The sequence below is a fragment of the Gordonia sp. CPCC 205515 genome, from assembly GCF_048537925.1.
Taxonomy (GTDB): domain Bacteria; phylum Actinomycetota; class Actinomycetes; order Mycobacteriales; family Mycobacteriaceae; genus Gordonia.
Genome location: NZ_JBCLVJ010000010.1, coordinates 114094 through 229436, shown reverse-complemented (window position 1 = coordinate 229436; position 115343 = coordinate 114094). Strand labels below are relative to the sequence as shown.

Annotated in this window: 107 protein-coding genes (2 of these 107 only partly in view); 52 read left to right on the top strand and 55 right to left on the bottom strand. The window is 64.9% G+C overall.

Going from position 1 to position 115343, the window contains the following annotated elements:
• Positions 1-501, top strand: partial view of a lipopolysaccharide biosynthesis protein gene (locus tag AAFP30_RS16065; protein WP_419230957.1) — the final stretch only. 825 nt of this gene lie to the left of the window's left edge; the window shows 501 of its 1326 coding nt (coding positions 826-1326); its start codon lies beyond the left edge, outside the window; it ends in the stop codon at positions 499-501.
• Here the strand turns inward: AAFP30_RS16065 and AAFP30_RS16060 are convergent.
• The 3 genes from AAFP30_RS16060 to AAFP30_RS16050 all read right to left on the bottom strand — a co-directional run bounded on the left by AAFP30_RS16060 (position 440) and on the right by AAFP30_RS16050 (position 2782).
• On the bottom strand, positions 440-790 hold the full coding sequence (locus tag AAFP30_RS16060) for a serine O-acetyltransferase (RefSeq protein WP_419230956.1): 351 nt from the start codon (positions 788-790) through the stop codon (positions 440-442). The genes AAFP30_RS16065 and AAFP30_RS16060 overlap by 62 nt on opposite strands.
• A gap of 328 nt (positions 791-1118) precedes the next feature.
• Entirely contained in the window at positions 1119-1685 is a 567-nt protein-coding gene (locus tag AAFP30_RS16055) for a YdcF family protein (RefSeq protein ID WP_419230955.1), read from the bottom strand.
• A gap of 41 nt (positions 1686-1726) precedes the next feature.
• The gene (locus AAFP30_RS16050) at positions 1727-2782 is read right to left on the bottom strand and encodes an LLM class F420-dependent oxidoreductase (protein ID WP_419231249.1); all 1056 of its coding nucleotides are present in this window, start codon (positions 2780-2782) and stop codon (positions 1727-1729) included.
• A 213-nt stretch (positions 2783-2995) separates the two neighbouring features.
• Between AAFP30_RS16050 and AAFP30_RS16045 the strand changes: the two genes are divergently transcribed.
• From AAFP30_RS16045 to menE, 5 genes are all read left to right on the top strand, one after another.
• The gene (locus AAFP30_RS16045) at positions 2996-4219 is read left to right on the top strand and encodes an anion permease (protein ID WP_419230954.1); all 1224 of its coding nucleotides are present in this window, start codon (positions 2996-2998) and stop codon (positions 4217-4219) included.
• 26 nt (positions 4220-4245) lie between these two features.
• On the top strand, positions 4246-4530 hold the full coding sequence (locus AAFP30_RS16040; RefSeq protein ID WP_419230953.1) for a hypothetical protein: 285 nt from the start codon (positions 4246-4248) through the stop codon (positions 4528-4530).
• 9 nt (positions 4531-4539) lie between these two features.
• On the top strand, positions 4540-4845 hold the full coding sequence (locus AAFP30_RS16035; RefSeq protein ID WP_419230952.1) for a DUF3349 domain-containing protein: 306 nt from the start codon (positions 4540-4542) through the stop codon (positions 4843-4845).
• A gap of 148 nt (positions 4846-4993) precedes the next feature.
• On the top strand, positions 4994-5341 hold the full coding sequence (locus AAFP30_RS16030) for a DUF3349 domain-containing protein (RefSeq protein ID WP_419230951.1): 348 nt from the start codon (positions 4994-4996) through the stop codon (positions 5339-5341).
• A 38-nt stretch (positions 5342-5379) separates the two neighbouring features.
• Positions 5380-6495: an o-succinylbenzoate--CoA ligase gene (gene menE / locus AAFP30_RS16025; RefSeq protein WP_419230950.1), complete on the top strand. Its 1116-nt coding sequence runs from the start codon at positions 5380-5382 to the stop codon at positions 6493-6495.
• A 3-nt stretch (positions 6496-6498) separates the two neighbouring features.
• On the opposite strand, the gene AAFP30_RS16020 is transcribed toward menE, so the two are convergent.
• On the bottom strand, positions 6499-7956 hold the full coding sequence (locus tag AAFP30_RS16020) for a sugar transferase (RefSeq protein ID WP_419231248.1): 1458 nt from the start codon (positions 7954-7956) through the stop codon (positions 6499-6501).
• Between the two features lie 809 nt (positions 7957-8765).
• Between AAFP30_RS16020 and AAFP30_RS16015 the strand changes: the two genes are divergently transcribed.
• Both AAFP30_RS16015 and AAFP30_RS16010 read left to right on the top strand, forming a co-directional pair.
• Entirely contained in the window at positions 8766-9179 is a 414-nt protein-coding gene (locus tag AAFP30_RS16015) for a VOC family protein (protein ID WP_419230949.1), read from the top strand.
• Positions 9180-9511: 332 nt separating this feature from the next.
• The gene (locus tag AAFP30_RS16010) at positions 9512-10636 is read left to right on the top strand and encodes a DUF2235 domain-containing protein (RefSeq protein ID WP_419230948.1); all 1125 of its coding nucleotides are present in this window, start codon (positions 9512-9514) and stop codon (positions 10634-10636) included.
• A 148-nt stretch (positions 10637-10784) separates the two neighbouring features.
• Here the strand turns inward: AAFP30_RS16010 and AAFP30_RS16005 are convergent, their stop codons facing one another.
• Positions 10785-10949, bottom strand: a complete 165-nt coding sequence (locus tag AAFP30_RS16005; protein WP_419230947.1) for an integrase core domain-containing protein — start codon at positions 10947-10949, stop codon at positions 10785-10787.
• 178 nt (positions 10950-11127) lie between these two features.
• Between AAFP30_RS16005 and istA the strand changes: the two genes are divergently transcribed.
• Positions 11128-12738, top strand: a complete 1611-nt coding sequence (gene istA / locus AAFP30_RS16000; RefSeq protein WP_419230946.1) for an IS21 family transposase — start codon at positions 11128-11130, stop codon at positions 12736-12738.
• A gap of 4 nt (positions 12739-12742) precedes the next feature.
• Complete coding sequence (istB, locus tag AAFP30_RS15995) at positions 12743-13543, top strand: IS21-like element helper ATPase IstB (RefSeq protein ID WP_419230945.1); 801 nt, start codon at positions 12743-12745, stop codon at positions 13541-13543.
• On the opposite strand, the gene AAFP30_RS15990 is transcribed toward istB, so the two are convergent.
• From AAFP30_RS15990 to AAFP30_RS15965, 6 genes are all read right to left on the bottom strand, one after another.
• Positions 13448-13708, bottom strand: a complete 261-nt coding sequence (locus AAFP30_RS15990) for an integrase core domain-containing protein (protein ID WP_419230944.1) — start codon at positions 13706-13708, stop codon at positions 13448-13450. The genes istB and AAFP30_RS15990 overlap by 96 nt on opposite strands.
• A 28-nt stretch (positions 13709-13736) precedes the next feature.
• On the bottom strand, positions 13737-13871 hold the full coding sequence (locus tag AAFP30_RS15985; protein ID WP_419230943.1) for a hypothetical protein: 135 nt from the start codon (positions 13869-13871) through the stop codon (positions 13737-13739).
• Positions 13859-14287, bottom strand: a complete 429-nt coding sequence (locus AAFP30_RS15980) for an IS3 family transposase (RefSeq protein ID WP_419230942.1) — start codon at positions 14285-14287, stop codon at positions 13859-13861. The genes AAFP30_RS15985 and AAFP30_RS15980 overlap by 13 nt, the downstream gene beginning before the upstream one ends.
• Before the next feature lie 162 nt (positions 14288-14449).
• Positions 14450-14650, bottom strand: coding sequence for a transposase (locus AAFP30_RS15975; RefSeq protein ID WP_419230941.1), 201 nt, complete (start codon positions 14648-14650; stop codon positions 14450-14452).
• A gap of 251 nt (positions 14651-14901) precedes the next feature.
• Positions 14902-15093, bottom strand: coding sequence for a hypothetical protein (locus AAFP30_RS15970; protein WP_419230940.1), 192 nt, complete (start codon positions 15091-15093; stop codon positions 14902-14904).
• Between the two features lie 235 nt (positions 15094-15328).
• Complete coding sequence (locus AAFP30_RS15965; RefSeq protein ID WP_419230939.1) at positions 15329-20620, bottom strand: hypothetical protein; 5292 nt, start codon at positions 20618-20620, stop codon at positions 15329-15331.
• A 612-nt stretch (positions 20621-21232) separates the two neighbouring features.
• Here AAFP30_RS15965 and AAFP30_RS15960 point away from each other — a divergent pair.
• The 4 genes from AAFP30_RS15960 to AAFP30_RS15945 all read left to right on the top strand — a co-directional run bounded on the left by AAFP30_RS15960 (position 21233) and on the right by AAFP30_RS15945 (position 27096).
• Positions 21233-22102, top strand: coding sequence for a 1,4-dihydroxy-2-naphthoate polyprenyltransferase (locus tag AAFP30_RS15960; protein ID WP_419230938.1), 870 nt, complete (start codon positions 21233-21235; stop codon positions 22100-22102).
• Positions 22103-22470: 368 nt separating this feature from the next.
• Entirely contained in the window at positions 22471-23784 is a 1314-nt protein-coding gene (locus AAFP30_RS15955) for a nucleotide sugar dehydrogenase (RefSeq protein ID WP_419230937.1), read from the top strand.
• A complete protein-coding gene (locus AAFP30_RS15950; RefSeq protein ID WP_419230936.1) occupies positions 23781-25313 on the top strand; it encodes a glycosyltransferase family 2 protein in 1533 nt (510 codons plus the stop codon). The genes AAFP30_RS15955 and AAFP30_RS15950 overlap by 4 nt, the downstream gene beginning before the upstream one ends.
• Positions 25314-25470: 157 nt before the next feature.
• A complete protein-coding gene (locus AAFP30_RS15945) occupies positions 25471-27096 on the top strand; it encodes a polysaccharide deacetylase family protein (protein WP_419230935.1) in 1626 nt (541 codons plus the stop codon).
• Positions 27097-27102: 6 nt separating this feature from the next.
• Here the strand turns inward: AAFP30_RS15945 and AAFP30_RS15940 are convergent, their stop codons facing one another.
• From AAFP30_RS15940 to AAFP30_RS15930, 3 genes are all read right to left on the bottom strand, one after another.
• Positions 27103-27579, bottom strand: a complete 477-nt coding sequence (locus AAFP30_RS15940) for a hypothetical protein (protein ID WP_419230934.1) — start codon at positions 27577-27579, stop codon at positions 27103-27105.
• Between the two features lie 331 nt (positions 27580-27910).
• Entirely contained in the window at positions 27911-29353 is a 1443-nt protein-coding gene (locus AAFP30_RS15935) for a glycosyltransferase family 39 protein (protein WP_419230933.1), read from the bottom strand.
• A gap of 320 nt (positions 29354-29673) precedes the next feature.
• Positions 29674-31638 carry a flavin-containing monooxygenase gene (locus AAFP30_RS15930; protein WP_419230932.1) on the bottom strand — a complete coding sequence of 655 codons (1965 nt, stop codon included), beginning with the start codon at positions 31636-31638 and terminating at the stop codon, positions 29674-29676.
• Between the two features lie 142 nt (positions 31639-31780).
• Between AAFP30_RS15930 and AAFP30_RS15925 the strand changes: the two genes are divergently transcribed.
• The 3 genes from AAFP30_RS15925 to AAFP30_RS15915 are packed head-to-tail and all read left to right on the top strand — an operon-like array spanning position 31781 to position 34661.
• Entirely contained in the window at positions 31781-32419 is a 639-nt protein-coding gene (locus tag AAFP30_RS15925) for a nitroreductase family protein (RefSeq protein WP_419231247.1), read from the top strand.
• A complete protein-coding gene (locus tag AAFP30_RS15920) occupies positions 32416-34020 on the top strand; it encodes a class I adenylate-forming enzyme family protein (protein WP_419230931.1) in 1605 nt (534 codons plus the stop codon). Before AAFP30_RS15925 ends, AAFP30_RS15920 begins: the two co-directional genes overlap by 4 nt.
• Positions 34020-34661 (top strand): TetR/AcrR family transcriptional regulator, encoded by a 642-nt coding sequence (locus tag AAFP30_RS15915; RefSeq protein WP_419230930.1) that lies wholly within the window; start codon positions 34020-34022, stop codon positions 34659-34661. The genes AAFP30_RS15920 and AAFP30_RS15915 overlap by 1 nt, the downstream gene beginning before the upstream one ends.
• 73 nt (positions 34662-34734) lie before the next feature.
• Here AAFP30_RS15915 and AAFP30_RS15910 read toward each other — a convergent pair whose 3' ends face one another.
• Together AAFP30_RS15910 and AAFP30_RS15905 are read right to left on the bottom strand one after the other, a co-directional pair.
• Entirely contained in the window at positions 34735-35175 is a 441-nt protein-coding gene (locus AAFP30_RS15910) for an Imm63 family immunity protein (protein WP_419230929.1), read from the bottom strand.
• Positions 35176-35889 (bottom strand): TNT domain-containing protein, encoded by a 714-nt coding sequence (locus AAFP30_RS15905; protein ID WP_419230928.1) that lies wholly within the window; start codon positions 35887-35889, stop codon positions 35176-35178.
• A gap of 579 nt (positions 35890-36468) precedes the next feature.
• On the opposite strand from AAFP30_RS15905, the gene AAFP30_RS15900 reads away from it, so the two are divergent.
• Entirely contained in the window at positions 36469-37008 is a 540-nt protein-coding gene (locus AAFP30_RS15900) for a hypothetical protein (protein WP_419230927.1), read from the top strand.
• 504 nt (positions 37009-37512) lie between these two features.
• Here AAFP30_RS15900 and AAFP30_RS15895 read toward each other — a convergent pair.
• Positions 37513-38109: a LuxR C-terminal-related transcriptional regulator gene (locus AAFP30_RS15895; protein WP_419230926.1), complete on the bottom strand. Its 597-nt coding sequence runs from the start codon at positions 38107-38109 to the stop codon at positions 37513-37515.
• A gap of 183 nt (positions 38110-38292) precedes the next feature.
• Here AAFP30_RS15895 and AAFP30_RS15890 point away from each other — a divergent pair, with 183 nt between their 5' ends.
• A complete protein-coding gene (locus AAFP30_RS15890; protein ID WP_419230925.1) occupies positions 38293-39018 on the top strand; it encodes a response regulator in 726 nt (241 codons plus the stop codon).
• A gap of 262 nt (positions 39019-39280) precedes the next feature.
• Here AAFP30_RS15890 and AAFP30_RS15885 read toward each other — a convergent pair whose 3' ends face one another.
• Complete coding sequence (locus tag AAFP30_RS15885) at positions 39281-39541, bottom strand: hypothetical protein (RefSeq protein ID WP_419230924.1); 261 nt, start codon at positions 39539-39541, stop codon at positions 39281-39283.
• A gap of 483 nt (positions 39542-40024) precedes the next feature.
• Between AAFP30_RS15885 and AAFP30_RS15880 the strand changes: the two genes are divergently transcribed.
• Positions 40025-40762, top strand: coding sequence for a hypothetical protein (locus tag AAFP30_RS15880; protein ID WP_419230923.1), 738 nt, complete (start codon positions 40025-40027; stop codon positions 40760-40762).
• Between the two features lie 51 nt (positions 40763-40813).
• On the opposite strand, the gene AAFP30_RS15875 is transcribed toward AAFP30_RS15880, so the two are convergent.
• The 3 genes from AAFP30_RS15875 to AAFP30_RS15865 form a co-directional block, all read right to left on the bottom strand.
• Positions 40814-41926, bottom strand: a complete 1113-nt coding sequence (locus AAFP30_RS15875; protein ID WP_419230922.1) for a ThiF family adenylyltransferase — start codon at positions 41924-41926, stop codon at positions 40814-40816.
• Positions 41923-42993 (bottom strand): diguanylate cyclase domain-containing protein, encoded by a 1071-nt coding sequence (locus tag AAFP30_RS15870; RefSeq protein WP_419230921.1) that lies wholly within the window; start codon positions 42991-42993, stop codon positions 41923-41925. Before AAFP30_RS15870 ends, AAFP30_RS15875 begins: the two co-directional genes overlap by 4 nt.
• Before the next feature lie 166 nt (positions 42994-43159).
• Positions 43160-43654 carry a sugar transferase gene (locus AAFP30_RS15865; protein ID WP_419231246.1) on the bottom strand — a complete coding sequence of 165 codons (495 nt, stop codon included), beginning with the start codon at positions 43652-43654 and terminating at the stop codon, positions 43160-43162.
• Positions 43655-43921: 267 nt separating this feature from the next.
• Here AAFP30_RS15865 and AAFP30_RS15860 point away from each other — a divergent pair, with 267 nt between their 5' ends.
• From AAFP30_RS15860 to AAFP30_RS15850, 3 genes are all read left to right on the top strand, one after another.
• A complete protein-coding gene (locus AAFP30_RS15860; protein ID WP_419230920.1) occupies positions 43922-44824 on the top strand; it encodes a LysR family transcriptional regulator in 903 nt (300 codons plus the stop codon).
• 123 nt (positions 44825-44947) lie between these two features.
• Positions 44948-46807 (top strand): hypothetical protein, encoded by a 1860-nt coding sequence (locus AAFP30_RS15855; protein ID WP_419230919.1) that lies wholly within the window; start codon positions 44948-44950, stop codon positions 46805-46807.
• On the top strand, positions 46804-48141 hold the full coding sequence (locus AAFP30_RS15850) for a hypothetical protein (RefSeq protein WP_419230918.1): 1338 nt from the start codon (positions 46804-46806) through the stop codon (positions 48139-48141). The genes AAFP30_RS15855 and AAFP30_RS15850 overlap by 4 nt, the downstream gene beginning before the upstream one ends.
• A 10-nt stretch (positions 48142-48151) precedes the next feature.
• On the opposite strand, the gene AAFP30_RS15845 is transcribed toward AAFP30_RS15850, so the two are convergent.
• The 4 genes from AAFP30_RS15845 to AAFP30_RS15830 form a co-directional block, all read right to left on the bottom strand.
• Positions 48152-48997: a DUF2182 domain-containing protein gene (locus tag AAFP30_RS15845; protein WP_419230917.1), complete on the bottom strand. Its 846-nt coding sequence runs from the start codon at positions 48995-48997 to the stop codon at positions 48152-48154.
• Positions 48994-50595, bottom strand: coding sequence for a tyrosinase family protein (locus tag AAFP30_RS15840; protein WP_419230916.1), 1602 nt, complete (start codon positions 50593-50595; stop codon positions 48994-48996). Before AAFP30_RS15840 ends, AAFP30_RS15845 begins: the two co-directional genes overlap by 4 nt.
• Positions 50596-50757: 162 nt before the next feature.
• The gene (locus AAFP30_RS15835; RefSeq protein WP_419230915.1) at positions 50758-51717 is read right to left on the bottom strand and encodes a Clp protease N-terminal domain-containing protein; all 960 of its coding nucleotides are present in this window, start codon (positions 51715-51717) and stop codon (positions 50758-50760) included.
• A gap of 24 nt (positions 51718-51741) precedes the next feature.
• Complete coding sequence (locus AAFP30_RS15830; RefSeq protein ID WP_419230914.1) at positions 51742-51987, bottom strand: helix-turn-helix domain-containing protein; 246 nt, start codon at positions 51985-51987, stop codon at positions 51742-51744.
• A gap of 244 nt (positions 51988-52231) precedes the next feature.
• Between AAFP30_RS15830 and AAFP30_RS15825 the strand changes: the two genes are divergently transcribed.
• Positions 52232-53104, top strand: coding sequence for an endonuclease domain-containing protein (locus AAFP30_RS15825; RefSeq protein WP_419230913.1), 873 nt, complete (start codon positions 52232-52234; stop codon positions 53102-53104).
• Between the two features lie 21 nt (positions 53105-53125).
• On the opposite strand, the gene AAFP30_RS15820 is transcribed toward AAFP30_RS15825, so the two are convergent.
• Complete coding sequence (locus AAFP30_RS15820) at positions 53126-55648, bottom strand: FtsX-like permease family protein (RefSeq protein WP_419231245.1); 2523 nt, start codon at positions 55646-55648, stop codon at positions 53126-53128.
• Positions 55649-55665: 17 nt separating this feature from the next.
• Positions 55666-56355 carry an ABC transporter ATP-binding protein gene (locus AAFP30_RS15815; RefSeq protein ID WP_419230912.1) on the bottom strand — a complete coding sequence of 230 codons (690 nt, stop codon included), beginning with the start codon at positions 56353-56355 and terminating at the stop codon, positions 55666-55668.
• Positions 56356-56445: 90 nt separating this feature from the next.
• On the opposite strand from AAFP30_RS15815, the gene AAFP30_RS15810 reads away from it, so the two are divergent.
• Together AAFP30_RS15810 and AAFP30_RS15805 are read left to right on the top strand one after the other, a co-directional pair.
• Positions 56446-56715 carry a hypothetical protein gene (locus AAFP30_RS15810; protein WP_419230911.1) on the top strand — a complete coding sequence of 90 codons (270 nt, stop codon included), beginning with the start codon at positions 56446-56448 and terminating at the stop codon, positions 56713-56715.
• Positions 56716-57009: 294 nt separating this feature from the next.
• Entirely contained in the window at positions 57010-57300 is a 291-nt protein-coding gene (locus AAFP30_RS15805; RefSeq protein ID WP_419230910.1) for a GIY-YIG nuclease family protein, read from the top strand.
• 127 nt (positions 57301-57427) lie between these two features.
• On the opposite strand, the gene AAFP30_RS15800 is transcribed toward AAFP30_RS15805, so the two are convergent.
• The gene (locus AAFP30_RS15800) at positions 57428-58480 is read right to left on the bottom strand and encodes a glycosyltransferase family 2 protein (protein ID WP_419230909.1); all 1053 of its coding nucleotides are present in this window, start codon (positions 58478-58480) and stop codon (positions 57428-57430) included.
• Positions 58481-58773: 293 nt separating this feature from the next.
• On the opposite strand from AAFP30_RS15800, the gene AAFP30_RS15795 reads away from it, so the two are divergent.
• From AAFP30_RS15795 to AAFP30_RS15755, 9 genes are all read left to right on the top strand, one after another.
• Positions 58774-59565: a glycosyltransferase family 2 protein gene (locus AAFP30_RS15795; protein WP_419230908.1), complete on the top strand. Its 792-nt coding sequence runs from the start codon at positions 58774-58776 to the stop codon at positions 59563-59565.
• A 25-nt stretch (positions 59566-59590) separates the two neighbouring features.
• Positions 59591-60817, top strand: coding sequence for a glycosyltransferase family 4 protein (locus AAFP30_RS15790; protein ID WP_419230907.1), 1227 nt, complete (start codon positions 59591-59593; stop codon positions 60815-60817).
• Positions 60818-60909: 92 nt separating this feature from the next.
• Positions 60910-62151 carry a lipopolysaccharide biosynthesis protein gene (locus tag AAFP30_RS15785; protein WP_419230906.1) on the top strand — a complete coding sequence of 414 codons (1242 nt, stop codon included), beginning with the start codon at positions 60910-60912 and terminating at the stop codon, positions 62149-62151.
• On the top strand, positions 62148-63497 hold the full coding sequence (locus AAFP30_RS15780) for a polysaccharide pyruvyl transferase family protein (RefSeq protein ID WP_419230905.1): 1350 nt from the start codon (positions 62148-62150) through the stop codon (positions 63495-63497). The genes AAFP30_RS15785 and AAFP30_RS15780 overlap by 4 nt, the downstream gene beginning before the upstream one ends.
• A 31-nt stretch (positions 63498-63528) precedes the next feature.
• A complete protein-coding gene (locus AAFP30_RS15775) occupies positions 63529-64848 on the top strand; it encodes a glycosyltransferase family 2 protein (RefSeq protein ID WP_419230904.1) in 1320 nt (439 codons plus the stop codon).
• A 68-nt stretch (positions 64849-64916) separates the two neighbouring features.
• On the top strand, positions 64917-66986 hold the full coding sequence (locus AAFP30_RS15770) for a hypothetical protein (RefSeq protein WP_419230903.1): 2070 nt from the start codon (positions 64917-64919) through the stop codon (positions 66984-66986).
• Entirely contained in the window at positions 66980-68275 is a 1296-nt protein-coding gene (locus AAFP30_RS15765) for a DNA-binding protein (protein ID WP_419230902.1), read from the top strand. The genes AAFP30_RS15770 and AAFP30_RS15765 overlap by 7 nt, the downstream gene beginning before the upstream one ends.
• Entirely contained in the window at positions 68272-69183 is a 912-nt protein-coding gene (locus AAFP30_RS15760) for a glycoside hydrolase family 16 protein (protein WP_419230901.1), read from the top strand. Before AAFP30_RS15765 ends, AAFP30_RS15760 begins: the two co-directional genes overlap by 4 nt.
• Complete coding sequence (locus AAFP30_RS15755; RefSeq protein ID WP_419230900.1) at positions 69180-69959, top strand: hypothetical protein; 780 nt, start codon at positions 69180-69182, stop codon at positions 69957-69959. Before AAFP30_RS15760 ends, AAFP30_RS15755 begins: the two co-directional genes overlap by 4 nt.
• A gap of 297 nt (positions 69960-70256) precedes the next feature.
• On the opposite strand, the gene AAFP30_RS15750 is transcribed toward AAFP30_RS15755, so the two are convergent.
• Positions 70257-71384, bottom strand: coding sequence for a PLP-dependent cysteine synthase family protein (locus tag AAFP30_RS15750; RefSeq protein ID WP_419230899.1), 1128 nt, complete (start codon positions 71382-71384; stop codon positions 70257-70259).
• Between the two features lie 5 nt (positions 71385-71389).
• The gene (locus tag AAFP30_RS15745) at positions 71390-71692 is read right to left on the bottom strand and encodes a DUF4229 domain-containing protein (RefSeq protein WP_419230898.1); all 303 of its coding nucleotides are present in this window, start codon (positions 71690-71692) and stop codon (positions 71390-71392) included.
• 176 nt (positions 71693-71868) lie between these two features.
• Between AAFP30_RS15745 and AAFP30_RS15740 the strand changes: the two genes are divergently transcribed.
• From AAFP30_RS15740 to AAFP30_RS15730, 3 genes are all read left to right on the top strand, one after another.
• Positions 71869-72090, top strand: a complete 222-nt coding sequence (locus tag AAFP30_RS15740) for a BldC family transcriptional regulator (RefSeq protein WP_419230897.1) — start codon at positions 71869-71871, stop codon at positions 72088-72090.
• A gap of 120 nt (positions 72091-72210) precedes the next feature.
• Positions 72211-72417 carry a hypothetical protein gene (locus AAFP30_RS15735; protein WP_419230896.1) on the top strand — a complete coding sequence of 69 codons (207 nt, stop codon included), beginning with the start codon at positions 72211-72213 and terminating at the stop codon, positions 72415-72417.
• A gap of 203 nt (positions 72418-72620) precedes the next feature.
• Positions 72621-73103, top strand: a complete 483-nt coding sequence (locus tag AAFP30_RS15730) for a helix-turn-helix domain-containing protein (RefSeq protein ID WP_419230895.1) — start codon at positions 72621-72623, stop codon at positions 73101-73103.
• A gap of 60 nt (positions 73104-73163) precedes the next feature.
• Here AAFP30_RS15730 and ccsB read toward each other — a convergent pair whose 3' ends face one another.
• From ccsB to AAFP30_RS15685, 9 genes are all read right to left on the bottom strand, one after another.
• A complete protein-coding gene (ccsB, locus tag AAFP30_RS15725) occupies positions 73164-74171 on the bottom strand; it encodes a c-type cytochrome biogenesis protein CcsB (protein WP_419230894.1) in 1008 nt (335 codons plus the stop codon).
• A gap of 37 nt (positions 74172-74208) precedes the next feature.
• The gene (gene resB / locus AAFP30_RS15720) at positions 74209-75885 is read right to left on the bottom strand and encodes a cytochrome c biogenesis protein ResB (RefSeq protein WP_419230893.1); all 1677 of its coding nucleotides are present in this window, start codon (positions 75883-75885) and stop codon (positions 74209-74211) included.
• Positions 75882-76688: a cytochrome c biogenesis CcdA family protein gene (locus AAFP30_RS15715; protein ID WP_419230892.1), complete on the bottom strand. Its 807-nt coding sequence runs from the start codon at positions 76686-76688 to the stop codon at positions 75882-75884. The genes resB and AAFP30_RS15715 overlap by 4 nt, the downstream gene beginning before the upstream one ends.
• Positions 76689-76698: 10 nt before the next feature.
• Complete coding sequence (locus AAFP30_RS15710) at positions 76699-77298, bottom strand: TlpA disulfide reductase family protein (RefSeq protein ID WP_419231244.1); 600 nt, start codon at positions 77296-77298, stop codon at positions 76699-76701.
• Between the two features lie 67 nt (positions 77299-77365).
• Positions 77366-77995 (bottom strand): histidine phosphatase family protein, encoded by a 630-nt coding sequence (locus tag AAFP30_RS15705; RefSeq protein ID WP_419230891.1) that lies wholly within the window; start codon positions 77993-77995, stop codon positions 77366-77368.
• Positions 77996-78038: 43 nt separating this feature from the next.
• Entirely contained in the window at positions 78039-79367 is a 1329-nt protein-coding gene (gene hemL, locus AAFP30_RS15700; protein WP_419230890.1) for a glutamate-1-semialdehyde 2,1-aminomutase, read from the bottom strand.
• A 279-nt stretch (positions 79368-79646) separates the two neighbouring features.
• Positions 79647-79928 (bottom strand): hypothetical protein, encoded by a 282-nt coding sequence (locus tag AAFP30_RS15695; RefSeq protein ID WP_419230889.1) that lies wholly within the window; start codon positions 79926-79928, stop codon positions 79647-79649.
• Between the two features lie 97 nt (positions 79929-80025).
• Complete coding sequence (locus tag AAFP30_RS15690; protein WP_419230888.1) at positions 80026-80853, bottom strand: SGNH/GDSL hydrolase family protein; 828 nt, start codon at positions 80851-80853, stop codon at positions 80026-80028.
• Positions 80850-82355, bottom strand: a complete 1506-nt coding sequence (locus tag AAFP30_RS15685) for a PucR family transcriptional regulator (protein ID WP_419230887.1) — start codon at positions 82353-82355, stop codon at positions 80850-80852. Before AAFP30_RS15685 ends, AAFP30_RS15690 begins: the two co-directional genes overlap by 4 nt.
• A 127-nt stretch (positions 82356-82482) precedes the next feature.
• Here AAFP30_RS15685 and gabT point away from each other — a divergent pair, with 127 nt between their 5' ends.
• The 5 genes from gabT (at position 82483) to AAFP30_RS15660 (ending at position 88860) form a co-directional block, all read left to right on the top strand.
• On the top strand, positions 82483-83832 hold the full coding sequence (gene gabT / locus AAFP30_RS15680; RefSeq protein ID WP_419230886.1) for a 4-aminobutyrate--2-oxoglutarate transaminase: 1350 nt from the start codon (positions 82483-82485) through the stop codon (positions 83830-83832).
• Positions 83833-83855: 23 nt separating this feature from the next.
• Positions 83856-85787 (top strand): primary-amine oxidase, encoded by a 1932-nt coding sequence (locus AAFP30_RS15675; protein WP_419230885.1) that lies wholly within the window; start codon positions 83856-83858, stop codon positions 85785-85787.
• A 29-nt stretch (positions 85788-85816) separates the two neighbouring features.
• On the top strand, positions 85817-87292 hold the full coding sequence (locus AAFP30_RS15670; RefSeq protein ID WP_419230884.1) for an NAD-dependent succinate-semialdehyde dehydrogenase: 1476 nt from the start codon (positions 85817-85819) through the stop codon (positions 87290-87292).
• 81 nt (positions 87293-87373) lie between these two features.
• Entirely contained in the window at positions 87374-87937 is a 564-nt protein-coding gene (locus tag AAFP30_RS15665) for a YdcF family protein (protein ID WP_419230883.1), read from the top strand.
• A 113-nt stretch (positions 87938-88050) separates the two neighbouring features.
• On the top strand, positions 88051-88860 hold the full coding sequence (locus AAFP30_RS15660) for a hypothetical protein (RefSeq protein ID WP_419230882.1): 810 nt from the start codon (positions 88051-88053) through the stop codon (positions 88858-88860).
• Between the two features lie 51 nt (positions 88861-88911).
• Here AAFP30_RS15660 and AAFP30_RS15655 read toward each other — a convergent pair whose 3' ends face one another.
• Together AAFP30_RS15655 and AAFP30_RS15650 are read right to left on the bottom strand one after the other, a co-directional pair.
• Positions 88912-90075: an acyl-CoA dehydrogenase gene (locus AAFP30_RS15655; protein WP_419230881.1), complete on the bottom strand. Its 1164-nt coding sequence runs from the start codon at positions 90073-90075 to the stop codon at positions 88912-88914.
• A gap of 99 nt (positions 90076-90174) precedes the next feature.
• Positions 90175-90867, bottom strand: coding sequence for a TetR family transcriptional regulator (locus tag AAFP30_RS15650; RefSeq protein ID WP_419230880.1), 693 nt, complete (start codon positions 90865-90867; stop codon positions 90175-90177).
• A 112-nt stretch (positions 90868-90979) separates the two neighbouring features.
• On the opposite strand from AAFP30_RS15650, the gene AAFP30_RS15645 reads away from it, so the two are divergent.
• A complete protein-coding gene (locus AAFP30_RS15645) occupies positions 90980-92026 on the top strand; it encodes a hypothetical protein (protein ID WP_419230879.1) in 1047 nt (348 codons plus the stop codon).
• Positions 92023-93078, top strand: a complete 1056-nt coding sequence (locus AAFP30_RS15640) for a hypothetical protein (protein WP_419230878.1) — start codon at positions 92023-92025, stop codon at positions 93076-93078. Before AAFP30_RS15645 ends, AAFP30_RS15640 begins: the two co-directional genes overlap by 4 nt.
• A gap of 3 nt (positions 93079-93081) precedes the next feature.
• On the opposite strand, the gene AAFP30_RS15635 is transcribed toward AAFP30_RS15640, so the two are convergent.
• Positions 93082-94761, bottom strand: coding sequence for an AMP-binding protein (locus AAFP30_RS15635; RefSeq protein WP_419230877.1), 1680 nt, complete (start codon positions 94759-94761; stop codon positions 93082-93084).
• Between the two features lie 133 nt (positions 94762-94894).
• On the opposite strand from AAFP30_RS15635, the gene AAFP30_RS15630 reads away from it, so the two are divergent.
• Positions 94895-95740, top strand: a complete 846-nt coding sequence (locus tag AAFP30_RS15630; protein WP_419230876.1) for a LuxR C-terminal-related transcriptional regulator — start codon at positions 94895-94897, stop codon at positions 95738-95740.
• A gap of 53 nt (positions 95741-95793) precedes the next feature.
• Entirely contained in the window at positions 95794-97818 is a 2025-nt protein-coding gene (locus tag AAFP30_RS15625) for an acyl-CoA dehydrogenase (protein ID WP_419230875.1), read from the top strand.
• Here AAFP30_RS15625 and AAFP30_RS15620 read toward each other — a convergent pair.
• The 10 genes from AAFP30_RS15620 to AAFP30_RS15575 all read right to left on the bottom strand — a co-directional run bounded on the left by AAFP30_RS15620 (position 97815) and on the right by AAFP30_RS15575 (position 107118).
• Positions 97815-98390, bottom strand: a complete 576-nt coding sequence (locus AAFP30_RS15620; RefSeq protein WP_419230874.1) for a DUF3093 domain-containing protein — start codon at positions 98388-98390, stop codon at positions 97815-97817. The genes AAFP30_RS15625 and AAFP30_RS15620 overlap by 4 nt on opposite strands.
• Complete coding sequence (locus AAFP30_RS15615) at positions 98387-98791, bottom strand: hypothetical protein (RefSeq protein WP_419230873.1); 405 nt, start codon at positions 98789-98791, stop codon at positions 98387-98389. Before AAFP30_RS15615 ends, AAFP30_RS15620 begins: the two co-directional genes overlap by 4 nt.
• The gene (locus AAFP30_RS15610) at positions 98778-99485 is read right to left on the bottom strand and encodes a hypothetical protein (protein WP_419230871.1); all 708 of its coding nucleotides are present in this window, start codon (positions 99483-99485) and stop codon (positions 98778-98780) included. The genes AAFP30_RS15615 and AAFP30_RS15610 overlap by 14 nt, the downstream gene beginning before the upstream one ends.
• 52 nt (positions 99486-99537) lie before the next feature.
• Positions 99538-100362, bottom strand: coding sequence for a nitrilase-related carbon-nitrogen hydrolase (locus AAFP30_RS15605; RefSeq protein WP_419230870.1), 825 nt, complete (start codon positions 100360-100362; stop codon positions 99538-99540).
• Positions 100359-101474 (bottom strand): ester cyclase, encoded by a 1116-nt coding sequence (locus AAFP30_RS15600; RefSeq protein WP_419230869.1) that lies wholly within the window; start codon positions 101472-101474, stop codon positions 100359-100361. Before AAFP30_RS15600 ends, AAFP30_RS15605 begins: the two co-directional genes overlap by 4 nt.
• 118 nt (positions 101475-101592) lie before the next feature.
• Positions 101593-102924 (bottom strand): histidinol dehydrogenase, encoded by a 1332-nt coding sequence (gene hisD, locus AAFP30_RS15595; protein WP_419230868.1) that lies wholly within the window; start codon positions 102922-102924, stop codon positions 101593-101595.
• Between the two features lie 49 nt (positions 102925-102973).
• The gene (locus AAFP30_RS15590; RefSeq protein WP_419230867.1) at positions 102974-103975 is read right to left on the bottom strand and encodes an ABC transporter substrate-binding protein; all 1002 of its coding nucleotides are present in this window, start codon (positions 103973-103975) and stop codon (positions 102974-102976) included.
• A gap of 7 nt (positions 103976-103982) precedes the next feature.
• Positions 103983-105008: an ABC transporter permease gene (locus AAFP30_RS15585; RefSeq protein ID WP_419230866.1), complete on the bottom strand. Its 1026-nt coding sequence runs from the start codon at positions 105006-105008 to the stop codon at positions 103983-103985.
• Between the two features lie 59 nt (positions 105009-105067).
• Positions 105068-105832 (bottom strand): ATP-binding cassette domain-containing protein, encoded by a 765-nt coding sequence (locus tag AAFP30_RS15580; RefSeq protein ID WP_419230865.1) that lies wholly within the window; start codon positions 105830-105832, stop codon positions 105068-105070.
• Positions 105833-106116: 284 nt separating this feature from the next.
• Entirely contained in the window at positions 106117-107118 is a 1002-nt protein-coding gene (locus AAFP30_RS15575; protein WP_419230864.1) for a LacI family DNA-binding transcriptional regulator, read from the bottom strand.
• A 299-nt stretch (positions 107119-107417) separates the two neighbouring features.
• Between AAFP30_RS15575 and AAFP30_RS15570 the strand changes: the two genes are divergently transcribed.
• The 5 genes from AAFP30_RS15570 to AAFP30_RS15550 are packed head-to-tail and all read left to right on the top strand — an operon-like array spanning position 107418 to position 112132.
• On the top strand, positions 107418-108554 hold the full coding sequence (locus tag AAFP30_RS15570; RefSeq protein WP_419230863.1) for a cupin domain-containing protein: 1137 nt from the start codon (positions 107418-107420) through the stop codon (positions 108552-108554).
• Positions 108551-109291: an alpha/beta fold hydrolase gene (locus tag AAFP30_RS15565; protein ID WP_419230862.1), complete on the top strand. Its 741-nt coding sequence runs from the start codon at positions 108551-108553 to the stop codon at positions 109289-109291. Before AAFP30_RS15570 ends, AAFP30_RS15565 begins: the two co-directional genes overlap by 4 nt.
• Complete coding sequence (gene hisD / locus AAFP30_RS15560; protein ID WP_419230861.1) at positions 109276-110598, top strand: histidinol dehydrogenase; 1323 nt, start codon at positions 109276-109278, stop codon at positions 110596-110598. Before AAFP30_RS15565 ends, hisD (AAFP30_RS15560) begins: the two co-directional genes overlap by 16 nt.
• Positions 110595-111356 carry an SDR family NAD(P)-dependent oxidoreductase gene (locus tag AAFP30_RS15555; RefSeq protein ID WP_419230860.1) on the top strand — a complete coding sequence of 254 codons (762 nt, stop codon included), beginning with the start codon at positions 110595-110597 and terminating at the stop codon, positions 111354-111356. Before hisD (AAFP30_RS15560) ends, AAFP30_RS15555 begins: the two co-directional genes overlap by 4 nt.
• Positions 111353-112132, top strand: coding sequence for an HpcH/HpaI aldolase family protein (locus AAFP30_RS15550; protein WP_419230859.1), 780 nt, complete (start codon positions 111353-111355; stop codon positions 112130-112132). The genes AAFP30_RS15555 and AAFP30_RS15550 overlap by 4 nt, the downstream gene beginning before the upstream one ends.
• Before the next feature lie 64 nt (positions 112133-112196).
• Here AAFP30_RS15550 and hemB read toward each other — a convergent pair whose 3' ends face one another.
• The 3 genes from hemB to hemC form a co-directional block, all read right to left on the bottom strand.
• Positions 112197-113174, bottom strand: a complete 978-nt coding sequence (gene hemB / locus AAFP30_RS15545; protein WP_419230858.1) for a porphobilinogen synthase — start codon at positions 113172-113174, stop codon at positions 112197-112199.
• Positions 113175-113371: 197 nt separating this feature from the next.
• Entirely contained in the window at positions 113372-115030 is a 1659-nt protein-coding gene (locus AAFP30_RS15540) for a uroporphyrinogen-III synthase (protein ID WP_419230857.1), read from the bottom strand.
• Positions 115031-115141: 111 nt separating this feature from the next.
• Positions 115142-115343: the end of a hydroxymethylbilane synthase gene (gene hemC, locus AAFP30_RS15535; protein ID WP_419230856.1), read on the bottom strand. Its footprint extends 752 nt past the window's final position; the window shows 202 of its 954 coding nt (coding positions 753-954); the start codon falls outside the window, past its right edge; its stop codon occupies positions 115142-115144.

Below are 115343 nucleotides of genomic sequence, written 5' to 3'. Positions count from 1 at the left end.
ATGGCACAGATCTACGGGATCGGCTGGTCGGTGATATCCACAGCGGGACTTGCGTATTGGCCGGTCTTCGTCAAGCGCCGCGCGGCTCGCGACGAGACCGTCCGCATGTGGTGGAGGATCACCGCGGTCTTCGCTGGAATCGCGGTGTTGGCCGCGGTGGGAATGTGGGCGCTGGGACCGTGGGCCGCGCGAATCCTATCCGGCGGGACCATCACGGTTTCGGCGTGGCTGGCGCTCGGGTTTGGTCTCTTGCTGGTGTGTCAGGCAGTACATCTACCCGCGTCGGTGCTGCTGACGCTGCCGACCGAAGCCCGGTGGCTGGCTTCCTGGACACTGCTGATGGCAGTGGTGAGTATCGGGCTGGGATGTTGGTGGGCGCCGATGTGGGGCGCGACGGGAGTCGTCACCGCCGCCGCGCTGGCGATTCTCTGCGCCCAGATCATCCCCGATCTGAGCTGGACCCCGCGACTGGTTCGCCGTCGGCCATCGGCGAACGCCTGAGCAGGGTCGCCTCCGGCGCCACCACCGTCTCGCCCGGCCCTACGTCGTGCAGCACCGTCGCATTCGCGCCGACGGTGGACCCGTCGTGCAGCGTTATCGGTCCGAGCACGACGGCCCCGGCACCGACGCGGACATGGTCGCCAAGAGTGGGTCGGCCGACAGCGTTGTGGCCAATCGTCACCTGCTGGTTGATCCAACAGTGATGTCCGATGGACTCCGCGGTGACGATTGTGCCGAGTCCGTGCTGGATGAACAGGGCGGGACCGATGTCGTCGGCATCGAGGACCAACGTCGAACTGGGACTATAAAGGGCTCGCAGCGGGAGCCGAAAAGGCATTGGGAGACAACGCAACCGGAGATGAAGAAGGGATCGGAACTCACTCAGCGCTCCCACGAGAAACGCGAATTGACGATAGCGGCTCAGTCGACGTAGGTCGTCAGACCCGATGCACTCCATCCACCAGTCGACATCCGCGACGACGACGTCACGGGCCGCCGAACGCGACGCAGCGACCCACAGTGGAAACACTCCGACACACGCCAGACCCATCTTGAACCCGCTCCGACGACGCGTCATGAGGCTGATGTTACGCAGCCATCGGGGCTGTCGCGGCCAGTCAACATCCGGGGCTGAGCGCGGCGCGAAGATATCCAGCGGCCTGATATGCGTATTGTTCGATCCATTCCCAGACGCTTATCCGGGTCCGACTCGGAACCATGATCAGTTCGCCGTCGTAGCACTTCTGCAGGATGTAGCGGGCGCGCGAGACATGCGGGCGGTAGGTCACGACGATGACGGCCTGCCAGTCGAACTGCTCGGCGAGTCGCTGCAACTCCTCGGCTTCGCCGCGGGTGGCCGCCGGGTCCGGAACGAAACACCGCAGGTCGAGGTCGGCGTGCGGCTCATGGCAGTAGGACCACAGCCACGGATCACGAGGCCCGTTGGGATTCGACACCACCAGGGTGGGCGCCCAGCCTTGCTCCTCGAGTTCGAATCCGACCTTGTATCGGTCGTAACCGCTACCACCCAGCACGAAAATCGCGTCCGCCGGACGCAACTCGTCGGTTTGTGGATGCACGACGACGGGCATCCCCGCCGCTGCGATCAGGATGAGGACCAACGCGATGAGAAGGCCACCTCGTGCCGCCATGCGACCGCGGGCCCGGCCAGTCCTTCGCCCCATCCTATAACCGTAGGGTCCGCAGCGGCGATGCGTCGGGTTGCTTACCCCCCGAACACACCCCGCAGTTCCTCCATGTCGGCAACCCGCTCCTTGTGCGTCTCCGCCACCGGCGCAGCCAGGATGCACGTGACGCCGGCTTCCTGGAACGCCGCGGCCCGCTCGGCCACTTCCGAGCGCGACCCGATCAACGACATCGACCGCACCAGATCCTCCGGCACCGCCTCGGCTGCTTCTTGCTTCTTGCCGTCGAGATAGAGGTCCTGAATCAGCTTGGCCTCTTCGACATAACCGTAACGCTGCGCGAGGGTGTTGTAGAAGTTCTTGCCGCGAGCCCCCATACCGCCGATATAGAGGGCGGCGTGATGACGCACGAGGGTCAGCGCCTTCTCGACCTCCTCCTTGTCGTCGGAGATCCGCGCGGTCGCCTGCACGACAATCTTCAGCTCCCCCAGCGACGGATCGCGCTTGGCCTTACCGGCGGCGAGCGCTTCACCGAACGCGGACTGGATCTGCTCGGGGTTGAACAGGATCGGCTGGAACTCCTCGAACAGCTCGGCGGCGAGCTCGGTGTTCTTCGGGCCGATCGCGGCCAGCAGCATCGGGATGCGGTCGCGGACGGGGTGGTTGATGATCTTGAGCGGCTTGCCCAGCCCGCTGCCGCCGTCGTCCTTGGTCAGCGGGAGGGTGTAGTACTTGCCGCGGTACTCGACCTTGTCGCGGCGCCACACCATGCGGCAGATCTCGGCATGCTCGCGGGCGCGGCCGACCGGGAAGTCGTACTTGACGCCGTGGAAGCCCTCGATCACCTGCGGGCCCGACGCACCGATACCCAGCACCGCGCGGCCGCCACTGATGTAGTCGAGGCCTGCGGCAGTCATCGCCAAGTTGGTGGGGGTGCGGGAGAACATCGGCAGGATGGCCGTCTGCAGTTCCATCTTCTCGGTCTTGGCGGCGATGTAGCCGAGTTGGCTGACCGCGTCGAAGCTGTAGGCCTCCGGGACCGCGATCCGACCGACGCCGGCCTTCTCGAAGTCCGACAGATTATTGATCGTTTCGCGGAAGTCGCCCGCGTAGTTGATGGGCATTCCCAGCGTCATCGCAGCAGTCATGATCGGATTCTTCCACAGCCGTTCACCCCCGATTTCGCAACCCGAATCCCCGCGTACCCTCGGTTCGATGGACGGTTGGAATCGACTTGATGAACAACGGATGAACACCTGGCGCAAACAGGGAAACACGCAGGTCAAGTAGGGACTTTCGGCAGACCGAAAATTACACGAAAACCCGCCCCGCGCCGCATGATTACTCCCATGAGCGCAGAGATGCTGATCCTGGTGCTGTTGGTGGTCACAGCACTGGGATTCGACTTCACCAACGGCTTCCACGACACCGGAAATGCCATGGCCACTTCCATCGCCACCAAGGCCCTCAAGCCGAAGACGGCGGTCACCCTCGCAGCCATCCTGAACCTCGTCGGCGCGTTCCTCTCGGTGGAGGTCGCAGCGACCATCACCAAGGACATCCTCAAGGTTCAGACCAGCTCCGGTGAGCTGATTCCGAGCATCACCCCGACGACCGGGTTGGTCATCATCTTCGCCGGCCTCGTCGGCGGCATCCTGTGGAACCTGCTGACGTGGCTGTTCGGCCTGCCGTCGAGCTCCTCGCACGCGCTGTTCGGTGGCCTGATCGGCTCGGGCATCGCTGCACTGGGCGCCTCCGGCGTCAACTGGAGCGGCATCCTCAACAAGATCGTCATCCCAGGCCTGCTGGCCCCGGTGATCGCCTGCCTGGTCGCCACCTGCGGCACCTTCCTGATCTACGCGATCACCAAGGGCATCATGGAAGCCCGCAAGGAGCAGGGCTTCCGGTACGGGCAGATCGCGTCCGCCTCCCTGGTCGCCCTCGCCCACGGCACCGGCGACGCCCAGAAGACGATGGGTGTCATCGCGCTGGCCATGATCACCACCGGCCACCTGTCGGCCTCCTCGGTCTCCGAAGGTCTGCCGCTGTGGATCGTGTTCAGCTGCGCCATCGCCATCGCGCTGGGTACCTACGTCGGCGGCTGGCGCGTCATCCGCACCCTCGGCAAGGGCCTGGTCGAGATCCAGTCGCCGCAGGGCATGGCCGCCGAGGCATCGTCGGCCGCGATCATCCTCACCTCGAGCGCCGCCGGTATGGCTCTCTCGACCACCCAGGTCGCCACCGGTTCGATCCTCGGTTCGGGCCTGGGCAAGAAGGGCGCCAAGGTGCGCTGGTCGGTGGCCGGACGCATGGCCGTCGCCTGGGTCATCACCCTGCCGTCGGCCGGTGTGGTGGGCGCGGTCAGCTTCTGGATCGCCAACGGCATCGGCGGTGCCGCCGGCGCCATCGTGATCTTCGCGATCCTCGTTGCTCTGTCCTTCGCCATGTACTGGAAGGCGCAGCAGCAGAAGGTCGATTCGCACAACGTCAACGCCGAATGGGACGAGGCCACCAACAGCGTGGTGCCTGCCAACGTGCGTGACGACGCCCCCGCCCCGACGCAGAGCGTCTGACCTTCCAAGACAAAGGAATCACCCTCATGAGTGAATTCGAGGCCATCGCCAAGGTCCTGGTCATCGGCTTGATCTTCGGGGCCGGTCTGCCCGCGCTGTTCGCCGTCGGGATGCGCGCCTACGCCGCCGGCGAAGGCGGCACCGACGCCAACGGCGCTGTGCACGCACCGAATCCGGCCCTGAAGTACGTCGGCTGGTTCTTGTTCATCCTCATCTCGGCCATCATCGTGATCGCCGTGCTGTGGATCGCCCGCAACAGCATCAACTACCACCTGGGAATCAACCTGTTCCCGTGGGCACCGAAGAAGTAGGGGGACCGTGTGACCGAGGCCAATAAGTTCGACGCTGTCCTCACCTGGCTGCGCGCCGGGTACCCCGAGGGTGTCCCGCCCAAGGACTACTTCCCGCTGCTGGCACTGCTCGCCCGCACGCTGGACGACGACCAGATCACCAAGGCCATCTTGACCCTGGTCGCCGAACATGGGCACGAGCCGGTCACGGAGGACCGCATCCAGGACGCGATCGCCCAGGTCACCAACGAGGCACCGAACTCCGAGGAGATCAACCAGGTCGCGAGCCGACTGGCCGCGGTCGGCTGGCCGCTGGACTCGACGGTCAGCGTCTGATCTGACCATCCCGAAGTTCCTCAACTGTGGCGCCGGCAACGGCGCCACAGTCGTGTGCACCACTAGACTGACGAACGCGCACGCGTTTGTCCGTTCGCATCGATCTGCGGGGAGGTCGATCGCCTGAACGAGAGGGAGGGAATCGTCCATGGATCGTCTGCAGTTCCTGCAACGTATCGTCGACTGGCTGCGTGCGGGCTACCCCGACGGGGTGCCCCAGGCCGATTACATTCCCCTCGTCGCCATCCTCCGTCGTCAGCTCTCCGACGACGAGGTCGAAAAAGTCTCGGCCCACCTCATCGCGGCCTCCCCTCCCCCACCCGAGCCGATCTCCAAGATCGACGCCGGGGTGCTGATCTCCAAGGTCACCCACGAGATGCCACACGACGACGACATCGACCGCGTCCGACGTCATCTCGAGGCGGCCGGCTGGCCGTTCGACGACGCGCCCCTCGGTGAACCGACCCAACCGGATGATCCCGAGGATCTGTCCTGAGAACCCTTGACGCCCTGATCCTTCCGGCCCATCCCGGGGTGCTCGAGAGAATCGACGTACTACAGGCCGCACTCGCGGGCGAGGTGGCGTTCCTGCCCGTTCCCGACGAGTCCACGGAGGCCGCGCGGCTGAGCGAAGCTCTCGCAGTCGGCGCACCGATCGGCGACGACATCTCGCTCGTCGTATCCACCTCAGGCACCACCGGAACCCCGAAAGGTGCTCAGCACACCCCGAATTCGCTGGCGGCATCCGCCCAAGCCACCCACTCATATCTCGGCGGCGACGGCATCTGGTTGCTCGCGCTCCCGCCGCATCACATCGCCGGACTGCAGGTGTTGTTGCGTTCCCTGCGAGCCGGTTTCACGCCGTCGGTCCTCGACCTGCGTGATGGTTTCGACCCGTCGGTGTTTGCCCGAGCCGTCCATGACCTTGACGGGCCACACCGGTATTCGTCGCTGGTGCCGGGGCAACTCCTGAAGGCGCTCGACGCCCCGGATGCCGTGCGCGCGCTACGCGAACTCGACGGACTGCTGATTGGCGGCGCCGCCACTCCCCTCCCCCTGCAACGCCGGGCCGCCGACGAAGGCGTACCCATCGTCCGGACCTACGGCATGAGCGAGACCGCCGGCGGCTGCGTCTACGACGGAGTACCGCTCGACGGGGTCACCATCCGGATCGACGACCCCAACCCCGACGGCGTGGGTCGCGTGGTCCTGGGCGGTTCGGTGGTGGCGCACGGCTACCGGAACCAGCCGCAGCATCCCGCCTTTGCCGAACCGGGCTGGTTCCGCACCGACGATCTCGGTCGGGTCGACGAGCACGGTGTGCTGTCGATCGTGGGCCGCGCCGACGAGGCGATCTCCAGCGGCGGGCTGACGATCGTGCCGCAGGTGGTGGAGGCGGTGATCGTCGAGGACCCGGCAGTCGCCGAGTGCGCCGTCGTGGGCATGCCGGATGAGCGGCTTGGTGAGCGAGTGGTCGCGTTCGTGGTGGCCGCGGACGGGCAGCACGTGAACGCGGACCGGATCCGCGGTGCGGTCGCCGAACGGCTCGAGAAGTATGCCGCGCCGCGGGAGGTCGTGGTTATCGACTCGCTCCCGCTGCGCGGCCCGGGGAAAGTAGATCGTCGGGCGTTGCGCGAACAACGCGCTTGATGGTCAGTAAGCGCCGTCTTTGCCGACCACCGCGCGGAACGTACGCCACATGATGACGAGGTCCTGCATGATCGACCAGTTCTCCACGTAGGAAAGATCAAGGCGCACGGCCTCTTCCCATGGCAGATCCGAGCGGCCGGACACCTGCCACAGTCCGGTCATGCCCGGCTTGACCAACATGCGGCGGGCGACGCGGCCGTCGTACTTCTCGACCTCTTCCGGTAGCGGCGGACGTGGGCCGACCAGACTCATGCTGCCGTTGATGACATTGAACAGCTGGGGCAGTTCGTCGAGGCTGTAGCGGCGGATGACCGTTCCCACTCGGGTGACCCGCGGATCATCGCGCATCTTGAAGAGGAGGCCTGCGCCTTCGTTGGAGGCGGCGAGGTCTGCCTTGCGTTTGTCGGCGTCGACCACCATCGAGCGGAATTTCCACATCTTGAAGTGCTGGTTGTTGACGCCAACGCGCGTCGCCCGGTAGAAGACCGGTCCGCGCGAATCGATCTTGATGGCGACGGCCACCCCGAGAAGCACCGGCGCAAGCAGCATGAGAACAAACGTCGAACCGACGCGGTCGACGAAAGCCTTCCGGAATCGGTTGGCTCCCTCGTAGCGCGGACGATCGATGTGGAGCAGTGGCAACCCCGCAACCGGTCGGACCATCATGCGGGGGCCTGCGACGTCGGTAACTCCCGGCGACACCATCATGTCGACGTCCATACCCTGCAGATCCCAGGACAGTTCCTGCATCGCCTCGTGTCCCAGTGCATCTGCCGATGTCACCGCAACTGTGGTCGCGCCCGAAGCGGACACCGCCACCATCACGTCGTCGAAGTCGCCATACACCGGAATCGAGTCACCCGACTTGGCGTGAACTGATGCCGATCCGATCGGAAGGCACGCTCCGATGACTCGGTATCCCAGCGACGGTGTTTGCTGTAACCGATCGACGAGGTGGTTGACGGATTTCGATTCGCCCACCACCAGCACTCTTTCGAGATACTTGCCGCGGGCACGTTGAGCCGTCAGCCTCTTGCGCCAAGCCCACCGCGAAGCCAGCAAGGCGAGGGTGCCCAAGGGCAAGGCAAGAGCAAAGTATCCGCGTGAAACGTCGATTCGGAACGCCAGCACGATGATCGCCATAAGACCGAAGATCGAGAAGCAAGCGGTAGCGACTCGGCTGTACTCCTGCGTACCGGAACCGATGATGCGGCGATCGAGAGTCTGATAGATACGCAAAGCCGCCAACCATCCGATGATCAGCAGGATCGATACGTACGTCACTGGCAAGCCTGCGCCGAAGCGCTTATCAGCAGGGTCGGCGCCGAAGCGGATCCACTGGGCAAGGAAGACCGCAGCCGTCACCACTACCGCATCGGTCCACGCAACCGTCGTCAAATAGCGTTGTATCCACGGGTGCGCGATGTACTGCGCTGCCACACGAAGGGAGCGGCGCCGGATACTACCCCCGACACCAACCGGTTGAGCCGTCGCATCCTGCTCGGACGAACCCTGTACCACCACGGGCGTACTCCCCAAGTGTCGAGATTGAACAAAGGAATCGCTGATCGGAACTCCTACGTCAGCCAATCAGCGGGCCAGCTGACGCGGGCACGTCGATCAACTATCGCAAGACTGGAATTTACTTCATCGTAGCGGCAGCGGCAACCGAAATCGCCGCCGCTGATCATCTATGTGAATGGGGGCTAGTTCTGTAGCGCATGGTGGTGATGGTGCCATAACGGGATGTCGGATTCCGCGAATTAGATGTTACTAATCTGTTCAAATGCCTCCTCAGCCGACACTGGGAGCAATCTGCAGCGGTTTGCTAGGGAAGCGAATTAATGTTGCCCGCGCCTTGGTCATTCACCCATCCGACGACCGTCCCGACCTGTGGCGCGATCTCCCGATACACACGCTCGAAATCGCCCTCGGCCGCCCCATCGGATCGGCGATGTCGAGCCGACCGGCGTTGGTGTCGATGCGCCCGCGCGCTCCCATGATCTCCGCCAGCGATCCTATCGTCGTCAACTCGTGAACTCGATCAAGGTGAATGCCCGCTTCCATCGCGCCGGCAGCGCTTGTTGGACCGCGGCGCGGTGCTCGCGCGTCAGGCAGAGGACGACATCACTGTCGGAGATCATCGGCGGCCGGAGATAGCGGGACTCGAAGCCGTGCGGATCAAGCCGGCGACGAGAGGTTGCATGCCGTGCCTGCAACGCCCCGAAGCCACTAGACGCCCTCCCGCCGAGCATGATTGAGTCGCCACTATGGTGATCGATCACATTTGTTTCGCTGTTCCCGATATTCAGGCCGCGATCACGTACTGGAACGACGTCTTCGGCTATCGTCAGTCCACCGGAATCGTTACCAACACCCTACAGGGGGTGCGTGTCTCCTTCCTCGTCAAGGAGGAGAGCCTACCGATCAAACTCATTGAGCCAGTGCCCGATAACGCCGCCCTTCAGAAGGCGGTCAGTCGCGGTGGCGGATTCCACCACATCTGCTTCAAATGCGACGACGTCGAAATCGAAATCGACAACCTGAGCGCCAAAGGACTTCGCACGCTGGTGCAACCCCAGCCCGGGGAAGCGTTCAACAACCACGCCATCGCCTTCATGCGCGCCCGCTACGGGCTCAACTTCGAGCTGATCGACACCGATGAGCGAGCTGGTTTGCTCTGACTCGAACGCAGCACAGTCTCGTCGAACACTTCACGCCGTTCTCGTCCAACTCCGCTGTCCAGTCCCAAGGCTCCTTTCCGGGTCACCGCGCTCTAGAGCGTGAAGCCCAGTCCGCCACTACCCGCACCTGCGGTTCGATCTCTCCGTAGACCCGCTAGAAGTCCTCCCGAGGCTGACCCATCGGGTCGGCGATGTCCAGCCATGAGGCGGGCCGGGTTTTCGATCTGGAGTCGTGAAGGCCACTCTCGAATCGCTCCGCAGCAGTACCGAAGACCGTTGGACACGCTACGTTTTCTGGTCAGTGAACCAACGAAGTCAAGGAGACTGCAGGGATGGCCGCGACACCGACCAGTTCGACAGACAACGGACGCAACATCATCATCTGCCTCGACGGCACTAAGAACGAGCCCGAGCAAGGCAGCACCAATGTCGCACGCCTCTTCGACATCTGCGTCAAAAACGACGGGCAGTTGGCCTACTATGACCCGGGCGTGGGGACGATGGGTGCGCGCGGCGCGGTCACCCGGCTGGGGAAGTCGGTGACGCGCGGGTGGGGCCTCGTCGCGGGGTACGGCGTGAAAGAGAACCTCGAAGAAGCGTATACGTATCTCGCGAACAACTACCGAAAGAATGATCGAGTCTTCGTGTTCGGATTCTCCCGCGGGGCCTACACCGCGCGAGCGTTGACCGGGATGCTGTCGACAATCGGATTACTGCGACCGGGTGCAGAGAATCTCACGCCGTATGCAGTCAAGCTGTATGCGCAGAACAGCGGGAAGGCCGGTACCCGAGAATACTTCGAACCACGCGATAAGTTCCGAAACAGATTTGGCAACCCGGACTTTCCGCGTACATTCAACACGTCAACCAAGCAGGTGCATTTTCTCGGTGTCTGGGACACCGTCAAGTCTGTCGGTGCCCTCAACTGGCGGGCGGGGTTCGAAGAGTCGCGCTGGCCGTACACAGCGAAGATCACGAATATCAACATTGCCCGCCACGCGATGGCCCTCGACGAACGCCGACGACCGTACCCGTGTTACCGGTTCGACTCCTCGACCGTGCAGCAATTCGAGGGCAGGCACCGTGAAGTCTGGTTCCCAGGTGTACACAGTGACGTGGGAGGTCAGTTTAGTGATGACCATCGTGCTTCTGACGTCGCGTTCGACTGGATGCTACGCGAAGCACACGACGCCGGACTGAAGGTCAGCCCGCAGAAGTACTCGTCACTGATGTCCACTCCGTTCTCCACCGGACTGGCCGCCGGTCACGCCATCGATGGCTGTCTGCATCGCAACGGGCTTGCGTGGATCTTGGCCGGCGGTTGGAAATCTCGTCGGCCCTTGGCGGGCGACCTTGTTCACCCCACCGTTCGGACGTGGATGGAGAACGGCAACGCCGGCACGTCGTACACGCCGAACCTCGGACCCGAGCCCAGATGGCTTGACGTCAGCGAATAAGCTCCTGCCCATCGCCGTCGGCTGACGCGACTCGCTTTGTCTGTCCGCCGAACAGGTTGGTTATCCGAGTTGCTCAGAGCATGGCAGTGGTGGCAGGACCCCGATAGTCGGTCCGGTCTGTTCTAGAGCCAGTCCTTCTTGTGGTTGATCAGTCGATCTCGCAGCCCACGGGATGGTGCCTGTGGGTGCATCCGGCAGCGTACTCGGCAGGCGTCTTGTAGCCCAGCGCTGAGTGCCGGTGTCGATGGTTGTGGTCGTCTTTGAAGTCGCCGATGACCACCCGGGCCTCGAGCAGCGTGGCCCAGTGTGTCATTTGCCACCGTGAAGGGACCACCCTGGGCTGATTGTTTGCCATGAGGATGGGACCACCTGGATTGCCAGTTATGGGACCACCGGCGCGTCGCGTCGGTGGTTCTTCATTTTGTCCGTTGACTCGGTCGTGACTGTCTGTCACGGAAGGGGTCGACGGCGTGGGCTACCGGGAGGTTGCAGTGGAAGAGATCAGGGAAGTGTTGCGGTTGTGGCTGGGGCTGGCGGTGGGGTTGCCGGCGCCGGGACTGCGCACGATCGCCGCGCATGCCGGGGTGGACAGGAAAACGGTGAGGCGATACGTCGAGGCGGCGCAGGCGGCGGGGTTGACTCGTGATGCCGGGGCGGCGGCGATCACCGAGGAGTTGATCGGTGCGGTCGTGGCCGGGGTGCGTCCAGTGCGGCCGAATGGTCATGGTCAGGCGTGGGAAGCGTTGGTGCCGTTCACCGATCAGATCACGGCATGGGTGAAAGGTGGCACTAAGGATCAGCCAGAACCGTTGACAGTGACCAAGATTCAGATCTTGCTGACTCGTCGGGGGTGTGTGGTGCCGTATCGCACACTGGTGCGGTTCGCCACCGAATGCTGCGGGTATCGGCGCACCACGACCACCGTGCGGATCGTCGACGGGGATCCCGGGATGGAATGCCAGATCGATTTCGGCTACCTCGGAATGCTCGACGATGAGGCAACAGGGAAGCGCCGCAAAGTATTTGCCCTGGTGTTTACCGCGGTGTACTCGCGGCACACCTACGTGTGGCTCTCGCACACCCAAACCCTGTCGGCGATCCTGGACGGCTGTGCGGCGGCGTGGGAGTTCTTCGGCGGCGTGTTCACCGTGCTGATCCCTGACAACATGAAACCCATTGTCACCCAGCCCGATAAAGTCAACCCAGTCCTGACCCGCGGCTGGCTGGACTACACCGCGCACGCCGGGTTCGTCACCGACACCGCCAGAGTTCGTGCACCACAAGACAAACCGAGGGTAGAACGCACAATTCACTACGTGCAGAACAACTTCTGGGCCGGCGAGAACTTCCCCGATCTCGAGACCGCACAGAGTGCCGCGGTGCGGTGGTGTGAGCAGACCGCCGGTCTGCGGATGCACGGCACCACCGCCGCCGCGCCGGCGGTGGTGTTCGCCTCCGACGAACGCCCACAGTTGTTACCGATACCAGCCGCCTACGATGTGCCGGTCTTCAAACAGGTGAAGGTACACAGAGACTTTCACGCCTCAGTCGGCCGAGCACTGTATTCGTTACCCGAGACGTGGATCGGGTCGACCCTCGATGTGCGCCTCGACAGTCAGACGGTCAAGTTCTATCACCGCGGCAGCTTGGTCAAACAACATCCCCGCCAGCCCGCCGGTGGGCAGAGCACCGATCCCCATGATTATCCCGCCGACAAAGCCGCCTACGCACTGCGCAACATCAGCAAGCTGGTGGCCACCTGCGAGCACTACGGGCTCCATATCGGCATCTACGCGGCCCGTATCGTCGATAATCCACGCCCCTGGACCCGAGTACGCGCGGTGTATGTGTTGATCGGCCTGGTGGGCACCTACGGGCCCGGACCGGTCGACGCTGCCTGTGCCACCGCCCTGGACTTCGACGTGATCGCGGTGCCCAAGATCTCCTCGATGCTCCAACAGGCCATGGAGAAGACCACCCCGATCATGCCGTCGACCGCCGGCTCAGGACCGTCGCGCTTTGCCCGCGATCCTGCCGAATACGCCACCACCACAACACCGTTGGCACTTGTTCCCCACCGCGACACCACCATTCAGGAGTGAATCCATGACCCGCACGCACACCACCAATCTGCCCGAACCCGTCGGCGCCGACATGATCGGACTGCTCAAAGCCCTCAAACTCGGCGCCTTGGCCGACACCCTGCCCCAACGCGCGGCCCTGGCGCGCCAACACAAGACCTCACACCTGACGTTCCTGCAACAGTTGCTCGCCGATGAGGTCTCGCGCCGTGAGTCGAGTTCGGCGGCGCGGCGCTCGGCCAAAGCCGGTCTCGACCCCGTCATGCGGATCGATACCTGGTGCGCGGCAGACGATTTACGCTATGACCGCACCCTGCTCGAAGACCTCACCACCCTGCGGTTCATCGACGCCGGCCACTCCGCCATCCTGCTCGGGCCGGTCGGAGTCGGCAAAACTCATCTAGCAAATGCGTTGGGCCACATGGCCATCGGCCGCCGCAAAACGGTGCTGTTCGCCCGGGCGGACAAACTGTTCCACCGCCTCAAAGCTGCCCGCCTCGACAACAGCGTCGACGCCGAACTGCGCCGGATCACCGCCGTGGATGTCCTCGTCGTCGACGACTTCGCGCTCCGGCCGCTCGACGCGACCGAAACCAACGACTTCTACGAACTCGTCGTCGAACGCCACCAGGCCAAGACCACAATCATCACGTCCAACCGGGAACCCGCTGAATGGCTCACCATGACCGCCGACGCCCTGCTCGCCCAATCAGCCATCGACCGCCTCACCTCACGCGCCCACACCCTGGTCATCAAAGGCCCGTCCTACCGCCAACGACACCGCCCCGGACTTGACCTGCCAGACCCGGCAGAGCATCCTCAATAACGCGCCAAGGTGGTCCCATGCTCGTGGCAATCCAGGTGGTCCCATAGCGGTGGCAAATGACACCCAGTGGTTGCGGTTAAGACACTCGTCGCGCATCCGGTTGTTGAACGACTCGATGAAGCCGTTGTTCCACGGCGTGCCGGGCGGAATGTAGGAGATCCCCACCGACCCTGCGCAATAGCTCGTCAGCGCCTCAGAAATGAACTGGAGGCCCGTTATCCATGCGCAGCACCAGCGGCGGGCCACCCCAGATCGCGAAGACCTTCTCCAACTCCTCGATCAACCGCTGCGCGGTGATCGACCGATCGACGATGTTCAGCAACGACATGCGGGTGTGTTCATCGACCATGGACGCGATCTTGACTGCTTCCCGTCTGTGGTGGAGTCGAACTGAAAGTCCAATGTCCACACCACTTTTGGGGCATCAGCATCGATGATTGGCACCGACGACTGGCCCGCCCGTTTGCGGCGGGGAGCGCGGCGGACCTGCAATCCTTCCTCCTTCCACAGCCGGTGGATCTTCTTCTTGTTGATCTGCGCGCCCTCGTCGAACCGCAGCCATGCCCACGCCCGCCGGAACCCGTGACGAGGATTCTTGCGGGCGTAAGTGCGTAACTGTTCACGAAGTCCTGAGTCCGGGTCGGTGGGTGTCTGCGCCTGCGGCAGGCGTCGGTAGGTGGAGCGGGAAAGCCCAACAGCCTTGCACGCCAACCGTTCTGACATCCCCATGGTGGTCTTGAGCATGTCGATGGCGGCGCGTTTGGCGGTCGGGCTCAGAATTTTCCCTTCGCCACCTCCCGCAAAGCGTCTTTCTCCAACTCCGCCTCGGCGAGCAGCCGCTTGAGCCGGCTGTTCTGCTCGCGTAGTTCCTTCAGTGGAAATGGCACGACCAGGAACGGTTGAACGTCAACGGTTCCGGCATCTCGCTTCCTTGGCGGCATCGGCGTCCATGCCGCCGTACTGGCGGCGCCAGTTGTAGAGGGTCGCCGCCGACACCTCGAGTTCGCCGGCGATCTGTTCGCCGGTCCTGCCCTCCGCAGCCAACTCATCCGCGCGCCGCAGCTTGCGCACGATGTCCTCGGCCGAGTGACGCTTACGTCCTGCCATGTTCCTCATCGTCCCTTCTCCGCCCTCACCAGGGCAATCAGGACTCCAAAACAAGCCGGACCGATCTACGGGGGACACGCCAAACCCCCGCGTCGTCAAACGCAAGTACGTGAAATGGCACGTCAAACGTGCCCACCACGCCTACTGGCCGCAACCAACACAGGCACCGATCTACACATCCGCACCCCTTAACTGAACGGTATTGAGGCTAGCCAAGCACCAATACCGAACTCGCGCGCTCGGTCTTGGAGTCACCGACGCAAGTGCGCGGCTGCGCGTCCCGGCAACGGTTCGTCAAGCAAGGATTCGAGATCGTGCCGATGGTCGGCAAAGGCGGTTTGCGCAATTGCGCTGACGACCAACTGGATGGTGACGTCGGGGAGACCGGGCAGCGCGTGCACAAGATCTCGAATCTGCGCCGGGTTGGCTTGTGCGACAAGCATGTCGATTGCACGTCGATTGCACGCTGTCCGTTGGCTAACTATAAGATTCGCTGATCGGACTCGTTGGGAGACCCCGTCCTGCTGGCCGCAGGTTCAGAGTCTGGCCGCAGTTCCCGACCCCAAAGCCGAAAATCGGAAGTGCGGCCCGAATATTGGGGCGCCCGGCACTCGACGAGGATGCACGTGGATGCGGCGGGTCGGATGGGGGCGGGCGAGCGGCGTAGGTCACGTATTCCTATCCGAGCAACTTGATGCTCGTCGGCTGCAGAAACGCCGCAGGATGTGCGGCAATGAGAGTCGATAAGCGGCGGCCATGATTCATGATCAGCCCAGGCAATCCCATCTCGACTGCTTCGGTCCACAGCGCAGCCGAATCGGGCTCGGCGCCCTCGTCAAGGGCAGCGAGTTGCGAACTCGCCGGTGTTCGCTCGCTGACGGCACCGGCTTTCTCTGATTCAGCTGCCAGTCGGATCGAACGCGAGATACCCGTGAGCACGTCAAGTTCCTCGGCGTCGATCAGGTCAGTCAGGTGGGCTCGAACGAGGCCGGCTCCAAAGAACGATTCAAAGGCCGCCAAGACCGCCAGTCCCTCGGTAGAGCGGTGGCCCCCGGATTGCTCGACGAGACCATCAAGGTTTTCAGCGCCGAAACGTTTGCACGTTTCCACAAGCAGTCGGATGTCATCCACCGAAGGTGATGCAAGTTCTTCGGACTCCGACCCAGGGACGGTCGGGATACCCCCCGTGAGATCCGTTCTTCGCTTGATTATCCCGATATGGTCCAGAGCTGCAGCGCGGACCATGCCACACGCGAGTTCCAGGTACAGCTGTTGTTGGCTGCGCTCAAGATCTTCGACTGTCCGCCTCACCTCTGCAGCGGCCGCACGATCGGCCATGACGTCGACTAGATCCTGAATAGTCTTCGAGGGCACGAGATTATCTGGGCGGTGGAGTCTCCTGTCGACCAACCAAGCTGGAATGCGTTGATAGTCAATGATCACAAGAAACTCGAACACTTCGTCGGTGAGGCGCGACTCGTGGGCGATGCTCCTAATATCGTCGAGGCTCGCCATCATCAACGCCTCAGACGCGCGGGGATTCGATGTCGCAGAAGCGATTCCCTGCGCGAATAGTCGGTCAACAGGGGTGCCAATACTTGACGCTTCGACGAGGACATCGACGGCCTCGGCATAACTCGCCCCGATCTCGCTGGCGCACGGCATAAGTGCCATCAAGAGTCGACTCGCCGACCGCAGGTCGCGATCGGGTGAGCAGCATGAGCGAATAAGGGAGACAAGCCGATCCGACACGGGTGCGGTCACCGAAGACTTCGCAAGGGCTTCCACAACAACCGCCGCCACGCTCGGCTTGTCGACAGTTGCCAACTCGTCAATCAATGCGATGGCGGTGTCCGGAGAAAGCTCCTCCGCGAGCCGAAGTGCCAGTTGACGAATACTGCGGGGCAATTCGGAGAGATTATTGGACGCTTCGAGTGTGTAGTCGGCGTGAACGCCCAACGGGTCCATGACTGCGGCCTGAACGGCGGTCAACCGCTCGATGAAGTCGTTGCCAGTGTCGTTGTCCAGCAGCCGGAGACAGTCGGCAGCGTCTTCCTCATCCATCTCATCGTCGATGGTGGCCACTCGCCATGCCGACAGCAAGAACTTCGCGGCGGACGAGACGGAATGGCTTGCGCGGACAAAGGCGTCGTAGCCCCTCGAGGCGCCACCGGTGGAGCCCATCAGGGCCAACAGGTCGATCTCCTGACTGCCCAAGCCGGCGGCGGTCAACTCGACCATGGCACGCAACTGATCCTTGCCAGTTGCCCCGGCGAGGGGGACGCATGCGGTCCGTCGACTGACTGGCGCAGGGTACCGCGCCGCCTCCACGATGAGCCGGTTGAGAACGAACTCCGGATCCGGCAACCACGGTAGTAGATACAGGCTGTTCGTTGACGTGCGGAGCACGTAATCGACAGCGAACGGATCACCGACCTCGATTTCGTCGAGATCCTCGAGTTCCTTCACCGCCACCCATGTCGCCAGCTCAGGATCTAACGCACCAAGCAGCCGCCCGGTCGGACGCACGCGTCCCAGCGGATCCTCCAACCGGTCGTTTATCCTCCTCAATCGCCAGTACTGTGCGCCGTCCAACGGCGAGGGTCCGCGATCGCGATAGTCCTCCAGGTCGCCGAACTCGCGATCGAGGAAGTTCTCGATGCGGTGAATCAGGACATCCAGCTGCCCTGGGATAGGAATCTGCGGCACCTCCTGCACGCCGTCTTGTTCGCGGTCCAACCAGTAATAGAAGTCCGGTTCGGGAGAAGCCTCCAAGATTCTGCCCGAGAAGACCTCTCCAAGCGCAGCCTCAAATGAAGCGATCGTAGACTCATCGTGTCTGGCCCATCTGGCGGCGCGGACTTGATCGAGTATCGCTCGGGCGGTGGACTTTTCGCGTGCTCGCTCCGCAAGCTCACCTGCAGACCATGCGAGGTAGGACAGCTGGACGTCGTACTCGTCGCCGTCGACAAGCTGACCGAATGCCTCTCGGCACCACTCGGCGCTGGATACATGAAAAGGCAATTGACACAGAAGATTTAGTGCCGCTGACTCGTAAACTTCGGATGGCAGTAGGCGCAACAGCGGGAGGAGCTTGTGGAGTCCCGAGAAGTCAGAGGTCCAATTGAGGAGGGTCCAGTCGTTGGTCGCGTGAGCGATGAGCCCCGCAGCACCTTCCACCGAGAGCGCACCCTGCGCCACTCCGCGGTTCACCGTGGCAAACAACTGCGCTTGACACTCGTCGGATCCATAAGCCAGCACGAGACCGAGGAAATCGCGGCCACTGTCGAGAGAATCATCCTCGACCAATCTGTCGACCTCCGCCACTGCGGCCAGCCGACCGTCCGGGGTGTCGGGGTTGGAAAACAGGTGCAGCGCACGCGCATGGGCTCCGCGAGTCACTTCGGCAAGTACACTCAGGGTATGTCGCTGGACAAGCCCATGCCGCAATGCCGGTGCCAGTAGGAAGATCGACGATCCTTGAGCGATGTCATGGATGGCCGCCCGGATGCGCAGCAGCCGAACGCGATTGAACGACAATGCACCGGGGGCTACCGCTGGTTCAGCGCTCCAGATTCGTTCCAGATCCTGCACGTAGCTGTTGCCACTGTCGATCATTGCGTGCGCGGCCGGCCAGGATGGAGCATCGGCGAGCACGACGTCTGTCGCGGTGTCCAGCGCGCCGGCCGCGAGATAGTGTGCGACGGTGTGGCGTAAGCCATACCCTCTCCACTGCTGATCGTCCGTCATTTCGGCGACTGCCGCCGTACGGCCGCGGTCGGCAAGCGCCATGTGTACCTGGCGGATCTGGTCCCCAAAGCCTTGATGAAAGGGCCGACCCCCAGTGGTACGCAGGATCTCGCGGTGAATGAGCGCCAACCACACTACTTTTCCGTTGAGTACCTGAAAATGTCGCGCCCACTCGACGCGGACGAGATCGTCCACAGCGCCAACAGGCACAGCAGAGACCTCGGACACCATTGCCGGGCTCAAGGGTTCAAGCGCACCCACAAGCACCGTGAGCACGGGCAGAGCGGTCTGAACCCAGTACTGTGGCCCAACATTTGTGCGCCACGTGTTCCACCACGCCGTGAAGTAGGGAGGAAGGGCGGTCGGGAGACTCCCGATGGAATCCGGCGCGAGGTCACTTTCCGAAAGATCATCCAGCAGGAGTTTGGTGTGGAGCCAGTTGCCGTCCGTAACCTTCAAGAGCGCGGTACAGACCTGGTCGACGTCGACCTCGACAGCGAAAAAGCCGCCGACGCGGATACGTTGACGACAGTAGTCGGCGATGTCTGCTTGCAGCGACGGCCGGTCGAGGATGTTCACGGTTCGCACCGTGTTGGGGTCGAAATGGACGGCATGATCGGAATGGATCGACGACAACACTATCGTGAGTCCGGGCGGCAACTCTCGAGGGAGTGACAGCGGTCCTTGCCCTGCACCCCCCTCAGCCGCGCCGTCGATGTCGTCGACCACGAACACGATCTGATCGTCTGGCGGCGCCGCGCCTGCCAGTGCACTCAGCAAGGCGGGGATGGCGATGCCCACGGGCCCTTCTCGTACGCCCACGGGGACGTCCCGCCATCCGCCGCGGGTGGCCAGCTGAGCCAACAGGAAGTCCCGGAATTCGTGGGCGGTCGGCGTAATGCGGCAGAAGAATATCGGCCAGTTCTTGCGCATCGACAGTTCACACAGGAACGCCGACTTTCCGGCCGCCGCGGCTCCGTGCACGACGAGGTAGCTTCCGTCGCGTGGAGACTCGGCCTCCACCCACGCGTCAAGAGTGGTGAACGTTTCGTCGCATCCGACGAATAGGTCCGCGCACAGACGTTCGCGGACCTCATGTGCCAGAGGAGGCAGGTAGGGCATGAGTCGGTCGAAACGTGTCGGCGACGATTCCTGTGCCTCTTCGAGATAGTCGACGAAGGTCCGGAGTGGTAGGGCACGGGCCACCGGCTCGATATCGCGACACGCTTTGGAGATGTCTGCGGCGAGGTCATCGTCGGTGTCGCTTGGCAGATGGAATTGGTGACGCAGTTTCTCGAGCACCCAGCCGTCGATCTGGTGCGCAGGATCGAACCCCGCGTGTGCTACTTCTTCAGCGACCGCGGCGATGCGATGCCCGAGGGACCCCATTGTCGCCAGTTCGTCGAGCGGCGAACCGAGACGTAGGGCGACAAGCGCCCCGGCAAGCGAATGCGTAGATACCTGTGGGCGACCGGGAGCCGGAGTCACCGCCTCAAGGTCACGACGTAGAGAGGCAGCGGTATACGAAGAGGTCGCGCGCGGGCCTGCGGCCTTGCCACGGTCGACCAGGTTGATCAGTGCCGACGCGATATCAATCCCCTCGATTGCGGGGGCTTGCTGTTGGATCCAATCGTTGAGCCGGTCGCCGGTTGGCAGAGGTTCGACGTCGATCGTGCCGAGGAAGGCGCGCAGTTCCTCCGCACCTTCCTCGAGGCCAAGCCGACGTCCGATCTCCATGGTGGCGTGTTCGGTAGCAACGGAAGCGTTGGATGAGAGCATCTCCGCTACGGATCTCGACCGTCGGGCGTTGTCGATGACGTCGGTCAGTTCCGGCGCCGGCGCCGGCGTGGCCAGCCGAAGTGTGGTGTGGTCTCGGAGGTCGGGCGGCAGCATCGCGCGTTGGCGCCAGAAGTGAGTGATAACACCTTCGCGGAAGAGACCATCGATGGTCCAGCGGGCGCCGGGTGCGGATGCCTTCACCTCGACGAGCACCAGATCGCCATTGCCGTACCGCAATACGACGTCATTGACGAGCAGGTCGACCGGCTCAGCCGACCCAACTCGATCGAGCGCCTTGCGTTCCCAGGACACCTCGACGAGCTGGGCTACCCCATCCGCCACCTGCAGCAGTTGCGCGAGGTGTAAAGCGATGTATTGGCTTTGGAGGAAGTATCCGGCTCCGCCGGCGAGCCCACCTGCGCGTCCACGCGGATGTGTCATAGGCGCGGAGGCCTCGACTCGCGGACGGACCACGTAGATCGCAAGTCGAGTTCGCGCGGGGTCACGTTGCTCATCTCTGGATCATTGCGGATTGGGGCACTATTTTCAGCGCTAACCGGGCAATGGTCGCCTGTGCTGGCAACGCCGAAAACGGCTCCCTATGACAGCGATGAACGTGGCGCTCGTGCGCGGCCATCGCGTGTCCCATCCCGAACAGAGTGACCGTAGCTGAGTCGCATCGACAAGCACGCCGCTCGCACCAACCGAATCCCTCGACGCCGAGGGGAATACGCCGCAGCAGGTCAAGTTCGGCGACGACGCCGCCGATCCATACGGCCATACTGACCCTCCGCGCATGGCGAGCGCAACACTAAAAGATTTCCAACTGCTTGCCGTGTGACCGCGCGAGGCGGAAGAGCAGCGACAATTGGAGATTTGTGCAAGAAAGCGCTCAGAATTGTTCGAAATCGCGCGTTCCGCTGTGCCGTCGCAACCAGATCCGGAATAGCGAGTCGGATGTTCGGAGTATGTGGCGCGACACGGTGGCAAAGTCCGCCCCAGCGGAGAAGCGTCGCCGGATGCAGGAGTGGCTCCCCATGAAAAGATCAGCATGTGGCTACCCCCAAGGAGTGGATCGAAGGCGGACGTCCCCGCACCCTGCCCAACGCGATCGCGCCGGTCGTCGCCGGCACCGGCGCTGCTTTACGGCTGGGATCGATCGAGTGGTGGAAGTTCGTCCTCGCGCTCGTCGTCGCGCTGGCGCTGATCATCGGCGTCAACTACGCCAACGACTACTCCGACGGCATCCGCGGCACCGATGACGACCGCGTCGGGCCGATGCGGCTCGTCGGCTCCGGCGCAGCGTCGCCGTCCGCGGTCAAACAGGCCGCGTTCATCTGTTTCGGGATCGCCGCGGTGTGCGGGCTGGTTCTCGCGCTTACCACCGCATGGTGGCTGATTCTCGTGGGCGCAGTTTGCATCGCTGGGGCGTGGTTCTACACCGGCGGCTCCCGGCCCTACGGCTATGCCGGGCTCGGCGAGATCGCAGTCTTCACGTTCTTCGGGTTGGTGGCCGTACTCGGTACCGAATTCGTTCTCGCTGACCGGGTTGACTGGGTCGGGCTCGGCGCGGCCGTGGCCGTCGGATCGATCTCCACCGCAGTACTGGTGGTCAACAATCTCCGCGACATCCCCAGCGACACCGAATCCGGCAAGATCACCCTCGCGGTTCGGCTCGGCGACAAACGAACCCGACTCCTCTTCGGCGCCCTGCTATGCGTACCGCTCGCCGTCAGCATCCTGCTGGGCGTGTTCGCCACGCCCTGGGCGCTAGTTGGTCTGATCGCCGCTCCCCTCGTCTTCGTGGCGTACCGGCCGGTGCGGGCGGGTGCGGTCGGTCCGCAGCTGGTCCCGTCATTGGGCGCGACGGGGCAGGCCATGTTGGCGTGGGCAGCGTTGACAGCTGTCGGCCTCGTAGTGTGACGGCGACGTGGCGTGTCCGCCAGGCGCCGGTCGGGTCTGCGACCCACGCACATCCATCACTCTGTTGTCGAGCGCGCCCGATTCTCCGGCAATGCTTTGACGGCCACACCGTCGTGCGCAGTGTGCCGCGCGACTATTCGGGCTGCGTTGCGCGGCGGGCGTACCTTGCGCCTCCAGTACCGGACTGATGAAAGCCCAGATCAACGGCTGTGAACACTAGTCACACGGTATAACCGAACCGTGGTCCGCATGAAGTATGGCAAATAGTGGACTAATGCTGGTACAGTTCGAGACCGAAGCGTCTCACTTCTCGTCATCGAAAGCTCCGACGCCGATTCCCTGCAGTCCCATCATCAGTAGGACGTGACGTGACCAAACCTGACGCTTCGGCCCGACAGAGTTATGACCTGGATACGCTTCGCGATACGCCTACGCGGCGTCGGGTAGGCGTCGTCGGCATGGGCTATGTCGGGTTGCCTACAGCCTTATCGCTTGCCGAGTCCGGCGCCGAGGTTACTGGTCTTGATGTCGACGAGACTCGACTGACCGCCATCAAGAAGCTGGCCGTCGACCTCCTACCCCGCGATCTCGAGCGGCTCGAGACCACGCTCCACAACAATTCGCTACACCTGACCACCGAGCCGAGCCATCTCAGCGTTGCTGACGGCATCGTAATTTGTGTCCCCACCCCGGTCGACAGCCACCTCACACCAGATCTGGCGGCGTTGACTGCGGCCTGCGCGACCGTTGTGCAGAATGCCCGCCGAGGACAGACCATCGTTCTGACGTCGACAACCTATCCAGGCTGCACTGCAGACATTCTGGTGAAGCCGCTGCAGGCCAAAGGCTTTGAGATAGGTCGTGACATCTACGTGGCTTTCAGCCCAGAACGCATCGATCCGGGTGTGGCCGCACACAGTCCCGAGCTGACGCCGCGTGTTCTCGGTGGCGTGACACCGGAATGCTGCAGGCGGGCTGCCGCACTGGTCGAGCACACTGCGGCGTCGCTGCATCTTGTGTCCTCACCCGAGGCCGCGGAGATGACCAAGCTCGTGGAGAACACGTTCCGCGCAGTCAATATCGCGCTGGCCAACGAGTTCGCTGATGCGGCTCGTGAGATGAGGGTTGATGTCATGGAGGTCATCTCCGCGGCAGCGACGAAGCCCTACGGCTTCATGCCCTTCTATCCGAGCGCCGGGGTCGGTGGTCACTGCATCCCCTGCGACCCGCATTACTTGTTGTGGCAGTTGCGGTCCCAGCGAACGACGTCCCCGGTGGTAGAAGCGGCGATGACGGCCATCGCCGCACGTCCTCGCGATGTGATCACGCGGGCACGCACCATGCTCGGCGACGGCGGCCGTTCGCTGCGCGGTGCGCGAGTGCTGATCGTCGGTGTCGCCTACAAGGCCGGAGTTGCCGACGTCCGAGAATCGCCGGCACTGGCGATCATTGACATGCTCACTCACGAAGGTGCTGCCGTGTCATACTCAGACCCCCTGGTCGAAACCATCCGTACCGAGCAGGGCTCCCTGTACCACGTGGCACGCCCGCAGGACAGTGCGTGGGACCTCGTTGTCTTACATACGCTGCACCCAGACCAGGACCTGACGTGGCTGACTGAACAGCCAGTGCTGGACACCACGTTTCGTGCCAGCACACTCGCCGACCGCGTGACCTTGTGACGGCGGTCGACGACCAGGCGGCACTCGGGACCGAGTCCGTCAAGTTGCCCGAACATGCGGTGGACACCCCCAGCTCCAACCGAAGTTCGCTGCGCATCAGGTTCGCTCGGTGGATCGATTCGCTGCCCGCACATCTGCGGATCGGCATTCGGCGCATCATTGTCATCGTCGCGCTGATGCCGCTCATCATCCTGATCGCGGTGCAGATTCCGTTGTTACCCGGCGCGGTGATTCTGATCGGCTACGGCGTACTGGTGCTCTCGGCGACAACGCTGATGATGTACCTGGGATTCGCACGATACGAGGATCCCAGCGTGCATTCGATTCCGCGACGACAACTGCGTATGCGGTGGGTCCGTGGAGGCTCCGACGAATCATGGCGGTTTCCTCCACTTCCGGACAATCCGAGAGTCAGCCTCCTCGTTGCCGTGCACAACGAAGAAGACGGCATCGAGGACTGCGTGCGGACCATGGTCGGCTCCGACTACCCGTATCTCGAGGTGATCGTCATCGACGACGCCTCGACCGACGGAACACCGGGCATCCTTCGTCGACTGGAATCCGAACTGGGCTTCACCGCGATCTGCAACGACGTCAACCGGGGGAAGAAGCATGCCCTGACCGATGGGGTGGCGATCGCCAGCGGAGATGTGTTGGCATTCACGGACTCCGACTGTGTCCTGGCACCCGATGCGTTGTCTCGGTGCATCGACGCCTTGATTCTCAATCCGGACTTCGGTGCGGTGAGCGGCCATGCCCGCGCATTGAATTGGGACAAGAGCGTCCTGACTCGCGGGCAAGACACCTGGTACGACGGACAGTTCCGGGTAGCGAAAGCGGCCGAGGCCACGCTCGGAAGTGTTACGTGCGTTTCCGGCCCGCTCGCGGTGTTCCGGCGCGATGCCATCGCCAACTACTTTCCGGCGTGGGCGAACGACACTTTCCTTGGCCGGGAGTTCCGGTTCGCCACTGATCGCCAACTCACTGGCTATGTCCTCGGCCAGGTCTGGAAGGGACGGCAACTCAAGGACCAGTACGCTGACTCCGAGTTCGTGACCGCCCAAGACTACCCAGAACGCCACTGGCGAGTCGGGTACGTACGAACTGCCCGGGTGTGGACAATCGTCCCCGAGCGAGTCAAACCCTTTATCAAGCAACAGGTTCGATGGAAGAAGAGCTTCGTTCGAAACCTCTTCTTCACCGGCACCTTCATGTGGCGCCGCGGACTCGGTTCCGCTGCACTCTATTACGGACATGCACTGTTCGTCACGGTCGCGCCCCTCATGGCCATCCGTCATATGGTCTGGGCGCCCATGCACGGCCTATGGCTGCTGACAATTCTCTATCTGTGCGGTGTTCTGACCAAGGGATTCGCCTGGGCATTCGCTTTCAAAGTGTCCAACCCGCGGACCTCACTATGGCGGTATCGCCCACTCATGAGTCTGGCCGGCTCGCTAGTTCTGTCGTGGCTTCTGCCCTACTCGATTCTGACCATTCGCAAGGGCACCTGGGCCAGAGGAGCACAATGATGACTCGAGTTCTCAGTGGCGTATTCAGCGTGCTGCTGGTCATCGTCGCGGTGTTCCTGTACATCGCTGTCCTCACGAATGGCCGATTCTGGTGAACGCACTATCGGCTGACGAAGCAACCATTGGTGCACGCCTGGGCCGCGGTACGATACGCGCATTGTTGGCGATCGCAGCGATCGTGCTGCTGGCCGCGCCGTTCGCGATCGCTTGGCATCTATACGTTCGCGGGCAGCAGGTGACCGAGCAGTTCGCGACTGCTGCAACGACACTCGCGCCGGCAGCGGCGATGTCCGCCGCCCGGGCGGGAGCGGGGCTGCCCACCCGCACACCCCCAGTCGTGCTCGCCTACCACGACATTCGGCCGCTGACTCCGTCAGAGCAATACCCGGACCCGACAACGAATCCGAAGTACCACCTGGTGGTGACGCCCGAGCAGTTCGATGCACAGCTGACGGCGTTGAAGGCGGCGGGGTACACGTCGATCAGCACCGATCAGTACGTGGACTATCTGAACGGCGGCCCCGTTCCGGAACGCTCTGTCCTGATCACTTTCGACGACGGCACCCATGGCCTCTGGACGCATGCGGACAAGATCCTCCAACGCCATGGCATGCGTGGCGTCGCCTTCTTGATCACCGCGAATGTGGGCGCCAATCGCCCCTACTATCTCTCGTGGCAAGAGATCGACCGAATGGCCCAAACGGGGCGGTGGGATTTCGAATCTCACACAAGGAAGATGCATGCACGCCTGCCGGTCAACGAACAGGGCTTGCTCGCATCAGAATTGGTTCATCGACGGTGGCTATCCGAGTCCCACAGATCAGAGACGCTCGAAGAGTTCGAGTCGAAGATCCGCAAGGATCTCGTGGGCTCCGTTGACGACATCATCGACCACGGGTTGCCCCGCCCCCGATTGTTCGCCTATCCGTTCTCCGAAGGCTTCCGCGCGTCCGAGACGTCCGATCCGGAGGCGGCCGCGGTCACCACTCGGGTGGTCCGCGAGTTGTTCGCCGCATCGTTCAACAACGCCCCGCCCCGACCGCTTCCTTCCGGAGCACGTGCAGCCGACGCCAATATGGTGGGTCGTGTCGAGATCGCGATCGACACATCACTGGACGACATGCTGGCGAAGGTGCGAGCACACACTCCAGTGACGCCGCGGCAGGCTCCGGTGAGTGATCGTACGGACTTGTGGACAACCAACAGCGGACGATTCACTACTGCCGGCAACTCACTGACTCTCCAGAGCACGCGCTCGTGGCAACAGGTCACATACGGTCCGTACGCCACCGCGGACTGGGCGTCGTATCGCGGATTCGTCACGGTCTCTGGATTGACCGCACCAGACACGTCAAGCGCCTCGGTTGTCCTCAGGGTGGGCAGCGATCTCGAAACCAGTGCCGTGATAACTGCGGGCAGAGTCAAGTTGGTGAAAGGTGTGAACGGTCGGCAAGTCGTCCTCGATGAGCAGACACTTGCACCGGGTGAGACACACACGGTTGATTTCTCCGTCGATCCCCGGTTGACCGTTATCACTGTCGATCATTCCGTAAACCTGACCGCTCACGCGACCGGTGGACCCACCTCGTACGGCGGAATCGGACTCGCTGGATATCGCGATTCGGCCAGCGCTCCGTGGCCGTCGTTCAGCACCATCACCGTCCGCCCACAGTCGAACTCGGTCCATGTGCGAGACGGGGTCGGCCTACCCGATTCACAGTGGGCAACTCGACAGAGTTCGCGGGACGCGACCCTGTCTCGCGACTCCCAGACGAGCGGGTAAGAACGGTTATCCGTCGACCTCGACGACCGAGATGCCGTCGAGGTTGAACTCGGTATTGTCGCCGCGCACGCCGACACCGCCAGCTCCGTTCAGCGCTGGACATCCGACTCCAAAGTCACGGGCCCGCAGATGTTTTCCGTCGCGTTCGGCGTCGATCAGCACGGACCCGTCCGTCTGATCGCGGACAGTGACACTCAATTGCTGCCATTCGCCGAGTGGGATCGGATCGTCTCCCGAGAGTGGCGTGAGGTCGAAGTAGGTTCCGCCGTTGTCCGTACCCCCCGGACACTTCTTCTTGATAACGTTCTTGCCGTCCCGGCGGTCCAGCGAAATTGCGTACAGTTCCTTGTCCGATCGGTATCGGACCCATAGATGTACACCATCAAAGTCGCGGCTCGGCGTACGCGGGGTGGTTGTCAGGTCGGCGACCTTCAGGCGCGTGGAGAATCGGACGTCGTGAAAGGTCTGATCCTTGGACACCATTCGAAACACTGCGGAACCCGTTGCGCCACTGGAGTATCCGTCGTCTGTCCGGCCGGACCAGCCGGTGCCACTCTGGCGATACAGGGAACCACTGGTCATCTGCCACGGGGAGGAATCATCCGCTGGGTGATGTTCGGCGGCAATGAGGCCGTCGGAACCGTTGAACGAATCCTCCAGCAGGACAGTCGGGGTCGGAGTGGAGGAGCTGCAGGCAGCCACACCAAGGAGCAGCGCCCCGATACATATCCTCCATCGCACGAGGACATCTTCACACAGTGCGGGGTCATACGACGAATGCCACCCGGCCCGAGTCGTCAACGATCGAGGGAGTTCACGGACGGTGCGCTCGATAAACACTCACCTTGTCAACTGTGGCCTGCGGCGCTACCAGGTTCACCGTAAACCCTTGGCGTCTGAGCGCATTCAGTTCTGCGGGCACCCACTCCATCGATACCTGTTCCGAACGGACGGCCGGGACGTACCAAACCACTTTGATCGCTTGATCGATCTCTGGAATCGACCGCACCCCGGTGTCACCGAAGACTGCATAGTCGTCTCCGCGGCCTGCGTTGAGCAGAGGCATATGCAGGCTCTCATAGGTGACAGCTGCTCGACTCATATGAAAGTAAGTGATCCACGCGTCGCCCGGGCCACGCAACGGCCGGATCGCATGCTCAGCGTAGAGCCACCCAGATTTTGAATTCTCGTCTCGACGTTGCGCGAGCTGACTGAACGCCAGCAGTCCCGCGAGCATCAGGACGGCAGCAACATTCCACATCCGGCGCGAGAACCGTGTTGCGCCCATACCCAGGAGCATTGCGACTGCAGGCGTCGTGAACGCCAAGTACCGCGGCATATAGAAGGACATCGAGCCAGCCAGAGCGGCAAGGATGAACGCTGCGTTGGGAAGTGCGATCACGGCCAGGACCGCCAGTGTCGCACGTCGATGTCCTGTCCGCAACATCATCACGACGCCGAAGATGGCGATCGCCCAGATCATCGCGGCCGCAACCGTGGACATCATGAAGTACTGCGATTCGAACATCGAACGCGCCGTAGCCCCAGGGCTGATTTCCGAGATCCACGACACCTGTGATTTCTGGCCGGCCCCTCGGAAGACGATGGGAACTACCGGAATAGTGCCGGCGGCAAGCGCTGCGGCCATCCGGATAACGTCGCGCCGTGTCCTCGCGAATATCAGCAATGCAGGGGTCGATAGCGATGCGAAAAAGAATACGCAACCGCACAAGGCCGTCGTCAACCCCAGCGCTATCCAACCAACTATGTGTAGCATTCCTCGGCAGACCATGATAGCAAGAAGTATCTGCAGCGCCACCAACAGCGCGGACAGTGCGGGCGATCGAGCCTCTCCCGCCATCCAGACACTCACGGGGATCGCCGGATAGAGGACTGCAGCGCCGTAGCCAACTCGTCGGTCAAACGCGATCACACCGATCTTGATCAACGCGAGACTGGTGGTTGCCACCGCCACAGCGGAGGGCAGGCGCATTGACAGAGTGGACGTCCCGAAAACTTCGACCCAGGGCCGAATGATCACGTAGTAGGCAGCATGCACGATGTCGACGTTGGACAAGGTCGACACGAACTTGCTCCACGGACGCGTCGTCATAGAGATCGTTGCAGCCTCGTCGTTCCAGTAACCCGGAACCCAAATCAGCGCCGTCGACAAGACCAACGCCCACACAGCGATCAGCACCACCGGCATCCACGTGGGGAATTGCCGCAACTGACTCCTCGCCAGACTCGTCGTCATGGCCGGTCTCCGTTCCCGGTCGCGGCGACTCTCGACCAGATTCAGATCGTTACCACGTGCAGATTACCGGCTGAGACAGGAGACGACAACGGGAAAGGAGTAACACAGCGCAGTCCGCCTACACACCACTCTCGTTGTCGCACAGTAGTTTCGCATACAAACCATTTGTTCGTTTTCACACAGCGCGGGTAATACGACGGATGCGACCCGCACCGAGTCGTCAACGACCGACGGAGTTCACGGACCCACTTTTAGGCAAGCTGGGTGCAGATGTCGCAAAGCAGGCCCGGCTCGTGATGCACATCCCTGGGGGAGAGCGGTCAGGGGGCCACCGCCCGCTCCGCCGCAACCTCGGTCACGAAATCCTCAGGATTGGCCGATCTCGTCATAAGCCAGTAATCCACAATCCGCCACGGCAACACCGCGACCACCCGGCCATCATCGTTGCGATACCAATTGCTCATCGCCGGATGCGTCCACACCATCCGGGCGTGAGCCTCATCGACCGCTCGGTTGTAGTCGGCGGTGACGTCATCGCGGACTTCGATCGCGCCGAGATTCTCCCGCGCCATCATCGAAATGGCGTCGGCCACATACCGAACCTGGCATTCGAGGATCGTGATGAAGCTGCCGCCGTGCCCGAGTGCGGTGTTGGGTCCGGTGAGGATGAACAGGTTGGGGAAGTCCGGCGCGGTGATGCCCAGGTACGCGTAGGCGTCATGATCGCCCCAGGCCTCGACCGTTGAGCGGCCGCTGCGGCCGCGCACCTGCATGGGGTAGAGGAATCGGTCGCTGTGAAATCCCGTGGCGAAGATGACAACGTCGACGTCGCGTTCGGTGCCGTCGTCGGCGACCAGCCCGGTTGGCGTCACCCCGCGCACAGCCCGCGGCACGAGTTCGACGTTGTCGCGGCGCAGCATCGCGTACCAGCCGTTGTCGAGGAGCATGCGTTTACCGAAGGGCGGGTAGTTCGGCGTCGAGAGTTCGATCAGATCGTCGCGGTCGCCGAGTTGGTCACGGAGATAACGGACATAGAAACCGCGGTGACCGTGGTTGGCGGCGTTGATCGATGCCGTCTCTTCGGGCCAATCCGGGTCGACCTGCAGGGTCGGATGCACCTTGTCGTTGAAGATCCACGACAGTCGCGCCCGATACCATTCCCGGTATCCCGGAACATGATTCATCAGCCAGTGCACGTCGTCGCCCACGGCTGCGAAGTAGTCGTCGTTGGGGGCGATCCACTGCGGTGAGCGTTGAAAGATCTTGAGGGACTTGACCTTGTCGGCGATCGCCGGCCCGATCTGCATGGCGCTGGCGCCCGACCCGATGATCGCGACGCGTTTTCCGTCGAGGGCGCCGGGTTCGTCGAGGTCGGCCGGCCACTGGGCCGAGTGGAAGATCGGTCCGGTGAAGGTGTCGTGGCCGGGCAGGTCAGGGACCTTGGGGCGGTTCAGCAATCCGACGGCGCTGATGAGTAGCCGGGCACGTAGTGTCTGCCTGGTGCCCTTGCGGTCGCGGACGTCGACGGTCCACTGCTGGGTCGCCTCGTCGTAGTCTGCGGTGTCGACTTCGATGCCGAACCGGATACGGTCCCGGATCTGGTGCTCGTCGGCATACGCCTGCATGTAGGCCAATACTTCGTCGCGCTTGCCGAAGTGGGTGGACCAGTCGTGTTCGAATCCGGAGATCGAATACAGGTAGCTGGGTGTGTCCACTCCGGCACCGGGATAGCGGTTCTCCCACCACGATCCGCCGACGTTGTCGTTCTTTTCCAGCACGATGTGGTCGATTCCCATCTGCGCCAGTCGAACTGACATGAGCATGCCTGCGACGCCGGCGCCGATCACGATGGCCGACAAGTGCGAGGTATCAGTCGACGGTCCGTCCTCCGCGCCCTCGTCGATGGCGCCCGCGACGATGTCGGCCATCATCGGTGCGAACTCGTGCGGCACGGGCTCGCCTGCGGTGAAGTCCAGGATCGCGGCGATCGTGTCTTCGTCGAGCTGACGACGCGGTGGACGCCCGGAGGCATGCCAGGCCAGCATCGCCTCCACTGCGGCGTCGCAGATCTCATCCCGGATCTCCGGTGACAGACCCCCTGTGCGGTTGTCGTCCATGCCGCGCGGCCGGGTGGGGTGATATCGGTCGGCGAGCCAGCGGTCGTCGCCGGTCATCTCGATCAGCACGGCGAGCAAGGTCGGAATGTTGCCCGCCGCCACCGCTTCTCGCAGGCGCGCAACGTCCACATCGGTCTGGACGTGATGGGCGGTCGAGGGTGGAGCCATGACCAATGCTAACCATGGTTAGTTCCTCTGCGTCAACGCCAAGAATGGGCTGGCCACTCGATCCTTGACACCAGAGCAGGGGTCGTGCAGTGTGATCCACATCATGCTAACCATGGTTAGTTCCAACGGAGAGGGAGTGGTGATGGAACTCAGCGAGGCCATGCGGTCGACGGGCACCTGCCGGTACTTCAGCGACAAGCACGTCAGCGATGACGTGCTTCGACAGGCCTTCGACGATGCCCGCTTCGGACCGCAGGGCGGCAACCGGCAGCCGGTGCGATGGGTTGTCGTGCGTGACGACGCCACCAAGAAGCGTCTGGCCGAGTTGTACTTGCCGTACTGGGAGGCGTACTACGCGGCGGTCCAGGAAGGGAGCAAAGCGGTTGGCGCGGTACCGAAAACCGTGGAGAGCGCCAACGAATTCGCCCGTCACCTCGGTGAAGTGCCGGTCATGATCGTCGTGTGCGCCGAACTCGACGGCCTGCATCCCACCGACCACGAGTTGGGACGGCTCAGCGTCGTCGGTGGCGCGTCGATTTATCCGACGGTGCAGAACCTCACCCTGGCGCTGCGTGAGCAGGGGGTGGCGTCGGCCTTGACCACGCTGCTGTGCGCAGAGGAACCCGCCGTCAAGGAGTTGCTGCATATCCCCGACGGCTACCTCACCGCCGCCCACATCGCAGTCGGCTATCCACGAGATGGCTTCCCCCGCAAGCTGACTCGCACACCGGTGGAGGACATCGTCTTCCGAGACTCCTTCGACACCCCGATGTTCGCATGATCGCACCGGCCGGCCAACTCACCCATCGCTCCCTTACCGACGCACAGACCTCGATGTTGGGGCGCGCGACCATCGGCGACCAGCTTCGCCGACTGGCGCAGTCGCAGTCGAGCAAACCGGCGATCATTTCCTATGACGCTGACGGCAATCGGCGTGCGACGACCTACGGTGAGCTGAATACGCTGGCCAACCGATTCGCGAACGTCCTGCTGGAGTTGGGTGTCGGCCTCGGCGACGGTGTCGCGGTGATGAGCCGCAACCGAGTGGAAAGTGTTGTCGCTTACTACGGAGCGTTGAAGATCGGTGCGTTCTACTCCGGTATCAGCCCGCTGTTCGGGGAGCGAGAGATCGCCCAGCAGATCGAGCACCTGCAACCCGTGGTCTTGGTGGTCGCGGCCGAGAATGCCGCGCTGGCAGCGCCAATCGCCGAGCGTGCCGGTGCACGAGTGGTGGTCATGGGTGAGCAGCCGGACGCCGCCTGGCCTTCGTTCGACGCCTTGGTAGCCCAAGCGTCCGAGGTGGAGCCGGCCGCCGACGTCGACGAGCACGATCTGGCGATGATCGTGTACACCAGCGGCACCGAGTCGGCACCCAAGGGTGTGCGGATCGCGCACCGCAACTTCCTCATCTCGACGGCGCCGGCGATGATGTGGGGACTACGGTGCCTGCCCGACGATGTGTGGTTGTATGTCATGCCCTTTCACACAATCGCCGGAATCGGATCGCTCACGTCGTTGACCCTGCTGGGTGCGACGCTGGTATTACCGGCGTCAGTTGACCCTGGTGAGTCGCTGAGAATGATTCGCGACGAACAGATTTCGGTCCTCGCGCAGACCCCGACCTTCTATATCGCCTTGGCCAATCACCCCGACTTCGGGCCGGACACCGTCGGCACGGTGCAGCGGTGCCTCACCTATGGCGGCCAGGTCTCCCCCTTCGCGGTGGATGCCTGGGCCGATGCGACACCGTCGTCGGTGTGGGGAACCTACTGGGGGCAGTCGGAGTTGACCCAATTGGGGTCGGTGGGCTGGTTCAAGCGTCTCGAGGACGTTCCGGATCACGATCCCACCTGGATCGGCAAACCGGTGGGGCATTTGGAGATCCGCGTGGTCGATGCAAATGGCGACGACGCCACCGAGGGCGAACTCCTCTGCCGCACACCATCGGTCATGCTCGGCTACCACAAAGACCCGGAACGCACCGCCGCCGTCATGGCCGACGGGTGGGTGCATACCGGCGACATCGTGCGGGTCGACGATGACGGCAACTTGTTCTTCCGTGATCGCCGCAAGGACATGATCAAGACCGGCGGATACAACGTGTCGTCGCAAGAGGTCGAGCGAACACTGCAGAGCCATCCCGACGTGATGCGCGCGGCCGTCGTCGGGCTGCCCGACGAGTACTGGTCAGAGGCGGTCACCGCGTTCGTGGTGCTGCAGGACGGTGCCTCGAGTTCCGCGGAGGATCTGCGGGAGTTCTGCCGCTCGGATCTCGCCTCCTTCAAGGTCCCCAAGACCGTGCACCTCCTCACCGAACTGCCGACTGACCCGCAGGGCAAACTGTTGAAGCGGGAGTTGCGGAGACAGTACGGGGAGAGTTGATGGATGCGGATGGCGCGGTGCCGATCTCGGTTCCGTCGGGGGATCGCCCGGCGCGGACGCCGGTGCGGCGCGAGGAGATCGTGACCGCAGCGGCGGTGTACTTTGCCGAGCACGGTTACGCGAGCGTCGGGATGCGCGACATCGCCCAGGCCGTCGGCATCAAAGGCGCGAGTCTATACAACCACTTTCACTCCAAAGAGGAGATCCTGTACGCAATCGCGCTGCGCATGACCAAGGACCCCTTGGTCCACCTGCACGTGCTCGACGAGGAAGGGTCGCCGGCCGACCGGTTGATGCAGCTGGTGGAAATCCATGTCCGACATCTCGCCGAGCATCGGGTGGAGCATCTGGTGGCACTGCGCGAGCTGACGTATCTCCTGCCGGAGCACCGGGCGGTGGTCAAGGACCATCGCAAGTATTACCAACGGCGGGTACGGGATGTGATCGCCGCGGGGGCTCGGAGTGGTGAGTTCGTGGTGCGCGACGCGGGGCAATCGGCGATTGCCGTCCTCGATCTCATGAATGGGATCAGCTGGTGGCTGCGGGATGGGGTGGATGTGGAGTTGTTGGTTGCGGATTACCTTGGGTTTGCGCGGAGGATCTTGGGGTACGGCAGTACGACGACGGGTGTGAGCAAGTAAGCGGCGACGCCTGACTGGAGCACCCCTGTTGGCGAACGAGGTTTGTGAGGAACGGACTCGTTCGCCCACATCGTCAACTCGGTGCCGGCAAATCGTCGAGAACGCTGTTGTCGACACCGGCCGCGGTGAGTCGCGCCCGAGTCCGCATCAGCCAGTCATCGGCCCACCGCTGTTCGACGGCGGCGAGCAACCGGTACTGCTCATGCCAAGTGGCCCGCTGGAATCCGTCGGTACCGGGCGGATGCAGCCGATAGGAAGCCTGCTCGGCGATCGACACCGCCACCCAACTCAGGTACTCGTCGGCGTCGGTGGAATGCCGATCGAACATCACCTCACCGCGCTCGCGGATCGTCAGATGCCACGCTCCGTCGACGTCGCGCCAACACGAGGGCGCAGCGTCGTCGCGAATGTGTCCGAGACTCGGCAGATCCTCCGGTGCTGCCGACATCGCCTGGGCCACCACTACAATCCGTGCCCGCATGTCGGCGTCGAGGCGATCATCTGGTCCGGTCATCTACGGGTAGACACTGTCGAGGATGCCGGCGCACAACAGCCACTGGGTGTTCACGTAGCCACCGGTCTCGCCGAAGCATCCGCGATGGTCCTCGATGACGGCGGGGTCGATGAGTTGTTGATCAACCTGGTACTGGATTCCGCCTCCCGGTTGTCCGAATGCCTCGGCGATCGGCCCGGTGTACACCTTGAACGACTTCTTGACGGAATAGACGTGATAGTTGCACTTTGCGGGATTCGCGGTGTCCACAAGGTTTTCCGGCGGCAGAGCCCGCTTGGCGTAGGCCGTTCCCTCCGGCGCCAGGAACCGTCCGAAGGCCGGCCCGTAGCGGTCGATTCGTTTGCTACCCGGGGCCAGCGTGACCACCGATTTGTCGGGCTGCCCGTCAGGCTTGAGCACGTAGCCGTCCTTGGGCGGCCAGTCCCAACTTCCACCCGGCGCGTACTTGGACAGAAACTTGACCGGGGGCAGACCGGCAAATCTGTTGTAGCCGACGAGTTGCGGTCCCACCGGTGGCGCAGTGGCGAGCGTCTGCGGTCCCAGCATCTTGTTGTTGTCGACCAGTTCCGTTGAGCAGCCGCCGGTCAGTGGGCCGCCAAGGGAACCGAAGTCGATCGATCCGAACGAACCCGGCGCTGCCGTGGCGACACCACCGCCCGAGATTGCCAGCGTGAGCGAAAAGATCAACGCAAAGAGAGTATGGCGACGTTTCACCGACACACCTTTCACAAAGAATGACCACCAACGCTTGAGCAGAATGATCGAAATCTAGCCGACCAGGCGCGAATCCGGTGCGCGAAACGTCAACTTGGCATCGCTAATGGAGAATCAGTACGCTGCAATTTTGACATTCCTAAGACTCTATTTGAAAACTCAAGTACGACATACATCTTCGCCGCGACGACGAGGACTCCGGTGTCGTTCACCACTGTTTCGCTACTCGTCTCGCTGTGGTCATCGCAAGGTGGTTGGATGACCCCAGCAGTACCGCTGCGGCAAACACGTTGATGCGCAGCGGTTCCAACGCAGGAGGGAATCGTCGGGGTGACCGCTTTGCAGCGCGTAGCAGGATCAAAGTCTTTGGAGATCGGGGTATCTCGTCAAATCGGCCGATACGTGGCCGTGCTGATGCTGGCGGTTGCGGTGATAGCCGGCCTTACGCAGGCCACCGGCGCCGCGCCCCGCGCAGATGCGGAGGTTCCGCGATCAATCGTGGCTGCACCCGGCTCGAGTTCCTTGCTGGGTTCGTCGGGATCGAGTGATCTGGGCTCGAGTCTGACCGATCCGAGCGCGGTGGCCAACGCCGGCAAGGTGACCGCCACTGCCATCAAGCGCCGCGGTGCCGCGGTCTCGGTTGATGCGGGCAAGTTCGTGCTGGATCAGGCCGCCGGCACCGTCGAACTCGTCGACAACGCCGGGCAGGCCGTGGCGCAGTTCGTGCCCAAGGTGGTCGTCGACGGTGTGGTCACGCCTCTGACCGTGTCGATCACCAATGGCGGCAAGCGCCTGTCCCTGCTCACGCAGAACGCGATTCGCATCGGCGCGAACGTCGCCGCGTTCACCGCGACTCAGGCCGGCAATGCTGCTCAGCGGTGCGTGAACTCCGCGTTGATGCCGGCACTGACCGCGACGATCATCGGCGCGGTCGCGGCCGGGGTGACCGGGTTCTTCTCAGGCGGGTTCGGGGCTATCCCGGGTGCGGTGGGGGGTGCAGTGCTGTCGGGGTTCTCGGGGTTCAGCACGGCGTGCCTGACCGCGGCGGCGAAGGGGGTTGTCGAGGACACGCTCAGCGGGGACATTCCGAAGCAGATTGTGCAGATTCCGTTTGGGTGATCTGTCGAATCTCAACCAGCGTGAGGATGTGGGGCCGGCCGCTCGTTGAGCGCGACGAGCGAGCGCAGCGCTGGTCGAAACGCGCTGCCAAGCGGTGGTGCCGGTTTCGACGGACGTCAGCTCGGCTAGCGCCTCGCTGACTGCTCAACCGGCGATTGGGGCGACAAGTTCAACCGGCGGTTGGGGCGACTGCTCAACCGGCGGTTGGGACGACAAGCTCAACCGGCGGTCGGGAGGCGTCGCGGCTCAGCCGGCGACGGGGACAGAGGTTCAGAGGTTCATCGCTTTGGGGGAGGCGGCCGGGGTCTGCAGATCGCTAATCTGAGTTGTCAGATCATTAGCGAGCGGGGACGACCATGGATACGTGCGAGACGTGCGCGCAGCCATTGGTCCAGTGCCCCGATTGCACCGGGCAGGCCGGGGGCTACAGCATCGCCGGTCGGCTGAGGTGTTCGCACTGCAACAACATTGGACAGGTGTGCGCGAGGCACGGCGCGCAGCACGCTACGCCGCAGCCAGACGATCCCGATCCACCCAACCGTCAGCAATCAGCTGAATGAGCAACTGCGACTTGTTGCTCACCGGACGTCCCGCCTCGGCATAGCGGATCATGACCCGCCGGAAGTGCGAGCGAACGGTCGTTTCGGCGATATAGTGCAGCCGCGCAGTCTCTTTCACCGTCGCTCCGAGGGTGTAGGTGACGACGACTTCCTGCTCACGGGGACTCAGATGTACCCGACCGTTGACCCCGGGTGACACCAGCGTCCGCAGTACCTGCCGCAAACGTACGGCGCCGTGGGGTGCGTCGACGACCTCGATGCCACCGGCATGATCGACCGGCACCCCGATGCCCACTACCACCGCAGCACCTCCGCCACCCAGCTCGACAAGCGCCCGTTGACTGCGGACGATCACGACCTTGGCCGTCGCGGGCACGACTTCCCCCACCGTAAGGTCAACGAGGACAGCGCGATACCCAAAGCCTTCCACCAACGAGAGCAGTGCGACGTCGACGAGTGCTCGCTCCGACACGATCGCGACCTCGAAGGCCGGCAGGCGATGGACAGGGATGCCCAGGTCGTCGTTGATGTCCGCAGTCACGGGTGCTCCTCAGGTGCGCTCGAAGATGTCGAGATCCTTGTCCCTTCAGATTCGTCGACAGGTAGGACGAGATCAGCCACCCAGACGACATTGTTGCCACCAGTCTGAGTCATTGAAGTCTCAAACTTCGATTGCGGATACCTAATTACGCATGGCTTCGAAAAATACGGCATGATTACGCATATGCCGTCCGGACTTCGCATCCTCCTTGCATCTCCCCTGGGACATGTCGTCGCCGCTCCCCTGCAGTCGGCGTTCGAGGACTCGACGATCGTCGTCGCCGGCGACAAGGACGAAGTCCAGCGAGCGGTCTCCGGCCGGCCTCGCTTCGACGTCGTCAGCGCCGACCTGGTGTTCAATCGCGCCGACCTCGAGTGGACCTTCGACGGCCTCGACGTCATTGAATGTCTCCGCAATGCCGATCGGTTGGCGCCGGTCCTGCTCGCGACCCAGGGACATTCAATGGAGGAGGACCACCTCGCCGAGGCCCGCCTGCGGGAAGACGTCTCGGGAGTCGTCGCCAAATCGGCCGGGCTGAAGACACTGATCGAGTCGCTGAACACCGCCGCGCTTGGCCAAAGCGTGCCGGACCGCGTGCCCGCCAACCCGCGGGCATCACTGTTCGAGCTGTTCGACGGCCGTCGAGGTATTACCGCCGGTCGGATGGCCGGGGCGATCGCGTCCGGCAACGCCTCGGACAACGCGACGCTCGCCGAGGTTGCGAAGGTCTCCCCCAACACCGCCAATAAGGTCGCCACGAACTACCTGGGTCCGCTCATGCGACGCCGGAACGAACACGACGATCATCTGCCGTTGACGCAGGCGGCGGTCTATCGATGGTGCGGACTACACGCGCGATACATCGTCAGCTGGTGCCGACGTCATGGGCAAGGTGACGTGCTGCAATAGCAGCGATCGACCCACTCACTCAGCTTCGTCGTAATCGGTCTTGGGGTTGTCGACTCGTTCCCGCGTCGTCTCGCAAACGGGCAGCGCGACCCACAATAAGAGCCACCGTGATGGCGATAGTCGCCCACACGGTGAGGAAAAGGGCTCCCCCGATCAGCCATGACACGTACTTACTTTTGCAAAGAACGGAATCAGACGCAAACGTCACTCATAACTCACAGCAAGCCACAAGCATTCGGACGGGTGACACCGCCCAGCGAGTTCAGGCCGACATTTCCAGGGACACCTGCCACACGGACAGGCGATAGCCGGGCTGGTCGACGAGGTCGACACTCACGAACTCGGCCTCTTGCTGCGTCAGCTCCGGGATTGTCTGGGCCTGGTTCATCGGCACGACGTCGCCGTCAACGTAGACGCCGATGACCGTCGGTAAACAGCCGTTCGCCGCGCTCCGCACCACCAAGAGTCCGTTGAGTCGGCGTGCGCGCGTTTCGTCAAAGAGGTGAACGACGTTTCCCGACACGGCATCTCCTTCGAGACGAATGGCCATGCTGAATGGTGTCATGCGGCACTAGAGCCTGAATATCCTCCAGAAGGAGTACACGCCTGAGGTGAGAGACCCAACATCTCGACCACCAGCGACCCGTCGGTCAATACACGGACTCATCTCCGCTGAAGTGAACAAATCCACAGAATGCCGCACTTTGCAATCATTCGATCGGGTTAAATATCTTTAGATTCGCTTTGTGTCAGCACGCGACGCAGTCCCGCTGCTGGACATCGTTTACGCACGTCACGGGGGTGATTTGCCTCGCGAGCGCCGGGGACAGCACTACGGAACCGACGCCGCCCGGCGTCGTCACAGCAGGTTGGAGCACCCGCCCAGTCACACAAGAACTGGTGCCCACCCACTGCCGCATCGGACACTTAAATGACGCGGGGCGACTGGGCACCGCCGGCTAGCTGGGGATTAGCCCCAGTCGGCTCTATCAGATTGGGCAAAACCATGTCACTTGTTGTCGATCAGAGTGCTCGCTTCGAAACCCGGGGAGCGGCGCTCTCGTTGCGGGATGACCGAAGCAAGACCACCTTGGTTGTCGGAACCCCGGAATCCACGCCCCTCGTGTGGAATGACTACATATGCGGTGCGCAGCGCTCGTACTCGGCGCGCGGCGTCGCCGACGCCCTGGAGTTCGATGCGGTGCGCCATGGCCAGAAAACCCACATCTTCTGCGCCGTCGTCGATGACGACGGCAATGTCGTCGGCGGACTACGCGTTCAGGGTCCTTATCAACGGGTCATCGAATCCCACGCCGTCTACGAGTGGGCCGGACAACCCGGCCAATCCCATCTGATGAGCGCCATTGCGTCGCGCATCCCGGGCGGACTCGCCGAGGTGAAGGCAGCGTACGTCGACGCCCCAAAGGAGACCGCGCCGCACGTCGCCGGCCTCCTCGCACGGTTGGGTCTGGTGGTCATGACGGTCACCGGATGCCAATACCTGATGGCCACCGCAGCGGACTACGTTCTCGACCGCTGGCAATCGGGCGGTGGCCGCATCGACACCTCGATCCCCGCCACTCCCTACCCCGACGAGCGGTATCGCACCCGCGCGATGTTCTGGAACAGCCAGACCATCGCCGAGGACGCAAATCCCCGTGTGTGGCGTCAGATGTGGTCGGAGTACAACGAACTCTTCGACAATCGACCGATTGTGGGTGCGGAGCACAGCGAAGTCGCGTAGTCGACGGGTGTTGGCCGCGGGCGGGATGACGATCCCGGTACCGCCCGCCGGTCACCCACCCGTCAGAGCCGACACCAGACCCGCGATCTCCTCTGCGCCAAATTCGTTCCAGCCCTGGGCTTCTCGCGCTGCCGATCCCAGCAGCAGACCCTCGACATCCACGACGAAACGCCCCGAGGCGACCGGCCGACCACAGACGATGTTGCGCGTCGCGACGGCTACCACCGCGCCGGCCATCGTCGCGGTGGACCCCAGCTGTGGCCAGGACGCGATACTCCGGCCCAATTGCCCTGCAGAGTAAGCCATTCGGGGTGTCAGCGTGTCGCCCACGATAGTGGCCGCCATCCGCAGTTTCTGCCGGGGATCCTCGGCATCACCGGCGGTGAAGTGTTCCCCGCGACCGTGGAAGATGGGGTAATCCGCATCGAGGTCAAAGCGTTCGATGTCGAGGACGACGTTGTCGCCCATGTCGGTGGCACTGACCACCGGTATCCGCGCTGCCCGGGCCCGACGTCGTAGGTCGATCTTCAGCGCGACGTCGTCGATCTCTTCGACGACGACCGTCAGCGGTTCCCCGTCGAGTCCCAAGAACGCATCTGCGTCCGCAGGAGCGTAGCCGTTGGGGAACTCGGCAATGGTGCTGTAGGGATCAGATTCGAGAATGCGCCGATGAGCCAACTCCAGCTTGCCCCGGCCGATGTCGCACACTGAGTTCGGCAGGCGGTTGAGGTTGGTGGGGGCGAGTTCGTCGGGGTCGGCGATGTGAAAGTGCCGGGCACCGGTCAGCGAGCATGCGGTCAGTACCGACGAGCCGATACTGAGACCGGCGACTCCGATACGCGCCCGACTCCACTGTTCCTGCTCGCGACTGGTCAGCAGATGACGATTGCGCGCGGTCTTCAGCCGGTAGTACACATGCTCATCGGGCATCCGAACCAGCGTGGAACGCCACGGGAAGTAGATGTAGCGGGTGCGCGCGTCGACCTCGCTGGGATCGTCGAGGTCGAAGCTCTCCACACGTTCGGCATCGGGATCGACGTGCTCGAGTTTGTCCAGCGTCCGCAGCTCCGGGATGGCACTGGACCAGACATCGACCTCGGCTACGCCCAACTCCCGTAGATCATCAAGTCGTCGACCGTCGCCTGGGCGCAGGATCTCGATCATCGCATCTCCTCGTCTGACTGCTGGCCCGACGCATCGCCGGCCATGATCTCGGTTCTGGTGAGTGCCACACAGTTGCGGCCCCGCCGCTTCGCGGTATAGAGCTGCTGGTCAACCACCGCCAGGAGTTCGTCGAGCATCGTCTGGGTGGAGGCGCTCGGGTGACCCGGGTGCACACGGACCGGCGCCACGACTGCGCCGATGCTGATGGTCGCGTCGGTGCGCGCCGCGACGCACGCCCGAAGTCGTTCGCACAGATCGGTCAACGCCATCTCGTCGGCCACTGCGTCGACCACCACGAACTCCTCGCCGCCGGTCCGCGCCACCAGTGCGGTCTCCGGCGCTGCATCGCGGAGCACTTTCGCGATGTCCACGAGCATGCTGTCGCCGACCGAATGGCCTTCGCGGTCGTTCACTTCTTTGAAGAAGTCGACGTCGGCTTCGATGAATCCGACGGGTCGCTGGGTGGTTGTCGCGTTGTGCAGCACCGCGGTCCAGCGGTCGGCCAGGCCACGTCTGTTGAGGATTTGGGTCAGCGGGTCGGTCTCACTCAGCAGTTCCTGTTGGGCGAGCGCTTTGGACAGTGAGCGACGCAGAGTGGTCACGAGATAGGTCGGCACGACGATTGCCATCACCACCGCACCGCCGCCGATGACCAGCGCTGCGATTGACGTCGAGAGAGCACTCACGACGCAAAGAGCCATGCCGGCTGCGACAACGACAAATGCGATGACGGTTCGGGGAGGCGACTCCATCGCAGCGATCGCCGGGATCACGGCGAGCAACGCCAGCACTGCGTGCGCCGAACCGCTGTCGTCGACCACGCAGGCCGACGCCACAACACCGAGCATGCCGCCGAAACTCAGTACGGCGAACTGTGTGTCGTTGAGCGGCCGAACCGCCACGGTGATGATGACCGACACGATCGTGTACGCAACGATCAACACAACAAGCCAGCGAACGCCGGGGCGCAGAAACTCGGGGGACACGTAGCCCGTCAGCAGCAGCGGGATGGCGCCGGTCTCCGCTGCGAGCACGGCCAGCGTCCGCTGGTCGAAGCGCCGCTCCACCGCCCCTCCCTGTGCGTCGTTGGACCGACTCGAGGCGTCGAAGGAAAACGCACTCCCGTCAGGCTTTGCCCCAACGATAAAGGATTAGCGGTGTACCCGGTGCGGTGGGCGCGCACCACAAGACTGCAGCGATCACGGACGCTGCAAGGACCGGCAGGTCAGCCGCTCAATCCTGACTGACAGCAGCGCGCATCGTCTGCCACATCACCAGGAGGTCTCGCTTGACCGACCGCTCCTCGGAGTGACCGGCGGCCGCGTGGCCACCGAACATTCCGGGCTTGTCGGTTGCGCGCAGTGCCTTGCCCCACGACACCGAGCCGTCGAGCCCCAGCGCCCGGTGCGGCCGGGGGCCGACGAGTGACATCGTCCCGTTGACGACGTTGAACAGTTGCGGCAACTCGTCGAGGGCGAACTGGTGGATCACGCGTCCGGCGCGCGTGAACTCGGCATCCTCGGGCGTCCCGCTCGTCCAACTGCGGTCCGAGGCCACCTGTTCCGTTCGGTAATTGAAAGTACGAAACTTCCACAAACGAAATGGTGCGTCGAGCGCACCCACGCGGAACTCCCGACTGAATACCGGCCCTCGGGTGTCAAATTTGATCGCCACTGCGACACCGAGGAGTACGGGCGCGGTGAGCACCAGAAGTAGCGCAGCAACCACACTGTCGGCGGCCGCGTGAAGTACAGCGCGTCGCGTTGCACTCCTAGCGCGGATATCCGCATCGACGGCAACACCCGAGCACAGGGAATGTGGCTCCGCGGTCAAGCGTCCCCCTCAGTCGTTGGCTACGACCTCACCGCGATCTACGGTCTGGTCCTTTGGCGCGGCCACCATCGCTCACGGCGGCAATCGCAACAGTTACTAATGTAAAGCCGCGAATTACAACCTACAATCACTACAAAGTAGTCAATCGACAGGATTTTCTTGATGAAGATGTCGTTCGAGGGCCGCGACGACCTTGACCTCCGGCGCTTGCGCATGTTTGTGACCGTCGCCGAGTCGCCAAGCCTCCGAGTGGCGGCCGACGAGATGTACATCACACAGCAGGCCGTGTCGTCGGGGATCAAAGAACTCGAGCGCGCGCTGGGGGTTGAGCTGTTCTCCCGCTCCCGACGTAGTCTCTCGTTGACGCCCGCGGGTGAGGCGCTCTATCGGGGCGCTGTGCCGCTACTGGCGGGTGGGCGCCAGCTGACCGAGAAGGTTCGGATCACCGGCGAAGAGCGTCCTGATCCGTTCGTCATCGGCCACACGCCCGATCTCGCCCCCTCCGAAGTGTTCACCATCATCGAACCGGTCGTGCTGGCCGATCCGTCGGCACCGATAACGGTTCGTCCGGTCTTTGCCGACAGCATCAGCGCGGAACTCCGCGACGGACGGATCGACTTCGCGTTGCGACGCGGCATCCAAGCACCCCCAGATCTCGCCGGCACAGTTGCCGCACAACACAAGCTTCGTCTCGCGATTCGCGCCGACCATCCCCTGGCCCAGCACGATTGCGTCGCGCTGAGCGATCTCGCCGACCACGAGATCGTGGTGTCGGAGGCGGATGAGGACTCCGAGTACACCCAGATCCTGATTTCGATCTGCCAGGGTGCCGGGTTCGAACCCAAGATCATCGGCTCCACGTTGCGCGGCACACCGCCGCACACCGCGGTGATTGCCCATCCGTCGGCATGTGCATTCGTCACGAACGAGCCCGGCTGGATCAACGTGAGCCGCATTCGGATCATCGAGTTCGTCGATCCACCCAGTGCTCCCGTGCAGGCATTGTGGTTGCCGCACACGGTGTCCGCGATGCGAAGTCGGATCCTGACTGCTGTGCGTCGGTAAGCCCTTGGTGGGCTCGGTTTAGGCTGTTCAACCGATTTCTCCCGCAACCCTTTCCCACTATCATCGACAGGTGCATGCCAGATCACAGTGATCGCGATGTCCTTGTGAGCGGGGGTAATTCGGATGGCCGACCCCGAACGAAATCTGTTGACCCAGAACACCGTCCCCATGACGATCTTCGCGCAGGATCCGTCGGTGTCCGATGGCGGGCCACTCCTCGCGCCGGTGGAGGTGCCGGCCGGACGACTCCAGCGTGGTCCCCGCAGTCACCGCTTCCATGTCGTCGACATCGGCGTCGGTACCAACAAGGTCGGAGACCCGGTTCGACTCCACGCCGACAGCCCCTGGGACTATCGCGATCACTGGGCGGTCCCCAACCTCACCACCTCTGATCTGGTCGACGACCCAAAGTTTCGCGCGCAGAACGTGTTTGCTGTCGCGTCGTACACCCTCGCGCTGTTCGAGCAGCACCTGGGTCGGCCGATTCCGTGGTATTCGCAGTACCCGCACCTCTACCTGATACCGCAGGCGCGGGTGGAGGCCAACGCCTTCTACTCCCGCGAACACAATGCGGTGCTCTTCGGGTGGCTGCCGTCGATCGGGGGCCGCCCGCCGGTGTACACGACCCTCTCCTACGACGTGATCAGCCATGAGGTGAGCCACGCGATCCTCGACGGACTCCGACCCCGCTACACCGAACCCGGCTTGCCGGATCAACTCGCCTTCCATGAGGCGCTGGCCGATCTGGTGGCGCTGCTGTCGGTCTTCACGCTCGACGGCGTCGCCGCACGACTCCTCGCGCCCAGCAAGTCCAAGGTGCGCTTCCCCTCGGACCGGGATGCGATGGCCATCGAGGACGAGGCGCAGCGTCGAGAACAGTTGTGGCGCGGGCGCGCCGAGACACTCAAACAGACCCCACTGCTGTCCCTCGCCGAGGAGATCGGCGCCCGCCGCCGACCCACCCACTCGCCGGAGGGCACCATCACGGGACGCTATCCGGCACTTCGTCGTTCGGTCGAACTGCCGCCGAACACGGACTGGATCAGCGACCCCCGGTTCCAGGAAGCCCACCGCCGCGCGGAAGTGCTTGTCGCGATGTTCCTGCAGACCCTGGTGCGCATGTGGGCGCAGCGGCTGGAACCGTTGCGCAGCGACAGTTCCGGGATGGATGTCGACCGTGTCGCCGAGGAAGGCGTGACGTCGGCGCGGCACCTGCTCGGCATGATCTTGCGTGCCCTCGACTACCTGCCGCCGGTCGAACTCGAGTTCGCCGACGTCCTGGACTCGGTCCACACCGCCGACCGGCGGTTGGCGCCCGACGATCAACACAACTACCGAGATTCCCTGCTGGAATCGTTTGCGGCATTTGGTATCACACTGCCTGAGCACCGCATCGTCGACGAGGACGGTGTGTCCGCTCCCGAACCGGTACCCACCGAGGTAGCACCCGACGACGAGTACGCGATCGACCCGGATGCCTCGGATCTCAAGTCCATCCGCTACGAGCACCTCAACCTCGTCGCCTTGCGGTCCTCGCCCGAGGAGGTGTACCAGTTCATCTGGAACAACTCGGCGGCACTGGGGATCGACGTCCGACTGTCCACCCGCGTCACCCGCGTGTTGAGCAGTTCCCGGATCGGCGCCGACGGCACGCTGGTCACCGAGGTGCTCGCCGACTACCTGCAGACAGTGCGGACAACCGCCGCGAACCTCCCGCCGGGAGTCACGGCACCCGACGACATGCCCGACGACGCGGTCGTCGAACTCCTCGGTGGCGGCGTACTGGTTTTCGATCAGTTCGGCCGGTTCCGGTTGCACCAGCGCAAACCCATCCTCGACGGGCAACGACAAACCCGAAGGCTGGCATACCTGTTCACACACGGCATCCGAGATGCCCAGGGCCGGTACGGAACCAGCGACGGCGCCGGCGACACCCGACGATTCTCGCTGCTGCACAGCGACACGTCCGAGGACAGCTGGTGACGCCCCGACCGAGCCGGGTTCGGCTGCGCGCGTACAAGGTTGGCTTCGGCGACTGTCTACTGCTGACCGTCACCTACGCAAAACCGCTGCCCGACGGCCGATCCGAACGCCACGTCCTCATCGACTGCGGGACGGTGAAGAAGGCCGACGCCGGTCCCGCGCTCGCCGACATCGTCGCCAAGATGGCCGAACACTGTGCCGGACAACTCGACGTGGTGGTGGCCACGCACCGGCACAAGGACCACATCAGCGGGTTCGCCGACCGGCGCGCCCGCAAGACGCTCGATACCTTCACGCCGGCGGCGGTGATCCGGCCGTGGACGGATGCCCCCGAATCGGCAAGGGGTGAGCGCGGACTCGGACTCGACGAGGCGCATCTGGAGTTTCTGCGGGGTATCGACAAGTTGCCGCAGCAGGCGCAAGCACTCGCCGAGTTGGCGTTCGATGACGGCGCGGTGGCCAAGCGCGCACGGGAACTGGTCGAGATGGGTCTCGCGAACGCCGAAGCGGTAGCGCTCCTGGAGGATTGGGGCGGCCCCGATCGGGCCCGGTACGTCAAGGCCGGTGACGTCGTCGACCTCACGGATGTCCTTCCGGGAGTGAAGATCCGTGCGTTGGGGCCACCCACGCTGGATCAGGTGCCGTCGCTGACCCGGTATGCCAAGGAATCCGAGGAGTATTGGCTGGGGCTGGCGGCCGACGAGCAGCTCGCCGACCACATCGAACAGGCCGACGATCCGGCTGCGGTGCAACGGGCGGCCCGGGTGCTGGGGTCGCCGGGTGGGGTCGGCGCCGCCGAGTGGTTGGTACGTCAACTCGCGAGCCGACGCGTCACTCAGGGCTTGGAGATCGTGGAGGCCCTCGACGACGTCCTCAACAACACCAGCGTGATCCTGCTGATCACCGTCGGGGATCGTCGAATCCTGTTGCCCGGCGACGCGCAGATCGAGAACTGGTCGTTCACTCTCGACCAGTCACTCGCCGACCGCCGAACCCGCGAAGGCACCCGACTCGCAAGGGAACTCGCCCAGGTCGATCTGTACAAGGTCGGTCACCACGGCAGCCGCAACGCGACACCCAAGCGACTCCTCACACACTGGACCGACGCCGACGGCGCACGACGCCGGGTCGTGTCGGTCCTCACCACCAAGAGCGGCGTCTTCGGCAAGAGCACCGAGGGCGCCGTACCGAAAGCGCAACTCATCGACGGGCTGAAACAGTTTGGCCCGGTGCACAGTACCGACGATCTGTCGGCCGACGTCTGGTGGATGGATCTCGAGGCGCCGGCGTTCGGCGATCATGGCTTCGATTTCAGCCCTGGCGAGCCCGTCTGACCGTCCGCAGTCAACTCGCCGATACGACGGCGAGCAGCACCGCGACCACGCCGACCACAGCCAGCATCAGCGACGTCGCCACCGTCCCCGGATCATGATGCGGGCGTCGCCGCCGCTCGTACCACGCCACCGCGGTCAGCGGCGCGACGACGAACACGCTGTGCCCCGCCAGCATCATCACCATCATCATTGGTGCGCAGGAGATTCCACACTCATTGCCCAAGCCGAGACCGTACCGTAGGCAGGCCGTGCGCGCCTGCGTCTGCGGCAAGGGCGGTGCCAGCGTGCGATGACAGCGCGCCGGACTGAGCCGCTTACGGGATGTCCACTGCCAGGCGATCGCCACCGCCGTGGCCGCGACCAACAGTTGCGCCTCGCCGAATTCCGTTGTCTCCACCAATTTGCCGAGCGCAAGGCTGATGAACGCGGTGACGATGAGCAGCGGGAGCCAGCCCACCGCCCAGCCGCCCAACACCCAACCGGGCACGCGACGTCGGTAGCCCGAGGGTGCACGCAGCGCCGCGTACCTGGCGTCGGCCGCCACCATCGGCGTCATCACCGCGAGCATGGCGAGCAGACTCACGATGTGGGTGGTGACACCGTGGGTATGCGGTCCGGATTCGGTCATGCCGGCCATACCGCCGGTCATGTCGTGCCCAACGTGCATGTCGGCCATCACCTCGGGCGAGCCCGTCGTCCGGAGCCGGATGATCTCCACGCCGACCAGCACCACCCAGCCAACGGCTGCAACAGCATACGCGATCCATTGGGGATGCCGACCGGCGCGCAGATCCGACATCCAGGACCGTCCACGCGTCGCCGCGAGGGACACCTCCGCTGCGGCGGTGCCGATCACGCGAACTCGAGCGAGAGCCGCTCCACCGTCAGCCCCATATCGGCGAGATTCCGATCCGGGTTCATCGGCACCAGACGCACACGGGTATCCATCGGGCGCAACGTGTCTGCCTGGGCGAGTACCTGATCGGTCACATCCAGCAGGCGCTGTTGCCCGGTCCCCGACGACGACCCGTCGTCGCGGCTGGCCTCGAAGACGCCGAAGAGTGACAGTGGCCCAACGTAATGCGCGGTATCCGTCGGGTCGGGATCGGCGTCGGCCGGGAGTCCGAGGAACACGTGATACGACGTGACGGCCGGCCGGGTCGTGCGCAGGCCGTCGAACCGCAGCACCCATCGTGCGCTGTCGGGGAATGCGGCCACCGACACGTCGGCGTCGTCGGCACCTCCGGCCACGACGGCAACCTCGGTCGCCTCGGCGAGGACGAAACCGCCCGCTGCGGCAATGGGTTCGGGGGTGGTCACGTCCAGGCCGAAGGGGTCGACCTCGGCACCCGGCGGAGGCGGCGGCGCGGGCGGTAGCGACGGCGGCGTTGTCGCGTCGTAGCCGTAGCCCAGTGCTCCGACGTCGATGACCTGCGGCGCGGTCCAGGTGGCCACCACCCCGCCGGGCCGCAGGAACCGGAACTCCCGGTTGATCCACGACTGCTGTGCGACAGTCCCGGCGCCGACGCCGTCGACGAACGGGTAGCCGTGGCCGAGATCGTGGGCATAGGTTTCCCAGAGCCGGTCGATGTTGCAGTGATGCATCCAGAACACGGGATCCAGGCCGACGGTGGCGAACACCGCCATCCCGCCGCCCACGTGCATGTGGACCGACCCGTGCGGCGCCGCGTCGAGCAGCCCCATCTCCCGGGTGTCGCTGTGAAAGAGGGCGCTGTCATTGGGATTCTCGATGACCCCGCCGCCGAAGGACACCAGACCGGTGTCCTCTTGGTTGGCGAAATGTGGTCGTAGCAGGGCGGTCCGGGCGTCGGCCCACGAGGTGTCGCCGGGTTCCGGGTCGCCCTGGTTGTCGCGGATGGGGTTGAAGAGTGGGTTGGGGAAGGTTCCGTCGTCGCGCGCGGGAACGTCCGGGACCGTCACCCCGGCAGGCAGGGTGTCGTCCCGCAAGGGCAACGGCAGACCCAGGTTGCGTTGGTCGCCGAATCTGTCGTCGGAGTAGTTCCAGTACGGGAGACCCCACTCGCCTGCGGGTCCACCGAGATCGGAGATATGTTGACGGGCAACAGCTTCGAATTCGAGCAGGTACGCCCGATGCCAGGGCAGGAAGAACCAATGATTGTGCGCGCACTCCTGCCACAGGGCGCGCTGCCCATTCACCATGGGCCAATTGGATTTCGCGACGAAGGACGCGTGCACCTGCGACTGATAGCCCAGGCCGAGTGGGTCGTCCCAGCCACGCGCGATCTGCGCCATCGCATTTCGGAACTGCGGGCCGCCGTTGGTCGCGAGGTACCCGGGGATCTGGTCGAGGTAATCGTCGATGCTCGGCGTCCGCAGGCGCATCTGATGTATCGCCGCCGCGTACCAGACCAGGTCGTCGTGCCAGCCGTTGGCAGCGCCGTCTCGCCATGCGGCCAATCTTGTCGCGGTCATGGTCGTGCCACCTCGTCGACGAAGGGTCCGAGAACGTGTGAAACCGCTTGCAGTTTAACCTGAATGCGCGTTTGTCGAGAAGGCCTTTCGTTCCTCCGAATTACGCGACACCACGCACGAAACCCCCGCCCCGTTGCGGGGCGAGGGTTCGCGTTCAGGTCGTCAGACCTCCGAGGGCACTTCCGGAAGGCTTGCCACCACAGCGGCTTTCAGCGTTTCCGGGTCGGTCACCGAGTTGATGACGGCACGCGAGGCGTCGTCGGCGGTGTCGATGATGCCGATCAGCAGATATTCGGGGCGCAGCTGGCGATCGCCGCGTTCACGGGCGAACTCGACGGCCTTACCCAGCGCCTGCTTGGTCTCGTCGGCGAAACGGGGACGCGATCCGCGACCACGCGGTCCGCGCCGGCCGCGGCCGGGCTCCCAGGGTCCGTCCTCACCGAACGCACCGGGGCCGAAGCCGCCGGGACCGCCGGGGCCGAAGCCACCGCGCCCACCGGGACCGAACGGGCCGGGGCCGAAGCCTTCACGCCCCTCCCAGCCGCCGAATCCTCCGGGACCGCCGGGTCCGCCGGGACCAAAGGCACCGGGGCCGAAGCCTTCCGGACCCTGCGGCCCGAAGCCCTCCGGCCCGAAGCCACCGCGGCGCGGTCCGCGACCACGGTGTCCGTGGCCATGGCCCCGTCCCCGTCCGCGGCCCCGACCTTCGGGTCCACCGCGTCCGCCGCGGCCGAAGCCTCGGCCACCGCGGTCTGCCCAGCCCTCCGACAGGTCGTCGCCGAAACGTTCACGTACGGCTTCGCGGACCTTGTCGAGGTCAATGCCGATGGCGCGCAACGCTTCCTTGTCGTCGTCGTACCGCTGCGCGGCGGTCTGCTCGGCGGCTGCCGCCGAATCCTCGGCGGCCTCCGGGTTCTCGTCGTGGAAGGTGCGCACGGTTTCGCGGGCACCTGCCAGGGTCAGTCCCTGTTCACCGAGCAGGCTGAACAGCGGGCTGCGGGCATTGCAGAGCATGCCCAGGATGATGTGGTCGTTGCCGAGTCGGGTGTGTCCGAGATCGGCGGCCTCCTGCATGGAGAAGGCAAGCAGCATTCTGTCGTCGCGGTTGAATCGCTCAAACATGGTGGTATCTCCTTCTGGCCCGGTTCAGCGGGCCTCTCGTTGTGAATGCTTTTGGTGCACGGCCTGGCGGCTGATCTGCAGTACGTCTGCGATCGCCTGCCAGCTCCACCCGTTCGCTCGGGCGTTGGCCACCTGGACTTCTTCGAGGCGGTCGGCCAGCGTGCGCAGGGCACGCACCGCGGCCAGGCCGCGGGCCGGATCACCGCTGGCAGCAGCTCCGGCAAGGTCGTCACCGTTCATGTCCTCGATCACCTCAGGTTCGTCGTGCATGATGTCAGGTTATGTTGACATCTGTGAGTTGTCAAGAATTATTGACGGCGGATTATTCCGGACTGTGCGTGGGGCTCGCATCAGCCACATCTGTGCAGTGGGTTGGTGTGCACTGTGCACGCCCACCCCCTGCACAGCTGTGGCTGGTGTCAATATCTCGCGGCAGCACTCGTGTCAATGCGTCCATCCACACCTGTGAATGGGTCCACGCGGAGTCGGCGAATTCGGGGCAACACTCACCTACATGAAGTACATCGGGGTGTTCACGTACTCACAGGTTCTGGAAAAACTGTTGACCCGCAAGGAGATTCTGCGCCAGGTGGCGTCCGGCGAGTTGCGCAAGCTCGGCCACGACCGCTATGCCGACAAGTTCGCCGACTCGGCAGTATGCGACGTGGTCAGCAAAGGCCACGCCGTGAGCTGTCTGACCGCGCTTCGTGCACACGGAGTCTGGGTGCCGGCGACCACAGCCGAAGTCCATGCGCGCGGAAATGCCGACGCCTACCGCAAGGCCAACAATCTATGCCGAATGTACCGGCCTCCGCTCCCCACGCCCGATCCCGTCGATTCAGTACCCATTGCCTTCCAACACGCCGTGCGGTGCTTGGACCGCGAAGACCTGGTGGCCGTCTGCGATTCGATCGGCAACAAGAAGCTGATGGCGCTCGAGGAGATGCGGACAGCGATGTCCGGGGCACCGCAACGCAAGATCGCCCTGCTCGACCTGTGCAACTTCCACTCCCAGTCCGGGACCGAATCGATGGTCCGCTACCGACTGGAGAAGCGCCGGATCTCCCTGAACGCGCAGGTGCAGGTCAGCACCGTAGGGCGAGTGGATCTGCTCGTCGGCGATTGCCTGATCCTGGAGATCGACAGTGAGGAGTACCACCGAACTGCCGAGCAGTACGAGACGGACCGCCGGCGCGACCGGAAGGCAACTCGCCTCGGGTACCTCACCGTGCGCCTCACCTACAAGATGGTGACCGCGGACTGGGCCGATGCCGAAGAAGACATCCTGGCGATCGTCCGCGAGCGTCGCCATAATTGGCCACGCCCCCGAGACCAAAGCAAGACGGCCATACGGCGGCGAACCGCTCGGGCCCCCGTCAGGGAGTGATGCCCGCACTGCCGCCGACACCTACTCGTTGAGAATCGACTCCGAAATATTCATCCGCGACGCCCGCAGCGCCGGCACCAGCGCCCCCACCACGCACAAACCACAGGCGACGGCCACGAAAACGAGCGTCGAGGGTCGCGGCGAGTAGTGGATGTCGATCGAGGTGGTGGCGGTGAGGATCTTGTTCGACAGGAAATGCAATGCGCCGCCCAGGATGATGCCGGTGATCGACCCGACGATCGCGACGGCAGCCGCTTCAGCGACCACCATCCGGGAGATGAACTTTCGGGACGCCCCCATCGCACGGAGCACCCCCAACTCGCGGCGTCGTTCGATCACCGAGAGCAGCAGGGTGTTGAGCAGCGCGATGGCCGCGGCGACCGCGACAATCCATTGGATGGCCACGGTCAGCGCGCCCGCTTGCTGCGCCTGGGCTTGGGTGGCTTCGAGCGCTTCGGCACCCGAATGTACATAGACCTTCCGTCCGCCGGTCGACGGGTTGGCGGCGGCGATCGCCTCGAGTTGGGATCGGATCTGTGCCTGGTCGGCGGCGGGATCGGTGGTCACCTGCAGGTAGGTGTCGCCGGGCCGGTCAAACCATTGCGACAACAACGCATTCGACATCGCCGCGGTTCCGGAGCCGATTGACACGTAGTTCACGGTGTCCCGGACGATGGTCTCCTTGAAGCCGGACGGGGTGGCCACCGTCAGGGTGTCCCCCACCCCGACACCGAGACTGCGGGCCAACACCTTGGACAGCAGGATGCCGTCACCGGCGAGCACCTGCTGCAGCGCCGCGGGGTTGGCCTTTTTCATAAAGGGCGCCAACGATTCCGGCTCGAGTCCCTGCACCAGGACGGCGTCCTCACCGACGTTGACGTTGGCCCACTGCAGACCCACCACCTGCGTGACGCCGGGGACCTTCGCCACTTCCCCCTCGATGGCGGTCGGCAGCGCCGGTCCGGTGGGCAGACCACCGGAATCGGCCGAGGAGACGTAGAAGTCGGGGTCGGCGAGGCCGTCGAGGGACCCGGAGATCGAGCTGACCAGATTGTCCAGTGCGCCTGAGGTTCCCATGCCGACGGCCACCGCGACGGCCACCGTCATCAGGGTGGCCCAGGCGCGTCGCGGGGCGCGTTCGGTGTTGACCGCGGCCAGCTGTCCCGGGCCGCGCAGGCGTCGGGCCAGCGCGACAACCGCGGCGACCAGCGGGCGGGTGAAGGCGTAGCAGACCAGGAGCGCACCGACCGCGTAGATCGCGCCGGCGATGATCGCCGGGCGGCCGGGGACCGTCGTCGCGACGAACCAGGACCCGATCAGCAGTGCCGCTCCGACGATCAGCGCGATCATCCCGGAACGTCGAGCACGGGCAGCGGTGTCGGGAGCCTCGCCCGCCGACATGGCCTCCACCGGCGACACCGCGAACACCGATCGCGCCGCCAGCGACGTCGCCGCCACGCAGGCCAGCACGCAGGCACCGATGGCGATCACCGGTGCGTACCAATCCAAGTGGTAGCTCACCGAAGTGGTCAGGGCGTCGGTGGCGACCTCGGGAATGCTGCTGACCGCCCATCGACCGGCGAGGATGCCGACGGGCACACCGATGGCGCCGCCGATGAGGCCGAAGATCGCGGATTCGCCGAGCAGGTCGCCGACGAGGTGGCCGCGGCGGGCGCCGAGGGCGCGCATCATCGCGAGTGATCGTCGTCGAGAGGCGACGGCCATGTTCATCGTGTTGAACACCAGGAAGCCGGCGATCACCAGCGAGATCAGCGACACCAGCAGGGTGGCGTCGCGCGTGACCGAACTGGCGACCTCGGCCTGCTTGGCGCGGAATCCCGGGTCGACGACAACCGCCCGCCCGTCAACGACTTTCGACACCTGGGATTTCACCGCGGCGACGTCGGCGCCGGGTTCGGTGACGATCAGGATCGAGTCGAGCTTGCCGGGCTGCGACGAAAGTCGTTGCGCCAGATCGAGGTAGGCGAAGATGAAGTTGCCGTTGTTGAGGATGGCATTCTGATCACCGTCGATCACCGACAGCACGCGTACCGGCACATTGTTGATGGTGAGCTGCTGATCCTTGTGCAGGCCGGTCGCGGCGCCGACGATGATGCCGTCGGCGAGGTCGTCCTGACTGACACCGGATGATCCCTGTTGCGCAGCAGCCTGTTTCATCTCGCCGGAGAGGGCGGTGACGCGGGCGTCAGAGCCGAGCAGGGCGATGCTGTGGTCGTTGACGACGACGGAGTCGCGGATGAGCGGCACCACTGCTTTGGTGTCGGGAACTTCGCCGCGGATCTCCCCCGCCAGTCCCTGGTCGATGCCGGAGTCGGAGATGGAGGCGACCTCGATCTGCGCGGTTCCGGCGATGGCCGCGTTGACCTGTCGTACCGAATCGGTGAGGGAGCCGTAGATCCCGAGTACCGCGATCAGCAGAGCGGAGGCGACCATCACGACGAACAGGGACGTGATGGCGCGCAGGCGGTGGGTGCGGATCTCCCGGAGGTTGAGCACCCGGATGCGGGACAGCCCGGAGGCCATCGAGCGCAGCGCAGCGCTCACGCGATCTTCCCGTCGCGGACGGTGATCGTGGTGTCGGCGACGGCGGCGGCGTTGGGGTCGTGGGTGACCATGACCACCAAGCGGTTCGGTGCGTCGTGGGCCACTTCGGAGAGGAGGTCGAGGACCGATTCGCCGGTCTTGGAGTCGAGGTTGCCGGTGGGTTCGTCGGCGAGCAGGATGGTCGGCTCCATGATCAGCGACCGGGCGATCGCGACGCGTTGCATCTGTCCGCCGGACAGCTCCGACGGCCGGTGGTCGATGCGGGCGCCGAGTCCGACGCGCTCGAGGAGTTCGACGGCGCGCGGTTTGGCCTTGCGCAGCGACTGGCTGTCGAGCAGGCGTGGCAGGGCGACGTTCTCCCACGCCGACATCGTCGGCACCAGGTTGAAGAACTGGAACACGAAGCCGACGCGGTGCCGGCGGAAGGTGGAGGCGGCCTCGTCGTCGAGGGAGCCGAGGTCGACGCCGTCGACGGTGATGGTGCCCGAGGTCGGGGTGTCCAGGGCGCCGAGGATGTGCAGCAGGGTGCTCTTGCCGGCGCCCGACGGACCGACGACCGAGGCGAATTGACCGCCGTCGAGTGTGAGATTCAGCCCGTCGAGAGCCCGGACCTGCTCGTCACCCATCCGGTACTCCCGCACCAGATCCACGGCTCTGACCAGCGGTTCGTCGCGCACAGCTCCCATGGTGCGCATGGTATCCCACCCACCTGAGGCGAAGTTAGGTGGCACTTACTTCCCGCGCGGGGTCGACGGGGCATCGGTGATACTGGCGTGATGCGGTCGATCGATGCGTTCCACGCACTGGTGATCCTCAACCTGCTTTTCGCGACGGCAGGGTGGGTCTTGGCGCGCCCGAGTCGGCCGGCGGCAGCGGTGTTGGTCGCCGTCGGCATCGCGTGGATCGTCTGGAACGGACCGCTCGAGGGGGCAACTCTCATCTCGTTCGACCCCGACCACGGCATCACCGAATTCGACCTGCTCTCCGTGGTCGCCTTTGGGATCGCGGGCTGGGCGTGGTGGCGGACGCGGCCTCCCGCTCATTGAGCGCGGCACCTTCCAACCGCTCGTTGAGCGCGACGAGCGAGCGCAGCGAGCCCGACGCTGGTCGAAACGGGCTGCCAAGCAGTGGTGCCGGTTTCGACGGACGCCACCTCGGCTAACGCCTCGGAGGCTGCTCAACCAGCGGTCAAGCGAGCCGACCCACCTACCGCTCGTTGAGCGCGACGAGCGAGCGCAGCGAGCCCGACGCTGGTCGAAACGGGCCCCTCGTCGACCGAGTTATCCACAGCCTGTGGACAGATTTCACCGCACTCCGCAACCATCCCGCAGAATCACCCTATGCCCGCACACGTCTACATGCTCCTGTGCGCCGACGGCAGTTACTACGTCGGCAGCACCCGCAACATCACCGCGCGCGTCGCCCAGCACGAAGCCGGTCTGGGCGGAACACACACGTCGGGACGACTGCCCGTGACGCTCGTCTTCAGCCAGGAATGCGAGTCCGTCGCCCACGCGTGGGGGCTCGAACGGAAGCTGCACGGCTGGTCGCACGCGAAACGTAAAGCGCTGGCGGAAGGGCGGTTCGACGATCTGCCCGGACTGTCGCGGAACCGACGTAATCGTGAGTGACTGCGACGGTGCTGGTTTCGACGGACGCCACCTCGGCCAGCGCCTCGGAGGCTGCTCAACCAGCGATACAGCAAGCCACCCACCCACCGCTCGTTGAGCGCGACGAGCGAGCGCAGCGAGCCCCTTTTCAGTTTGCGACACGCGCCGCATCGTCCGGCGTCGGCGCGACTTCGTCGTTGCGCACCAGAGAGTTCGCCTGTCGTGGTGGTACGGACGCACCAGAAATCCGTCCGTGCACATAACCGAGGGTGGTCACCAGCACACCGCTGACGATCATTGCCGTTTGTGCGGCGAGCAACGACCGCGGTGCGCTCCCCACGGCCAGACCACGGAGACGGGTCGCGATGCCGCGCGGCAACACCGTTGCGGTGTAGACACGCTCGCTGGACAAGCCGTCGGCGCTGCCGACGAGTCCGGACACTGCGGCCTTGGAGATGCCCTCGGCATAGCACCGTCGCCAGAAGTACCGCAGGGCGATCCGCTCGTCCGACACCCGATGTGCCACCACCATCGCCGGATCGAACAGGAGCGTCGCGTCGTCCCGCTGCCGGCCGATGGCGATGCATAGTTCGGTCTCCTCGCACCCGAGCGGTATTGTGCCGACTCTTCCCAGCCCGGTGTGGAAGCCTCCGATATCACGAATATCGCTGCGCCGCAGCGACATGTTGGCGCCGATGAAGTTGCGCACCGGAGCGACGCACTCGGGTTGTCCGGGATAACTGCAGCCGACGACCCAGTCGAACTCGACGGGGAACCAGCCCGGACGTCGACCGTCGGGCCACCGGGGCCGAGCGTAGCCGCCGACGCCGCGGACCGATGGATTGTCATATCCTGCGACCATCCGCGTCACCCATGACGGGTCGGCCGTTGCGTCGTCGTCGAGGAAGGCAACGATCTCGGTGCGGGCCGCGGCGACGCCGGTGTTGCGCGCCCCGGACAGTCCGCGTGGACCGCGGTTCGCGAGCACTCGCACCGGGACGACCGGTTCGATCCGCCGGACGAACGCGCGGATGCCATGCGCGAGCGGGTCGTTGTGATCAGTCACGATGATGATCTCCGCGACCGATAACTCTTGCTGCACAATCGATTTGATTGCCGCACAGATGTCGTTCCAGCGCTCGTACGTATACGCGCAGATGACGACGGTGACGTCGTCAGAATGCATGGCCCCCGATTCCATGCGTCGAGTATGCACCGCACGGCGCGCCGATCCCATGGTTCCGCACCCGCCGAGTGGCGGCAATCACATCGCCGTCGTTTTGAGACCGAAAGATCTCAAACTCCAGTTTGTAGGGTAAACCCGCTGTCCGACACTGGTTTTGATGGCACGAGCCATTCGGTGGACGTCTTCCGTTCAGCCTGCGTTTACGTCAGCGCGAATCGATCTGTTGCAGCTCCGTCACGGAGGGTCCACGATGGTGTCACGGACCAGAGACGTTCCGTACTTCTGACCAGCATTCATTTTCGGGGGAAATGAGAATGCGGATACAACATCCTGATGTCACCGTCGTGATTCCCACGCGGAACGAAGCCATGAATCTTCCGCACGTCGCACGTCGCATGCCCGACGGGATTGCCGAAATCATTGTCGTGGACGGCAATTCCACGGACGGAACCATCGCTGTCGCGCAGCGCCTTTGGCCTGACGCGCGCGTCATCACACAGACCCGCAAGGGTAAGGGAAACGCCCTGGCGTGTGGTTTCGCCGCGGCCCGTGGGCAGATCATCGTGATGATCGACGCCGACGGATCCACCGATGCCGGCGAGATACCCATGTTTGTCCAATCACTCTGCGATGGCGCAGATTTCGCCAAAGGGTCCCGATTCACCTACCGGGGCGGCAGTTCGGACATCACGCGGTTGCGGCGGCTGGGGAATCTCGGGCTGAACACGATCGTCAACCGGCTCTACGCATCGTCGTTCACCGATCTGTGCTACGGCTACAACGCGTTCTGGCGCCATTGCCTCCCGACCATCGGGCTGCCCGATCCCACGCTGAACGAACCACAGTGGGGCGACGGATTCGAGGTGGAAACCCTGATGAACATCCGGGTAGCTCGCGCCGGATTGCGGATCGTCGAAGTGGCCAGCTACGAGCGTGACCGCATTCACGGCGAGAGCAATCTCAACGCGGTGAGCGACGGAATTCGGGTTCTCCGAACGATTTTCGATGAGCGGTCGACGACCGGAACCCACCTGGCCGATGCACCGCGTGAACGCATCGCACTCGCACCTGTGACAGACCTGACCGCTCAGGCAGGCTAGACCTCTTCAGCCCGAAAGGCACTTCGTGGAGCACTCGTCCACGACGCCGCCGGCATCTCATCACACCCCGCTGCGGGTTCTGGTCCTCGATCAGGGTCCCGGTCTGTGGGGCGCGCAGCAGTACCTTCTACGGTTGCGCCCGTTGATGGCCGAGCACGACGTCGATCTCACCCTCGCCTGCCCACCCGAGCTCGAGCAGTATGAGCACTGGCGCACAGCGGGTTTCCCGGTGATACCGCTCGCCCTTCCGGTGTCGCGGTCCATCCGATACGACGACCGGATCAGTCCACTCCGCGTGGGCAACGAACTGCGCCGCTCACTCACGGTGCCGCGCCTCATCGCCGACACCGCGCACCACGGTCGCTTCGACGTGATCCTCGCGAACTCGCACTGGACTCACCTCGATGCCGCGGTTGCCGGTCGAATCGGCTCGGTACCCGCGGTGCTGACGTTGCATGAGACGACGATCCCCGGGGTGGGACGACGCCTGCGCGACGGCGCGATCCGCCTCGCCGGTCACAGCATCGCGGTCAGTAAGTCCGTCGCGGAGACGGTAGGTTCCCGCGCACGCCGGCGGGTCACGGTGATTCCCAACGGTGTCGACACGATCCGCTTCGCGCCGGCCGACCGGGCACGACGACAGTCGATCCGCACCGAGTTGGGACTATCCGACGCCCATCGCGTCGTCCTCGCCGCCACTCGCCTCGATCCGACCAAGCATATCGAGGATCTCATCGCGCTGGCGGCAGGACTCGACGACGGTGCGACGGTGTTGGTCGCCGGCGCCACCAGCGTCTACAGCGAGTATGAGCGGGCGATGCGCGCCGACGCCGAACGGCTCACCGCCGGCCGACTCCGATTCCTCGGGGCCCGCAGCGACGTCGATCGACTCCTGGCCGCCGCCGACGTGTACGCACACACGGGATTGGTCGAGGGCATGCCGCTGGGGGTGATCGAAGCGCAGGCCGCCGGGGTTCCGGTGGTTGCCTACGAAGCGGCCGGGGTCCGGGAGGCGGTGCGTCACAATCGCTCCGGATACGTCGTCGCGCCTCGTGATGTCGCCGGACTGCTCGCGGCAACCTGGCGTCTGATCGATTCGACCTCCCTGCGCGCCGAGTTCGGGGACGCGGCGCGCGAGCACGCTCTCGCGCATCACCAACTGACCGATCAGGCGGCGGCGAATGCGCGACTGTTGCGGTCGGTGGTCGGTTCGGTGGGCCGCACTCGCGCAGTGACCGCGGGAGCGCGGTGACGATGGCCCACCGTCTCGCCGATCCAGCAGAGGATGCTCCGGGCGTACCCCAAGGTCTTCGAGTTCGCCTGCGCGGCTGGATGTCCGGTTCGATGGCTGTCGACTCGATATCCCTGATCGCCACCTCGGCCCTGACCGCGGTGACCGGCATCGTGTTCTGGGCGTTGGTGGCGCGGCTGATTCCGCCACACGAGCTCGGCGTGCAGACGGCATTGTTGTCGCTGATGACCATGGCCGGGACGGTGGCCGCGTCCGGTCCGGGCAACGCGCTCACCGCGATGATCCCGGCAACGCGAATCACCGGACGCCGCCGACTGATTCGGCAGGCGGTGGGCACCGTGGTCCTCGTCGCGCTGGTCGGCGGTGTGATCGCGGGCGCGCTCGGTGCCGTCACCATCTCCGGTCCGCAACCGGGGCTCGCGGTGACTCTGGTTGTCGTCGGCTCCATCGTCATGGCGTTCTTCGCGATGAAGGACACGGTGCTGACCTCGTTGTCGGCCGCACGGTATCTGCCCGCGCTCAACATGGTGGCGGCCGTCGTCAAGATCGTTCTGGTACCGCTACTACTGACGATGGTCCTGGGGCAGACCGCGGTGCTGGCCACTCTCGGATCATCGGTGCTCGCCATCGGATTCGCGTTCTTGCTGATTCGCCGGTCGATGGACCGCGAGGTACCCGCCGATCGCTTTGTGCGGGAGCACGACGGCCGCGCGCTGCTGGGCTTCGCCTTTCGTGACGGGTCGGCAAGCCTGATCTCGATGGGCCCACTGCTCGGCGCACCATTCTTGACGACGTGGCTGGCCGGCCCGACGCAAGGTGCGATGCTCGCGCTGATGCTGCCGATCTCGCAAGGCCTGGACTTCGTGTCGATCGGGACCGCGACGGCGTTGACGAAACACCTTCCGACGGCGGCTGATCCGGGCCGAATCGCGACGCGGATCTGGTACGTCACCCAGGCTGCGGTGTGCGCGGTGGGCGTCGTTCTGTTGTTCGTGCTGTCTCCGTTGCTGTTTCGATTCTTCGGCGACAACTATGACCATCGGGCGCTCTGGGTGACGTTGGCGTTGCTCTGCGTGGGATCGATCTGCCGCGTCGCCTTCGTGACGTGGGCGGCGGTGCTACGCGCGACTCTGGCGACTCGGACCCTGCTCATCACCAATCTGACCATGAGCGCGATCTCGGCACCGCTGTTGATCGGGCTCACGTCGCAGTGGGGTGCGGCCGGGGCGGCGGCCGGACTCGCCGTCGGATCGGCACTGCTCGGGGCGGTGGGCGCATGGGGCCTCATCGTCGGCCGCCGCCGACCCCTGGGCACGCCGGAGGTAACCCGGTGAGCAGCAACACCTTCGCCCCGCACATTGTGCTGGTCAACGCGTGGCACGACGACAACAAAGGCGACTCCGCGATCACCTCGGGTGTGCTCCGCCTGGTCGAGCACGTCTATCCGGATAGCTCGGTGAGCGTCGTCGGGCTGACCGAGGGTTCCTCGTCGACTGCTGCGGCGACACGACATGTGCGTCGAGCTCACCCGAACGTACGGGTCGTCACCATCCCAGTCGCGACCGAGTTGCGTGGCAGGGCCCGATCGACGCCCGCCGTCGACGTGCCGATCTGGTTGAGTCGCTTGTTCCTTCCCGCTCTCACCGCGGTCCGCGGGCGGCCTTGTCGCGGCTATGCCCGGCTCCTCGCCGACGCCGATCTGGTGATCGCGGTCGGCGGGTCCAATCTCTATACCGACACGTCAGTGCATCCGGTCGTCAGCTTGGCTCGGCTGTTCACCCTCGCGGTGCCGATCCACACCGCCACGCGGATGGGGATTCCCACCGTTCTGCTCGGTCACACGCTGGGGCCCTTCCCTGCTGCGCGGCCGGTCACCACCGCGGTGGCGCGACGGTTGGTGGCGGGCGCCGACCTCACCGTGGTGCGAGACGATGCGTCCCTGCCCACCGCGCGCACGCTCGGTCTCGGTTACGCCGAGCTTGCCCCCGATCTGGCCTACGCGTTGCAACCGCAACTCACCCAACGGGTATCGCAGATCTGTGCCGCACTGCCCGCGCCGATCGAGCGCAGTGCGGTGATCGCCATGCGGTCGCATCCGTCCCTCGGCGCAGCTGCCGACCGCCGTGTCTGTACCGAACTCGTCGCCACTGCAACCGAGCTGATCGAATCCGGACATATCGATCACGTCCTCGTGGTGGCCCACACGTTGGGGCCCACCGACATCGAGGATGATCGGCCGGTGTCGGGACAACTCACCACCATGCTGCATGCGGGGCGGATTCCTGCGACCTACGTCGACACCGATCTGCGCCCGGACGAACTCGCCGCCCTCTACGGCCAGGCCGCTGCGATGATCGCTGTTCGCCTGCACGCCGCGGTACTGGCGTTGCTCTCCGGCACACCGACATTCGCGATCGCCTACTTCTCCACCAAGTCCGCCGGCATCATGCGAGCAGCCGGATCACCCGACTGTGTCGGCGAATTCGTCGACGTGACGGCACCGACGATCGTCGCTGCGCTGACCCCGCAACTCAGTGATCCCGAGTGCCGAAAACGCCTGGCCCGCACCAGCCGCGGACACCGCGAGCATCTGATCTCCCGCTCGACCGACTGGCTCCGCGGAGCTCGGCGTCGCGCGGACCTTCCGCACACCACCACAGCAGACAGGGGCACACCATGACATCACCGGCCAGCGCAAGGGGGATCCCGTCGTGACGATCGAGGTGCTCCACCCCGTACTGCCGTCGGCCGCGCCCTGCGACACCGCCGATTCCCGCTGGGTCGGGGAGATCCAGCTGCACGACTCGTTCGCCGACCTGGTTGAGCTCACTAACGGTGACGGCTACCACCGCGCACGCCTACTCGTCCGCGACGGCACCGATGTCCGCGGTTTCATAGACGTCGGGGTCGACACGGCAACGGTGCTGGGTCGCGAGATCGCCCGTGAGGCCGCACGGCTACCCGCGCAGACCCCCCACGCCGGGACATCCGTCGATGCCCCGCCCGTATCGGTCGTGCTGTGCACCCGCGATCGGACCGAGGAGACCAAACGGGTCATCACTTCCCTGCTGGCGGTGGACTATCCCGACTTCGAGATCGTCGTCGTCGACAATGCGGCGTCGTCGCTGGACACCTGGCGCCACGTCGACAGCCTGGACAATCCTCGGGTGCGCGCGGTGCACGCGTCGGTGCCCGGGTTGGCCGCCGCACGCAACCGGGGGCTGGAGGCCGCCCGCCACGAGATCGTGGCGTTCACCGACGACGACGTGTTGGCCGACCGGTATTGGCTGACCTGCCTCACCCGTCCCTTCACCGATCCGGCGGTCGGGTGCGTCACCGGCCTGGTTCCGGCGGCCGAGCTACGGACCGCTCCGCAGATGGTGTTCGAGCGTCGCGTCGGCTGGTCCACCTCGGTGCAACGACGAGTCTTCCGGCTGTCCGACAGCAGTAGTCACGATGGGCTGTTCCCCTTCCGGGTCGCCGACTACGGCACCGGAGCCAACTTCGCGGTCCGACGATCCGCCGCGTTCGCCCTGGGTGGCTTCGACGAAGCACTCGGCGCCGGATCACCCACGCGCGGCGGCGAGGACATCGACTGGTTCGTACGCACCCTGGCCGCCGGTCACACGCTGGTGTTCGAGCCCGACGCCATCACCTGGCATCAGCACCGCGACGACGATGACGCCCTGCTCACCCAGGCGCACGGTTACGGTCTCGGACTGGGCGCGTGGATGACCAAAGTCGTCACCGACCGGCACCTGGCGCCCTTGGCGTTGGCGCGCTTCCCCGTTGCGGTCCGACATCTCGCGACATCGATGCGAGCACGCGGAACCGATCCGACGACATCGACGACCGCAGCCGGCGCGACGCGGGCAGAAGTCACCGGCCTGCTGGCCGGTCCGCGCGCACTGTTGACAGCCCGGGCCCAGGGACGTAGATCCGCGCCGTTCAACCGGTTTCCGGTACTGGCCCCGGCTGCGCTGGTGTACACCGCGCACCGTACCGAGGAGGAACCGCCATCGCCACACTGACCGAGTCCCCACCCACAGCCTCCACGGAGGTCCTCGGCGTCGCATCCGCGGCTCGACAACTGGGTCCATTGCTGGCGGCCGTCAGCGGCGTGCTGGCGATCGTCGGTATGCTGCCGTCCCTGCCCGCTGGGCTGCGGGTCGTATTTATCGCGCCGATGGTGTTGGTCGGTCTGGGAATTGCGACGACGTGGCCGTTGGACGTCTCGCGGGATATGCGCTGGGCACTGTATCCGTCGATCGGGTTGGCCGCACCGATCGGCGTGGCCACCTGTTTGCTCTGGCTCGACCGTTATTCGTGGCCGGTGGTCACGGCATCGTTGGCGGCGGTTTGTATCGGGTCCGGCGGTATCGCGCTGTGGCGTCACCGCGACCTTGCACCGTTGCCGGATACGCTGCGCCGGAGCACCTCCCGCTGGATCGGTGGCCTGGGTCGGGCACTGTCCGGCCCCGGGCGCGGGCTCGCGCTCCCGGTCCTCGTGTGGGTGGGCGCGCTCGCCCTGCTCCGTGATGCAGACGTCGGACTGTTCGGTCTGCTCGGCACATCCGGCGGGGTGCTGCTGGTCGTGTCGCTGGTCCTCACCGTGATCATCTTCGTGTCGTGCATCGTCGCCGGGGACACCGGGGGCGCGGCGATCGCGATCATCGTGACCGCGGCGATGATTCGGCTACCGGTGTCCTTGCTGACGGAAGTGCCGATCTACGCGTGGACTTACAAGCACATCGGTCTGGTCGATTTCGTCACAAAGACCGGTGCGCTGCCGCCGTCGTATGTTGACATCTACAGCCGCTGGCCCGGATTCTTCGCCGGCGCAGCATGGTTCAGCGCGACGACCGGGGTCGACCCGGTCGATGTGGCGCACTGGTTCGCGCCGGTGATGCATTTCGTGCTCGCCGCGGCGATCTGGAGCCTCTCACGGGCGCTCGGGCTGTCGATGCGTGCGGCGTTGATCGCGGTGTTCTGCGCAGAGCTGGTGAACTGGGTGGGGCAGGACTACTACTCGCCCCAGGCGGTGGCACTGGTCTTGGGTGTCACGGTCATCGCGCTGTTCGCCGGCTCCCGACGTGACACGGCCGCAGCATATTTCACGATTCCGCTGGTTGGCGTGCTCGCCTGTACCCATCAGTTGACACCGGTGTGGGTGCTGGCGTGTTGCGGGTTGCTCACGGTCATCAATCGGGTCCGCCCGCTCTGGTTGATCCTGGTGTGCGTTGCGGTGTGGGTCGGGTACTTTCTGCCGCGGATGTCGTCGGTGATGAAGTACGGGTTGTTCACCGGATCCAATCCGCTCAACAACGCGAAGACCAATATCGGCAGTGCTACCGGTGATTCGATGGCACGCACGGTCACCGAGACCGTGGACCGCGGAGTCGCGTTCGCCGTGTGGCTTTCGGCGATTGTGGCATTTGCCTACCTGTGGCGGCACCGCAAGCACGACTGGGCGCTACCCATCGTCGCGTTCTCACCGATTCTGTTGCTCGGCGGGCAGAGTTACGGCGGCGAAGCGATCTTCCGAGTGTTCCTCTACTCGCTGATCGGGTGTTCCATGCTCGTTGGTGCGGCCCTGGGCGAACTCCTGCCCGACACCTCGAACCCGTCGTCCGCGTGTCGATTCCCGCGCATGCGGCAGATCTTCGGAACCTTCGCCCTCGCTGTCGTCGGGGTCGGGGCATTGCACGGTTATTACAGCGGTTGGGCCTACAACGTGGTCACCAAATCGCAGGTGTCGCTGAGCCGGCAGTTGCTCGCCGACGCCGCGCCGTCGACGGTGATCGTGCGGATGGCGCCGGCGGGGTGGCCGGAACGTCCCAGCGCCGACTACGTCCCGCTCGCCGAGGCCAATCCCGGCTACGACCGGCCGCTGGTGTTCCTGAAGAACTCACTCTCCCGCGGCTTCCCCACCGAGGAGGACATCGGGTTCCTCAACAACCTGGGCCGATTCGCCGATGGCGGTTTCTATCTCGTCCTGCCCCGTCAGATGGCTGTCTACTCGGACTACTTCGGCTACTTCCGTCCGGGCGCCATCGACTCCCTCATCCGACGCCTGGACCGGGAACCGAACTGGCACCGCACCCAGGGTGATTCGAACACGGTCATCTTCCGTTATCAACACCAGCCCACAGAGCGAGAACCATGGTGAACCCTCATTTCCTCCGTCGACGGCGCACCCGCGTGTCGCCGACCCTGCTCGACCGCGCCGCGGGTGATGCCCGCGTCGTAGTCTCACTGGGGCCGCTCAGCGTTCTCGACCGCGACGACCTCGCCGCCGAATTGGTTCGACTGGCAGCGATCTCACCAGGTAGCCGCCTGGCGATCCGACGAAACCCGTGGACCGCGCACGGCCCGTGGGACTGGGATCCGGCGCGCCTGGCCGGCGACGTGCGTGCGTGGGCGGAGTGCTTTCCCGGTACCGAGCACCTTCCGATCCACGAGAAGGTGACGCTGGTTCGGCGCACGACACCGACTCCCGACGGGCTGCGTGTCTATGTCGCCGGCGACCATGTCATCACCGATCTGTCGCACGGCGTCTTCGGTGGTGTCATGGTGGTCAAGCTCTGGCTCTATCTGAGCGTGTGCCTGTCCCGTCCGACTCCCGACTGGTCGGTGACACCGCAGCACCGCCCCCGAACAGGATGGTTGTTGTTGCGGCACTTGGTCTCCCATCCTGGCGCCGTCGGCGAGCTGGCTGCGGCCGGCCGCCATCGTGTGCCGACGGTGAGTGCCGTCCGCACGGTGGCCGGACCGGCGAGGCCGACGACCGTGTCGGGATATCTGAATCCGGCCGGCGTTGCGGCCCTGCAGGAATGGCGGGCCGAGCACGCCCCCGATTGTTCGGTGGCGGTGCTGCTGATGACCGCGCTGACGCGGGCGTTCGATCACGTCGGTATCGCGCTGTCGCCGGTGGTGCACGTGGTGGTCGACGCCAGTCGCTACGATCCGCGGCTGCCCCGCTATCTCGGAAATCTGGCTGTGGGACTGAATCTTCCGTTCGCCGCGCCGTACGATCCGGGTGCCCTGCAGAGTGAGTTGGGTCGTGCGATGTCTTCTGGGCGGCCACTCGCGGCGATGCTGGCGATCTCGATCGGCGAACTATTCGCGCTTCGACGCCCCGGACGGGTGGCGCCACCAGCCGAACCGGCGACCGCCACCTTGTCGTTCAGCCATCTCCTCGGACTGGACGACATGCCCGACGGCAATTGGATCGGCGGCTTCGACGCACACCAGTTCGTCGCGGTCAGCGATCCGGTCGGTGCGCGCGGAATTGCCCTGTTGACGCCGAAAATGCGTGACAGATACGATATCTCGGCGTCGTTTGACGAGCGGTTCCACGACGTCACGACCATCCAGCACGCGCTCGATCTCGCGACCACGGACCCGGTGTCGCTACTCACGCCCCGCACGACGCTCGATGTCGGAGGGCAGTCATGATCGGCCGCATGGGCCGCGCCGGCCGCCACTACCTCAGCGAACTGTTCCAATCACCGAACGGCGGCCAACGGCCGTCGTGGTGGCTGTTGGTCGGAACCATCGCCGTGACAATGATTCTCGTTGGTGTCGGAGTCAACGCCGCAGCCACCGGTCACTCACAGACAAATGACTTCATCCGCCTGCAGACCGATATGGGACTCGTTGCCTCCGACGACTTCACCGGCCACGTCGGCACCCTGCCGAGTCGTCGCATGTGGAACATCCGCACCGGCGCTGGCGGCTGGGGCAACAACGAGCAACAGACGTATACTGCTTCGTCACAGAATGTTTCGCTCGACGGTGCGGGCAATCTGCGGATCACTGCGCGCGAGGACGGAGGCCGGATCACCTCGGCGCGCGTCGACACGCTCGGCAAACTCGACACATCGACCGGGTTGCTCGCGGTACGCGCCAAATTGCCGGAAGGCCAGGGCATTCACCCGGCGGTCTGGATGCTCGGCTCGAGTCTGGACGTCGTGGGCTACCCGGAGTCGGGTGAGATCGACCTGTTCGAGCAGGCCAACTCCCGCAGCAACAATTCGGTGGGAGCGATCGGACCGAAGACCGACCTCGCGACCAAGGTCCCATGGAAGGTGCAGCAGCAGTTGACTTCCGCGGAAACCGGCAGGTCGGATGACTATCACGTCTACTGGGTGTATCGGAAACCCGGCCTGATACAACTCGGTGTCGATGGTCGCACGGTCATGCGAATCACGCCGAAAGACTTGCCGCCCCAGTCGGTGTGGGTGATGGATGATCCGTTCTTTCTGATCCTCAACGTCGCCGTCGGGGGGCAGTGGCCGGGTCCGGTCGGCGCGGGTGCGTTGCCGGCGGAGATGAGTGTCGACTGGGTGAGGATGTACGGATGAGGCGAGCTGTCGGTCTGGTGCTCATTGTGTGCGCATGGCTGTCTGTTGCTGCGTGTGGCCCGACCCCGACCGTCGATGACGCCGGCACCGGCATCGTCACCGACGACCTCGGCGACGGCATGCGCGCCTATCGTCAAGCCACCGGCAGCCCGACTGGCGTGGTGATCTGGTTTCACGGAATGGATTCCGATGGAACCGAATTCGGTCACGACCCGAGGCATCGTCACTTCGCCGAACCATTTCTGCGCGACGGCTGGGTGATCGCGTCGGCGTCGGCGGGCGGCAACTCATTCGGCAACGACGGCGCCATGGCCGACTACCGTCGGCTCATCGCCGCGGCCACCCACCGGTACCGGATCCCCCGGATGCTGTTCGCGAGCGAGTCGATGGGCACCGTCGCGGCGCTACGCCTCTATCGGGAAAAGGAATTCGCACACATCGACGGATTGGTGGGCATCTCCCCGCTGACCGGTCTCCCGGCGACGTTACGGGGCGTCGACTTCATCGCCGACGCCTGGGGCGGCACGGTACCCCAGCGCGCCGATCCGCTCTCTGCCACACAGTCCGGCTACGCCGACCGACGCTTCCTGTTCTTCTACTCCATGGGCGACACCGTCGTCCCCGCCGCCGCCGGTGCCCGCGCCTTCGCCATCCGCTTCAGCAAACGCGCCGATGTCTCCTTGGTCGTCTGCCAGGGCGGGCACGTCGACGGCAGTTGTTACGGCGGTGACGCCGCACTTGCCTTCGCCAACCAAGCCTCCACCCCCGCTCGTTGAGCGCGACGAGCGAGCGCAGCGAGCCCGACGCTGGTCGAAACGAGTTACCAAGCAGTGGTGCCGGTTTCGACGGACGTTCACTCGGCTAGCGCCTCGCTCACTGCTCAACCAGCGGTCAAGCGAGCTGACCCACCAACCGCTCGTTGAGCGCGACGAGCGAGCGCAGCGAGCGCAGCGAGCCCGACGCTGGTCGAAACGAATTGCCAAGCAGTGGTGCTGGTTTCGACGGACGTTCACTCGGCTAGCGCCTCGCTCACTGCTCAACCAGCGACTGAAGAACCGCGCCTCGGCGAGTGCTCAATCAACGGTCCAAATCCCACTCTCGAAGAACTCGTCGAGCACGACGGTGGCGCCGGCGAGGTCGAATCCCTGAGCGGCGAGCCAGGTGTCGTCGAAGTACGTGTTGCCGTAGCGATCTCCGGAATCGCACAGCAGTGAGACGACGCTGCCGGCGTGCCGGTCGGCGACCATCTCGGCGACGATGCCCAGCGCACCCCAGAGGTTGGTACCGGTGGAGCCGCCGACGCGGCGGCCGAGGCGGTTGCTGATGCAGCGGGCGGTGGCGATGGATGCCTCGTCGGGCACGCCGATCATCCGGTCGATCACCTGTGACACGAACGACGGCTCCACGCGCGGTCGGCCGATGCCCTCGATGCGCGAGCCGATGTCGGAAGTGATTGTGCCGTCCGCGGTTTCGTAAGCCGGAAGGAACACCGAGTTCTCCGGGTCGACGACGGCGAGCCAGGTGGGGTGGCGGCGGTACCGCAGGTACCGGCCGAGGGTCGCGGACGTACCGCCGGTGCCGGCACCGACGACGATCCAGGTGGGGATCGGGTGATCCTCGTCGGCCAGTTGCGCGAAGATCGATTCGGCGATGTTGTTGTTGCCACGCCAGTCGGTGGCGCGTTCGGCCATGGTGAACTGGTCGATGAAGTGCCCGCCGAGCTCGGCCTCGAGGCGCAGCGCCTCGGCGTAGACCTCACCGGGTTTGTCGACGAAATGGCAACGGCCGCCCTCACGTTCGATCAGTGCGGTCTTCGACGGCGACGTGCTCGAGGTCATCACCGCGATGAACGGCACCCCGATCAGCTTCGCGAAGTACGCCTCGCTGACCGCCGTCGACCCCGACGATGCCTCGATGACGGTCGTGTCCTGGGTGACCCAGCCGTTGCAGATGGCGTAAAGGAACAGCGACCGCGCCAGCCTATGCTTCAGCGAACCGGTGGGGTGGGTGCTCTCGTCCTTGAGGTAGAGATCGACGCCGGTGGGCGTCCCGTCGTCGTCGACCCACCGCGACCATTCCGGCAACTCGATCCGCAACAGGTGGGTGTCGGCGCTGCGTCGGGCGTCGGCCTCGATGAGGCGGACGGCGTTGTCGGCCCACGCGCGACTGCTGCGATGGTCGACGACCCGGGTGGGCTGCATCGGTGCTACTTGGATTGGCCGCGGAGGCGCGACTGGAGGTCGTCGTGCCGCTTACGACGATCCTCGTCGACGGCGGCGATCTGTCGGTTGACCCGCAGCCGCAGCGGCTTGAACACCACCATGCCCAGCGGCAGCGCGATCAGCACGCCGAACACCGCGGCCACCAGCAGCGGCACGCTCACGCCGAACAGTCCGGCCACACCCATGATCACCGCGGCGATCACGACCACCAGCAGCAGTCGCGCCACTGTGTACAGCGCCACGGACACCGCGACGTTCGCACCGGTCACCTTGTTCTCTTCACTCACGGATACCCAGGGTACTGCCCCGGCGTCGTCGCTCAGCCGCCGCACGGATGTCCGATTTACCGGTTTTGCACTCTCTTTACCAATTTTTGACGGTTCGAGTACCCAGGTGGTCGGCGTGTATCAGTTAGAACACCAGCTTGATCAATCGCCGCCAGGCGGAGACAAAGAGGTAGACCGTGACCGTCATCGATACGCACACCGCCGGACTCATCACCCCCGGACTCGCCAGCCAGCACACGCTGACCCCCGGCCAGGTGGCTTCCATGTTCAACGTGAACCCGAAGACCGTCGCCCGCTGGGCCAGCTCCGGCCTGCTCGGCTCGATCCGCACCCCCGGCGGCCATCGCCGGTTCCGCGAAGCCGACGTCGTCGAGCTGCTCAACCGCCGCACTCACTGACGGTTTCCCGCTCTCCGCGCCCCGCCGATCGGGTCGTGTCGTGCAAGCGACCGACTCTGGTCTGGCGGGGCGTACCCACTGGTCGGCAACCTCACGTACGCTGGTTACCGGGAGGTTGCCATGACAGTTTTATTCGCCGTGATCGGCATCGCCGCGATCGGTTTCCTGTTGTGGCGCGCGTTTGGGCCGCAGAGTTCCGACTCTGCTGCCCACGACACCACGACCCGTAGCTCGGGTCCCGTCGGCCCCGACGACGACGCTGCCTTCCTCCGCGACCTCGACCGTCGCACACGCGGGCCCAACGGCTCCGACAGCGACGAGATCTGACTCAGCAATCGGCAACTGCGTTGTTGCCGCCCACCCCACCCCAGGTCATGCCTGGGGTTTTTTCGTCCAATGCCATGGTGGATCCGCCGTGCCCAAAACGCGTCAGTACAGTAATCTTTGTCGTTATTAAAGCTCCACTTGTTTGTGGTGATCGAGAGATGAGACAAAGAACCGATGTGCGCGTCATTCGGGGACGGTCGCGGATGAGTTACCCGCCGCAACCGCCGGTCACAGCCGATGGTGGTGCGACGTTCGCCGCCAAGTTGGGTGACTTGTTCACCACTTCACGCGACGAGAACGGCGTCCCCTATACCGGCAAGAAGATCGCCGAGCGGGCCAATCAGCTCGGCTACACGTTGTCGGACGCCTACATCTCGCAGCTCCGCACGGGTAAGGCACGTACTCCGTCGTTCCGCACCGTTGAGGCCATCGCACGGGCGTTCGGAGTGTCGGTGACGTACTTCCTGTCGAATCCCGACGAGGATCTCGACCGGGTCCGCCAGCAGCGCGACTACGCGCATCTCGTTGCCGAGACCGGCACACATCTGGCCGGCATCGACCTGAAGGCACTCTGCCCGGACACGATCGACGTCATCATCGACCTGCTGAAGATGGTCAAAGCACAGGCGTTGGCCAGCGGGACCGCCGAAGCGGGAGAGCTACACGAGCCGCCGGTCGCCGGCTGATCGTCGTCGTTTCGACACGGTCGGCTCCTTCGTCGCCGGCCTGCTCAACGAGCGGAACCGCTATAGCCCCGCGTAGGAGTGCAGTCCCGAGACAACCAGGTTGATGATGAACAGGTTGAACAGGAGTGCGACGAACCCGGCCACGTTGATCCACGCGGCGGCGGTGTTGCGCCAGCCTGCGGTGGCGCGGGCGTGCAGGTACGCGGCGTAGATCACCCACGCGATGAACGACACCGTCTCCTTGGGGTCCCAGCCCCAGAAGCGGCCCCAGGCGGCCTCGGCCCAGATGGCACCGCAGATGACGCCGAGACCGAACAGCGGGAAGCCGAATACGACGCATTTGTAGGCGAGGCGGTCGAGGGTGTCCGCGCCCGGGATGCGGTCGACGACGCGACGCACGCCGGCGACGAAGCCGGACCCGGCGGCCACCGCGTCGTCGGATTCCGGACGGCCCCACCGCATCTTGATCAGGTAGAGGATGCTGGCCACGCCGGACACCAGCAGCACACCCGACGAGATCGAGATGATCGACACGTGGATGGCCAGCCAGTACGACTTGAGCGCCGGCACCACGGGCGCGGCCTGGGTGTAGAGGAAGCGGCCGCCGATGAACATCAGCAGCGTCACCGGCAGGAGCACGAAGGTCAGCAGCGGACGGTGTTCGGGCTTGCGCAGCACCACGAGGCCCGCGACGACACAGGCGGCGCACGTCAACGAGATGAACTCGTACATGTTGCCCCAGGGGGCGCGGTCGGTGGCCATGCCGCGCAGCACGATGGACGCGATGTGCGCGATCAGGCCGACGATGACGACCGGGTAGGCCATGTTGCCGAGGCGTTCACCGAGGCTGCGTCGCGGAGCTTCGGCGACGCGTCCCGGTGCGCGGTCGCTGGTCGTCACCGACCCCGCGGCCACCAGCTCGGCATTCGCCAGCCGACGACTCCGCGCCCCGGCGAGCGCCGCCAGGAACAGCACCATCGCCAGCACGTAGACGGTGATGGCGGTGCCGAACAGCAGGTCGGAGTATCGCGCCAACGTCTCGTCGACCTCAGCCGAACCGGTGTTCATCGCAGTCCTCCAACTTCTCGCAACGTCGCGACCCGGATTACAGTCGCCGCAGCCGTCGGCGCGAGCGATGCTCGGCGGACGGGTCGTCGGGGTCGATCAGCAGGTCGTGCGCCTGCTCCTCGAATCCTTCACCCCAGCCCGCCTGATCGGTGCGTGCCAGGCCGGCAATTTCTACTACAGTACGTCGTTCGCCGTTCTCCCCGGTAACCGAGCGCAGTCGCGCCCAGATGCGGCGTCGTCGGACCAGCAGGGAGACCAGCAGTCCGGCCAGCATCGCGATCGCCGACACCAGCACCCACAGCTGCGCCGGGTCGTGCGACACCTGCACCGACACCCACCGCTGGTACCCGTCGAACTGCACCGTCGTGCCGTCGGCCAGCGTGTGACTCTGGCCCTGTCCGAGGTTGACCTGCGCCCGCTGCTCCAGCCGCCCCTGCTGCACCAGCGACTGGTCCAGCGAGTACGCGTTCTGCGGTTTGCCGGTGTCCAGGCCGGTGTCGCCCTCATAGATCCGGATCGCGACGAAGGGGTTCTTCGCATCCGGCGACGACGACGAGAGCAGCGTCCCCTGGAACGCGGCGGTCGGCGCGAACAGGCCCTCGATCGCGATCTGGTGGTCGCGTCGCTGGTCTTCGTCGGGGTAGAGACCGGCCGGGGTATCGAAGCGGGCCGCGCCCGACGACAGCATCGTCTGCATCTCGTCGGGGATGAACAGCACCGTCTGGGTGCGCTTCTCCCCGTTCGGGAAGGTGACGGTGAACGTCGGGGCGTAGCCGTTGCCGAGGACGTAGACGCGGTCGCCGGAGACGCGCAGCGGGTCGTTGACGCGGATGCTGGTGTTGTTCCAGGTCGCGCCGTCACCGGTCTTGGTGCCCTCGACGTAGCGCACCTTGGCGGTGTACATCGACGGCTGACCGTTCGGCAGGTACTCCGCGCTGAAGCTGTCGACGCGGAAGCAGAACGGTGCCAGGTCGGTGCCGTCGACGAGGTTGCCCGCGCGGAACGAGTCGTAGACGGCGGTCGAGGTGTTGCACAGGCCCTGCTCGCCGTCGGCGACGAGGCTGCGGGTGCCTTCGTAGCCGTAGAGCTTGCCGACCGCGATCGAGACCAGCAGTGCCAGCAGCGCGAAGTGGAAGACGAGGTTACCGAACTCGCGCAGGTAGCCCTTCTCGGCCGAGACCTCGACGGTGGTGTCATCTTTCGTGACGACCCCCCGCCGCCACCCCCGCAGATTCCCCGAAATCCGCGCGGCGACCTCCTCCGGATCCCCGTCGACCTCATGCTCGACGTGGCGCGGCAGGCGACTCAGATTGCGGGGTGCGGCAACCGGTTTGGCCCGCAGACTGTGGAAGTGCTCGATCATCCGCGGGGTGAGGCAGCCCACCAGCGACACGAACAGCAGCACGTAGATGGCGGTGAACCAGGTGCTGGAGAACACGTCGAAAAGCTGGATGCGGTCCATGAATTGGCCGATCCACCCGTGATCGTCGATGTAGGCCAACGTCTTCTGCTCGTTGAGCGACCGTTGCGGTAGCAGCGCACCGGGAATCGCGGCGAGCGCCAGCAGGAACAGCAGCACCAGTGCGGTGCGCATGGAGGTCAGCGAACGCCAGAGGTTGCGGGCCGGCCACAGCACGCGACGGCGGAACCAGTGCGGGCGTGGCGGTTCGGGTGGGGTGACGGCGGGCTGCGCGGTCACGTCGATATCGGTCATACCGGAAGCTCCGTGTCGGTGATGAAAGCGTCGCGCACCCACACGATGAACTGATCCCACAGTCCGGTGACCAGGGCGACGCCGACGGCGATGAGCATGATGCCGCCGAATACCTGGATCGCGCGGGCGTGGTTGCGCAGCCAACCGAGGCTGCGCAGCGCCCACGCCGACGAGAATGCCAGCACCACAAAGGGAATCCCCAGGCCCAGGCAGTAGGCGATGATCAGCAGCACGCCCTTGGCGGCAGTCGCCCCCTGGGTGCCGCTGGCGGTGGCGATGACCGCGGCGAGCGTCGGGCCGAGGCATGGTGTCCAGCCGAGAGCGAACACCGCACCGAGCAGTGGTGCGCCGACGATGTTGGACATCCGCCGTGGGGCGAAACGGAATTCGTGCTGCATCGCGGGCACGAGGCCGATGAAGACCAAGCCCATCACGATCGTGACGACCCCGCCAATACGTTGCAGCAGTTGATGATTGAGTACGACGGTGCTGGTGATGCCGAGGACGGTGGCGGTCGCGGCGACGAAGACGACGGTGAATCCGAGGACGAACAGGCCGGCGGCCAGCGCCACCCGCGACCGCCCGCGTTTGGCGGGCTCCCCCACCGTGACCGCGGGGGCTTCGGCACCGACGAGGCCCGCGAGATACGACAGGTAGCCGGGCACCAGCGGCACCACGCACGGTGAGGCGAACGAGACAAACCCGGCAATCACGCACGCCGCCAAGGCCAGAAGCAGCGGACCACTCGACACCGTGGTGGCGAAGGTCTCACCGATGGCGGCCTGCGGGGCGAGTTCGATCATGACCGCGGGCTCACCCCTGCGCCGGGGTCGTCGGGGCGGCCGGCGCGCTTTCGGCGGCGACGCGGCGGACGGTCGCGTCGAGTTCGTCGGCGGTCAGGGCCTTGAGGAACACCACAGCCGGGCGGTGTTGCCGGTCGAGGACGACGGTGGTCGGCACGACTGCGGTCGGGGTGGTCAGAGTGGCCAGGGTCGCGCCGTCGAAATCGTAGATCGACGGGAAGCCCACGTTGCGGTCGGCGACGAAGTCCTGGGCCGACTGCTTGTCGTCGCGCAGGTTGATGCCGAGAAACTCCACGCCGAGGTTCTTGGTGCGGTCGTAGACCTCTTCGAGGTCGTCGGCCTCACCCCGACACGGACCGCACCACGAGCCCCACACGTTGACGACGACGACCTTGTCGTCGAAGCGTGGGTCACTCAGCGAGATGGTGTCGCCGGAGGTGAGTTCGGGGCCCGACAGGTCGGCGACCTTCTTGCGGCTCTCGACGGGGTAGGTGATGACCGTCTGGCCACCCGGGGAGACGAACTGGAACGTGTCGCCCTGCGCGACGGCGTCGTCGCCGGTGCCGCAGGCGCTGGTCAACGCGACCAGCAGCACCAGCGCCGCCATCATCGGCAGCAGAAAAACCTTGCGCACGTTCGTCCTCTGTTACTTCTCTTGCTTGGTGGCTGTCCGGCGGTCAGGCGCCGGTGGCCAGCGGGTCCGACGCTCCGGCGGGTTCGGAGTAGATGATGTCGACCAGCGCGTCGCCCTCGTAGATGAGGCTGGTCAGCGAGGCCAGCGAGCATTGCCGACGACGCGGATCGTGCCAGAGCCGCTGCCCCTCCAGGAAGCGGCGCAGCGTGTAGACGGGCAGCTGGTGGCTGACGCAGATGGCCTCGTGGCCGCGGGCCGCGTCGCGCGCCTTGTTGGCGGCGGCCAGCATGCGGTGCGCCAGCTGGATGTAGGGCTCGCCCCACGACGGGGTGAACGGGTCACGCATCTTGGGCCAGTGCCGTGGCTTGCTCAGGGCTCCGTCGCCGACGGCGACCTTGAGGCCCTCGAAGCGGTTGTCGGCCTCGATGAGTTCGTCGTTGGTGCGGATCTCCAGACCGAGGGCGCCGGCGATCGGGGTCGCCGTCTCCTGCGCGCGCTGCAGCGGCGACGCGAATACGGCGGTGATGTCGTGATCCTTCAGCGCGGCGGCGACGGTCTGCGCCTGCATGCGTCCGCGGTCGGAGAGGCGGAAGCCGGGCAGGCGGCCGTACAGAATCCCATCGGGATTGTGTACTTCCCCGTGCCGCATCATGTGGACGATCGTGTTGGTCATGGTTCTCCCCCGGTCAGCTTGGTGTGGCAGTGCCGCGGCTGTGTCATTTGGCCCCGCTCGCTGCGCTCCCGGCGGCCTGGGCGGCGGCGGGCAGCGCGTCGGCGATTCGTGAGAAAGCATCCTCGTCCAGCGCCGCGGAGACAAACCAGGCTTCGAACGCGCTCGGCGGCGGGTAGACGCCGCGCTCGAGCAGCGCGTGGAAGAACGGGGCGAAACGCCAGGTCTGGGTGGCTTTGACGCCGGTGTAGTCGACGATCTGGGTGTCGGGCTCATCGGTGAAGAACACACTGAGCATGCTGCCGGCGCGCTGGACTCGATGGCCCACGCTCGCCTCGGTCAGTGCGCTGTGCAGCAGGTCGGCGAGGCGGTCGGCGTTCGCGTCGAGGGTGCGGTAGACCTCGGCGTCGGCGTGCCGCAGGGTCGCCAGACCGGCGGCGACGGCGACCGGGTTGCCCGACAGGGTGCCCGCTTGGTAGACGGGTCCGGTCGGCGCGAGGCGTTCCATGACGTCGGCGCGGCCACCGAATGCCGCGGCGGGCAGTCCACCGCTCATGACCTTGCCGAAAGTGTAGAGGTCGGCACCGACACCTTCGAGGCCGTACCAACCCGAAGGGCTGACCCGGAAACCGGTCATGACCTCGTCGATGATGAGCAGCGCGCCGTTGCGGCGGGTGAGTTCGGCGAGTCCGGCGTTGAAGCCGTCATGCGGGGCGACCGCACCCATGTTGCCGGCGGCGGCCTCGGTGATCACCGCAGCGATTTCGTCGCCGTAGGTCTCGAAGGCCTTCGCGACGGCATTGAGGTCGTTGTAGGGCAGGACCAGGGTGTCGTGGGCGGACGCGCCGGTGACACCCGGCGAGGTGGGCAGGCCGAGAGTGGCAATGCCGGAACCGGCGTCAGCGAGCAGCGCATCGACGTGCCCGTGATAGCAACCGGAGAACTTGATGATCTTGGAACGACCGGTGAACCCGCGGGCCAGGCGGATCGCCGACATCGTCGCCTCGGTACCCGAGTTGACCAGTCGGACCTGCTGGACCGGGTCGACGCGGTCGACGATCTCTTCCGCGATCTCGACCTCGGCCTCGGTGGGAGCGCCGAAACTCAGGCCGCCGACCGCGGCCTTCTGCACGGCCTCGACGACTGCCGGATGTGCGTGGCCGAGGATCATCGGTCCCCACGAAGAGACCAGGTCGACGTAGTCGTTGCCGTCGACGTCGGTCAGGTGACAGCCCTGCGCCGAGGCGATGAACCGGGGATCGCCGCCGACCGCGGAAAACGCGCGGACCGGGGAGTTGACGCCACCCGGGGTTGCCTTCTGCGCGCGAGCGAACAGTTCAGCGGAGCGGGCGGTGGAGTCAACGGATGGGGTCACGGCCTCCAGTGTTCCAAAAGAGCGCGTCTGCGCCCAATCTGGTTGGGTGCTGTGATGGGGGTTACGGTGCTGACCGCGCGCTCGTTGAGCGCAACCAAGCTGTCGGACCCCACGCCTAGGCTTCCCCAGAACGCAATCGTCAAACACGCGCAGTCGGGGGGACCGCAGTGTATTCGTCGGCACCTGTATCACGGGACCCAGCGATATCGAGTTGGAAGACAGCAGCACAAGGTTCGGGGCTGCGTTGCGCCGGTATGAAGAATACGGATAGGCAGGTTCTCAGAGGAAGACGAGCCGATCCACGACTTCATGTTCGACCGCACGCTCCGTCAGATACTCGGCGAACTTGGGATCTGAGACCCGGACTACACGAAGCGATCGTGCGTGACGGACCACGAGTACCTCGTGGACCAGTTCATCAGCGAACGACACGGCGGCAGCCAAGAGCCCACCACAGTCGATGACAACCTCAACACCACTCAGATCACTCGCTAGCCCAGCCAACATCTGCTGGGCCCGATCTCGGGAGCCTGCCAGTGCGGGGGCGTCAAGGATCGTCACATCAAGTCCTTTTCCCGGTTGAGTGATGGCCGACAGGTCGACCCATCGTCATTCTCTGAAGATACCCTCGCACTCCGACAATCGTGGCGCTGTGCCGTTACACCAACTTCCCGATCTGCCCGGCGATCGCCCGCTGCCCGAGCACGTTGGGGTGGACGGCCGCGGCACCGACCGGATCGACCTGCGGCTCGATCCATCGGGTGCCCTGGGGTTGGCAGGCGTCGTGTCCGTCGGATGCCGCGGACATGTCGACGAAGGTCACGCCGGTCTCTTCGGCGGCACGGCGCAGCACCTTGTTGAGGGTCGCCTGCAGGTCGCGCAGATATGGCACATCGCCTGCCGCAACACGCATCGTCGGATAGCAGCCGGTCGTGGGCGGCAGAATCCAGGGATAGCCGGCAACCATGACCTTGGCGTCGGGCGCCTTGTCGCGAACGGCGGTAAACGTCTTCACCAACGACGGATAGGTGGTGTTCTCAATGGTGTCGACGAACCGGCTGCCGTACTCGATACGACACGGCGCGCCTTGCGGATTCGACGACGCCACCGCCGAGCACGCACTGATCGCGCCGGAGTAGACGTCGGAGTCGTTACCGCCGATCATCATCGTGACCACCGATGCGTCGGCACTGACGGCGTCGAGTTGCGGTGGCACGCCGAAGTATTGGGCGTTGAAGAAGTCACTGGTGTCGGCGCCGCTACAGCTGACGTCGTCGAGGCGAAAACCCTTGTCGGCGGCCATCATGTGGGCATAGTTCCGCGACGATCGCACGCACTGTGCCGGCGAGTCCTCCACGAGCGGAAAGATTCCGGCACCCGCGGAGTAGCTGTCACCGAGGTTGACCAATAGCTTTGGTTCGGCCGGCGTATCGGTCCCGCAGGCTTCGAGCAAGCCGATGAGCATGACCAGCACGAGTCGTCTCATGCGTTGGCCCCCAACAACATCAGCAGGAGTTCGGCGCGGGTGCGGGCGTCGGCCAGATCCACGCCGAGCATGTCCTCGACACGTTCGATCCGGTGCCGCAACGTATGTCGGTGAACACCTTGCGCCGATGCCGCAGCACCCCAGTTGCCGTTGGCCTCCAGAAAGGCGAGCAGGGTGGCGCGGAGGTCGGTGCCGTGTTCGTCGTCGTAGACGAGGACCGGCGCGAGACGTTCGCCGAACGCGTCGTGCAGGGCCTGGCGGACCGGATCCATCGCGAGCAGCGACCGACTCCCCGCCAGGTCCACGACCTGCCCGCCGGTTGCCGATCGTCCCGCGAGTCGGGCCTGCCGGACCGATTCGGTGAGGTCGTCGAGGTCAGTGACGGGTCCGATGCCGCCGCAGGTGCCGCCAGAACCGTTGGCGTTCATCATGTTCAGCAGGCTGGTGGCGAACTCGACGTGGTCGTCGCCGCGCAGCAGCAGGATCACCTCCGGGCCGTCGCGATGCACGAAGACCGCACGCCAACGGTGTTCGAGTTCGTCGACGAGTCGTCGGCAGCCGACGAGGGCCGCGTCGTCGTCGACGAAGGTGTAGACCACCGCCCGGACCCGGCCGCCGGGGTCGGCGCCGCGCGCGAGGATGCGACGTAATCCGGGACCGCGCACCTCGTCGAGCGCGAGGGTGAGAGTGTCGTCGTGCAGGTCGACCACGTCGCGGGCGACCTGCCGGGGTTTGGCGTGTTCGAGGGCGAGCAGCGAGACGGCGTGTCCGATGAGCATTCGGTCGACGTCGTCGAGGGCAACCGCGCCGACCACCCCGAGATGCCCGAAGGTGCGCCCGCCGGAGCCGACCCGCGCGACGGTCATGGTGGCGTCGCCGGTCATCCAGACCGCGCCCGCCGACGCCGGATCGCGGACCACCAGGTCGCGGATGCGGTTGAGATCGACCGGCACGACGGGATGGGGCGCGTCGGCGACGACGGTGAGCGCGGTGTCCAGGAGCACGACGTCCTGGTCGATGGTCTCGGCGAGTTCCCGCACCAGCGCGGTCGATCCGCCCGACGCGGCGGCGCGGGTCATCCGCGGTTGGGCCTTGGTGGCAGCCACCAGTCGCGCCGATCGTTGGGCGGCGATCTGATCGAGCACCGCGCGGGTGATCGCCGAGAACGGGATGGGCAGCGGCACTTCGAACAGCGGCACGCCGAGTCGGTCGGCGACGTCGGCCATCTCCGAGGGCACCTGGTCATAGCCGAATCCGACGCCCACGCCGACCGCCGCAACTCCGGCGGCGTCGAGGTCGGTGAGGTAGTCCCGCCACGCGTCGGCGGTGTGCGGCAGCCGCAATCCCGTGGTCAGGACCACTTCCCCGCCGGATAGCCACTCGGCGGCGTTGACCAGCTCCGACGACACGGCGCACTCCAGTGTGCGGTCGAGTCCGGTCGCCCCGCCGCGCAGCGTCAGTTCGAGGCGTCGCTGCGCCAAGAGCCATCGCACCGTGGTCACAGATGCCAGCCTACGCATCCATTCGACAAGGTGGAGCGCCATCGCTCAATACCTGGACAAGTTGTCAGGTCACCTCGGAGTCGTCGACGGCGAACACTGGGGTCAGCGTCGAGTGAGGAGAACCGCGATGACCACTACTCTCAGCTACCGCCTGCCGCAGAAGCGCAACCTGGTCACCGAACTGCCGGGTCCGCAATCAACCGCCCTCGCCAAACGTCGGCAGGCTGCGGTCCCGGCGGCCATCGGGTCGAGCGCACCCGTCTACGCCGCCGACTGCGACGGCGGCATCATCGTCGACGTCGACGGCAACTCGCTCATCGACCTCGGCTCCGGCATCGCGGTGACCACCGTCGGCGCATGCAACCCGGCGGTTGCCGAAGCCGTTGCCGCCCAGGCGCATCACTTCACCCACACCTGCTTCATGGTGACCCCGTACGAGGGGTACGTCGCGGTCGCCGAGAAACTGAACGCACTCACGCCCGGCGACTTCGAGAAACGCACCGGCCTCTTCAATTCCGGCGCCGAGGCCGTGGAGAACGCGGTGAAGATCGCGCGCCTGGCGACCGGGCGCAACGGGATCGTGGCATTCGATCACGCCTACCACGGCCGCACCAACCTGACGATGGCGCTGACCGCGAAAACCATGCCCTACAAGCACAATTTCGGGCCCTTCGCACCCGAGGTGTATCGGATGCCGATGAGCTACCCGTTCCGCGACTCGTTCGGGGTCGACGGCGTGTCCGCAGCGCAGCAGGCGATCTCGATGATCGACAAGCAGATTGCCGCCGACAGCGTGGCCGCGGTGATCATCGAACCCATCCAGGGTGAGGGCGGATTCATCGTTCCTGCACCGGGTTTCCTGCCCACGCTGGCCGACTGGTGCCACGACAACGGCGTGGTGTTCATCGCCGACGAAGTGCAGGCCGGATTCTGCCGCACCGGATCATGGTTCGCGTGCGAGCATGAGAACGTGGTCCCCGACCTGATCACCATGGCCAAGGGCATCGCCGGCGGCATGCCGTTGGCCGCGGTCACCGGACGCGCCGACCTGATGGACGCAGTCCACGTCGGCGGACTGGGCGGCACCTACGGCGGCAATCCCGTGGCGTGCGCCGCGGCACTCGCCGCACTCGACCAGATGACCGAGCTCGATCTGGCCGGACGCGCCAAGCACATCGGCGACATCATCACCGAAAAACTCACCGCCACCGCCGAATCGCTGGGTGCACAGAATCCGATCGGTGAGATCCGGGGCCGCGGCGGCATGATCGCCGTCGAACTGGTCACCCCGGGCACCATCGAACCGGATGCCAACCGCGCGAAATCTGCTGCCGCCTACGCATTCTCGAAAGGCGTTATCGCCCTGACGTGCGGCACCTACGGCAACATCCTGCGGCTGCTCCCACCGCTGGTGATCGACGACGACCTGCTCAATGAAGCACTCGACATCCTCGGCGACGCGATCGCCGCGGGCTGACCCTTCCGGAAGGAGATTGTTCGATGCCTGACACCTTCTATCCGCTCGATCCCCTGACCTCCGACGAATTCCGTTCGGTCACTGCGCTCCTCAAGGCCGACCAAGGAGTTGGCGAGGGCTGGCGGATCGCCTCGATCGAGCTCGTCGAGCCGAGCAAGGCGCAACTCGCCACGTTCGACGCCGACGGCACCGTGCCACCGCGGCGGGCGGTTGTCATCTGCCTCAACTCGGGGGAAAACAAGACCTACAAGTCGTTCGTCTCGCTGACCGACAGCACCGTCGAGTCGTTCGAGCACATCCCCGACGTGCAGGCGAACTTCACCGTCGACGAGTTCGAAGAGTGCGACCGCGTCTTGCGAGCGCACCCCGAAGTGCAAGCGGCACTGGCCCGTCGCGGCATCACCGATCTTGACAAGGTGTTCATGGACACCTGGACCTACGGCGGTGCGGTGATTCCTGACGAGTTCCGCGGACGACGACTCGGCTGGTCGGACACCTGGGTCAAGGATGCCGACGGATCGAATCCGTACGCGAATCCCGTTGCGGGACTGCACTGTGTGATCGATGTCAACACGATGGAACTGTTGCGCATCGAGGACTCGGGCGGCTTCGAGCAGCCCGAGGTGATGGGCGAGTATGTGCCGCGCCATATTCCGGAGCGCATCCGGGAGACGTTCCGGCGTCCGCCACTCAAGCCGCTGGATATCACCCAGCCCGAAGGGCCGTCGTTCACCCTCGAGGGCAACAAGCTCGAGTGGCAGAACTGGTCGCTGCGGGTGGGGTTCAACTATCGCGAGGGCATGACGCTGCACGCGATCAGTTACACCGATGGTGGCGTCAAACGGTCGGTGGCGCATCGCCTCTCGTTTGCCGAAATGGTGGTCCCCTACCGTGATCACTCCGAGGATCACTACCGCCGTACCGCCTTCGACATTGGCGAGTGGGGTCTCGGATTCATGACCGTCTCACTGGAGTTGGGCTGCGACTGCCTCGGCGAGATCCGCTACCTGGATGCGGTGCTGCACAACAGCGCCGGCGAACCGTACACCATCACCAACGCGGTCTGTATCCACGAGGAAGACAACGCCGTCCTGTGGAAACACGTCGATCACGACGCCGGCGCCGAGGTCCGCCGCATGCGCCGGCTGACGGTGAGTTCACATGTGACCGTGGCGAATTACGAGTACCTCGTGTATTGGCGCTTCTATCAGGACGGCAACATCGAGTGCGAGGTGCGGGCCACGGGCATCATGGTGACGACCCCGATGCCGCCCGGACACACGTCGAATCCACACGGTACGACGGTGGACAACCGCACGTATGCACCGTTCCACCAACACTTCCTGGTCGCCCGGCTCGATCTCGACGTCGACGGCACCGACAACACGGTGTTCGCGTCGGAGACGGTCGCCGAGCCGATGGGTCCTGGCAATCCACTCGGATTGTCGCTGGTGCAGGAGAACACTGCGCTGCGCACCGAAGCAGAAGGCATGCAGGACATGAACTTCGCCACCCAGCGGGCATGGAAGGTGGTCAACACCAACAAGACCACCCCGCTGGGCCTACACCCCGCGTACAAACTGGTGCCGACCGGCGCGTTCCCGGCGATGTTCGACCCCGCCTCCCCGATCTTCCAGCGCGCCACCGTGATCGGCCACACCGTGTGGGTGACACCGAACAGCCCGGAAGAGCGTTGGCCGGCAGGAGAATTCGTCAACCAGTCGGACCACGACACCGGTCTGGGCGAATGGACCAAGGCCAACCGCCCGATCGAGAACACCGACGTCGTCGTCTGGTACACCTTCGGCATCCACCACATCACCCGACCCGAGGACTGGCCGGTGATGCCTGCCGACACCGTCTCGTTCTGGCTCAAGCCCTTTGGGTTCTTCGACCGCAACCCAGCACTCGACGTCGAGCCCTCCCCCGGTTCGCACGAATGCCACCACGACTGACACCCACCCCGACACAAGGAACTTCACGCATGAGCACCAAGACCAAAGACGTCCTCGACCCTCAAGCCGTCCTCGACGGCATCCCGACCGGCCTCTGGATCAACGGCGAATCGACACCGTCGTCGTCCGGTAAGACATTTCCCGTCTACGACCCGGCCACCGAGGAACCCCTTGTCTCCGTGGCGGATGCGACCGAAGAGGACGCCCGCACCGCTCTTGACAAGGCGTGCGCCGTCGCGGACGACTGGGCCGCTACCGCACCCCGCGAACGCGGCGAGATCCTGCGTCGTACCTTCGAGTTGCTGACTGCCCGCGCCGACGAACTCGCCATGCTGATGACCCTCGAACTCGGCCGCGCCTTGCCGGACAGCGCCGCAGAAACCAAGTACGGCACCGAGTTCCTACGTTGGTTCGCCGAGGAGGCGGTGCGGATCAGCGGACGATTCACCACCTCGCCGGCGGGCACTGGCCGAATCCTGGTGTCACATGCGCCCGTTGGACCGTCGTTGGCCATCACGCCGTGGAACTTCCCGTTAGCGATGGGCACGCGCAAGATCGGGCCCGCGTTGGCGGCGGGCAACGTGATGCTGGTCAAGCCGGCCCACGAGACACCGCTGACCATGCTGGCTCTGGCCGAGGCGTTCGCGGAGGCCGGTCTGCCACCGGGGGTGCTGTCAGTGCTGCCGACCAGCACATCGAGCAAGGTCAGCACCGCGATCATCACCGACGACCGCATCCGCAAGATCAGCTTCACCGGCTCCACTCCGGTCGGCCAAACCCTGATGGGGCAGGCCGCCGAGCGCGTGCAGCGGACCTCGATGGAGCTCGGCGGCAACGCACCGTTCCTGGTGTTCGACGACGCCGACATCGATGCCGCGGTCGACGGTGCGTTCGCCGCGAAGATGCGCAACGGCGGCGAGGCCTGCACCGCAGCCAACCGGTTCCTCGTCCAGTCGAGTGTGGCCGAGGAGTTCACCACCACGCTCACCGAGAAGATGGCCGCGATGCGGTTGGGTCCCGGTTACGAGCAGGGCGTCACGCTGGGGCCGCTGGTCAGCGCGAAACAGCGCGACAAGGTGGCCGAACTGGTCGACGGCGCGATCTCCGACGGCGCGCGAGTCAAGTTGGGCGGCAAGGTTCCCGAGGGCAAGGGATTCTTCTATCCGGCGACGGTGCTCGATCAGGTCGACGCCTACGCCTCGATCACCCGCGAGGAGATCTTCGGCCCGGTGGCCGTCGTCAGCTCGTTCGAGTCCGAGGCCGACGCCATCAAGGCCGCCAACTCCACCGAGTACGGGCTCGCGGCGTACTTCTACAGCCGCGACCTCGAACGCTGCATGCGCGTCGCCGGCGGCTTGGACTCCGGCATGGTCGGCGTCAACCGCGGAGTGATCTCCGACGTCGCCGCCCCGTTCGGCGGCGTCAAGCAGTCCGGCATCGGTCGTGAAGGTGGCAGCGAGGGTATCGAGGAGTACCTGTCCGTCAAATACATCGCACTCACCTGACACGCGCCCAGACCTACTCTCCTCGACCGGGAGTTCGGTAAGCATCGCGAAGAACCTGCAACTTGAGTAGACTCTCGCACCATGCGCATCAGGATTCTCGTGGTACTTGCGGCGCTGGTCACCGCGTTGGGACTGGTTGCCGCCCCCGCACGGGCCGACAACGGCAGCCTCGACCTGGGCAGCGCCGGCAGTTCCGACCTGCTGTCGCCCAACAGTCTGTTCCTCTGGCAAAGCCCGGGCCAGCGCTACATCGTCGTGCTCGGCGCCAAGATGGGGACCTTCGGCCAGACGCCGGCGATCCTCGAGCAGCGGATGAACGTCGCCGCGAGTCTGGCGCTGAGCCACCCGTTCAACCGAATGGTCGTATCGGGCGGTAACACCTGGTGGCTCCCGGTGTCCGAGGCTCAGTTCATGAATCTCGGTCTCCTACGCCGCGGTGTTCCGATGTGGCAGATGGTCAACGAGGGTCGGTCGCTCAGCACCGTCCAGAACGCGAGCTACACGGTGGGCATGCTCAAGGCAATGGGCGCCTCTGGCGCGCTCATCGTCACCAACGGCTTCCACATGCCCCGCGCGCTGAAGGATTTCCGCGACGCCGCCCGCAAGCAGGGTGCACGTCTGGAGTTCCGCCCCGCCTACGCCTGACCCACTCAGAAACAACGCCTGTCGTCAGAAACACGTGACATGCCACGTGTTTCTGACAACAGGCGTTGTTTGTGATCGCCGGGGACGGGGCCATGCAACCAATAGACCTCGTCGTGCGTCCAACCCTCATGGACAGGTTCACGACTCTGACCGGTGCGATGAACCGCGCCGAGTTGCTCGCCGGCGGATATGCCGACCATGAGATCCGGGCTGCGGTGCGCGCGGGGGTGCTGTCGGTGTTGGCGCCGGGTGTACTCATCCGGCCGGAACTCCTCGACGGCACACCGGAGCAACGCCATGGCGAACTCGCCGTGGCCTGGGCCCGTCGCTCGGCCAAACCCGGGCGTCCGCTTGCCCTGGTCTCGGCAGCGGCGGTGCACGGGCTGCCGGTGTGGGGTCTGAACACGTCCCGGGTGGTGCTCACCGACGCCGATCTCGGCCCCGGGTCGAGATCGACCGGAGTGGTGCGTCTGTTGAGCGATTCCCGTCCGCCGGCGGTCACGGTGGTGCGCGGTGTCTTGGTGCAGTCGCCCGCACGCGTCGTCGTCGAGTTCAACGGCCTGGCCGAGTCGGTGCTCGAATCGCGAAGCCGCATCATGATCCTCGACGCCGAACTACCCGCCCCAGAACTGCAGGTCGAGTTCTTCGACCGGTGGGGGCGACTGATCGCGCGAGTCGACTTCTACTGGCGTCGGCACCGCGTGGTCGGTGAGTGCAACGGATTGAAGAAGTACAAGGGAGACGATGGTGTCGGACGAGTGCTCTACGAGAAGGATCGGTCAGACAAGCTGATCGAGCACGGCGAGTGGCCCATCAACTGGGGATGGAAGGATCTTGACCAGCCCAAGAAACTCGTCGCGCGACTCAAGACCAGGTTGGCTATCTCCGGAACAGACACAACGCCTGTCGCTGAACACAAGTGACGGGACACTTGCGTCTGGCGACAGGCGTTGTTCCTGGCGGTCAGGACCGAGTCAGCGCAGCAGTGCGCGACTCATGACCACGCGCTGAATCTGGTTGGTGCCCTCGTAGATCTGGGTGATCTTGGCGTCGCGCATCATCCGCTCGACGGGGAAGTCGCGAGTGTAGCCGGCGCCGCCGAAGAGCTGCACGGCGTCGGTGGTGACCTCCATGGCGACGTCGGAGGCGAAACACTTCGACGCCGAGGAGATGAAGCCGAGGTTCTTCTCGCCGCGCTCGGCACGGGCGGCCGAGGTGTAGACCATCAGTCGGGCGGCCTCGACCTTCATCGCCATGTCGGCGATCATGAACTCGACACCCTGGAACGACGCGATCGGCTTGCCGAATTGCTTGCGGTCCTTGACATATTCGATCGCCTTGTCGAGCGCACCCTGTGCGATGCCGACAGCCTGGGCGCCGATGGTCGGGCGGGTGTGGTCAAGGGTCTGCAGCGCAGTCTTGAAGCCGGTGCCCTCGTCGCCGATGATGCGGTCCTCAGGAATGGTGCACTCTTCGAAATACAGTTCGGCCGTGGGGGATCCCTTGATGCCGAGCTTCTTCTCCAGCGGCCCGACGGTGAAGCCGGGATCGTCCTTGTGCACCATGAACGCCGAAATTCCGCTGGCGCCCTTCTCCGGATCGGTCACGGCCATCACGGTGTACCAGGTTGACTTGCCGCCGTTGGTGATCCAGCACTTGGAGCCGTTGAGCACCCAGTTGCTGCCGTCCTTGCGGGCGCGGGTCTTCATGCCCGCGGCGTCGGAGCCGGCCTCGCGCTCGGACAGCGCGTAGGACGCCATCGCCTCACCGGAGGCAATCGACGGCAGCACCTGCTGCTTGAGTTCGTCGGAGCCGTTGAGGATCAGGCCCATGGTGCCGAGCTTGTTGACCGCCGGGATCAACGACGACGACGCACACACCCGCGCCACCTCTTCGATCACGATGCACGCAGCAACCGAGTCGGCACCCTGGCCGTCGTACTGGTCGGGCACGTGGATGGCGTTGAAGCCGGAGGCGACGAGCGCGTCGAGGGCTTCCTGCGGGAACCGCGACTTCTCATCGACGTCGGCGGCGTGCGGCTCGATCTCCTTCTCGGAGAGAGCGCGGATCGCCTCGCGGAGCGCCACATGCTCCTCCGGCAGCTCGAACACGTTGAAATCAGGATTACCGAAGCCCATCATCACTCCTCACGGCACTGCGTGCCAGTTTCATTGATATCTCCAGTTCAGCACGGCACTCAGTGCCATGTCAACCACTGAGTGTCACCGATCACCTCTTCAGTGTCCCTGTTTCCGCTGCTCGGCGCGCAGTTGTTCGCCGACTAGTCGCCCGACTTCCTCGGCCGGCGTGCCCGGCGGGTACGTCACCACGGCCACGGCCGGCAGTTCACCAACAGCGGCCACGGCACTCAGTGCCGTCCGGATGCGGGAGAGTTCGGCGCGCAGTCGTTCCAGGGTCGCCTGCTTGTCGCCCCGGATCATCGAACGCAGCAGATAATTGTGCGCGCCGGTGATGGCCGCTGCATAGGCGACGATGCGCACCCGCGATTCGTCCGGCCGCACCCTGCGCAGATAGTCCTCGAACAACCGCTGATAGCGGTAGGTCGTGACGAGCTCCCGCTCCCGCAGTGCGGGCACCTGCTGCACCACCCGCAGCCGTCGGATCGCGAGGTCGCGGATGGCCAGAAAATGGACAAAGACCAGTTCAGCAGACTCACACACGGCAACCCATGGGTCGCCGGAGTCGGCGTCGAGCTGCGCTTCCACCTGATGCAAGAGGGTTTCGTGGTCGGCGAAGATGACGTCTTCCTTGGAGCCGAACTGCCGGAAGAACGTGCGCCGGGAGATACCCGCGGCCGACGCGATCTGTTCGACGGTCGTCGATTCGTAGCCACTGTCGGCGAAGAGTCGGATCGACTCGGTGACCACGCGCATCCGAAAGTCGTCGCCGGCGCTGTCACTGGGTGCCATGCGCTCAGTATGGCCGACGGGCCTCCCGCATGCTGCCGGTCGGCAGGAACATCGGCGCCCTGGCCCGCATCCAACCATCAAGACCACGACGAGATGAGCGAAAGAACCGAGGATGCGCAGCGCGAATCGCCCCGACGAGCAGGCCAACACCGAGTGGGTACCGTGCGCCACCGGCCTGCTGCCCGCCGATATCGTCCGGCGCCGCCGGCTGTCCGACGATGCGCTCGTCGGGCGAATGTCCCGCGCCTCCTACTACGGCCTCACCACCACGTGGTGGATGATGGGCGTCATCGTGTTGTCGATCATCACCCCGGTGCTGGTCACCTCCGGTGTGCCGCGCAACCGGGGCGACTGGACCGCACTCGGACAACTCCTCGTCATCGGCTTCTTCTGCATCGCGTTCGTCGTGTGGGGAGCGACACGGGTGCGCGGTCGGCGGCCTCTCGACATCGAACTTCCAGAAGGCACAACGATTTTCGCTGATTCAGGCGCCAGCTGGATCGGCGTCGGCTACCGCGGCTGCTATACGGGGGTGAGCCGAGGACACGGCCGCACACGCCACATCGCCGACGTCGCCGTGATCTCCGCCGACGGTAGCCGACTACTGGTACCCAACGAATTGACCGACACCACAACGCCTTCCGAACCGATCCGGGCACCACAACCGAATGCGGTCAACACTCACCTTATCGCCGACGACAAACTCACCGCCCGACTGACATCCGCGTTCCGCCGCCACCCCGGGCTCAGTCTCGCTACCACCGTCCTGATCGCCTACGTACCAGTCACTCTGGGCGCTGTGCGCGCACAGTCCGGATCATTCGACGTGACCGACATCGCTGCGGTCACCACGATCGCCGGCATCGGCCTCGCGATGATCGCCTATCAGGTGATCATCGGCATGCCACGGCGCAACCGGCGCCTGGTGCCGCCCGGGACACCCATCGCCGCCGAGTTCGGGCCGGAGCAGATCGGCGTTCGACTGGGTGAACGCACCGAAATCATCAGTACCGCAACCATCCGGCGCGCCCACGTCCGGTGCGGCACCCTGCAGATCTCCTCGGCCCGCCGGCTGTTCACGATGACGATCCCGCTCGAGCTGGTGCCCGATGAGACCATCGCCCACCTGCGGGAACGCTACGGAAAGAACGCCCGATGAATCTCCCTACCAACGTCATTCGTACCCGCTGTGTCGCCACCAAGCAGACCAACATCGCTATGTCGCAGGCGATGGCCTCGCGCTACACGTGGCTGTGGCGGAGCCGCGTGTGGCTTATCCTCGCCGCGCCGACCTTCAGCTACCTGTATGCAATGATCACCATGGGCGATGCGCTGCTCACCGCGGGCAAGTTGTTCTACCTCGGCCCGCCGGTGATGATCGCGATTCTCGGTCTTGCACTGCACTTTATGAAACCGTGGCGGTGGCGCTACCTGATCCCGTTGGGCACCGAGCTGTCCGCCGAGTTCGGCCCGGACTGGGTCGGCATCGGCTGGGCCGATAACCACACCACCATCTCGTTCCCGCAGATCCGGCGGGTCGAGAAGTCCGACAGGGCATTACGCGTCGTCGGCGACAGCGTGGTGATGGTGTTTCCGGACCAACTCGTTCCGCCACAGGTCGCGGCGAGCCTGCTGGCCTGGTTCGGCCCAGGCGACCAACACGAACGACCCATCCCCATGCCGCAGAGCGTGTCCCGACGTCCCCAACGCCCCGACGGCGTCATCCGCACCTACGCCATCGTCGATGCCGGTCTGCCCGATCGTCTCACGGAGGCGGTACGAAAGAACCAGATGATGCCGCGGATGGTGTTGTTGGCGCTGGTCCCCGCGCTGGCGATGATCCCGCTCGGCATTTCCGGTGCCCGCAGCCTCGAATCGTTACTGGTGGCCGTCGGCTTGGGTGTGACGATTTCCGTGATGGCAGTGTATTTCGTGTGCATCCGTAGCCCGAAGCGGTTCGGCGAGCTCGTCCGCCCGGGCGAGCAGATCTCTGCGGATTTCGGCCCCGATGTCATCACCGTACGACTCGGTGGCCACAGCCAGTCGATGCCGGTTGCGGCCATCACTGCGGTCGCGCGCACCGGGCACGCCTTATCACTGCGCGGCGACGGTGGCGGCCGGCGGATGGCGGCGCACATGATCATTCCCGACGAGCTCGTACCACCGCAGGTGGGCGAACAGTTGTTGCGGCGCTTCGGTTCCCCGCGCTGAGTGCTAATCCATTTCGGCCTGCTTGCGCAGCTCGAACTTGAGTACCTTCCCGGTGGAGGTCCGGGGCAGATCGTCGGCGAAGACGATGTCGCGGGGGATCTTGTATCCCGCCAACAGCTTCCGGGCATGCTCGATGAGGTCGTCGGCGGTCAGTTCGGCACCCGGCTTGCGCAGCACGTAGGCGCGTGGACGCTCTCCCCACTTCTCGTCCGGCACGCCGACGACGGCCACGTCGAGCACCGAATCATGGCTCACCAGAGCCTGTTCCACCTCGATGGTGGAGATGTTCTCGCCGCCGGAGATGATGATGTCCTTGGCGCGGTCGCGGAGCTGGATGTAGCCGTCGGGGTGCATCACCCCCAGATCGCCGGTGTGAAACCAGCCGCCGGCGAACGCTTCTCGGGTGGCGTCGGGGTCCTTGAAATAGCCTGCCATGACGTTGTTCCCGCGTAACACGATCTCGCCCATGGTCTCGGCGTCGGCGGGTACGTCGACGAGCGGCAGTGTGCCCTGTTCGACGACGCGCGCATCCTCGGCCTGCACCATACCGACACCCTGCCGCGACAGTTTGGTTGCGCGGTCGGCGGGCGTGAGATCATCCCAGGCGTCCTGGTATTCACAGATTGTGTAGGGGCCGTACACCTCGGTGAGTCCGTACACGTGAACGACGGTGACGCCGAGTGCTTCGAGTTGCCCGATCACCGTCGGCGACGGGGGTGCACCGGCAGTGGTGATGTGCAGCGGCCGGTCGAGTCGGTGTGCGCGTGGCGATCCCGCGATGGTGGTGCAGACGGTCGGCGCGCCACACAGGTGGGTGACGCCGAGGTTGTCGATGGCGTCCCACACCGCATCGCCGCGGACCGCGCGCAGACAGATGTGGGTGGCCGACGCCTGGGTCACCGCCCACGGGGTGCACCAGCCGTTGCAGTGGAACATCGGTAGCGTCCACAGGTACTGAGAGTCGCCGGTGAACTGGTTGTGGAACGTCTCGCCGAACGAGTTGAGGTAGGCACCTCGGTGGGTGTACATGACGCCCTTGGGTTTTCCGGTGGTGCCCGACGTGTAGTTGATGGTGATCACCCGGTCCTCGTCGTCGACGGTCCACGGGAGCGGTGTCCGATCGAGGTCGTCGGCGAGAGCGAGAAAGTCCGGATAGGTCTGGAGGCCGGAAATCCCCGCGGCGTCGACTGATTCGGGGACGGTGCCGAACTCGGCGTCGGTGATCTCGACATAGGTTGTCAGATCGGGCAGTTCGTCGGCGATGAGCGACACGGTGTGGCGGAACTCGGCGTCGAAGAACAACGTGGTGACGCCGGCGTGCTGCAAGATGTAGACGAGTTCGGGGCCGGCCAGTCGCGAGTTCAACGCCACCAGCACGCCGCCGGCCAACGGCACCGCGTAGTGCGCGACGAGCATCTCGGGGATGTTGGGTGCGAGGTAGGCGACCCGCTCACCCGGCCTGATGCGGCTGCGCAGGACGCGGGCCAGCCGTTGGGTTTCGTCGGCGAATTGGGTATAGGTGGCGCGTCGGTCCCCGTAGATGATGGCGGTACGGTCACCAAAGACCTCGGCGGAGCGCTCGAGGAAGCGCAGCGGGGTGAGTTCGGAGCGATTGGCCAGGCCGAAATCGGCGCGGCCGAACTCCGCAAACGGGTCGCCGGTGGTGGTGTCGGTGAGAGTCATCGTCTGCTCCGAGGGTTGTGCCGCGGCCGGGTGACCGCGCTTGAGGTTGTCGGTCCTCCACGCTATGGATCACACTAGAGGCCGGCCACCCCCGAGAAGGGGTGGTTGGCGACGATCACCGAGGAGAACATCGATGCGCACGATGCGTCCGGACGACGCCGACGCTGTGCGCGCCGAACTGCGCGAGACCGGCCGCGTCACCGGCTTACCGGTGCTGTTCGGTGGGGTCATCGAGAACAATGACCTGGTGCTGTCCGGCTTCGTCGGCACCCGCAGCTCGGTGCTGCGTAACCTGCTGATCAGCGCAGAATGCGGGCTGGGTGGGCGTGCGATCGCCGAACGACGGCCCGGCGCGGTCACCAACTACGCGCACTCCACCGAGATCACCCACGAGTACGACCGTCAGGTCGCCGGCGAGGGCATCGAGTCGCTGCTCGCGGTGCCGGCAGTGGTCGGCGGCCGCACCCGCGCGGTGCTCTACGGCGGTCTGCGCAGCGTCGTCGAGTTCGGCGACACCACGTTCACCCAGATGGTTGCCGCCGCCCGCCGACTCGCGCGCGAGATCGACGTGCGCGACGAGGTCGACCGACGAGTGCGGGTCCTCGACACCGCACAGGTCGGATCGGGCACCGTGTCACCGGCGGTGTCCGAAGGCATCATCGAGAGCTACCTCGCCCTGCGGGCAATAGCCGATCAGACCACCGATCCTGCTCTTGCCGAACAACTTCGGAACATCGAGCAGCGGTTGCGTGGTTTGGGTTCGACGCTGGCAGCAGCGCCGACGGTGTCGTTGTCGGCTCGGGAAACCGATGTGCTCGCCCACCTCGCCCTCGGGTGCCCGAACGCCGAGATCGCCGAGCGCCTGGGTCTGCGCACCGAGACAGTCCGCGGCTACGTCGGCAATCTGATGGGCAAACTCGAAGTACGCAACCGTCGCGAAGCGGTCGTCGAAGCGCGACGGCAAGGCCTGCTGCCCTGAACCCGAACCAGGAAACCGTCGGGAAGCGGGCGCCGAGTCCGTAACGTGGAGCCATGGCCACGCCCACCACCCAGAGTTCCGCAGGTTCCGACGCCGTCACCGACGACCCCGAGGCAGTCGTTCCGCCGACAGATGATCTCTCCGACGACGAGCGTGCACTGCTCGTCGACAACCTCCGCTTCGTCCTCGACGGCCGTTGGCGCGCGATCCGCGACAACGTACGCGAACAATCCAACCGCGCGGACCTGCTGCCCGATCCGAGCCTGACACTCGACGAGGCGCGCGCCCGGATTCTGGAGGTGATGCGGGAACTGTCGTCGAACGGCTTCGCGAGCGCCGGATTCGCCACCGACCACGGCGGCACCGGCGACGTCGGCGCCTCCATCACCGCCATCGAGATGCTCGGCTATGCCGACCTGTCGCTGATGGTGAAAGCCGGTGTGCAGTGGGGACTTTTCGGCGGCGCGGTGGAGAATCTCGGTACCGAACGTCACCACAAGCGCTACGTCTCCGACATCATCGACCTCGACCTGCTCGGCTGCTTCGCGATGACCGAGACCGGGCACGGATCCAACGTGCAGGCACTGGAGACCACCGCCACCTACGACGCGGAAACCCAAGAGTTCGTGGTCAATTCGCCGACGCCGTCGGCACGCAAGGACTACATCGGCGGCGCCGCGCAGCACGCACGGGTGGCGGCGGTGTTCGCGCAGCTGGTGACCACCGGACCCGGCGAGGACGCCCAAAGTTACGGCGTGCATTGCTTTGTGGTGCCGATCCGCGACGACGATGGCAACGACCTGCCCGGCGTGACCACCAGCGACTGCGGTTACAAGGGCGGCCTGGCCGGTGTCGACAACGGCCGCATCATGTTCGACAACGTGCGCATCCCGGCAGAGAATTTGCTGAACCGGTACGCCGATGTCGCCGAGGACGGCACCTATTCGTCGCCGATCGAGAACTCCAACCGCCGCTTCTTCACCATGCTGGGCACGCTAATTCGCGGTCGGGTCAGTGTGGCGGCGACCGCTGGCGCCGCGGGCCGCAAGGCGTTGACCCTGGCCACGCGCTACGGACTGATCCGCAAACAGTTCGAGGCACCCGACGCCGACGACGAGATCCTCGTCATGGATTACCTGGGTCATCAGCGGAAGTTGTTGCCGCTCATCGCGAAATCGTATGCGATCGCGTGTGCACAGAACGAGATCACTGCGGAGTTGCACGAGGTGCAGTCGCCCTCCGGTGATGCCGACGCCGCGCGGCAGCGGCAATTGGAAAGCGACGCAGCCGGATTGAAGGCGTACTCCACCTGGCATGCCTCGCACGCGATCAACATCAGCCGCGAAGCGTGCGGCGGCGCCGGCTATCTCGATGAGAACCAGGTGTCGATCATGCGCGGCGACATCGACGTGTTCACTACCTTCGAGGGCGACAACACCGTCCTCACCCAGCTCGTCGCCAAAGAACTTCTCTCCGCGTATGCCGATGATGTGCAAGGCCTTTCGACCACGGGATGGGTGCGGTTCATCGCCGGGATGGCGCGCGATGTCGTCGTGGAGAAGACCGCGGTCCGGCAGGTGGTGCAGACGCTGCTCGAGGGCTCCGACGAGGACACCGAGAAGTCGAATCTGACCAACCGCGGCACGCAGATCCGGTTGTTCCGCAACCGCGAGGACCACCTCGTCCGGACCTGCGCCCAACGGCTGCGCAAGGCCCTCGACGACGAGAACGATGCCTTCGAGGTGTTCAACAACGCGCAGGATCATCTGCTCAAGGTGGGGCAGGCACGCACCGAACGGATGGTCCTCGAGTCGTTCATCCAGGTGATCAACGACTGCGATTCGCGGGCTGCTGCACAGGTTCTCGGGAAGGTGTGCGACCTGTTCGTCTACTCCGCGCTCGAGGCCGACCTGTCGTGGTTCCTGATGCACCGGCACGTGTCGGTGGAGCGGGCCAAGGCGATTCGACGCGGCGTCAACGAATTGTGCCTCGAACTGCGGCCGCACGCGCGGACGCTGGTCGACGCGTTCGGAATTCCGGAGGAGCTACTGACGGCGCCGATGCTGGAGCACGGCTAGTCTTTGCGGCCCCGGGGTGGCAGGCCCATCTGCACCGCCTGATGCGCTTCGGTCAGTTCGGTGCGGAAGCGCTCGACGTCGCGGGCCCAGGCCTGCGCGATGGTGCCGTCGGCGAGTTTCACGCCCACGCCCTTGCGTCGTCGGGGCACCGCGGGGAGCTCCCCGAGGGCGCGGGCGCTCTCCCAGTCCTGATGTTCCGGTGAGTTGTTCGCCGGGTAGATCTTTGCGATGTCGGCGAGCGGGAGGCGTCGGGTGCCCTGCTGCAGTGTGGTCTCGGTGAGGCGGACGCTGACGTGGGTGCGGGCCGCTTTCACCTGGACGAACGAGAAGCCCGTGAGGATGAGCCCGAAGATGGCGAGCACGAGCCAGTGCACCTGGCCAGGGCCGGAGATCTCCATCGCCAGCACCGCCCCGATCAGAATCGGTCCGATGAGGACCACCCACCAACTGCCGCCGGGTTCGGCGAACAGCACCTCCCCCTCGTCGACGGGTTCAGCGGGTGGTTGCTCCTGCGCGGCGGGGCGGTCCAGTTCGTCGTCGGGCTCGGAGGTGGGGTCGGTCGCGTCGCTCATTTCTTCTGCGGCGTCTCGGTGTACCAGGCCTCCGAGTCGGGCCGGAACGCGAGCAACGACCCGACGAGACCGACCAACGCCACGAGCAGCGCGATCGCGAAGATCGGGTAGACGAATCCGATGATCACCAGCATGATCACCACGACCAACGTCAGCGCGGCCAGCGACGACCGCCAGCGCGCATCCCCGGTGAACGCCTTGCTGCCCATCAGCACGTAGGCGCCGCCGACCGCGGCGATGATCACGCCGATGCCGACCGGCCCCAGGGTGGGTCCGGAAGTGAAGATCCCGAGCACGATCGCCAGCACGCCGAGTGCGATCAGCAACGCTCCCGAAATGACCCAGCACCGGTAGGCCCAGACGACGAGTTTGGGTCGCGTCGCGTGGTCAGGAGTCTCCACGTGTCTGATTTCCTTCGTTCGGCTGCGATCGGTCGGTGCTGTGCGGGTCGTACGGCCCGTTCTGCTGCCCGCCACCATACGGCCACTGACCCGGCCCCGGCGGGTACCCGGGTCCCTGCGGCGGATACCCCGGCCCCGGCGGATACCCGGGTCCGGATCCGTACGGCGGTGGTCCGACAGGGTAGCGCGGAGCGGCGCGGTAGGTGGCCATGTCGCGGCAATACTGTTCGGATTCGCGACGTAGCAACGCCACCGACGCGCCGATCCCGGCGACACCGCTGAGCACCATCGGGATCATCACCCAGGCCGGCTCGGTGTGACCGAACAGCGCGAACACCAGGTTGACCGCCATGAACACGCCCATCGCGGCGGTGATCACACGCGCCCAGTTGTAGCCGATGCGGGTGAACCAGACGACGGCGACGGAGATCGCGGTCAGTGCGACGCCCAGGGTGACGAGCACGATGATCAGCGTCGTCGACGAGTTGAGGGTGTCGAGCTGTTCTTTGGGGGTGTCGGCGGGCAGCTCCCGAATCTGACGCAACCACGAGTCACGCAGTGTCGGGTATTGACCGACGAATGCCACGAGTTGGCCGAGGATCACCACTATCCACAGTTCGGTGGCGATGGAGACGGAATCGGGGCGTTCGGGCTTGGTGCCCGGCTGCGGCGCCGTGGGGCTCGGTGCGCTCATGGGGTCCAGGGTAGTGAATGGATCGATAGCGCCTACTAGGACGATCAGGCGCTCACACCAGTGAGGCGGGATATCCTGCATCAACGGCGTAGACATCCGGGCGTCGGTCGGCAAATGCGTCGGCGGAGGTCGCCAGCTTCTTAGATCGCGCCACGGACAGATCGCAGTCGGCGACGACACATCCGGCGAGATCGCGGCCGATCACCCACCCGTCAGTACCGATGATTGTCGTTCCAGCGGTCCATTGTTGACCCCGCTCGACGCCGGTGCGATCCGTGCAGGCAACGAAGACGCCATTCATGCGGGCCGTGGCCATCGCCATGATTTGCTCGGCCGGACGCTCCCCTGCCGGTGTCGACATCAGCGGCCAGTTGACCGGAGCGGCGAACAGATCGGCGCCGGCCAGGGCAGCGGCACGCGTGAACTCGGGGAACTCGAGGTCGTAACAGATCATGATTGCCAGGCGACCATGCGTGGTCTCGACCAAGAGCGGAGGCCGGTCGCCGGGAGTGAAGATCAGTTTCTCGCGATCCCACAGGTGACATTTCCGGTACACCCCGCGAACGCCGGTCCGGTCAACGACGGCCGCGGAATTGAACACGCGTCCGTCGGGCGACAACTCGCAGAAGCCGACGACCACCGTTGCTGACCCGGCGACCGCAGACCATCGAGACAGCGCCTGGTGGTCCGAGGGGACTGCCAGCCGTAGGGCCTCTACGTGCGAATCGAAGACATAGCCCGAGGTCGCGAGTTCGGGTAACACGATGATGTCTGCGCCCGCCGCCACCGCTTCGGTTATAGCGGATTCGATGCGGGAACAGTTCGCCTCGAACTCGCCGATCTGCGGTGCCAGCGGGACGCAGACAATACGGGTCACGGGATCAGTGAGGTCTCGTCGTCGCGCAGCAGCTGCGCCAACACGTCGAACTCGTTGAAGAGGTTCCACTCCTCGACGATCTGCCGATCCTTCACGTACAGCTGGGAGATACCCCATATGTGTGCACGCCGGCCAGTCGGCTTGCCGTACAACGCGTACCCCCGGTGAGTGCCGGCACCCACCCAGCGCACCATCACCCGATAGCCGTCGGCGTCGTTGCCCATCCAGTACACCTCGTCAACGGCGACACCGAGATCGGGGAACGTCGACAGCAGGCTGCGAGCAAACGCACGCACGTCACCACGTCCACGGCCCACACGGTTGGTGGTGCCGTTCCACAGCACCGCCGGGCCGTACGCGCGATCGATCGCGCTCAGGTCTCGACGGTTGAAGACGTTGTGCCACAGGGAGCGCACCATGTGCTCGATGTCGAAATCGACACCTTCCGGCGCAGCCGGATAGGGCATGGGCTTGCGTCCGCCGACGAGTCGGTCAACCTCGGTGAGGTCTCGTTCACTCAGCGGAGCGAGTCCGCCTTCGTTGCCGAACGTCCGCGCCGCTTCCACCACGTCGAGTCCCAGTCCCGCAAGCTTGGCTGCCGTGTTGTACAGCACCCACTCCTCGACGATCTCGTTCTCCTGCACGAGGCAGTTGGCGATGACCCAGGTGTCGAGCTTGCGCCCGGTCGGCGGACCCCAGCGCCATGGGCCGGTGTGGTGGCCGGTGTTGATCGCGCGGTGGCTGGTGACGAAGCCCTGCTCGTCGTTGCCGGCCCAGATCACGTCATCGGCGTAGTGCCGCATATCGGGAAATGCGTTGATGGAGTGCAGGGTTCCCTCGACCAACGCTTCAACTCCGTACTGGAGTCCGCTGTCGGTGTGCAGGCGGCAACCGGGCGAGTAGGTGTCATAGATGTAGCCGACATCCTGGTCTTCCCAGATGCGATGCGTGATGCGCACAATGTAATCGACGATGTCGACGTAAGTGTCCTCGAATCCACGCATCAACTGTCGACGGTCGCCCGTCGGATAATCGACCGTGTCGGCACCGTTTCCTTGCCGCAGCGCGATCGCGAAATCCGTAGGCATGACGCGCCCAGACGATTCCGACATCTTCGACTCCTTCGCAGCCGGTGTTGTGCTGGATGCGCGAACATCGGCATCCGACATCGACGTCCCTATCGTGGCACTCTCGGTATCGACGGCGGGAGCGGTTCCGTTCTTTCCCATGTCAGACATCCTCACGTCCGTGGTAGGCCTCCAGGCGGATCGTCGCCGTGGCCTCGTGCGCGGCCATTCCCTCGTACTGCGAAATGGTTTCCACCGCTTCAGCTGCGGCCGGTGTCGCATCGCGCGAGACTCGCTGGTATGTCAGTGGTTTCAGGTATCTCGACACAGACAGACCCGCGCTGTGGCGCGCGCCGCCCGCCGTGGGCAAGACGTGGTTGGTGCCGGCCATGCCCTTGTCGGAGTAGGCGACCGTGCTCCACGGCCCCAGGAAGATCGAGCCGTAGTTGCGGAGATTCTCGTGGTAGTAGTCATCGTCGGCGGTCTGGATCTCCAGGTGTTCCGGAGCCAAGTCGTCCATGAGCGCGATCGCTGTCTCGCGATCCTGCGCCCAGGTCACCGACCCATAGTCACGCCACGCAGGACCTGCGATGTCACTGGTCTTGAGTTCCTGAAGCTGCGTCTCCGCGGCCGCCACCACTTCACGCGCCAGGGCTTCGGACGTGGTCACCAGAGCAGCCGGCGACTCGATCCCGTGCTCGGCCTGCCCAAGCAGATCGGCGGCGACGGTGGCGGGATCTGCCGTTTCATCGGCGATGACCGCAACCTCGGACGGTCCCGCGAGCAGATCGATGGCAACGGTGCCGAACAACTGGCGCTTCGCTTCAGCGACGTACGCGTTGCCGGCACCCACCAGCATGTCGACCGGATGGTCGCCCAGCAGGCCGAATGCCATGGCCGCCAGTGCCTGGACGCCGCCGAGCACGAATACTCGGTCTGCGCCGGAGAGGTGTGCGGCGTAGAGCACTGCGGGATCGGCGCTACCGTCGCGGCGCGGCGGCGTGCACGCGATAACGGTATCGACGCCGGCCACCTTTGCCACACCGACCGTCATGAAGGCACCGGCCAGAAGCGGGAATCGACCCGCCGGCACGTATGCGCCGACACGTTCAATCGGCACATAACGCTGGCCGGTGACCAGTCCCGGAGCAAGTTCCATCTCGAAATCGACCAGATGGGAACGTGTTTCGCGTGCGAAGGACTTCGTCCGCTCCGACCCGAGTTCCAAAGCCGCGCGGAGTTCTTCCGACAGCAGATCTCCCGACTTCGCCAGGTCTGAAGCAGTCAGCTCGAAATCCGCTGACTCGAAGCCGTCGAGATCGCGGGCGTATCGGCGCACCGCATCGATTCCGTCGGCCTCAATCGTGGAAAGCATCTGCGACACCGTTTCGATGACCTTGGGGTCACGTTGCGCCTCAGGACGATCCAGTGCGGGTGTCTTGATGTGGCGGTACTTGCCGTCGAGTTCAGCGAGACGGGCTGGGGTGAACTTCATTTCCTTCTTCCTATTTCGGGATAAATGTGTCGTGCTACCGGCGACGCGGTCAGCAATGGGTTTTGTAGAGGTGTGCCTTGACTTCCGGCGTATCCATGTTCTGCGGTGTTGCGATCGCGAAAGTAGGCTTCTGATCCCTCGGCACCGTTTCACCTCGTATCGCTGCTGCCGCCGAATCGATGCCCAACCGACCCGCTTCGATCGGATCCTGCAGAACGGTCGCTTCGATCTGTCCGGCGTGAAGCGCTTCGATGATGGGGTCGGAGACGTCGAAACCGACCAGCTTCACCTTGCCGGTTTTGCCGACTTCACGGAGTCCGGTGATCGCACCAGCCGTGTTGTTCGTCGACTGAGCGTAGACCCCTTTGAGATTCGGGTTCGATGTGGCCATTGTCGCCGCGATCTGCGCTGCCTTCGATTGGGAATTCTCTGTGTACTGCACGCCGATGAAGTTGATTCCGGGGTGCTTCTTGATGGCATCTTCGAAGCCGGCTCGCCTGGCCTCGGCGACGACCGACCCCGAGGCACTGTCGAGATCGACGACGTCACCGTGACCGCCGATCAACTCGGCCATCTTTTCTCCGGCGAGTTGACCACCACGGTAGTTGTCGGACTCGATGTTGGTCATCGCAATCGACTTGTCGGTGAGGTCACCATCAATGGTGATCACCTTGATGCCATCACGTTTGGCCTGCAGCAACGGTGCGATCATGGCCTTGGGGCTGGTGACGGCAACCATGATCGCTGCGGGATGACTGGCCGTGACGGCTTCGACGACCTGTGTCTGCAAGGGCACGGAGAACTCGGCGGCCCCCTGCGTCGCGTATTCAATACCCTGTTTCTTTGCCTCGGCCGCGGCTCCACAGGAAACGCTGGTGTAGAACGGATTACCGGTCAATCCCGGAATATAGACCACACGCTTGCCATGCGGATCGTTCTCGGGAGTGGCCGAGGACTCTCCTCCGCACCCGGTGATGCCGATGGCCATCGCGCCCGCTAGAGCGAGGACGATCGCCCCCTTACCACGGCGGAAAGTATTGCGCTGGTTCATTATCAGGTCACCTCCCGGCGCGATCGCGGCTGCGTCGCTTGAGCTGATCGATGTACACCGCGAGGATCAGGATGAAGCCGATCGCGACCTGCTGCCAGAAGGGCTGCACGTTGATGATGGTGAAACCATTGATCAGCATGGTCGAGATGAAGATACCGATGACGGCGCCACCGACGGTGCCTACGCCACCGAACAGACTGATTCCGCCCAACACAACACCAGTGATCACGGCGATGAAGTCGGTGGTATGCCCGGAAAGCGTTGTGGTGTCGAATCGTATCAGCGACAGCATGCCCGCCAGGCCCGCCAGCATTCCGCTCATTGCGTAGAGCTTGATCAGGTGACGGTCCACATTGATGCCTGCACGACGCGCAGCCTCTTCGTTGGAACCTACGACATAGGTATGACGTCCGAATCGGGTGACCGCCAGCACCACACCACCGATGATCACGACGATGATCGCCACCCAGATGAGGGGGCTGACACCCAGAATATGACTGGTCGTCAGCGAGATGAGCGACGAGGGCAGATCGCTGATGTCATTGCCATCCACCAACAAGTTGGCAAGTCCCAGTACCGCACCGAGCGTTCCGAGTGTGGTGATGAGGGCGGGCACCCGCAGCTTTGTGATGCAGAGACCATTGAAGATGCCCCAGCCGAGTCCGCATGCCAGGGCAACCGCGACACCGACGACGATGGTCATCGCGTTGTCGGTGCCCATGGCCGTCATGGTCTTGGCCGCGGCGACGTTGGCGAACACCAGGACCGAGCCGATCGAGAGGTCGATGCCCCCGGCCACCATCACGTATGTCACTCCGACCGCGAGCACGAGCAGTGTCGAGCCGTCCATGAAGATGTTCCGAACGTTCGCGAGCGTCGGAAAGGCATTGGGCGCCAACACCGAGAAGGCGATGAACAGCAGGACCATGACTCCGAACATGTACACCGGAGTGGAGGACTTGAGCTGACGCAGCAGGTGGGTCCTCCGGGAGATCGACGAGGTCCCCGAACTCGGGAAGTCAGCTGTTGCCATTGCCTTGGATGGACTTTCGACTTGAGCTTTCGTCGTGGTCGATTCATTGATAATACTCATCACGCAGCTCCGTCCAGTGCGCCGGTCATTGCGCCGACGAGATCGTCGACATCACAGTCTTTGGCAACCAGGTCGGCCACCCGACGCCCCATGCGGAGCACTTGCACTCGATCAGCGACTTCGAGAACCTCCGGCATGTTGTGGCTGATCAACACGACCGCGATACCGGTGTCGGCAACACGTCGGATCAGGTCGAGTACCTTGCGGGTCTGCACCACGCCGAGCGCAGCGGTCGGCTCATCCATGAAGACCAGGTGTTTTGCCCACATCGCAGATCGGCAGATGGCCACGGACTGGCGCTGCCCGCCGGACAGGGTCGCGATCGGAGCGTCGAGATCTTTCAGATCGGTGCCCAGCGAATGAAACGCCTCGGCAGCCTGGCTCCGCATCGAGCGCTTGTCCAGCACTCCCAGTCGGCCGAGGATGCCAGGCTTGAGCAGCTCGCGACCGATGTAGGCGTTGTCGGCGGCACTCAACTCCGGTGCGAGTGCCAGGTCCTGATAGACGGTCTCGATGCCCAGTTCTCTCGCGTGGAGCGGGGAACTGATGGTCGTCGGCTTGCCATTGATCAACAGCTCACCGCCGTCGGGCTGCACAACGCCCGAGAGAGTCTTGACGAGAGTGCTCTTGCCGGCGCCGTTGTCACCGATCAGAGCCGTGACCTCGCCCGGCTGGACGGTGAAATCCACGCCTCGCAGCACGTCGACGTGGCCATAGCTCTTACAGAGGCCGCGAGCCTCGAGTAACGGGGTTGTCGTGGTCAACTGACCCACCTTTCGATTACACACCCTGGCGGGTGTGACCTGCCGCCGGCCTGAGGCCTGGCGCATCAGCAGAGTTTTCGCGGGACGCCATCACAGTGTCATGAATCTTGTGACTGCCGTCTCACCGCTGAGTGTATACGTATGAATTAAAACAAGCAAGATCGATGCAGAAGAATATGCAAGTCATGAAAAGTGCTGTTACACAGTACTTTTGGGATACCAATCAGCTATTGGCTAGCAAGATCTGGATGAACATACGGATATTCGTGATGGGCAGAACCGGGTCAGGAACACGGGACGGCAGTGGTCCCACGGACGATCAGAGACGGCACCATGACCTCACGTTGCGGCTGATCGTCGGCCTGCGCGCCGAGGCGTCGCACGAGCAGTCGCGCCGCCGAGACCGCCATGTCGGACAGGTCGTAGGCGACAGTCGTCAGGCGAAAAGCCTCCCACGAGGCCATCGGGATGTCGTCGAACCCGACGATGCTCACGTCGCCGGGAACACGGGCGCCCGCCCCGACCGCAGCGTTGAGTGCCCCTATGGCGACCACGTCGTTGCCACAGAACACGGCTGTCGGCGGATTCGCCATGTCGAGAAAGCGCTGCATCTCGGCATGTCCGGTGTCGAAATCAAACGGCCCGTGAGCCGTCAAAGCCACCGGGATCGCGATTCCTGCTTCCGCGAGGGCGAAGCGAAATCCCAGCTCACGATCGCGCCCAGTGCTTGTGTCCTCGGGTCCGAAGATTCCGGCAATTCGCCGGTGACCGAGCTCGACCAAGTGGTCGGCGGCCATCTTGCCGCCGAGTTCGTTGTCGACAACTGCCGCGTCATCCAGGCCCGATCCCGACTCACGATTGAGGCATACAAATGGCACCCCACGTCGCGTCAGTTCTGACGGAAGCCGAGACCCTAGCGTCGTTGTCAGCAATACGACACCGTCAACTGATCCATCAACCAGGTGCTCGACGGCGGTGAGACTGTCGGTGCGCTCGGCGAACACCATGATCCGGTAGCCGTGTTTCTCCAACTCGTCGTGCAACGGACCGACCAGCTGCGGATAGAACGGATTCGTCAGATCGGTAACCACGATGCCAATTCGCCTGGTCATCCGGGTCACGAGACTGCGGCCCGCCTCACTCGGCACATATCCCAGAGCATCCGCAGCCTCAGCAACACGAAGTCGTGTCGCTTCCGCGACCCGAGTATCTCCGCGCAGCGCGCGAGACACCGTCGGTTGGGAAACGCCCGCCAGTCGGGCTACATCGCGACTCGTGACGCTCATTCATCCTCCATTGCCGAGGCCTGCACGCGAATAAATACGGGCGGCACCACCAGGGTACCGGGCGCAGCGCCCGCCGCCGACAGGCCAGCCAATTCCTGGATAGTAGTGCGGCCAAAATTCCTGCACTGGCGGGTTTTCAGGGGCTACCGTGGCTGCGCACGCGGATTCGGGGGTTGACACCTGAGGTGCACCGGATGCAGAATGCATACGTATAAATCATGGCCTCCGCAAGCCGATCCTCTCGTCTCCGATGAATCACGGCTCTGCACATTGGTCTCGGTATCCGACAGGAGTCGCACATGACCACCGATGTCGCCGTCACCCCAGATGAGCTACGCCGCCGAACAATTCTCCGCAGTGAGTTCGTGTCCTGCAATCAGGCGTTCATCGACTGCCGCACCCCAGGTTCAGACCGTAAGCAGAATTATTCGATGATCGGTCGCGGAGTGAGCCAAAGCTCTGGACAGTTCGTCAATCTCGCTGAGCCGCACGGCTTTCAGATCGGCGCGGCCGCCATGCCACACGGCGTGACAAACAATCTCCACCTCCACTTCACAGCAGAGGTGTTCCTCTGTTTCAAGGGCGAATACCTGCTGCGGTGGGGAGTCGACGGCAAAGAGGGTGAGCTCGTCCTCAAGGAAGGGGAGATCGCGTCGATCCCCACCTGGATCTTCCGCGGTTTCACCAACATCGGTCCCGATGAGGGCATCCTGTTCACCGTCCTCGGCATGGATCGCACCGGCGGAATTATCTGGAGCCCGGCGGTCCTCGACGACGCCAAGGGGCACGGTCTGTATCTCCGCGCCGACGGGCAACTGATCGATACCGTCGCCGGAGACGAGATCACCTCCGAGACGGAGCTGATCGAACCGTTGACCACCGAGCAGATCGCCGGCCTCCGTCACTACACGGTCGACGAGATGGCGGCTCGGATCGCGACGCCGGAGAACATCACGTGGTCAGACCGTGCACTCTTGGATTCCGCGTTGCCCGGTGGCGGCGTCGAACTCGGTCCGGTCATCGGATTCGGCGTCACCGAGGACCGCGACCAACTCCCCCGCGTGGTGCATCCGCACGGTCACGCCGTCGCGTGGCTCCGGGCGAGGGCGGGTCAGGGCGTGTCCGCGCACCGCCATGCCGAGAACACCGTCCTGATGGTCAAGGACGGCGAATGGGAGGTGACCGTCAACCGTGGGCCCGACGCCGAGACCGTTCGACTCGGTGAGTGGGACATGGTCTCGGTCCCGCCCCACGCCTGGCGGTCGATCCGCAATGTCGGTGACGAGCCGGGGTTGATGCTCGTCGTCACGAGTGGCGACGCGAGGGTCCGACTCGAGTGGGACGAGGAGGTCGTTAAGGCCGCAGCTGACGCCGGCGATGCGATCGACCACAACGGCTACCTCGCCCCGTACGCACTGGTGCCGCGGCGATCATGACCGAGTCCGCGCCACTCGTACTGGTGCCGGGCATGCTGTGCGACGACGATCTGTGGTCCGACATTGGCGAAGTTGCCAGTGCACCTGTGATTTTCGCGTCGATCAGCCGGCGCAGCATCACCGAGATGGCGGCCGAGGTTCTGGACTCCGCGCCGCCGCGTTTTCTTCTCGGCGGTCTGAGCCTCGGCGCCATCGTCGGATTCGAAATAATCCGTCAGGCTCCCGAGCGTGTTCTCGGATTCTGTGCGATGTCCACCAACGCCGGAGCCCCGACCGACGCACAACGCGAGTCGTGGCTCACCATGGCCGCCCGCACGGATCACGGCGAGTTCGCAGCGGTGGTCCAAGACATCATCGCGCCCACCATGTTCAGGGATCCGACTCCGCCAGCCGAGTTGCGCGAACGTTTCCGACGGATGGCACACCGAATCGGCCCAGATGTTTTTCGCGCTCAGTTGGCCGCTCAGGCGACCCGCATCGACTCGATCCCGCACCTCCACAAGATCGTCTGTCCCACAATCGTTCTTGCGGCCGAGGACGACACATTGTGTCCGCCGGCGTTCCATCGGGCCATTGCCGACGCGGTTCCGCACGCCCGCCTCGAGATCATCCCCGACGTAGGCCACCTGTGCACCTGGGAGAGCCCCACATCCGTCAGCGCGATTCTTCGTGACTGGATCATCACCAACAACCTCGATCACCCTCAACCCTTGGAGACAACATGCCAACCGTCCTGAAGTCCGCTACGCCCACCGAGACCGTGCGCATCGAACGCACCGAAGTGAGCCAGCGGGTCTCGAGCATCCTCGACGATATCCGTGATCGCGGAGACGCCGCGGTGCGCGAATGGTCGACAAACCTCGACAACTGGAACCCGGACAGCTTCCGCCTCTCGCCCGAACGTATCGCCGAGATCATCGCGTCGGTGCCGCAGCAGGTCATCGACGACATCGAGTTCGTTCAGGCTCAGGTACGAGCATTCGCGCAGCGTCAGCTCGAGTCGATGTCGGAGTTCGAGATGGAAACCCTCCCGGGTGTCCGACTCGGACAGAAGCACATTCCGATCGGTCGCGTCGGCGCCTACGTCCCCGGGGGCCGTTATCCGCTCACCGCCTCGGCGCACATGACCATCGTCACCGCGAAAGTCGCCGGCGTGCCCAGCGTTGCGGCGTGCACCCCGCCGATCCGTGGTGAGGTCCCGGCGGCAACAATCGCCGCGATGCACATGGCCGGAGCCGACGAGATCTACCTCTTGGGCGGCGTCCAGGCCATCGGCACCCTTGCCCTCGGCACCGAGACCGTGGCACCTGCCGATCTGCTGGCCGGACCCGGCAATGCGTATGTCGCAGAAGCAAAGCGACAGCTGTTCGGCGAAGTCGGAATCGATCTGTTCGCCGGACCGACGGAGATCCTGGTCATCGCCGACGACGCCGCAGACCCGTTCGTCGTCGCCGTCGATCTGCTGTCGCAGGCCGAGCACGGTCCCGATTCGCCGGCCGTATTGATCACCACATCGGCCGAGCTGGGCGCTCGGGTGATCGAGCACATCGATACGATTCTGGTCGACATGCCCACCAAGGACATGGCCGAACCGGCATGGCGCAATCACGGCGAGGTCATCGTCGTCGATAGCCGCGAAGAGGCCTACGCGCTGGCCGACACCTACGCCAGCGAACATGTCGAGGTCTTGACCGAGAATCCGCGCGAAGCGCTTGCCGCCATGCGTAATTACGGTGGACTCTTCCTCGGCGAGGGCACCTGCGTCTCCTACGGCGACAAGGTGATCGGCACCAACCATGTGCTGCCGACGCGCGGTTCGGCGCGCTACACGGGCGGCCTGTGGGTCGGTAAGTACCTGAAGACGGTCACCTACTCAGAGGTCACAAACGAGGCCTCGAGCGCGCTCCTCGGTGAGGTGTGCGGTCGCGCGGCGCGGGTCGAGCTGTTCGAAGGACATGCGCGCTCCGGTGACGTCCGCGCGGCGAAGTTCGGCGGCAAGTCACTCGAGTGGTCCGACGCGCTCGCGTCGGCAGCTGCGCAATGAGCGGTGTCGCCGGCCGGACGGCGTTGGTGACCGGTGGCGGCAGTGGTTTGGGCGCGGCCATCGCGCGCGTCCTGACGGACAACGGTGTCCGAGTGGTCGTCGTCGGCCGCGACCAGGAGAAAGTCAACCTGGTCGCGACGGCGCGGCCCGAGCTGACTCGGGCCGCGGTCTGTGACGTCGCCGATGCCGACTCGGTCGTCCGGCTACGCGACGAGCTTGCCGACGAGGAGATCTCGATCCTCGTCAACAACGCTGGGATCGCCGGGCCCGTCGCCGACCTCGTCGACATCGACGTCAAAGAATGGGACGAGGTGTTCGCGGTCAACGTACGCGGCACGTATCTGATGTGTCGCGAGTTCCTGCCCGCCATGGTCGAACGCGGACGCGGAGACGTCATCAACCTGGCTTCGGTGTCCGGGAAGCGCCCGTTGACCGGTCGCACGCCGTACTGCGCGTCGAAGATGGCCGTCATCGGGCTCACCACCACGCTGGCCACTGAGGTCGGTCCGCGCGGAGTCAACGTGAACACGCTGTCGCCGGGCCCGGTCGACAGCGAGCGGATGCACCGGAACTTCACCCTCGAGGCGGAGCGCAGAGGGATCTCCTACGCGCAGGCGGAGGAGGCCTTCGTGTCTCGTGCTGCATTGCGGCGGATGGTCACCGAGGACGAGGTCGCCGCTGCAGCGCTCGCGATGTTGTCGATGCCGGGTCTCTGCGGTGCCGACATCGACCTGTCAGCCGGGATGATTGCCCGATGACCGGGTCACGTTCGGTCGGGCGGGTGACGCTCAAGGCCCGTGCCGCTGCCGGTGAACAACTCGTCGGAGCCCTCCTGCGAATGCCGTCGGAGGAACTCGTCGAGATGGCCGCGGTCGCCGGGTTGGACTACGTGCTGATCGACTGCGAGCACGGTTCCGCCGATGAGACGTCGCTGCGCCACCACATCACCGTCGCGCAATTGCACGGGATGGACACTCTGGTGCGGGTCGGGCAGCACGAGCCCGCGCTGATCCAACGGGCGCTCGACCTGGGTGCGACCGGAATCGTTGTGCCCCACGTGGATAGTGCGGAGCAGGCGGCGGCCGCGGTCTTCGCTACGCGCTACCCACCCTTGGGCGACCGCGGATTCGCCACGTACGGGCGCACCGGACGATTCGGCTCGGTGACGGCGCGTGAGCATTTGGATGCGGATGTCGACGGAACACTCACGATCGCGATGATCGAGTCCCGGGCCGGCTGCGAGAATGCCGCCGAGATCCTTGCGGTGCCGGGTCTGGACGGCGCCTTGTGCGGTCCGTCGGATCTTGCGGTGTCGATGGGCCTGGACAGCACCTCCGACCCGTCGTTGGTGGCCACAATCGCCGAGGTCCATGAGCACGTCGCCCAGGGCGGGGCCATCCGGATGGACATCGTCGGCAATCTCGACCGGGTCCGTGATTCGTTCGCCGCGGGCGCCGGCATGGTCGTCGTGAACCTGACCAGCATGCTGATGGCGATGTTCGGCGACCTGGCAGCGGTTTCTCGCCGCCGCTGATTCCTGATACAAAGCGGGTGGAGATCGATCGGACCGATCGATCTCCACCCGCTTTGTTCGTGTCCTATCCCAACCAGCCAGCCACCTCGGTGGCCCAATACGTCAGAATCATCGACGCCCCCGCACGCTTGATCGACGTCAAAGACTCCAGGATGGCGGCGTCACGATCGATCCATCCGCGTTCGGCAGCGGCGGTGATCATCGAGTACTCGCCACTGATCTGATACGCGGCCACCGGTACGTCGGCGATCTCGGCGACGTCGCGCAGAATGTCGAGGTAGCTCATCGCGGGCTTGACCATCACGATGTCGGCGCCCTCGCCGAGGTCGAGGCGCACCTCTCGCAAGGCTTCCACCCGATTCGCTGAATCCTGTTGGTAGGTCCGACGATCGCCCTCCAACGACGATCCCACAGCCTCACGGAATGGGCCGTAGAACGCGGACGCGTACTTGGCGGCGTACGCCAAGATGCCGGTGTCGCTGAAGCCTTCGGCATCGAGGCCCGCGCGGATCGCGGCGACCTGGCCGTCCATCATGCCGCTCGGCCCCAGCAGGTGCGCCCCGGCTCGCGCCTGCGCAAGCGCCATTGACACGTACCGATCCAGCGTAGCGTCGTTGTCGATGCGACCGGTGTCGTCGAGGACACCGCAGTGTCCGTGGTCGGTGAACTCGTCGAGGCAGGTGTCGGCCATCAGCACCGTACTGCCGCCGAGATCCTCACGCAGCGACCGTAATCCGCGGTTCAGCACGCCGTCGGGAGAGTCCGCGCCCGAACCCACCGCATCCTTGTCGGCGGCAGCAGGCACACCGAACAGCATCAGTCCGCCGACGCCGGCACGGACGGCCTCGGCGGCCGCCTTGCGCAGCGAATCGGTGGTGTGCTGTACGACGCCGGGCATCGATGAGATCTCACGCGGCTCGTCGATACCGTCGGCGACGAACATCGGCAGGATCAGATCCTGTGGGGCCACAACGGTTTCGGCCACCAGGCGGCGCATCGCCGGGGTTGTCCGCAAACGGCGAGGACGGATCACGGGTGCCATGTCAACCTCTCTTGGAGCTCTTCATATCGCACGGTCGACGGAATTCGACGCCCAATCAACCCGATTCCGCCCAGTCGACCGGAAACGGCGCCCGGTCGACCGGGAACGGTGCCCAGTCGACCGGAAACGGCGCCCACTCGACCGGAAACGGTGCCCGGTCGACGGGGAACGGTGCCCGGTCGACGGGAACCGACGGATCAGGACCGCGACCGCCGCGACTTCTTCCGCGGGGGCGGCAAGGCACCCTCTGCGCGCAGGCGAGCGGCGTGCTCGGCCAGGGCGTCGACCAGTGCGGACACCGAGGCAACCTCCGGCTGCACATCGACGCGCAGACCGAATTCCGTTGCGGTTTCCGCGGTCTTGGGTCCGATGCACGCAACGATGGTGCGCGCGTGCGGCTTACCGGCGATACCGACGAGGTTGCGCACCGTCGAGCTCGAGGTGAAGCAGACCGCGTCGAAGCCGCCGGTCTTGATCATCTCGCGGGTCTCGGCGGGCGGCGGCGCGGCGCGCACGGTGCGGTAGGCGGTGACGTCGTCGATCTCCCAGCCGCGCTCACGCAGTCCCTCGGACAGCGTTTCGGTGGCGATGTCGGCGCGCGGCAACAGGATTCGGTTGACCGGGTCGAACACGTCGTCGTAGGGCGGGAAGACCTCGAGCAGTCCGAGCGAACTCTGCTCACCGTCGGGGATGAGCTCGGGCTCGATGCCGAAGGTCCGCACCTTGGCGGCCGTGGCCTCACCGACGCAGGCGATCTTGACGCCGGAGAAGGCCCGGGCGTCGAGACCGAACTCGGCGAACTTCTCCCACACGGCGCGCACCGCGTTGGTGGAGGTGAACACCACCCACTGGTAGCGGCCGTCGACCAAACCCTTGACGGCCCTTTCCATCTGGGCGGGGCTGCGCGGCGGCTCGACGGCGATCGTCGGGACTTCCTTGGGGATGGAGCCGTGCGAGGCGAGCCGTTCGCTCATGTCGCCGGCCTGGTCCTTGGTGCGCGGCACCAACACGGTCCAGCCGTAGAGCGCCCGCGACTCCCACCAGGAGAGCTTGCCGCGCTGCGCGACGACCTTGCCGATGGTCAGGATCAAGGGACCCATGAGCGCATTGCCCTGCTCGTTCAGCGAGGCGAGAGTGGCCTCGATGGTGCGCTGTGCACAGGTGGTGCCGTTGACGGTGATGGCGACCGGCGTCTGCGGGGCCATGCCCTGCTCGGTCAGCGCGCTCGCGGTCTCGGCGAGGTGCGCGGAGGTGGCGTGCAGCACCAGCGGTCCGGGCGACGCGGCGAGCGCGGCCCAGTCGACACCCTCGGCTCGGACGTCGGCCTCGGTGTGGGTCGAGCCGAGCGGCATGCCGGCGTAGCTGGGGACCACCGACGCCGACGGCAGGCCGGGCAGCACCTCGAACGCGATCGACGACCGCGACACGGCGTTGACCTCGGTGAGGACGGAATCGGTGGTCAGCGGATCGCCGGACACCACACGGACGACGTCGTCGCCCTCCTTGGCGGCCGCGACGAGCGTCTTGGCGACCTCGGCGGGATCACCGAGCGCCGGATGCACCACGAACGCGGGTTCCGGAGCCTCCTCGGCGGGAGCGTCTGCTGCTGCCTCGGCGGCCTCGGCTTCCTTGGCGGCTGCTTCCTTGGCCTTGGTGGACCGGGACGACGGCTTCTCGGGCTGGACGTAGGCCGCGCCGATGAGGGCGACGACTCCAGCGGGCACGTCGGGATCGATGTAGGCGACTGTGGCTTTTTCGATGACGTTTCGTGCGCGCACGGTCAACAGATCGGGATCACCGGGCCCCGATCCGACGAACAGGATCCGCCCCGGATTGACCTTCTTCGTACGGCTCATGAGTTCGCACTCTCCTGCCCCCGGAGGGGCTGCAGTTCCTTCACCTGCTGTGAGTTGCGACGTGATGGGCCCGAGGTCGAGGCCCGCTCACCGTGGGCGCGTAGTGCGCCGCTAGGCTTGCGAACCGCGGCCGACGAGCTCGCCCGCTCCCAGCTCCAGCAGTTCGGCGGCAAGATCCTTACCGAGTTGCGCTGCACGATCGACCGCGCCCACCACCGAAGCGCGGATCACATCGGATCCGTCTTCGGCCGCCACTGCCGCACGCAGCGACAGTTCGGCGAAGATGCGCCCGTCGTCGTCGATCGACTCGACC

What these genes read in the sequence shown, in the direction of transcription:
- AAFP30_RS16055 (WP_419230955.1), bottom strand. Translation starts at nt 1,685, where the DNA reads ATGGGGCGAAGGACTGGCCGGGCCCGCGGTCGCATGGCGGCACGAGGT.
- AAFP30_RS16050 (WP_419231249.1), bottom strand. Translation starts at nt 2,782, where the DNA reads ATGACGCTGGGAATGCCCATCAACTACGCGGGCGACTTCCGCGAAACG.
- AAFP30_RS16045 (WP_419230954.1), top strand. Translation starts at nt 2,996, where the DNA reads ATGAGCGCAGAGATGCTGATCCTGGTGCTGTTGGTGGTCACAGCACTG.
- AAFP30_RS16040 (WP_419230953.1), top strand. Translation starts at nt 4,246, where the DNA reads ATGAGTGAATTCGAGGCCATCGCCAAGGTCCTGGTCATCGGCTTGATC.
- AAFP30_RS16030 (WP_419230951.1), top strand. Translation starts at nt 4,994, where the DNA reads ATGGATCGTCTGCAGTTCCTGCAACGTATCGTCGACTGGCTGCGTGCG.
- AAFP30_RS16015 (WP_419230949.1), top strand. Translation starts at nt 8,766, where the DNA reads ATGGTGATCGATCACATTTGTTTCGCTGTTCCCGATATTCAGGCCGCG.
- AAFP30_RS16010 (WP_419230948.1), top strand. Translation starts at nt 9,512, where the DNA reads ATGGCCGCGACACCGACCAGTTCGACAGACAACGGACGCAACATCATC.
- AAFP30_RS16005 (WP_419230947.1), bottom strand. Translation starts at nt 10,949, where the DNA reads ATGACACACTGGGCCACGCTGCTCGAGGCCCGGGTGGTCATCGGCGAC.
- istB (WP_419230945.1), top strand. Translation starts at nt 12,743, where the DNA reads ATGACCCGCACGCACACCACCAATCTGCCCGAACCCGTCGGCGCCGAC.
- AAFP30_RS15985 (WP_419230943.1), bottom strand. Translation starts at nt 13,871, where the DNA reads ATGTCGTTGCTGAACATCGTCGATCGGTCGATCACCGCGCAGCGGTTG.
- AAFP30_RS15980 (WP_419230942.1), bottom strand. Translation starts at nt 14,287, where the DNA reads ATGCTCAAGACCACCATGGGGATGTCAGAACGGTTGGCGTGCAAGGCT.
- AAFP30_RS15975 (WP_419230941.1), bottom strand. Translation starts at nt 14,650, where the DNA reads ATGGCAGGACGTAAGCGTCACTCGGCCGAGGACATCGTGCGCAAGCTG.
- AAFP30_RS15970 (WP_419230940.1), bottom strand. Translation starts at nt 15,093, where the DNA reads ATGCTTGTCGCACAAGCCAACCCGGCGCAGATTCGAGATCTTGTGCAC.
- AAFP30_RS15965 (WP_419230939.1), bottom strand. Translation starts at nt 20,620, where the DNA reads ATGACACATCCGCGTGGACGCGCAGGTGGGCTCGCCGGCGGAGCCGGA.
- AAFP30_RS15940 (WP_419230934.1), bottom strand. Translation starts at nt 27,579, where the DNA reads ATGGTGTCCAAGGATCAGACCTTTCACGACGTCCGATTCTCCACGCGC.
- AAFP30_RS15935 (WP_419230933.1), bottom strand. Translation starts at nt 29,353, where the DNA reads ATGACGACGAGTCTGGCGAGGAGTCAGTTGCGGCAATTCCCCACGTGG.
- AAFP30_RS15930 (WP_419230932.1), bottom strand. Translation starts at nt 31,638, where the DNA reads ATGGCTCCACCCTCGACCGCCCATCACGTCCAGACCGATGTGGACGTT.
- AAFP30_RS15925 (WP_419231247.1), top strand. Translation starts at nt 31,781, where the DNA reads ATGGAACTCAGCGAGGCCATGCGGTCGACGGGCACCTGCCGGTACTTC.
- AAFP30_RS15920 (WP_419230931.1), top strand. Translation starts at nt 32,416, where the DNA reads ATGATCGCACCGGCCGGCCAACTCACCCATCGCTCCCTTACCGACGCA.
- AAFP30_RS15915 (WP_419230930.1), top strand. Translation starts at nt 34,020, where the DNA reads ATGGATGCGGATGGCGCGGTGCCGATCTCGGTTCCGTCGGGGGATCGC.
- AAFP30_RS15910 (WP_419230929.1), bottom strand. Translation starts at nt 35,175, where the DNA reads ATGACCGGACCAGATGATCGCCTCGACGCCGACATGCGGGCACGGATT.
- AAFP30_RS15890 (WP_419230925.1), top strand. Translation starts at nt 38,293, where the DNA reads ATGCCGTCCGGACTTCGCATCCTCCTTGCATCTCCCCTGGGACATGTC.
- AAFP30_RS15880 (WP_419230923.1), top strand. Translation starts at nt 40,025, where the DNA reads ATGTCACTTGTTGTCGATCAGAGTGCTCGCTTCGAAACCCGGGGAGCG.
- AAFP30_RS15875 (WP_419230922.1), bottom strand. Translation starts at nt 41,926, where the DNA reads ATGATCGAGATCCTGCGCCCAGGCGACGGTCGACGACTTGATGATCTA.
- AAFP30_RS15860 (WP_419230920.1), top strand. Translation starts at nt 43,922, where the DNA reads ATGAAGATGTCGTTCGAGGGCCGCGACGACCTTGACCTCCGGCGCTTG.
- AAFP30_RS15855 (WP_419230919.1), top strand. Translation starts at nt 44,948, where the DNA reads ATGGCCGACCCCGAACGAAATCTGTTGACCCAGAACACCGTCCCCATG.
- AAFP30_RS15840 (WP_419230916.1), bottom strand. Translation starts at nt 50,595, where the DNA reads ATGACCGCGACAAGATTGGCCGCATGGCGAGACGGCGCTGCCAACGGC.
- AAFP30_RS15835 (WP_419230915.1), bottom strand. Translation starts at nt 51,717, where the DNA reads ATGTTTGAGCGATTCAACCGCGACGACAGAATGCTGCTTGCCTTCTCC.
- AAFP30_RS15830 (WP_419230914.1), bottom strand. Translation starts at nt 51,987, where the DNA reads ATGCACGACGAACCTGAGGTGATCGAGGACATGAACGGTGACGACCTT.
- AAFP30_RS15825 (WP_419230913.1), top strand. Translation starts at nt 52,232, where the DNA reads ATGAAGTACATCGGGGTGTTCACGTACTCACAGGTTCTGGAAAAACTG.
- AAFP30_RS15820 (WP_419231245.1), bottom strand. Translation starts at nt 55,648, where the DNA reads ATGGCCTCCGGGCTGTCCCGCATCCGGGTGCTCAACCTCCGGGAGATC.
- AAFP30_RS15815 (WP_419230912.1), bottom strand. Translation starts at nt 56,355, where the DNA reads ATGGGAGCTGTGCGCGACGAACCGCTGGTCAGAGCCGTGGATCTGGTG.
- AAFP30_RS15810 (WP_419230911.1), top strand. Translation starts at nt 56,446, where the DNA reads ATGCGGTCGATCGATGCGTTCCACGCACTGGTGATCCTCAACCTGCTT.
- AAFP30_RS15805 (WP_419230910.1), top strand. Translation starts at nt 57,010, where the DNA reads ATGCCCGCACACGTCTACATGCTCCTGTGCGCCGACGGCAGTTACTAC.
- AAFP30_RS15800 (WP_419230909.1), bottom strand. Translation starts at nt 58,480, where the DNA reads ATGGAATCGGGGGCCATGCATTCTGACGACGTCACCGTCGTCATCTGC.
- AAFP30_RS15795 (WP_419230908.1), top strand. Translation starts at nt 58,774, where the DNA reads ATGAGAATGCGGATACAACATCCTGATGTCACCGTCGTGATTCCCACG.
- AAFP30_RS15785 (WP_419230906.1), top strand. Translation starts at nt 60,910, where the DNA reads ATGGCTGTCGACTCGATATCCCTGATCGCCACCTCGGCCCTGACCGCG.
- AAFP30_RS15765 (WP_419230902.1), top strand. Translation starts at nt 66,980, where the DNA reads ATGGTGAACCCTCATTTCCTCCGTCGACGGCGCACCCGCGTGTCGCCG.
- AAFP30_RS15760 (WP_419230901.1), top strand. Translation starts at nt 68,272, where the DNA reads ATGATCGGCCGCATGGGCCGCGCCGGCCGCCACTACCTCAGCGAACTG.
- AAFP30_RS15755 (WP_419230900.1), top strand. Translation starts at nt 69,180, where the DNA reads ATGAGGCGAGCTGTCGGTCTGGTGCTCATTGTGTGCGCATGGCTGTCT.
- AAFP30_RS15750 (WP_419230899.1), bottom strand. Translation starts at nt 71,384, where the DNA reads ATGCAGCCCACCCGGGTCGTCGACCATCGCAGCAGTCGCGCGTGGGCC.
- AAFP30_RS15735 (WP_419230896.1), top strand. Translation starts at nt 72,211, where the DNA reads ATGACAGTTTTATTCGCCGTGATCGGCATCGCCGCGATCGGTTTCCTG.
- AAFP30_RS15730 (WP_419230895.1), top strand. Translation starts at nt 72,621, where the DNA reads ATGAGTTACCCGCCGCAACCGCCGGTCACAGCCGATGGTGGTGCGACG.
- ccsB (WP_419230894.1), bottom strand. Translation starts at nt 74,171, where the DNA reads ATGAACACCGGTTCGGCTGAGGTCGACGAGACGTTGGCGCGATACTCC.
- resB (WP_419230893.1), bottom strand. Translation starts at nt 75,885, where the DNA reads ATGACCGATATCGACGTGACCGCGCAGCCCGCCGTCACCCCACCCGAA.
- AAFP30_RS15715 (WP_419230892.1), bottom strand. Translation starts at nt 76,688, where the DNA reads ATGATCGAACTCGCCCCGCAGGCCGCCATCGGTGAGACCTTCGCCACC.
- AAFP30_RS15710 (WP_419231244.1), bottom strand. Translation starts at nt 77,298, where the DNA reads ATGATGGCGGCGCTGGTGCTGCTGGTCGCGTTGACCAGCGCCTGCGGC.
- AAFP30_RS15705 (WP_419230891.1), bottom strand. Translation starts at nt 77,995, where the DNA reads ATGACCAACACGATCGTCCACATGATGCGGCACGGGGAAGTACACAAT.
- AAFP30_RS15690 (WP_419230888.1), bottom strand. Translation starts at nt 80,853, where the DNA reads ATGAGACGACTCGTGCTGGTCATGCTCATCGGCTTGCTCGAAGCCTGC.
- gabT (WP_419230886.1), top strand. Translation starts at nt 82,483, where the DNA reads ATGACCACTACTCTCAGCTACCGCCTGCCGCAGAAGCGCAACCTGGTC.
- AAFP30_RS15675 (WP_419230885.1), top strand. Translation starts at nt 83,856, where the DNA reads ATGCCTGACACCTTCTATCCGCTCGATCCCCTGACCTCCGACGAATTC.
- AAFP30_RS15670 (WP_419230884.1), top strand. Translation starts at nt 85,817, where the DNA reads ATGAGCACCAAGACCAAAGACGTCCTCGACCCTCAAGCCGTCCTCGAC.
- AAFP30_RS15665 (WP_419230883.1), top strand. Translation starts at nt 87,374, where the DNA reads ATGCGCATCAGGATTCTCGTGGTACTTGCGGCGCTGGTCACCGCGTTG.
- AAFP30_RS15655 (WP_419230881.1), bottom strand. Translation starts at nt 90,075, where the DNA reads ATGGGCTTCGGTAATCCTGATTTCAACGTGTTCGAGCTGCCGGAGGAG.
- AAFP30_RS15650 (WP_419230880.1), bottom strand. Translation starts at nt 90,867, where the DNA reads ATGGCACCCAGTGACAGCGCCGGCGACGACTTTCGGATGCGCGTGGTC.
- AAFP30_RS15645 (WP_419230879.1), top strand. Translation starts at nt 90,980, where the DNA reads ATGCGCAGCGCGAATCGCCCCGACGAGCAGGCCAACACCGAGTGGGTA.
- AAFP30_RS15640 (WP_419230878.1), top strand. Translation starts at nt 92,023, where the DNA reads ATGAATCTCCCTACCAACGTCATTCGTACCCGCTGTGTCGCCACCAAG.
- AAFP30_RS15635 (WP_419230877.1), bottom strand. Translation starts at nt 94,761, where the DNA reads ATGACTCTCACCGACACCACCACCGGCGACCCGTTTGCGGAGTTCGGC.
- AAFP30_RS15630 (WP_419230876.1), top strand. Translation starts at nt 94,895, where the DNA reads ATGCGCACGATGCGTCCGGACGACGCCGACGCTGTGCGCGCCGAACTG.
- AAFP30_RS15625 (WP_419230875.1), top strand. Translation starts at nt 95,794, where the DNA reads ATGGCCACGCCCACCACCCAGAGTTCCGCAGGTTCCGACGCCGTCACC.
- AAFP30_RS15620 (WP_419230874.1), bottom strand. Translation starts at nt 98,390, where the DNA reads ATGAGCGACGCGACCGACCCCACCTCCGAGCCCGACGACGAACTGGAC.
- AAFP30_RS15610 (WP_419230871.1), bottom strand. Translation starts at nt 99,485, where the DNA reads ATGAGCGCACCGAGCCCCACGGCGCCGCAGCCGGGCACCAAGCCCGAA.
- AAFP30_RS15600 (WP_419230869.1), bottom strand. Translation starts at nt 101,474, where the DNA reads ATGTCGGAATCGTCTGGGCGCGTCATGCCTACGGATTTCGCGATCGCG.
- hisD (WP_419230868.1), bottom strand. Translation starts at nt 102,924, where the DNA reads ATGAAGTTCACCCCAGCCCGTCTCGCTGAACTCGACGGCAAGTACCGC.
- AAFP30_RS15590 (WP_419230867.1), bottom strand. Translation starts at nt 103,975, where the DNA reads ATGAACCAGCGCAATACTTTCCGCCGTGGTAAGGGGGCGATCGTCCTC.
- AAFP30_RS15585 (WP_419230866.1), bottom strand. Translation starts at nt 105,008, where the DNA reads ATGGCAACAGCTGACTTCCCGAGTTCGGGGACCTCGTCGATCTCCCGG.
- AAFP30_RS15575 (WP_419230864.1), bottom strand. Translation starts at nt 107,118, where the DNA reads ATGAGCGTCACGAGTCGCGATGTAGCCCGACTGGCGGGCGTTTCCCAA.
- AAFP30_RS15570 (WP_419230863.1), top strand. Translation starts at nt 107,418, where the DNA reads ATGACCACCGATGTCGCCGTCACCCCAGATGAGCTACGCCGCCGAACA.
- AAFP30_RS15565 (WP_419230862.1), top strand. Translation starts at nt 108,551, where the DNA reads ATGACCGAGTCCGCGCCACTCGTACTGGTGCCGGGCATGCTGTGCGAC.
- hisD (WP_419230861.1), top strand. Translation starts at nt 109,276, where the DNA reads ATGCCAACCGTCCTGAAGTCCGCTACGCCCACCGAGACCGTGCGCATC.
- AAFP30_RS15555 (WP_419230860.1), top strand. Translation starts at nt 110,595, where the DNA reads ATGAGCGGTGTCGCCGGCCGGACGGCGTTGGTGACCGGTGGCGGCAGT.
- AAFP30_RS15550 (WP_419230859.1), top strand. Translation starts at nt 111,353, where the DNA reads ATGACCGGGTCACGTTCGGTCGGGCGGGTGACGCTCAAGGCCCGTGCC.
- hemB (WP_419230858.1), bottom strand. Translation starts at nt 113,174, where the DNA reads ATGGCACCCGTGATCCGTCCTCGCCGTTTGCGGACAACCCCGGCGATG.
- AAFP30_RS15540 (WP_419230857.1), bottom strand. Translation starts at nt 115,030, where the DNA reads ATGAGCCGTACGAAGAAGGTCAATCCGGGGCGGATCCTGTTCGTCGGA.